The following is a 115,343-nucleotide window of genomic DNA, read 5'->3' as shown; positions in this document are numbered from 1 at the left end:
TTCCACTCATCGCGAACGTCGTTGTGTTCGTTATATTGCTATTGCTTCTCGCGCAGGCGCGCCACAAACAGTGGAGCCTGGCGAAAAAGGTGCTGGTTGGTCTGGCCATGGGTGTCGTATTTGGTCTGGCATTACAGGCAATTTATGGCTCCGATAATCCAGTTCTGAAAGATTCCATTCAGTGGTTCAATATTGTCGGTAACGGCTATGTCCAACTGCTGCAGATGATCGTTATGCCGCTGGTGTTCGCCTCTATTCTGAGCGCCGTGGCCCGCCTGCATAACGCCACTCAGCTAGGAAAAATCAGTTTCCTGACCATTGGTACGCTGCTTTTCACCACGCTGATTGCCGCGCTGGTGGGTGTGCTGGTCACCAACCTGTTTGGCCTGACCGCAGAAGGTCTGGTTCAGGGTACCGCTGAAACAGCACGTCTTACCGCGATTCAGACCAACTATGTGGGTAAAGTGGCTGACCTGACCGTGCCGCAGATGGTGCTCTCCTTCATTCCGAAGAACCCGTTTGCTGACCTGACCGGTGCGAGCCCAACCTCGATCATCAGCGTGGTTATTTTCGCCGCGTTCCTGGGCGTCGCGGCGCTGAAGCTGCTGAAAGACGACGCGCCAAAAGGCGAACGTGTTCTGACCGCGATTGACACCCTGCAAAGCTGGGTGATGAAGCTGGTTCGTCTGGTTATGCAGCTCACCCCTTACGGTGTGCTGGCGCTGATGACCAAAGTGGTTGCCGGCTCTAACCTGCAGGACATCATTAAGCTGGGCAGCTTCGTTGTCGCCTCGTATCTCGGCCTGGGCATTATGTTTGTGGTGCACGGCATCCTGCTGGGCGTGAACGGCGTCAGCCCGCTGAAATACTTCCGTAAGGTCTGGCCGGTGCTGACCTTTGCCTTCACCAGCCGTTCCAGCGCCGCGTCTATTCCGCTGAACGTTGAAGCGCAAACCCGTCGTCTGGGCGTGCCTGAATCCATCGCCAGCTTCTCTGCCTCCTTTGGTGCCACCATTGGTCAGAACGGCTGTGCGGGTCTGTACCCGGCGATGCTGGCCGTGATGGTCGCGCCGACGGTGGGTATCAACCCGCTGGATCCGGTATGGATCGCCACGCTGGTCGGGATTGTTACCGTAAGCTCCGCAGGCGTTGCGGGTGTTGGCGGTGGCGCAACCTTCGCCGCGCTGATTGTGCTGCCTGCGCTGGGTCTGCCCGTAACGCTGGTCGCCCTGCTGATCTCCGTTGAGCCGCTGATCGACATGGGTCGTACCGCGCTGAACGTGAGCGGCTCCATGACCGCCGGTACGCTGACCAGCCAGTGGCTGAAGCAGACCGACAAAGCGATTCTGGAAAGTGAAGACGACGCCGAGCTGGCGCACCGTTAATCACGGTAGAAATAAAAAAACCGCCATCAGGCGGTTTTTTTATGGCTGTTATTCTTCAACCTCTTCATCCTGGCGGATCTGCATCGCCCACCGCTGTGCGGACTCCGGCACCGTAAACGTGGGAGAGCGACGGAAATGTTCGCCGATCAGCACAAAGGCCACGTATTTCCCCCGCAGCAGCCAGACATCACGAAAGCCCTCCACTTTCAGGGCATGGTCAGGCGGCGCGGGCTCAACGCGGGGCACATAGCTAATAACCTGGCGGTTTTGTTGACGAAGAGGTTTCATAAGCGACGGATTCACTAAAGCAAAATTCTTGAAGCAGGAAAATTCTATGATAGCCGATCCTGCTGCCTTCCGTCGCGCTCCGAGTGGGTGAGATGGCTCCTTTCGCTAATCACGGCATGTGAAAACTCTTAGTTCGCGAACCATGTCGCGACATTGTTCTATCCTTAATAGGGTTTTTAGCAATGGATAAAGGAGAAGCGTGCAATGTCGAACAAAGATAAAACACATCAATCACCGATTCATGGCACTGAAGAATCTCAACCGGGTATGGACTCTCTCGCCCCTGCAGACGGCTCTCACCGCCCCTCCCCTGGCCCCTCAGCACCGGGCGAACAGCCTACCGCACCGGGAAGCATGAAATCGCCGGACACGGGAAACGAGAAGCTGAAATCTCTTGAACCACACCGTAAAGGCGGCGACGGTTTTGCGCTCACCACCAATCAGGGCGTGCGTATTGCTGACGATCAGAACTCCCTTCGCGCAGGCGCACGCGGGCCAACCCTGCTGGAAGACTTTATCCTGCGGGAAAAAATCACCCATTTTGACCACGAGCGGATACCGGAACGCATCGTCCACGCGCGCGGTTCCGCTGCGCACGGCTACTTCCAGCCCTATAAGAGTCTGAAAGCGATCACCAAAGCGGATTTCCTCTCCGACCCGGATAAAATTACCCCGGTGTTTGTGCGTTTCTCCACCGTGCAGGGCGGCGCAGGTTCGGCAGATACCGTCCGGGATATCCGCGGCTTTGCCACCAAGTTTTATACCGAAGAGGGTATTTTCGATCTGGTCGGCAACAACACCCCGGTGTTCTTCATTCAGGACGCGCATAAATTTCCTGACTTTGTCCATGCGGTAAAACCGGAGCCCCACTGGGCCATACCGCAGGGACAAAGTGCGCACGACACCTTCTGGGACTATGTCTCCCTGCAGCCTGAAACCTTACACAACGTGATGTGGGCGATGTCAGACCGCGGCATTCCGCGCAGCTATCGCACCATGGAGGGGTTTGGCATCCATACCTTCCGTCTGATCAACGCCGAGGGGAAAGCCACGTTTGTCCGCTTCCACTGGAAGCCTGTCGCGGGTAAAGCCTCGCTGGTATGGGACGAGGCGCAAAAGCTGACGGGGCGCGATCCGGACTTCCATCGTCGCGAGCTGTGGGAATCCATTGAAGCGGGCGACTTCCCGGAATACGAACTGGGCCTGCAGCTCATACCGGAAGAGGACGAATTTAAGTTCGATTTCGACCTTCTGGACCCGACGAAGCTGATCCCGGAAGAGCTGGTGCCGGTGCAGCTGGTGGGTAAAATGGTGCTCAACCGTAACCCGGATAACTTCTTTGCCGAAAACGAGCAGGCCGCGTTCCACCCGGGGCATATCGTGCCGGGGCTGGACTTCACCAACGATCCGCTCCTGCAGGGACGTCTGTTCTCCTATACCGATACGCAGATCAGCCGTCTGGGCGGGCCGAACTTCCACGAAATTCCGATTAACCGCCCAACCTGCCCGTACCACAATTTCCAGCGCGACGGGATGCACCGTCAGGATATTGATACCAACCCGGCGAACTATGAGCCGAACTCCATTAACGATAACTGGCCGCGTGAAACGCCTCCCGGACCGAAACGCGGTGGATTCGAATCGTATCAGGAGCGTATCGATGGCAATAAAATTCGCGAGCGCAGCCCCACGTTCGGTGAGTATTACGCCCACCCTCGCCTGTTCTGGAACAGCCAGACGCCGATTGAGCAACAGCACATCATCGGCGGCTTCAGCTTTGAGCTGAGTAAAGTGGTGCGCACCTACATTCGCGAGCGGGTGGTCGATCAGCTGGCGCATATTGATATTCAGCTTGCCCAGAGCGTCGCGGATAACCTGGGCATTACGCTGACCGACGAGCAGCGTAACCTTGCTCCGCCGAAAGAGGTTAACGGCGTGAAGAAAGATCCGTCGCTGAGCCTGTATGCCGTGCCGGGCGGCTCGATTAAAGGCCGCGTGGTCGCCATCCTGCTGAACGACAAAACCCGCGCCAGCGACGTGCTGGGCATTATGCAGGCGCTGAAAACCCAAGGCGTGCATGCCAAACTGCTCTATTCCCGCATGGGTGAAGTGACGGCTGACGATGGCTCAGTGCTGCCGGTGGCCGCAACCTTTGCCGGGGCGCCATCGCTGACCGTCGATGCGGTGATTGTGCCGTGCGGGGATATTGCCAGCCTGCTGACCAACGGCGACGCTGTGTATTATCTGCTGGAAGCCTATAAGCACCTGAAACCGATCGCGCTGTCCGGCGACGCGCGACAGTTCAAAGCGCAGCTGAAGGTGGCCGAGCAGGGTGAGGACGGGATTGTCGAGGGAGATAACGTTGACGATGCGTTTATGACGAAGCTGTTTGATTTGCTCGCCGCACACCGCGTCTGGTCGCGCAGCAGCAAGATCGATCAGATTCCGGCGTAAAAAAGCCGGGTGGCGCTTGCGCTTACCCGGCCTACATTCGATTGGTTTTGTAGGCCCGGTAAGGCGAAGCCGCCACCGGGCTTTATTTCACAGATCCCCAAACGTCCCCAACCGATACCCGCGCTCGGCAATCGCATACTTCAGCGACGCCGACGTCAGCACGTCCAGCTCCGCCAGGCGCGGCCAGCAGTAGGCGCTTTTCCGCACGGTGTTATCGACAAAAGCCGGATGCGCCATCACTTCTACCGACTTTTCCCCCCGCGCGGCGGAATCGTCCAGCACCTTCAGGAACAGCGCTTCGTCGATCTCGTCGCCGTAAAATGCGCTGCTGAACCCCTCAGTGGTTGTCACGTCGCAGTCGGGCACGCCGCGCGCCTCCCTATCCACGCGCATCGCCACGCCTTTGCGCTGGGCAAACCCGGCGACAATCGGGAAAATCGCCGGGATCATATGCACGTGGTGATGGCTGTCGATATGCGTCGGCGCCTGACCAAACACATCAACGAAGCGGTTGAACTGACAGTCCAGCTCGCGGGCAATCTCTTCGAGCGGCAGAGCATCCTGCTCCGCCAGTTCCCAAATCCACTTTCCAAGCTGGCCATCGCGCGTCAGGCCCGGCATTGGCGAAAGCGGCATCCCGAGCGTCAGCACAAAATGCATGCCGACGCCCAGCGCCGGCACCTCGCGGCTCAGCTGCGCCGCGTGTTCAACCGCCTCACCATTCACCAGTGCCGTGGTAGAGGTCACAACCCCCCGGCGACAGGCTTCAATAATGCCGTAGTTCTGGCCTTTCGAGAGACCAAAATCATCAGCATTAACGATCAGCAGGTTTTCCATTGTGCGTCCTCTTAGTGGTGTTTGAACTTCAGCTTCTCGATCGTGGCGGCAAAATTCGGCAACCATTTTTCATGTGCCAGGATCATCTCGCTGGCCAGTTGCTCCGCATCGCGGTCTGAATGCACCAGCGGGCTGAGGTTCAGCGCCAGCAGCACGTCATTGAGCTCGCCGCTCAGCGCAGCGTTGCTTGCCGCCACCTCAAAGCCTTTGATGGTGTGGATCAGGCCCATGACCTTGTCATCGAAGTGGGTGATGCGTGGATGCGGTTTAGCGCCCTCGCGTCCCAGGATGCAGGTCATCTCGACGGCCCAGTCCGCCGGGATATTGTCGATATGACCGTGATGCGGCACGTTGACATAGTGTTCCGCCTGCTTGTCGTTGTAGATGGCGTTGATCACTTCACACGCCGCATCGGAGTAGTAGGCCCCGCCGCGCTGCTCCAGTTCTTTCGGTTTGACGTTCAGGTTCGGGTCTTTATACAAATCGAACAGCTGCTTCTCGACCTTCTGAACGATCTGCGCGCGCGCGCCGCCCTTATAGTACTCGCCCATTTCGATGGCCAGCATCTCTTTCTGCTTGAAGTAGTAAAGCAGGTACGAGCACGGCAGCAGGTTCAGCGAGCGGATCAGCCCTTCGCTGAACGGCAGGTCAAAGATGTTTTTCACGGATGCCGCCGTCAGGCGACCGGAAGCCACGCCGTCGAGGAGCTCGGCAAAGCGCGATTTTCCGTTCACGATGACATCTTTAATAAACACCATGTGGTTCAGGCCGAACAGATCGATGGAGAGATCGTCGCTGTCGGTCAGCGCCAGCACGTCGCGGATAAACATCTTCATGCCGATCGGAATGTTACAGACGCCGATAAAACGTTTGAAGCCGGTATGACGATAGACCGCTTCAGTGACCATCCCGGCCGGGTTGGTGAAGTTAATCACCCACGCGTTCGGGCAGATCTCCTGCACGTCTTTGACGATGTCGAAAATGACCGGGATGGTACGCAGACCTTTAAACAGGCCGCCTGCGCCGTTGGTCTCCTGCCCCAGATAGCCATGGCTCAGCGGAATACGCTCGTCCAGCTCGCGAGCCTTCAGCTGGCCAACGCGCAGTTGGGTGGTGACGAAATCCGCATCTTTCAGCGCCAGACGACGGTCCAGGGTTTTATGCACGGTCAAAGGCACGCCCGCTTTTTCCACCATGCGCTTGCACAGGTCGAAAATAATATTCAGCTTCTCCTGACCTTCCTCAACGTCCACCAGCCATAATTCGCTGACCGGTAATTCATGATAACGTTTCAGGAAACCTTCAAGTAGTTCCGGGGTATAGCTGCTGCCGCCACCAATGGTTACGACTTTTAATTTCTTCTGCATAATATCTCCCTTAGCGTATCAGGTTAATCGCCTGCAAGGTATAGCGTACTCTTCCCGCTATTTGGGCAAGCCATTAAAGCAATATTTGTGGCGGGTAATCCGCCGAAAGTTAATTCATTACCGTTAAATTCTTCCGGTAACTGTTCGGTGTGAATGACGTCAATTTTTTAAAGGTCTTAATAAACAGGCTGGGACTGCTGTATCCTGACTCGTACGCAATATCGGTGACAGAATAGTTGGTAATTTCCAGCTGTTTTTTGGCAAAGTTAATGCGGATTTCATTAATAATTTGCACGGGCGTTTTACGATAATAGCGCTGCGTTGCACGGGTCAGATATTCCTGGGATTTGCCCGACAGCGACACCATATTTTCCAGCGCATTTTCGCTGAACTGGCCTTTATCGTGCATCAGCTCAACGGTGCCGCGCAGCCATTGCGGAATATCATCCGTCACCTGCTGCTCTTCACGATGATGGCGCAGCCGGTTCATCACGTAGAAGGTCACCGTTTCAATAAACTCATCAAATTCATTGTCGCGGAAGTTAAGCGAAGCGATAACCGTCTCAATCCAGGTCATGAACTCGTTTTTGACCCGATAGACCTGGGAGGCAACGAAGCAGAACGGCACCAGCGGCAGATAGTGCTTCTCGAAGAAACGTCTGCTGACGCCCACATTCAGAATGCGGGTGGCACCAAATTCGTAAAAGCTCTGGTGATAAGACCCCATCGGCAGGAAGACAAAATCCCCTCGCTCAAGCAGGACGCGCTTACCGTTGATCTCCTGGTAGTAGCGACCGGTCAGAACAATCGTGAACTCGTAGTAGTCATGCTGGTGCAGACCACTGGCGCTCTCCGTTTTGTTGTAGATAACCACATGAAAATTTTTGCCATTAAACAGCTGCTGTTCAAGTGCGGTTTTAATTTCCATCGTGCTGACCTCCTGCTGCTCAGTCTGACTTACTGCATCTTCTCGTGAAGCTCAATGAGCTCCGCCACCAGCTCACGCGCCAGCATCGAGGTCATCAGGTGATCCTGCGCGTGGACCAGCACCAGGCTGACCTTCATCTTCCCTTCGCCCTGATCGCTTTCAATCAGCTTTGTCTGCACCAGGTGCGCTTCATTCAGCGCCGTGCGGGACTGTTCCATCATGGTTTTCGCGGCGGCGAAATCCCCCTGCTTGGCCTGCTTCAGTGCGGCATAGGCCAGGCTGCGGGCCTGTCCGGAGTTGATGATAAGCCCCATCACCACTTCTTCAAGATCGTTCTCGGCGGCTTCGTCTGCGACAATACTATCCAAATCTAACATGTTTAAGCTCCTTGTGGCTGGCGCGGGCTTCCCCGCGCCGGTCAATCTTAGAATTTCAGTGAGAGGGCAATATCCTCTTCGCTCTCTTCTTCATCAATGATGGTGGCGGCTTTGTTGGCAATCGCCACGAACGGCATGTACAGCAGGGTGGCAATCCCGAGGTTGAATATCGCCAGCAGGAAGGCTGCGACGCTGCCGTTGGTGTTGAAGAAGGCGCCCAGACCTGCTGGCATGGTCCACGGTGCAATGTTGGTAATCGGTGGAATGATGCCCATGTAATACGCCGTCAGGGTGATAGCGGCCAGCAGCGGCTGAATCAGGATGAACGGAATGAACATTACCGGGTTCATGATGATTGGCAGACCGAACAGAATCGGTTCGTTAATCTGGAAGATGCCTGATGGCAGCGCCAGCTTCGCGACCTGACGGTAATCAGCACGACGAGAGACAATAAAGACCGCGATGATCAGACCCAAGGTCGCCCCGGTACCGCCCAGGAAGATATAGGAGTCAAGCATCGGCTTCGCCCACACATGGAAGGTTTTACCGGCTGCCAGCGCCGCGTCAACGGAGCCGTACTGCTGGTAAAGCGCAACGTTTTCCAGTGCCCAGGGGGTCATAATCCCGCTGTCCAGCGCGGCCAGTGCCAGTGAACCATGCACGCCGAAGAACCACAGCAGAGAGGTGAAAATCACATACGCCCAACCGACCACGCCACCCATCGACGCCAGCGGCGTAGAGATAGAGTCCATGATGATCTGGTGGAAGTTTGTGCCCCAGTGGGAGAGCGCCCAGGCGATAATCCCCATGATAGAGAGAATAATGAAGCCCGGAATCAACGCGGAAAATGAACGGGAAACGGAAGCCGGTACGCTATCCGGCAGGCGGATAACCCAGTTGCGACGGATAATAAAGGTGAACATTTCTGCCACCACCAGGCCGATAACAATACCGGAGATAATATTGGCCCCACCCAGCCAGTTGGCACCGACGGCATAGGCTTCACCCACGCTGTAAGGCGTGACGGTCATAAAGGCAGCAACGGATAATAACCCGGCGGCCAGCGGATCGACTTTACGCTCTTCTGCCAGTGCCATCCCAATAAAGAAAGGCGCCATCAGCGACATAATCCCCAACGTACCGTTATAGACGTTGCCGCCGATGGCTTTAAAACCATTAAGGGTTTCAATAGTGGAAGCGTCTAACCTAATTCCTAATGAATAAAAGAAGGAACCTTCACCAAAGCTCAGAAAAACGTTGTTAATTAAAACGAACATGGCCCCGGCCAGCGTCAACGGCATTAATTTAATAAAACCGTTTTTGATGGCATTAACGTGAGGCTGCTTTCCTATTTTAACAGCAAAAGGAAGGAGTACCTTTTCAAGTGAAGCGATGACTTTACTCATAGGAAAATACCCTTAAATGCCGTAACGCATGTTACGGCGTATTGTGTGTGAAATAACTCTTTGACGGGAAAAATAAAAATTAATTAGCAGCTTTTTTAATGGCTGCCACAGCAGCTTTAAGAACACCTAAACCATCAATCTTGCCGTACAGCCCCGAGTCGATCACTTCGACAGGTTTATTCGGTAACAGTCGTTGAATTTCGGGCAACATATAGGCAATTTGCGGCCCCAGTAAAACGACATCGGCTGTCTGGCCTTTTTCGCCCGCCAGCGTCTCTGGAAACGCTTCAATCACCACAGGGACTTCATACTTTTCAGCCTGCGCACGCATCTTTGACACCAGAAGCGAGGTTGACATGCCCGCTGAGCAGAACAGGTAGATATGTTTCTTTTCCATCGTGTTTTCCCTCTTGTATGACTACCTGCCATCGCGCTATCACTCGACTCGCTGTCCCGGCAGACAGGTAGCTTGCGTACTGTTGTTTATCGTTGGAGTGAGTATACGCAATGGTACAGACAGGGGATAATTCTGGATAGACTCAAATTGTCTCTCATTGACCTGGCTTGTTGACTCCCTTCACATTTCGGGCAAATAATTCGCGCAAAGAAATAAGATTTACGTATGCATAAAAAAACCGGCCCCTGGGCCGGTTTGTTAACATCCTCAGGCAAGGAGGGTTACTGCGCCTTAGGTGCCTGCGGATCGGTGTCGTATTCAGCACAGGTCTGATAGCCGGAGTTGATCACATGACCGGTATCATCCAGCGCGACAAAGTAGGTTTCTGCCTTACCATCACGTTGACCCAGGATATAGGTCTGGCAGGTCCCTTTCGCATGAATCATGGTCACTTCAGAAGAAGGTTTACCGGCAATCGCGGCCACCTGCGAACGGGTCATCCCTTTTTTAACGTCTTTTACTACGGGCTGCGTAAACTGATCCTTGGTGCGATCGTAAGCCGTACACCCTGCCAGCATAGTCAGTACCGCCGCTGCGCTAAGAATTCCTGCTACGTTCTTGTTCATATTCCGTCCTCTTGTTTATCAGCGTGTTATCTAAGCATGGGATAAAAAGTACTATTGTTCAACTTTGTGAGTTACGCCAGACGAATTTCGGAAAATTCTAATAAAACAACGATAACCTGCTAAATCGGCGCAAATTAGCGCACTCGAAACTGTGATCCTTGTCGTTTCTCGCCCAAAGGGTTAGTTTTAACAGCTAACACATTCTGTTTATGTACTGCATATGGAGGGCGTGATGGCTCTGCAACAAGAGATTATTCAGGCACTGGGCGCGAAGCCCACGGTAGATGCACATGAAGAGATCCGCCGCAGCGTGGATTTTTTAAAATCGTACTTAAAAAAGAACGCTTTCCTGAAATCCCTGGTGCTGGGCATCAGTGGCGGCCAGGACTCTACCCTGACCGGTAAACTCTGCCAGATGGCAATTTCAGAGCTTCGCGAAGAGACGGGCGATGAGACGCTGCAGTTTATCGCGGTGCGTCTTCCTTATGGCGTGCAGGCGGACGAGCAGGATTGCCAGGATGCCATTACCTTCATTCAGCCTGACCGCGTGCTGACCGTGAATATTAAGGGCTCGGTGCTGGCAAGCGAGCAGGCGTTACGCGAAGCGGGCATTGAGCTGAGCGATTTTGTTCGCGGCAACGAAAAAGCCCGCGAGCGCATGAAAGCGCAGTACAGCATCGCCGGGATGACCAAAGGCGTCGTCGTCGGCACCGACCATGCGGCAGAAGCGATCACCGGCTTCTTTACCAAATACGGCGACGGCGGCACCGACATTAACCCTATCTTCCGTCTGAACAAGCGTCAGGGTAAGCAGCTGCTGGCCGCGCTGGGCTGTCCTGAGCATCTGTATAAGAAAGCGCCGACAGCGGACCTTGAAGACGATCGCCCTTCCCTGCCGGATGAAGCGGCCCTTGGCGTCACCTATGACAACATTGATGATTATCTGGAAGGCAAAAAGCTGGATGAAGGTACCGCGAAAATCATCGAAGGCTGGTACCTGAAAACCGAGCACAAGCGCCACACGCCAATTACGGTGTTTGACGATTTCTGGAAATAAACGTTTCTCCGCAAATTTATGCAAGCAGAGGACAATCCCCTCTCCCCTATGGGGAGAGGGTTAGGGTGAGGGGCAGCCGCCACCCGGCTCTTTTTTAACCACCACACTCCTGCTACACTGTATACCTGAACAGTATATGGAGCAGTATGTGAGCAGGCGTCAATCCGCCCCGCGTCTTGAGTTTGAAGCGGCGGCTATCTACGAATATCCCGAGCACCTTCGCCCCTGGCTTGAAGCATTGCCTAAACAGCCGGGCGTGTACATCTTTCACGGCGAAAGCGACACCCTGCCGCTCTACATCGGCAAGAGCGTTAACATCCGCAGTCGGGTGTTATCCCATCTTCGCACCCCGGACGAGGCCGCCATGCTGCGCCAGTCGCGACGCATTACCTGGTTCCAGACGGCCGGAGAAATGGGCGCGCTGTTGCTGGAGGCGCGGTTGATAAAAGAACAGCAGCCGCTGTTCAACAAGCGTCTGCGCCGCAACCGTCAGCTCTGCTCCCTGCAGATCAGCGAGGGCAAGCCGCAGGTCGTCTACGCGCGCGACGTCGATTTTTCTCATGCCCCGAATCTCTATGGGCTGTTCGCCAATAAACGTGCCGCACTTCAGGCGCTGCAGACGCTGGCGGACGAGCTCCAGCTTTGCTACAGCCTTTTGGGCCTGGAGGCAACCACCCGCGGACGCGCCTGTTTTCGATCCGCGCTGAAGCGCTGCGCCGGCGCCTGCTGCGGGAAAGAGAGCGTTGAGGCGCATCACGCCCGGCTCCTCAGCGGTCTGGCGGCCATCAGCGTGAACTGCTGGCCGTGGGAAAGCGCCGTTGCGCTAAAAGAGGTGGGCGAGACAATGACCCAGTATCACATCGTCAACAACTGGCTCTGGCTGGGCGCCGTCGACGACATCAACGACGCGGCAACCCTGCTGCGCACGCCCGCCGGATTTGACCACGATGGCTACAAAATTCTCTGTAAACCGGTCCTGGCCGGTAAGTTTGAGATCATTGAACTCAATGGCCTGGCAGCCATGTGATTTCGCTGAACAATAAGGTACCCTGAGCCTCCAGCAGACGCAGCGTATGGGTACCCTCCTCCCAGCTGGCGCCCTGATCGGCCGTCAGCAACTTATCACCCAGCTGCCACGCCCCGCTTAACACAAACACCACGCCCCCGCGTGAGCCAAAGGTGGTAAAGGTACGGTCAGCGACGCGCACCTTCGCCTGGCAGCAGTCGCGCCGGGTCATGATGTTAAAGTCCATCGCCATCCGCCCATCACTCAGCAGCGCTTTCACCGGCAAATCGCCGGCAAAACTGTAGGGCTGATGGTGCTTCAGGGTATGGAAGAACGCCTGACCGGCATCCAGCGTCACCTCTCCCCCTTCCAGCAAGGTGATCACCCGATCGACGCCGGGAAACGAGGAGAATTCGCCGTTGCTGGCAATAGTCGCGATACTGGCACGCCAGTGAAAATCCCGCGTCGCGGGAGGGAAGCAGCAAATCTCACGCGTCTCGCCAGCGCCATTGCGCCACAGGCTGACCGGCATCTTACGGATATCAAAGAACTCCATCACCACTCCTGAATGGCACAACCCGTGCCAGGGCAAGGATATCGCTATCGTTGCTGTCTTGTTTGTTATCGTTGGGTATTCACAGAAACAGTATCGGCAGCAGAGCGGGCAGGCCTTAGCGCGACGTTAATAAAAATGCTAACGCCATGACTCTACAAACATTCTCTGAAGCGACTACAGGAGGATACCGCGCTGGCGGCGGCAGGCAAGAGGGCAGGAAAGAAAAACCGCCGGTCCTGTCCACAGCGATTGCGCTTTTGTGGACAGGATCCCGGCGGTCTTAAGAGTGTGAACCGATTATTCGGTTGGTGCTGGCATTTTACCTTCCATCGCCGGACGTTCTGTCAGACGCTTCTCAAAATTCGCATTAAATTGTTTTTTCTGTTCCGGGGTCAGAATGTTGTAGATCTTGTTCTGGGTTTCCATGTGAGCCAGCATGCGGGCTTTGTGCTGCTCGGCCATTTTGTCGATCTGCGCTTCGGCTTTCGCCTTGTCGAAGCTGTCGCTGGCGATGATGTCATGCATCGCACGACGCTCTTCCAGCGGAGGACGTTTCATCTGGTCGCGTTCGCCTTTACGGATATCGCGGATCTGCTGTTTCTGCGCATCCGTCAGGTTGAGATCCTTAAACATCATCATCTCGTTGTGCATACCCGGACCTTTATGATGCATCATCATTTTGCCTTCAGCAGGCGCGGCAGTGGTGGTGGTCGCAGTATCTGCGGCGAACGCCATGCTGGTAGCGCCCAGAGCCAGGGTAGAAGCAACAAACAGTGCAGTAAACTTACGCATAATTTATTTCCTTTCTTTCAGTTATTCTTCGGCGCTATGCCGTGTTGACGAGATTAACTTTACGGGGTTTATCGTCAATTAGTCAGAGCAACAGTAAAACAATGAAAGTGTAAAAAACAAATTTTCGCCAAATGTGGAGGAAATAAGGATAAAGCGTGGAGAGTTGCAACAAAAAATATTCAATGCGATGATTTTAAAGCGATTTATCAGAATTATAACGGAGTGAAGGTGAATAATAAAGCAATTCACCAGGAATATTCTGCAAAACAAGCGCAAGCGCTTTAATCGTTAAGAAAAGTTTTTTACTTCCCCCTCCCGAATGATGAGAGGGGAAAGGTTCAGGATATTTTTTCCAGCATCAGCCCGGCCCGCAGGCCAAACGCGACGGTGGGGTTAGGGAATAAAACATACTCGGTGGTTTTCTGCACCTCGTAACGCTCCTCGCCATCCTCGGCCAGCAGCGCCCCTTTGCGAAACGGGGTGAAGTTCAGAGTATGCGCGGCCATATGCAGCAGGAAGGCATCGCTGCGGCGTGTGATCTGCTGTACGACCCGGTACCGCTCAACGGGTTGATGCGCGTGCTCGGGAGCCTTTCCTCCCAGCAGCGCCCGAAGGGCGAGATGCGTAGGCGCAAATCGGGTGAGATCGTTCTGGCCAAACGGCAGCGCTTTCCCCAGCTCCAGCGTACAGGACAACGCACCAAAGTTCTCACAGGTGAAGTGCGTAAAGGTTCCGCCCGGCGACTGGTGAAAGACCAGCGCCTCCAGCCCGGCGTCTCCCAGCCAGCTAAGGAAATCTTCCTCCCACGGCTGATTGCGCTGCGGCAGCACGCCGAAGCGAACATGGTAAGACGCGCGGATTGCCGTATGCAGATCCAGATGCCAGCGCACGGGCCCCGCAGCGGCAAAAAACGCGGTCACGACGCTCTCCAGCCACGCTGCCCGCGCCGTTTCATCGCTCTGCGGAAACTGCGCCCAGCGCCCGCCGAACATGCGGTTAATGTCGCTGACCAGATACCGTTTGTTTTGCGCCAGCGCAGGCGGATTGCCGAGCACCACCAGCACGCGGCACGTCAGGGCGATCTCACCGCGATACAGCGCGCGCAGCAGCAGATCGACAATCTCAACGGGTGCCGTTTCATTCCCGTGAATGCCCGTTGAAAGCAGCAGCGAGAGATCGCTTTTTGCGGTCGGCGTCAGCTCAAGCACCCCGCGCCCCAGCCACCGCCAGCGAAATGAGGGGCCGTCCCCCTCTTTCTGTTCCGGCGTCTCATTGGCCAGGGTCAGCGCCAGTAAATTTTCCATATCCACTCCTTTAGCGCTGGAACGGGTAAACCGATCCCAGCTGCAGGATTGTCGATAACGCGTCCAGCGCCTCGCGTCCTTCACGCAGAAGCTGCGGGTCAACCAGATCCGCCTGCGTTAGCCGATCGCGATAGTAGCGATCGACCCAGTCATTCAGCCGCGTAAAGAGCGTATCGTTCATCATGACCGCCGGGTTAACCGCCTGCATTTCGTCCTGGGTCAAGACCACGCGCAGACGTAAACAGGCTGGGCCACCGCCGTTGGCCATGCTTTCGCGCAGATCAAACACGCGCAGTTCGTCAATCGGGTTATCGGCCTTCACCAGCTCGGTCAGGTAGCGCCACACGCCCTGATGATCCCGGGATTCCTGCGGCAGGACCAGCATCATGCTGCCGTCATCGCGGCTCAGCAGCTGGCTATTGAACAGATACGTTTCGACCGCATCCTGCACACTCACCGCCTCCGTTGGCACCTGAATTGGCGTGAAGCCGCGCACGCGCTCATGCAGCGTGGCGAGCAGCTTCTCCTGATGGGCAAACGCCTGCTCGTGGCAGAACAGCACCTGGCGGTTGGAAACGGCAATCACGTCGTTGTGGAACACGCCCTGGTCGATCACATGCGGGTTTTGCTGGGCAAAAATCACCTGGGAAGGATTGACCTGGTTCAGGCGGGCAACCGCCTGGCTGGCCGCCAGCGTCTGACGCGCAGGATAACGGGTTGGCGCGGCGTGGCCCCCCTCTTCTCGCCCGTAGATAAACAGCTGCAGGCCCGGGTCGCCATAATCGCCCCCCAGGCGGTTATGGTTGGCCGCGCCTTCGTCGCCAAACATCGCCACCTGCGGCAGAGCCTGATGTACCTCAAAATGGGCGTCATGGTTGAAAATGGCGCGCAGCACGCGCTCGGTGGTTTCCGCTTCGGTGGCGCGGTGGAATTTATTGTTCAGGTTCGCCACCGTCAGATGAACTTTGCCATCCAGCGTATCGGCTGACGGCGCGACGGTCGCGGCGTTGGCCACCCACATCGAAGAGGCCGAACTTGCCGCCGAGAGCAGGTGCGGCGTCTGCGTACCCGCTTTTTCAACCACCTGCTCATCGGTGCCGCTAAAGCCGAGCTGACGCAGCACCGCCACGTTCGGACGCTCCTGCGGCGGGATCACCGCCTGCGGGAAACCGGCATCCGCCAGCGCCTTCATTTTTAGCAGCCCCTGCTTCGCCGCCAGTTTCGGGTTCGAGACCTGAAAGCGGTGCTTCGTCGAGGCTTCATTACCAAAAGAGAGACCGGCATAGTGGTGCGTCAGCCCCACCAGCCCGTCAAAATTAACTTCACGCGCTTTCATGACGATCCCCTCCGGTAAAATCCAGCCCCGGATTAAGCGTCTCCGGCAGCGTCAGCGCCGGGGTTTCCAGGCTCGCCATCGGCCACGCGCAGTAATCGGCGGCATACCACGCGCTGGCGCGATGGTTGCCCGATGCGCCCACGCCGCCGAACGGCGCGGTGCTCGCGGCCCCGGTCAGCGGTTTATTCCAGTTCACAATCCCGGCGCGTGCTTCCAGCAGCAGTTGCTCAAACTTCTCGCGATACGGCGAAATCAGCCCGCTCGACAGGCCGTAGCGGGTGTTATTGGCCATCGCAATGGCCGCATCAAAATCGTCGTAGCGCCAGACGCACAGCAGCGGGCCAAAGACCTCTTCATCCGGCACGTTGCTCGCGCCGCTCATCTCAACGATGCCCGGCGTCAGCAGCGAGGTACCCGGCTGAACCTGCTTCGGCTCGAGCAGGGTTTTCGCGCCGCGCGCAACGTGGTCCTGCCAGGCCTTCAGCACGTTCAGCGCGGCCTGTTCGGAAATCAGCCCGCCGATAAACGGCTGCGGATCGGCATTCCACGCGGCAGGCACCAGACGCGCGCTCACTTCTACCAGACGCTTCAGGAAGGCATCCCCCTGCGCGCCCCGCTTCACCAGCAGGCGGCGGGCGCAGGTACAGCGCTGTCCGGCGGTAATAAAGGCGGACTGAATCGTCAGGTGCACCGCGGCGTCGATATCATCCGGGTCTTCCACAATCAGCGGGTTGTTGCCGCCCATCTCCAGCGCCAGAATTTTTTCCGGCTGCCCCGCCAGCTGGCGGTGCAGCTGATAGCCCGTCCCGGCACTGCCGGTAAACAGCAGGCCGTCGATATCGCTCAGCGCGCTCAGCGCCTGGCCGGTTTCACGTCCGCCCTGCACCAGGTTCAGCACGCCCGGCGGCAGGCCGGCCTGTTCCCACAGCTTAACCACCGCCTCGCCGGTTAATGGCGTGAGCTCGCTCGGTTTGAAAATAACGGTATTGCCCGCCAGCAGCGCGGGAACAATGTGGCCATTCGGCAGATGCCCCGGGAAGTTGTACGGACCAAACACCGCCAGCACGCCGTGCGGACGGTGGCGCAGCGTGGCCGCGCCGTCCGGCATCTCGGTGTGCTGTTCGCCGGTACGGGTATGGTACGCCTTGACCGAAATGGCGATTTTATTGATCATCGCCGTCACTTCGGTTGCCGCTTCCCAGCGCGGTTTACTGGTTTCAGACGCGATGATGCGCGTCAGCTCGGCCTTGTTTGCCTCCAGCAGCCCGGCAAACTTTTCAACAATTGCCTGGCGCACGGCGAAAGGCTGTTTTGCCCACGCCGGAAACGCACGGCGAGCGGCATGGCAGGCCTGTTCTACCTGCGCGGCGCTGGCGTCATGCCCCTTCCAGAGCACCTCTTTTCCAACCGGATTGGTCTTTACGCGCTGTTCGCCTTCGCCCGTGACCCAGTCACCGTTAATCCATAATGTCATGCTGTTTTCTCCTCAGGGCAGAGACGCACCAGGCGAACCTTATCGCCGGCGTTACATTTCAGGGCATCGAGCTCAGCAGCCGTCAGCACCAGACGTTCACATTTCGGGTTGGTTCGCACCAGCATGGCGCGGAAGTTGGCGTAATTTTCGTTCGCCACCAGGCATGCGGGCCAGTCGCCCGGCGCGGGCTGGCCTTCAGAGACCTCAACCAGCCGGCTTTTACGGATTGCGCGCACGCGGTCGATATCGCACTCAAGCGTAGGCCCGCCGTCAAAGATGTCGACATAGTTGCGGTAGCGGAAGCCTTCTTTCTCCAGCACCGCGCGGGCGGGGGCGGTTTGCGGATGCACTTCGCCGATCACCGCCTGCGCTTCCGGGCTGAGGAAATGGGTATAGATAGGATGCTTCGGCATCAGTTCGGCAATAAAAGCTTTCTGGCCGGTACCGCACAGGTAGTCCGCCCGGCTGAACTCCATCGAGAAGAAGCGCTCGCCCAGGCTCTCCCAGAACGGCGAGTAGCCGGTGTCGTCGATCACGCCGCGCATCTCTGCGACCACTTTTTCGTTAAAGCGATCGCGGAAGGCGGCCATAAACATAAAGCGCGATTTGGAGAGCAGATAGCCGTTGCCCTCTTTGCGCCACGCCGGGTCGAGGAACAGCGTGCACAGCTCGCTGGCCCCCGTGTGGTCATTGCAGAGAAACAGCGTGGGCAGCGCGTTATAGACGTTCAGCTCTTTCGAGGCGTGAACCATGGTGCCGACGCGGTAGTTGTACCACGGGTCGTTAAGCCCGACGGCCACTTCAATGGCGCAGATCCCTGCCACGGTTCCCGTGTCGGTGTCTTCCAGCACGAACACGTACCCCTGCTCGCTTTTTGGCAACGTCCCCTGCCAGGTTTGCAGGGCGCGCTCGATGCGCGCCGACAGCGTTTTTTCATCGGCAGGAAGCGAGGTCAGCCCGCCTCCCGTCTTACCGGCAAGCTGCATGAGTCCGGCGAGATCGCCACGCTCAACGGGACGGATGACCATCATGATGACACCCCGGATTTCACTTTTTCACACGCCTGCGCAAAACGGTCCAGACCGGTTTGCACCTCTTCCTCGCTGACGATCAGCGCAGGCGCAAAACGCACCACGTTGGCACCGGCAATCAGCACCATCACGCCCACTTTTGCCGCTTCCTGTGAAATAAGTTTAGCTTTCCCGGCAAACTCAGCGGTGAGTTCGCAGCCGATTAACAGCCCCAGACCGCGAATTTCTTTAAACAGCCCCGTTTTGCTGTTGATGGCATTCAGACGCTCGACAAACCAGTCGTGACGCTGCTTAACGCCTTTCAGCACCTCAGGGGTGTTAATGATATCGAGAACCTGTCCGGCAACGGCGGTAGCCAGCGGGTTGCCGCCGTAGGTGGTGCCGTGGGTGCCCACGGTCATTACGCTGGCGAATTTATCGGTGGTCAGCATCGCCCCAATCGGGAAGCCGCCGCCCAGCGCTTTGGCGGTCGAAAGCACGTCCGGCGTCACGCCGTAGTGCATATAGGCATACAGCTCGCCGGTGCGGCCCACGCCGGTCTGCACTTCGTCGAAAATCAGGACCGCATCGTGACGATCGCATAGCTCGCGCAGCCCCTGCAGGAAGGCTTTTTGCGCCGGAAGCACGCCGCCTTCGCCCTGCATCGGCTCGACGATCACCGCGCAGGTGGTATCGTTAATCAGCTCGCTGGCGGACTGCAGATCGTTATAGATGCCGTGGCGAATATCCGGCGGCAGTGGTGCGAAATCCTGCGAGTAGGAAGGCTGACCGCCCGCGCTGACGGTAAAGAGCGTGCGCCCGTGGAAGGCATTTTTAAACGCCACGATGCCGCTCTTGTGGGTACCAAATTTATCGTGCGCATATTTGCGCGCCAGCTTCAGCGCCGCCTCGTTGGCTTCCGCCCCCGAGTTACAGAAAAAGACTTTTTCGGCGAACGTCGCGTCGATCAGTTTTTTGGCCAGGCGCAGCGCAGGCTCGTTGGTAAAGCCGTTGCCGGTATGCCAGAACTTCGCCGCCTGGTCGTTCAGCGCCTGACGCAGCGCCGGGTGCGCATGACCCAGCGCGTTGACCGCAATCCCACCTGCAAAGTCGATGTACTCTTTACCCTGCTGATCCCACAGGCGCGAGCCTTCCCCACGAACTGGAATAAAAGCCGCCGGAGCGTAAACCGGCATCATCCATTCATCGAAATTTTCACGCGTAATTGACAGAGACATAGCGACCTCATCCGGTAAATAAAAGGTTATTTGAATGTTAAATAATTGAGTGTTTGCACTGTGAATGTAGATTGCAGCCTTCGTGCCAGCCAGCGATAAAAATGCATAAACGGGTTGAGGGGACAGAATATCAATAAGTTACAATATGGAGTTATTCACTGTTCGTGCATAAAAAGTGAATATTTTTACGACAAGCGGCGCTTTGCCGCATGAAAATCAGAAAGAGTATGCACAGGCCAAATATAATTCTGGAATTGTGATCGCTCGCGAAATTTATCGGTCATTTACGCCCTGTTTGGGGGCGAAGCGCGTCAGAATGGTGCAAATATTGCACCACCGGCATTATCTGTCGCAGTTATTGGTCGAACCCGGTAACAGTTGACGCAAATTCTGCTACCATCCATGCACTATTCACCTTGCACTGGCAGCGACTATGAAATTTGTCTCTTTTAATATCAACGGCCTGCGTGCCCGTCCTCATCAGCTTGAAGCTATCGTTGAGCAACATCAGCCAGATGTGATCGGCCTGCAGGAGACAAAGGTTCACGACGACATGTTCCCCCTCGAAGAGGTGGCGAAACTCGGCTACAACGTCTTCTATCACGGTCAGAAAGGACACTATGGGGTCGCGCTGCTCACCAAAGCACCGCCGGTTTCCGTGCGTCGCGGCTTCCCTGGCGACGGTGAAGAAGCGCAGCGTCGCATCATCATGGCGGAAGTGCCTTCTGCGCTGGGGAATATCACGGTCATTAACGGGTATTTCCCGCAGGGTGAAAGCCGTGACCATGAAACCAAATTCCCGGCCAAAGCGAAGTTTTATCAGGATCTGCAGGACTTCCTGACAACCGAACTCAAAAAAGAGAATCCGGTGCTGATCATGGGCGACATGAACATTAGCCCGACGGATCTCGATATCGGTATTGGCGAAGAGAACCGCAAACGCTGGCTGCGTACCGGCAAATGCTCCTTCCTGCCGGAAGAGCGTGAGTGGATGGAGCGCCTGCTGGGCTGGGGCCTGGTGGATACCTTCCGCAATGCCAACCCGGAAACGCAGGATCGCTTCTCCTGGTTTGACTACCGCTCAAAAGGCTTTGACGACAATCGTGGCCTGCGTATAGACCTGCTGCTGGCCAGTTCGCCGCTGGCCGAGCGCTGCATCGAAACCGGGATCGACTATGATATCCGCAGCATGGAAAAACCGTCCGACCACGCGCCGGTGTGGGCTAAATTCAAGCTGTAATGACGCGTGAACATTCGAAAAATCGCTTTCCTGTGCGCCCTTCTGGGCGCATTTATTCTGACGTTTGTCATGCTTCCCCCGGGAACCCTCTCCCTGGAAGGGATTAAAACTCACCAGCAGGCGTTACTTTCCCATGTCGACCACGCGCTGCTGCGCAGCGCGCTGATCTTTTTTGCGCTCTATGTGGCGGTCTCCGCCCTGTCGATACCCGGCGCGGCGATCCTCACCCTGCTGGGCGGGGCGTTATTTCCCCTATGGGAAGGCACCGCGCTGGTCTCGTTTGCCTCCACGCTCGGGGCCACGCTGGCCATGCTCGCCAGTCGTTATCTGCTGCGCGACGGGGTCCAGCGGCGGTTTGCTCAGCAGATGAAAACGGTGAACGCCGGTATGGCGCGTGACGGAGCGGGCTATCTTTTTGCCCTGCGACTGATGCCGCTGTTCCCGTTTTTCCTGGTGAATTTGCTGATGGGGCTGACCCGGATTGACGTATTTCGCTACTGGTGGGTCAGCCAGGTCGCCATGCTGCCCGCGACGGTTGTCTTTCTGAACGCCGGGCGCGAGCTGGGAAAAGTGGCGTCGCTGCGCGATATTTTGTCGCCGGGCATGGTATTCGCCTTTACACTACTGGGGTTATTACCGCTGGTCACCCGCCGGCTGTTTTCCCGTTATCTCCCGTCTGCTAAAAAGTGAGGCATTATGCGCCGTGTGCGTTTTTGCGCGTTCCTGATCGGTCTGCTGCTGGCAGCCCCTCTCTCTGCCGCCGAAAGCTGGCACGCTATCCAACAACAGGCCAAAGGCCAGACCGTCTGGTTTAACGCCTGGGGCGGCGATCCGGCGGTCAACCGCTACCTTGAGTGGGTCAGCGGTGAGATGCAAACGCACTATGCCATTACCCTCAAAATCGTCCCGCTGGCGGATGCCGCCGACGCGGTAAAACGTATTCAGACCGAAGCCGCCGCGGGGCGTATGGCCAACGGCTCGGTTGACCTGCTGTGGGTTAACGGCGAAAACTTCCGCATGTTAAAAGAAGCGAACCTGCTGCAAACCGGATGGGCGCAGACGCTGCCAAACTGGCGCTATGTCGATACCCGCAAGCCCGTTACGGAGGATTTTGCAATTCCCACAGACGGCGCGGAATCCCCGTGGGGCGGTGCGCAGCTGACCTTTATCGCCCGCAAAGCCAGCATGCCGACGCCGCCGGAGGATCCTCAGGCGCTGCTGGCTTACGCGCAGCAGCACCCGGGCAAGGTCAGCTATCCTCGCCCGCCCGATTTTACCGGCACGGCATTTCTTGAGCAGCTGCTGCTGACGCTCACCGATCGCCCTGAGGCTTTACAAAAAGCACCCGATGAAACGTTTGACCACGTTACCGCGCCGCTCTGGGCCTACCTCGATAAGCTGCACCCGCTGCTGTGGCGCGAAGGCAAAGACTTCCCCCCTTCACCTGCACGGATGGATGCCCTGCTTGCCCGCGGCAGTCTGAACCTGTCGCTGACATTTAACCCGGCCCATGTGCTGCAGAAAGTGGCGAGCAGCGAACTACCCGCCGACAGCTACAGCTTTGGTTTCCAGAGCGGGATGCTCGGCAACGTCCATTTTGTGGCGATTCCGGCCAATGCCAGCGCGAGCGCGGGGGCGAAAGTGGTCGCTAATTTCCTGCTGTCACCGCGGGCGCAAATCCGCAAGGCCGACCCGGTCATATGGGGAGACCCAAGCGTACTGGATGTGAAAACGCTGCCCGAGGGTGAAGCCAAACAGCTGCTCGCCCACACGCCGCAGGAGCTGCCGAAGGTGCTTGCAGAGCCGCAGTCAGCCTGGGTGAACGCGCTGGAGCAGGAATGGCTGCGTCGTTACGGCACCCGCTGAGCGGACTTGTCTGGCTGGCGATGGCGGTGATTTATCTGCCGGTCCTGCCCGCCGGCGCCATGCTGCTTACCCCGGCGTTTTCGGTGACAAACTGGCAGCGGCTGCTGAACGATCCGCAGCTACCTCAGGCGACCGTCGCCACGCTGGTCTCAACGCTCATCGCCACGCTGGGGACGTTGCTGATTGCCCTTTTCCTCGTCAGCCTTCTGTGGCCTGGTAAGCGCTGGCGACGTCTTACGACCCGCCTGCCGTGGCTACTGGCAATCCCCCATGTGGCGTTCGCCACCGGCGCGTTACTGCTGTTTGCCGAGGGCGGTCTGTATTATCAGATCTGCACCGTCTGTTCTCCGCCGTTTGACCGCTACGGCGTCGGTCTGGGCCTGACGCTCGCGGTCAAAGAGAGCGCGTTTGTCCTGTGGGCCATTTACGCCGTCCTGCCGGAAAAACGGCTCGCACTGCAGAAGATCGTCCTGCAAACCTTTGGCTATGGGCGTTTTCAGACGCTCAGCTGGCTGATCCTTCCGGCGATTGCGCCCGTTCTCGGCGCGGTGATGCTGGCGGTGCTGGCGTGGTCGCTGTCGGTCGTGGACGTGGCGATCGTGCTCGGGCCCGGCAACCCGCCTACCCTGGCCGTGCTGGCCTGGCAGTGGCTGAGCCAGGGCGACGCCCAGCAGCAGGCAAAAGGGACGCTGCTGTGCCTGCTTCTCCTCGTGCTGCTGGCCGCGCTTGCCGCACTTGGGTACGGTTTATGGAAGGCATGGCGCCGCAGGGTTCCGGACCTCAGCGGGACACGCCGCAGGTCTGAGCGCGTTCTGCCTGAACGTACACTCAGCGGCTTTCTGCCCGCGTGTGGCATTCTGTGCGCCGCGGTGCTGCTGATACTGGCACAGCGGGACGACGTGGGTCCCGTGGGGACCAGCCTTTCCTTCGGGCTGCTTTCGAGCCTGATCACCCTGCTCATCAGCGTTCTCTGGCTGGAATGGGGCCCGCAGCGCGGGGCGGTGTGGGTGTGGTCACCGCTCGCCCTTCCGGCCCTCCCGCTCGTCACCGGGCAATACTTTATTGCTTTGCATCTGGGACTCGACGGGAACTATGCCGCCGTGCTCTGGAGTCACCTCCTGTGGGTATTACCGTGGACGCTGCTGGTGCTGCAACCCGCCTGGCGGCGGATCGATCCCCGACTTGTTCTTACCGCCAGAACGCTCGGCTGGCGACGGGAAAAAATATTCTTGCTGCTGAAATGCCCCCTGCTGGTGCGCCCTGCGCTGCTGGCCTTTGCCACCGGCTTTTCCGTCAGCATGGCACAATACATGCCGACGCTGTGGCTGGGCGCGGGGCGTTTCGCCACGCTGACCACCGAAACCGTCGCGCTCAGCAGCGGAGGCAGCATCCCGATTCTCGCTAACCGGGCGCTGGGATTACTGCTGGTCACGGGCACGGTGTTTGGTCTTGCCGCCCTGTTATCCCGGCTCGCGGGCCGCTACCGTCAAGGATTACGATAATGCTGAAGGTAAAAGATCTCACCATCGAACCGCTTTTCCGCGAGGTCAGTTTTTGCGTGCCCCGCGGGGAGATCGTCACCCTGATGGGGCCGTCCGGCAGCGGAAAATCGACCCTATTTGCGTGGATGGTCGGCGCGCTGTCAGACGATTTCCAGGCACGGGGCGAACTGTGGCTCGACGCGCGTCGCTGCGACGGACTTCCCGTGGAGTCCCGCGGGCTGGGTATTCTCTTTCAGGACGCGCTGCTGTTCGACCCGTTCAGCGTCGGGCAAAATTTGCTGCTGGCGCTGCCTGAACGGCTCGCCGGGCGCGCGCGTCGGGAAGCGGTCGAACAGGCGCTGGATTCCGCCGGGCTGAGCGGTCATTACGCCAGCGATCCGGCCACCCTTTCCGGCGGGGAGCGCGCCCGGGTCAGCCTGCTGCGGGCCCTGCTCGCGGAGCCGCAGGCGCTGCTGCTGGACGAACCGTTCAGCCGCCTCGATAAAGCGTTGCGGGCCTCATTTCGGGCATGGGTGTTTGACGCCGTCCGCGCGCGCAATATTCCGGTGGTGCTGGTCACGCACGATGAAGACGATATTCCGCCCGGCGGCGAGCTGATTGAGATTTCTCGCTGGCAATAATGTGCTAACGCAATGTTTTCCGATTCGGGAGAGACGACAATGCCCCCCTCTTTTACTGACGTCAGGTTATTCGATGAAACGTGTTTCTCAACTGACCGCGCTGGCCCTGCTCTGCGGCCTCGCTTCTTTTTCCTCGCTGGCGGCTGATATGCCCAACGCCATCACGCTATCTCAGCTTCAGGCGCAGCACGGCACGCCTGTCGACACCCGCGCCAGCGCGTTTTACAACGGCTGGCCGCAGACGCTCAGCGGCCCCTCCGGGCATGAACCCGCCGCACTCAACCTTGCTGCCGCCTGGCTTAGCGCCATGAGCGACGAGCAGATTGCGCTTTGGGCAAAACAACATCAGCTTACACCTGCAACGGCCATCGCCCTGTACGGCGACGAGAACGATAACCTGGCGGTGAAAGCCCGCCTGGAGAAAGCCGGTTACCGCCACGTTTCGCTGCTCAGCGACGCACTGCAGACACCCGACCGCCTTCAGCGCCTGCCTCATTTTGAACAGCTGGTTTACCCGCAGTGGATCCACCGCCTCCAGCAGGGTAAACCCGTGACCGCCGCGCCGTCGGGTGACTGGAAAGTGATCGAAGCCGCCTGGGGCGCACCGAAGTTTTACCTGCTGAACCACATTCCCGGCGCGGGCTACATCGATACTAACGAAGTGGAAAGCGAGCCGCTGTGGAATAAAGTCTCCGACGACAAGCTGAAAGCGATGCTGGCGAAGCACGGGATCCGCCACGACACCACCGTCATCTTGTATGGTCGTGACGTTTACGCCGCCGCGCGCGTGGCGCAGATTATGCTGTATGCGGGCGTGAAGGATGTGCGTATTCTCGACGGCGGCTGGAAGGCGTGGTCAGATGCAGGCCTCCCGGTTGAGCGCGGCACGCCCGGCAAAGTGACGCCAGCCCCCGATTTCGGTGCGCCAATCCCCGGCCAGCCGCAGCTGATGGTCGATATGGAACAGGCGCGCGGGATGCTGCACCGTCAGGATGCCTCCCTGGTCAGCATTCGTTCGTGGCCGGAGTTCATCGGCGAAACCAGCGGCTACAGCTACATCAAGCCAAAAGGTGAAATAGCCGGTGCCCGCTGGGGTCATGCGGGCAGCGATGCTACCCACATGGAGGATTTCCATAACCCGGATGGCACCATGCGCAGTGCGGACGACATCGCCGCCCAGTGGAAGCGCTGGAATATTCTGCCGGAACAGCACGTCGCGTTTTACTGCGGCACCGGCTGGCGGGCGTCCGAAACCTTTATGTACGCCCGGGCGATGGGCTGGAAGAATATCGCCGTCTATGACGGCGGCTGGTACGAATGGAGCAGTCACCCGCAGAACCCGGTGACAACCGGTGAGCGCGGGCCTGAAAGCGCGCTCTAAGGGTTGAGTGACTTCAGCGTCACGTAGCCGCTCCAGACGCGCGTTGTGGTGGTCAGCCAGCACAGCGCGCCAAATACCCACGCGAAAAGCGTGAAGTGCACCGGGAAGAGGCAGCACAGCACAAACAGCGCGATGGTCTCCGTCCCTTCCGTTAACCCGCCGATGTAATAAAACGACTTGTGCGCATAGCCGGGGTTGTCGATGTCGTGTTTCGCGGCCAGCGCCGCAAACGCCAGAAAACTGCTGCCGGTACCAATAAACGCAAACAGCAGCCAGGCGGCCGCCAGCGCATTCTCTGCGGGAGCAGCGAGCGCAAAGCCAAACGGCACCAGGGCGTAGAACAGAAAGTCGAGCGCGATATCGAGAAATCCTCCCGCATCGGTCAGCCCTCTGCGGCGCGCCAGCGCCCCGTCCAGACCGTCCAGCAGGCGGTTAAGCACGATGGCGACCAGCGCAGCAGGATACCAGCCGAGGGCCAGAAACGGCAGCGCCAGCACGCCAATGGCAAACCCGGTAAGGGTTAATCCGTCGGGCGTAATGCCCGGTTTGTCCAGCACGGAAACCAGACGATTCAGAACGGGCTTTACCCGCGGGTGCAGGTGACGGTCAAGCATGAGGCGTCTCATTAAACGTGGCGCACAGCCCCTGAGCCGGAATATCCAGCGCGGCATTAAAGCGGGCGGAGAGATTCTGAAAGGCAATGAGCGCCGTCATCTCGGTGATGGCGTCATCCGTAAAGTGGCGCTTCAGCGCCGTTCTGATGGCCTCATCCGCCCGGGGCGGCGTGGCGGTCACCGCCTCGGCGTAGGCCAGCGCCGCGCGCTCCTGCTCGGTGAACAAGGCGGAACCCTGCCAGTCGCTCACGGCCTGCACCTTATCCAGCGCGTCGCAGCGCTCGGCCAGCCGCAGGCTGTTGGCATCAATACAGAAAGCGCAGTGACAGAGCTGGGACACCCGCGTCATGAGCAGCGAACGAAGCACGGGCGTCAGGCGCGCGCGACGACGCTCCAGAAAACCGACAAACAACGCCACCAGCCAGAACAGACGCGGCATGCGTCCCCACCAGCGAGTGGGATTCAGCACCGCGCCAAAATGCTTTTTCTGCATGGCGGCAATCGGTTTAAGGCTGGCGGGAAGGGATTCGATAGGGGCAACCCAGGCGGTGGTCTCTTTCACCTGATTCTCCTGATTACTGGACTCTGAGAAAGGGCACGATAATATGTCTTTTTTCGCTATCAATTATTGACGACCATGCTGAAAACACTCGATGTCGTTGCCGCTATCATCGAAAAAGACGACAAAATTTTACTTGCGCAGCGCCCTGCCCACGCCGACCAGCCGGGCATGTGGGAATTTGCAGGCGGCAAAGTCGAGGCGGGTGAAACCCAGCCCGAGGCGCTTATCCGCGAGCTGCGCGAAGAGTTGGGTATTGAAGCGCTGCCTGCGCAATATGTTGCAAGCCACCAGCGCGAAGTCTCGCAGCGGTTAATCAACCTGCACGCCTGGCACGTTCCTGCGTTTAGCGGCGAGCTCACGGCTCACTACCACAGCGCGCTGGCGTGGTGTACGCCGGAAGAGGCGTTTGGCTACGCCCTTGCCCCCGCGGATATTCCGCTGCTGGAAGCGTTTATTGTTTTACGCGACGCCAGACCAGCGGGTTCGTGCCGATAACGCGCTCGTCGCGCTGGCACTGCAACAGCACGCCGTCTGCTTTCACCACGGCCCCTTCCGAGTAGTTCTGATTCTGATAGATACAGCACTGATTGCAGGGCTGCACTGTTTGATTCTGGCCGCTGGAGCTAAACACTTCCGGCGGCACATTCACTTCCACATCCGGACGAATGCGGTCAGCCTGCGCGCCAGCAGTGAAGATCAGACATAACGCGGTGAGTAGATAACGGTTCATAGACACATCTTCCTGTTGTTCCTTGATAATGACTATAACGGTAAACCAGAGCGGAACCTTTAATTTATCTCTTCATCGCTTTTGGTTATGACGCAGCACATGTCATTAATTTCCCTTTCGCCCTACATTTCTGCTTGCCACACAAAGCAGTACGGGTGGTATAGTCAAAAAAACAACACAAATCGCATAAGTAATACACATAAAATACGATAAGAGGTTCTTATATCTATGGATCAGACACGCTCTCTGGAAAGTTTCCTTGCCCATGTTCAGCAGCGCGACCCGCACCAGAGCGAGTTCGCGCAGGCCGTGCGTGAAGTGATGACCACACTGTGGCCCTTCCTTGAACAAAACCCGCGCTATCGCCAAATGTCTCTGCTTGAACGCCTTGTCGAGCCAGAGCGCGTGATCCAGTTCCGCGTGACGTGGGTGGACGATCGCAATCAGGTGCAGGTCAACCGCGCGTGGCGCGTGCAGTTTAACTCGGCCATTGGCCCGTTTAAGGGTGGCATGCGCTTCCACCCGTCCGTAAACCTGTCAATTCTGAAGTTCCTCGGCTTCGAGCAGACCTTTAAAAACGCCCTCACCACGCTCCCGATGGGCGGCGGGAAAGGCGGAAGCGATTTCGACCCGAAAGGCAAAAGCGAAGGCGAAGTGATGCGCTTCTGCCAGGCGCTGATGACCGAACTCTACCGTCACCTCGGCCCGGATACCGACGTGCCTGCCGGTGATATCGGCGTCGGCGGACGTGAAGTGGGCTTTATGGCCGGGATGATGAAAAAGCTCTCCAACAACAGCGCCTGCGTCTTTACTGGTAAAGGGCTGTCGTTTGGCGGGAGCCTGATCCGCCCGGAAGCGACCGGGTACGGCCTGGTTTACTTCACCGAGGCCATGCTCAAGCGCCACGGTTTAGGCTTTGAAGGCATGCGCGTCGCGGTGTCCGGCTCCGGTAACGTGGCGCAGTACGCGATTGAGAAAGCGATGCAGTTTGGTGCTCGCGTGGTAACCGCCTCTGACTCCAGCGGCACGGTGGTGGATGAAGCGGGCTTTACGGCAGAGAAGCTGGCGCGCCTGTGTGAAATCAAAGCCAGCCGCGATGGCCGCGTGGCGGATTATGCCCGGGAGTTTGGCCTGACCTACCTGGAAGGAAAACAGCCGTGGGGCGTGCCGGTGGATATCGCCCTACCGTGCGCCACGCAGAACGAGCTGGACGTTGAAGCCGCGCGCACGTTGATTAGCAACGGCGTAAAAGCGGTGGCCGAAGGGGCGAACATGCCGACCACCATCGACGCCACGGACCTGTTCCTTGAGGCGGGCGTGCTGTTTGCACCGGGCAAGGCCGCTAACGCAGGCGGCGTGGCAACCTCCGGCCTCGAGATGGCGCAAAACGCCGCGCGTCTCGGCTGGAAGGCAGAAAAAGTGGATGCGCGCCTGCACCATATCATGCTGGATATTCACCACGCCTGCGTGGAGTACGGCGGTGAAGCGTCGCAAACCAACTACGTGCGCGGGGCGAATATCGCCGGATTCGTGAAGGTGGCGGATGCGATGATTGGGCAGGGTGTGATTTAAGGTTTATATCGTGCGGCCGGGTGCCCTCACCCCGGCCCTCTCCCACAGGGAGAGGGAGAAAACCGGGCGTATCAGGCCGCGCTTTTCTTCTTTTTAAACGGTTTCTTCGCCCCCGCGCCTGGTGCAACCATCCCTCTGAAGCGCTTCACCGGCGTGCTGCGCGCCTGATCGATCAGCTGGTAAAGCGTCCCCACCAACGGCTGCATAAAGTCCTGATAGCGGCACTGCTTCTCGCTGATCTGCGTCAGCACCGATTCCCAGTGCGCGGTCATGTCCGGCCTGGCGGCCAGCTCCGGCAGGGAATGAATCAGCGCGCGTCCCGGCTCGGTCGAATGGATATAGCGCCCCTTTTTCTCAAGAAAACCGCGCTTAAAGAGCAGCTCGATGATCCCCGCGCGGGTTGCTTCCGTACCCAGACCGTCGGTGGCGCGCAGGATCTTCTTCAGATCTTTATCCTGCACAAAGCGGGCGATCCCGGTCATCGCCGACAGCAGCGTCGCATCGGTGAAATGGCGCGGGGGCTGGGTCTGACGCTCAACCACTTCGCCCTTCTCGCACAGCAGTTCGTCATCTTTAGCAACCACCGGCAGCGGCGTGCCGTCGTTCTCCTCGTCACGCTCTTTATTCCCCAGCAGCGTGCGCCAGCCTGCTTCTGCAAGGAAACGGGCTTTAGCAATAAATTTCCCTTTCGCGATTTCCAGTTCAATTACGCATTTGCGGAACACCGCGTCCGGGCAGAACTGCATCAGATACTGACGGGCGATCAGGTTATAGACCTTCGCTTCGTTGTCGGCCAGGTTGACGCTGCTGGCACGCGCCGTCGGGATAATCGCGTGGTGGGCGTCCACCTTTTTATCGTCCCAGCAGCGGTTATGGGTGTCCGGGTTCACCACCGGCTGCGGCAGGAGATCCGGCGCGTGCACGCTAATGGCGTTCATCACCGAATGACGTCCGGCAAAGTGCTCTTCCGGCAGATAACGGCTATCCGAACGCGGATAGGTGATCAGCTTGTGGGTTTCATAGAGCTTCTGGCAGATGTCCAGCACGTTCTGCGCGCTGAGGCCAAAGCGCTTCGCGGCCTCAATCTGCAGGGCCGACAGCGAGAACGGCAGCGGCGCGGGTTCTGATTCCCGTTTATCGTTATAGCTGGTGACGATAGCCGGCTGTCCGGTAATACGGTTAACCACATGATCCGCCAGCGGGCGGTGCAGCAAACGCCCCTCTTCATCCTGATATGACTCGCAGGCATCGCTCGGCTGCCAGACGGCGGTAAAGCGCTCGTCTTTAGGCGTGACGATATGCGCTTTCACCTCAAAGAAATCTTTAGCGACGAAATTCTCAATCTCTTCGTCACGACGCACGACCAGCCCCAGCACCGGCGTCTGCACGCGCCCCACTGAAAGTACGCCCTGATAGCCCGCATTACGCCCAAGAATGGTGTAGGCGCGGGTCATGTTGATGCCGTACAGCCAGTCGGCGCGTGCGCGGGCTAAAGCCGAGACGCACAGCGGAATAAACTCGCTGTTGGCGCGCAGGCGCGAAATGGCTCGCTCCACCGCCTGCGGGTTAAGGTCGTTGATCAGGCAGCGCTGCACCTGCTGGCGCTTTTCCGGCGCCAGCTCCAGATAGTCCAGCACCTCATCCACCAGCAGTTGCCCTTCCCTGTCCGGGTCACCCGCGTGCACGATTTCAGCGGCTTCATGCAGGAAGCGCTTGATAACGTTCAGCTGTTTGGTGACCGAAGGCCGGGGCTGCAGGCGCCATTTTTCCGGCACGATGGGCAGATCGTTTAAATTCCAGCGGGCGTAGCGGCTGTCATAGACATCCGGCTGCGCCTGCTCAAGCAGGTGACCGATACACCAGGTGACCACCTGCCCGTTACCGCATTCGATAAAACCGTCGCCTTTGCGATGCGGCTTAGGCAGCACGTCGGCGATGGCACGGGCCAGGCTCGGCTTTTCGGCAATAAACAACCGCATCGAATTAACGGATCTCAATCATCGGTCGGCCACCGCGCGCGGTCACCAGCTCGCCGATCGCCGTCAGGGTGATGCCGAACTCGGCGGCGGTCGCCTGAACGTCAGCTTCTGACTCCGGCGTCACCGCCAGCAGCAGGCCGCCGGAGGTTTGCGGATCGCACAGCAGGTTGCGCCACTCCTCAGGCATTTCGCCCATCAGGTGACCGTAGCTGGCGAAGTTGCGCTGGGTACCGCCCGGGACCGCGCCCTGAGCAATATACTCCTCCACACCCGGCAGCTTCGGCACGTCCTGATACCAGATCTGCGCCTGCACGCCCGCGCCCTGACAGACCTCAGAGAGGTGTCCCAGCAGACCAAAACCGGTGACGTCGGTCATCGCCTTCACGCCGTCGATATTGGCGAATGCCGCACCGGCGAGGTTCATCTGGCACATCACTTCCGTTGCCAGACCTTTGTGCTCCGGTTTCAGCAGGGACTTTTTCTCGGCGGTGGTCAGCACGCCAATGCCCAGCGGCTTGGTGAGGAACAGCTTGCAGCCCGCCTGCGCGGTGCTATTGCGCTTCACGCGTTCGGTCGGCACCACGCCGGTGACGGCCAGGCCGAAGATCGGTTCAGGTGCATCAATAGAGTGACCACCGGCCAGCGCAATCCCCGCCTGCTGGCAGGCAAAACGGCCGCCATCAATCACTTCACGTGCCACTTCCGGCGGGATGGTGTTGATCGGCCAGCCCAGAATGGCAATCGCCATGATCGGCTTCCCCCCCATGGCGAAGATATCGCTGATGGCGTTGGTGGCCGCAATGCGACCGAAGTCGAACGGGTTGTCGACAATCGGCATAAAGAAGTCGGTGGTGCTGATAATGCTGGTGCCGTTACCTAAGTCATAAACTGCAGCATCGTCACGCGTTTCGTTGCCGACAAGCAGGTTCGGGTCGACAAACTTCGCCTGTTCACTGTGCAGGATGGTCTCCAGCACTTTCGGGGAAATTTTACAACCGCAACCGGCTCCGTGGCTGTACTGCGTTAAACGAATGGTTTGCTCGCTCATGGACGTCTCCTGTCATCTCAATCGCGCTATGGTAGCGCTCATTCCATAAAGAGGTAAGTATGACTGTCTGAATTCTGCGGCAGATGCTCAGAATCCAGACAGTTTAGCGTGCGTTATCAGAAGAGGCTGACGAAAGGCGTGGCGTCCGGCACGCTGATGGTGCTGGAGGCTTTAAGCTGCGGGGTGCCGAGGTAGAGGAAACCGACAATTTTGTCATGCTCACCGCAGCCAAAACCGTTACGGACCGCCGGGCTTTCGGTCAGCGCACCGGTGCGCCAGATACCGTTGAAGCCTTGCGCGACGGCGGCCATTTGCATTGCCATCACCGCACAGCCCGCGGACATTTCCTGCTCCCAGACCGGCACCTTATGGCCCGCCTGACATTTTGCCACGACGGCAATGATCATCGGGGCGCGGAACGGGGCATTGCGCGCTTTGTCGATCCCCTTCTCATCCTGCCCTGCGGCCACCGCCCCCTGCTCCAGCAGCTGGCTGAAACGATCGCGTCCTTCGCCTTCAATTACAAAGAAGTGCCACGGCTGCAGTGTGCCATGATCGGGGGCACGCATGCCGGCACGCAGAATGTTCTCCAGCTGCTCGCCTGCCGGGGCAGGTTCGGCCAGACGGGAAGCGCTACGGCGGTTAACAAGCAGTTCGAGTGCGTCCATTGGTTAACTCCTTTCTTGAAATTTACTCACAAAATTAACACGGCGGCAGATTTTGTTACAGCCTGGCAGGCGATTCCTGCTGACAAGTGGCGGTTGGGTCATTACGATAACCCAACATTACCGTCCAGTGGCGACGGAAACAGTCATTTTCTGGTTAGGGAGAATACATGCGAACCCTTTGGCGAATCTTTGCCGGTTTCTTTAAATGGACGTGGAGACTGCTCAACTTCGTCCGCAACCTGGTGATGAACATCTTCTTCATCTTCCTGGTTCTGGTTTGCGCGGGCATCTGGATGCATATCAGTAACGCGAATCAGGCGCAGCATTCAACGCGCGGCGCGCTATTACTCGATATCACCGGCGTTATCGTTGATAAGCCGTCCACCAGCAGTCGCCTGAGCGTGATTGGTCGCCAGCTGTTTGGCGCAACCTCAGATCGTCTGCAGGAAAACTCCCTGTTTGATATCGTCGATACCATCCGCCAGGCCAAAAACGACCGTAACATCACCGGGATCGTGCTGGATCTGAAAGATTTTGCCGGAGGCGATCAGCCTTCAATGCAGTACATCGGTAAAGCGCTGCGCGAATTCCGCGACAGCGGCAAGCCAGTGATTGCCGTGGGCGACAGCTACAGCCAGGGGCAATATTATCTGGCGAGCTTCGCCAATAAGATCTGGCTCTCCCCGCAGGGTACGGTGGATCTTCACGGCTTTGCCACCAACGGCCTGTACTACAAATCGCTGCTCGACAAGCTGAAGATCACCACCCACGTCTTCCGCGTCGGTACCTATAAATCCGCCGTTGAGCCGTTTATCCGCGACGATATGTCCCCTGCCGCCCGCGAAGCGGACAGCCGCTGGATTGGCGAGCTGTGGCAGAACTATCTGGGCACCGTTGCCGCCAACCGTCAGATTACGCCTGAGCAGGCGTTCCCGGGCGCGAAGGGCGTGCTGGAAGGCCTGCGTAAGGTTGACGGTGATACCGCGAAATATGCGCTGGATAACAAACTGGTTGATGCCCTGGGCACCAGCGCCGAGATTGAAAAATCCCTGAGCAAGCAGTTTGGCTGGAGCAAAGAGGATAAAAACTACAGCGCCATCAGCATGTATGATTACTCGACGAAAAAGCCGGATGACAGCGGTGACAGCGTCGCGGTGGTCTTTGCCAACGGTGCGATCATGGACGGTCAGGAGACCCCGGGGAACGTGGGCGGCGATACTACCGCGTCACAAATCCGCGATGCGCGCCTGGATCCGAAAGTGAAAGCGATTGTCCTGCGGGTCAACAGCCCTGGCGGCAGCGTGAGCGCCTCCGAGGTGATCCGCGCTGAACTGGCCGCGGCGCGCGCCGCCGGCAAGCCGGTCGTCGTCTCAATGGGCGGAATGGCCGCCTCCGGGGGTTACTGGATCTCAACGCCAGCCAACTACATCGTGGCTAACCCAAGCACGCTGACCGGTTCGATTGGTATCTTCGGGGTGATCAACACCGTAGAGAACAGCCTGGATTCCCTGGGCGTGCATACCGATGGCGTAGCGACCTCTCCGCTGGCGGATGTGTCGGTGACCAAATCTCTGCCGCCGGAAGTCTCTGAGATGATGCAGCTCAGCATTGAGAACGGCTATAAACGCTTTATCACCCTGGTCGCAGACTCGCGTAAAAAAACGCCTGAGCAGATCGACCAGATTGCGCAGGGCCACGTCTGGACCGGTCAGGATGCGAAGAGCAACGGACTGGTGGACAGCCTGGGTGACTTCGATGACGCGGTGAAGAAAGCCGCCGAACTGGCGAAGCTGAAGCAGTGGCATATCGAGTATTACCAGGACGAACCGTCGTTCTTCGATATGGTCATGGACAGCATGTCCGGCTCGGTACGCGCCATGCTGCCGGAGGCGCTGCAGGCTTACCTGCCTGCGCCAGTCGCCACGGCGGCAAAAGCGATGAAGGCAGAAAGCGATAAGCTTGCGGCCTTTAACGATCCACAGAGTCGTTATGCGTTTTGCCTGACCTGCGCGAACGTCCGTTAAAAACCGTCCCCTCTTCCCGCGAAGAGGGGATTTTTTTCTTTTGAAGAACAAGAACTCACTACCATGCAGAAGAAATCGATTTATGTAGCCTACACTGGCGGTACCATCGGTATGCAGCGCTCCGAAAACGGCTATATCCCCGTCTCCGGCCACCTTCAGCGTCAGCTTGCGCTGATGCCAGAATTCCACCGTCCGGAAATGCCTGACTTTACTATCCACGAATACGAGCCGCTGATGGACTCCTCCGACATGACGCCGGAAGACTGGCAGCACATCGCGGATGACATTAAAGCCCATTACGACCAGTACGACGGCTTCGTGATCCTGCACGGTACCGACACCATGGCGTTTACCGCCTCGGCGCTCTCCTTCATGCTGGAGAACCTGAGCAAGCCGGTTATCGTCACCGGGTCGCAAATCCCGCTGGCGGAGCTGCGCTCCGACGGGCAGATCAACCTGCTGAACTCCCTGTACGTGGCGGCGAATTACCCGATCAACGAAGTGTCGCTGTTCTTTAATAACCGTCTGTATCGCGGCAACCGCACCACCAAAGCCCATGCCGACGGTTTTGACGCCTTCGCCTCCCCTAACCTGCAGCCGCTGCTGGAGGCCGGGATTCATATCCGTCGTCTGGGAACCCCTCCTGCGCCGAACACCGCCGGCGAGCTGATTGTGCATCCGATTACTCCGCAACCGATTGGCGTGGTCACCATCTATCCTGGTATCTCTGCGGACGTGGTGCGTAACTTCCTGCGCCAGCCGGTGAAGGCGCTGATCCTGCGCTCCTACGGCGTGGGCAATGCGCCGCAGAACAGTGAATTCCTGAAAGAGCTTCAGGAAGCCAGCGAGCGCGGAATTGTGGTGGTGAACCTGACCCAGTGCATGTCCGGTAAAGTGAATATGGGCGGCTATGCCACCGGCAACGCGCTGGCGCATGCGGGGGTCATCAGCGGCTTCGATATGACCGTTGAGGCAACGCTGACTAAACTTCACTATTTACTGAGTCAGGATCTGGACATTCAGTCCATTCGCAGCGCGATGATGCAAAACCTGCGCGGCGAGCTGACCCCGGACGAATAAGGAGTGCTCATGAAGCAACGCGCCCTGCTACTGGTCGATTTGCAAAATGATTTCTGCGCGGGCGGTGCGCTGGCCGTCGCTGAAGGTGACAGCACCGTTGACGTGGCCAACACGCTGATAGACTGGTGCAAAGCCCGCAGCGAAGCGGTTGTCGCAAGCCAGGACTGGCACCCGGCGTACCACGGCAGCTTTGCCAGCCAGCATAACGTCGAGCCTTTCACTCAGGGAGAGCTCGACGGGCTGGCGCAAACCTTCTGGCCGGATCACTGCGTACAGCAGACGGAAGGCGCGGCGCTGCATCCGCTCCTGAATCAGAAAGCCATCGACGCGGTGTTCCATAAAGGTGAAAACCCGGCTATCGACAGCTATAGCGCGTTTTTTGATAACGGGCATCGCCAGAAAACGGCGCTGGACGCGTGGTTACGTCATCACGAAATCACGGAGCTGATTGTGCTGGGGCTGGCGACGGACTACTGCGTGAAGTTCACCGTGCTGGATGCGCTCCAGTTAGGTTATACCGTCAGCGTCATCACCGACGGCTGCCGCGGGGTGAACATTCACCCGCAGGACAGCGCTCAGGCGTTTATGGATATGGCTGCGGAAGGCGCGACGCTGTATACGCTCGAAGACTGGCTGGAGACGCAGGCGTAAGCCTTTTAAGCCGGGTGGCGCTGACGCTTACCCGGCCTACCTTTCCCCGTAGGCCGGGTAAGCGTCAGCGCCACCCGGCAAAACTCCCCCTCCGATCCCTCATAAAGTGAACTCCCTCGCATCCTCAGCGAAGCGGCAATGCTATTCTCTTTAGGCTGTTTTTTCGCCACGCCTTTTCCGTGGCGTGGTTAATTTTATTAAGTCAAAGAGGAACTTGTATGAAACGTTTGCCCTTGCTGGCAGCATTACCCCTGCTTTGCGCGTCAGTTGCCTCCGCCAGTTCCCTGATGTCCGTGGGCTACTTTAACGGAGGTGGCGATGTCACCGCCGGACCGGGTGGCGATATCAACAAACTGGACGTTCGCCAGATCACCCACCTGAACTACTCGTTTGGTCTGGTCTATAACGACGAAAAAGACGAAACCAACGCCGCGCTGAAAGATCCGGCTAAGCTGCATCAAATCTGGCTATCGCCAAAAGTGGCGTCCGATCTGGCCTTAATCCCCACTCTGCGTAAGCAAAACCCGAACCTCAAAGTGCTGCTTTCCGTCGGCGGCTGGGGCGCGCGCGGCTTCTCTGGCGCAGCGGCAACCCAAGAGAGCCGCGCGGTGTTCATCCGCTCCGCACAGGAAATTGTCGAAAAATACGGCCTGGACGGGATCGATCTCGACTGGGAATATCCGGTCAACGGCGCCTGGGGGCTGGTGGCCAGCACACCTGCCGACCGGGGTAACTTTACCGCCCTGCTGAAAGAGTTGCGCGACGCGTTCGGGCATAAAAAACTGGTCACCATTGCGGTAGGCGCGAATGCGGAAAGTCCGAAAAGCTGGGTGGATGTTAAAGCCATTGCGCCCCTGCTCGACTACATCAACCTGATGACCTATGACATGGCGTACGGTACGCAGTATTTTAACGCCAACCTGTATGACTCCACCACCTGGCCGACGGTGGCCGCCGCGGACAAATACAGCGTCGATTTTGTCGTGAACAACTATCTGACCGCCGGACTGAAGCCGCAGCAGATGAATCTCGGGATTGGTTTCTATGGCCGCGTGCCGAAACGCGCCGTAGAGCCGGGGATCGACTGGACTAAACAGGATGCGCAAAAAAATCCTGTCACCCAGCCCTACTTCGGGCCGCAGGAGATCGGGTTGTTCAAGTCACTCGGCTATGACCTGACCAAAGATACCTACGTGAAGTACAACGATATCGTGAAGAAGCTGTTGAACGATCCACAGAAACGCTTTACCGAGCACTGGGACGACCAGGCAAAAGTGCCGTGGCTGTCGGTGAAGGGTGCCGATGGCAACGCGCTGTTTGCGATTTCGTATGAGAACCCACGATCCGTGGCGATCAAAGCGGACTACATCAAAGAGAAAGGGCTCGCCGGAGCGATGTTCTGGGAGTACGGGGCTGATGACAACAATCAGTTAGCGAAACAGCTGGCGGCGTCGCTCGGGATCCCGCATACGCATAAGTAGTAAGACAATCAAGCCCTCTCCCCGTGGGAGAGGGTTGGGTGAGGGCATCAACCCGCACCGTTATTGCATTTTCATCGTCGCAATCGGCTTCGGCGTGATGCCAAAGTCTTCTTTCAGCTCACGCTTGCTCTTCATCACCATCTGGCCCTGGGTGTCGATCGTCATGTGCTGCGCGTCGGTGTTATTGCGCGCCTGCCACAGCATCACCAACTGCAGGCTGTTCTCTTTTTGCTCCGGGGTCAGCGCGACGCCATCGGGCCATTTTCCCAGCTCTACGGCGGTCACCAGACGATGATAAATCTCCGGCGTCATCCCGCTAATCATGTCTTCAATATTCACAATCCTGCCCTTTCAAAGGAATAATTTGCTGAATCGTTTTTTCAACCCTTCACCTGGTCGCCGTTTTCGTCGTCAGTGAAGCTCATTGAGGCTGAATTCACGCAGAAACGCTCGCCCGTGGGCTGAGGGCCATCCGGGAAGACGTGCCCAAGGTGCGCATCGCAGTTGCCGCAGCGAATTTCCGTGCGCACCATGCCGTGTGACGAGTCGGTCAGGTAGCGGATGGCCTCATCGCTCACCGGCTCGTAAAAGCTCGGCCAGCCGCAGCCAGAATCAAATTTCGTTTGTGAATTAAACAGGGGCGCATCACAGACCAGGCAGTGGTAGACGCCGTCCCGCTTGTTGTGCAGTAAACGCCCGGTGAACGGCGGTTCCGTCCCGTGATTCTGCGTCACGTAAAACTGCATTTCTGTGAGGTTTTTTTTCAAATCTTCAGGGTTACGTTGGTTCGACATATGCTTACATCTCGCTGTAGAAACAGACATCTTTTAACCCGGATTCTAACAAAACATTAACACCCTTGCGTGCACTTTTGATCTAAACTTATGTGTCGCGAAAAGGCGGTCAGGCAATTGTGATCATGCTCACATTTTTATCCTGCGAGGCCTTTAAAATCCCGGCGCAGCCCCCATATGGGTGCAAGCTCAAAGGGAAAGTGAGGCGAGTCAGTCGCACAAACGTTAGTCACAGGATTGATTTGTCGCAATGATTGACACGATTCCGCTTGACGCTGCGTAAGGTTTTTGTAATTTTACAGGCAACCTTTTATTCACTAACAAATAGCTGGTGGAATATATGACTATCAAAGTAGGTATCAACGGTTTTGGCCGTATCGGCCGTATTGTTTTCCGTGCTGCTCAGAAACGTTCTGACATCGAAATCGTTGGTATCAACGATCTCCTGGACGCTGAATACATGGCGTACATGCTGAAGTACGACTCAACTCACGGTCGTTTCGACGGCACCGTTGAAGTGAAAGACGGCCACCTGGTTGTTAATGGCAAAACCATCCGCGTTACTGCTGAAAAAGACCCAGCTAACCTGAAATGGAACGAAATCGGTGTTGACGTTGTTGCTGAAGCAACCGGTATCTTCCTGACCGATGAAACTGCACGTAAACACATCACTGCGGGTGCGAAGAAAGTTGTTCTGACTGGTCCTTCCAAAGACAACACCCCAATGTTCGTTCGTGGTGCAAACTTCGAAACTTACGCTGGCCAGGATATCGTGTCTAACGCATCCTGCACCACCAACTGCCTGGCACCGCTGGCTAAAGTTATCAACGACAACTTCGGCATCATCGAAGGTCTGATGACTACCGTTCACGCAACCACCGCTACTCAGAAAACCGTTGATGGCCCGTCTCACAAAGACTGGCGCGGCGGCCGTGGCGCGGCACAGAACATCATCCCATCCTCTACCGGTGCTGCTAAAGCTGTAGGTAAAGTACTGCCAGAACTGAATGGCAAACTGACTGGTATGGCGTTCCGCGTTCCAACTCCTAACGTATCCGTTGTTGACCTGACCGTTCGTCTGGAAAAAGCTGCTTCTTATGAAGAAATTAAGAAAGCAATCAAAGCTGCTTCCGAAGGCGCAATGAAAGGCGTTCTGGGCTACACCGAAGACGACGTTGTATCTACCGATTTCAACGGCGAAGTGTGCACTTCCGTGTTCGATGCTAAAGCGGGTATCGCACTGAACGACAACTTCGTTAAACTGGTATCCTGGTACGACAACGAAACTGGCTACTCTAACAAAGTACTGGACCTGATCGCTCACATCTCCAAATAAGTTGAGATGAGTGCTTGATCCAAAAAGGCGACTTCGGTCGCCTTTTTTTATTTATAAGACAGAGGATTGCTTAATGATTAATAAAATTTTTGCACTTCCGGTAGTCGAACAGCTTACCCCTGTGCTCTCCCGCCGTCAGATTGACGGTGCCGACGTTATCGTCGTTGACCATCCACGCGTTAAAGCCTCCGTGGCGCTGAACGGCGCCCACCTGCTCTCCTGGAAACCGGAAGGTGAAGCCGAAGGCTTATGGCTGAGCGATGCGACCTCCTTCAAAAAAGGGGCAGCGATCCGCGGTGGCGTGCCGATCTGCTGGCCATGGTTCGGCCCGTCCGCACAGCCGGGTTTACCGTCTCACGGTTTTGCCCGTAACCAGCAGTGGACCCTGAAAGCGCACAACGAAGACGACAACGGCGCCGTGCTGACCTTTGAGCTGCAGGCTAATGATGAAACCCGCGCCCTCTGGCCGCACGATTTCACCCTGTACGCCCGCTTTAAGCTGGGTAAAACCTGTGAAATCGAACTGGAAGCCCACGGTGAGTTTGAAACCACCGCAGCCCTGCACACCTACTTCAACGTGGGTGATATCGGCGCAGTGAAGGTGAGCGGCCTTGGCGATACCTTTATCGACAAAGTGGATAACGCCAAAGAAGGTAAACTGAGCGACGGCATACAGACGTTCCCTGACCGTACCGACCGCGTCTACCTGCACCCGGAAGCGTGCAGCGTGATCCACGACGGCGCGCTGAACCGCGGCATTGAAGTGGTCCATCATCATCACAGCGACGTGGTGGGCTGGAACCCGGGCCCGGCGCTGTCCGTCAGCATGGCCGACATGACGGATGAAGGGTATAAAACGTTTGTCTGCGTGGAAACCGCCTGCGTGAGCACCCCGCAAAAAGCGAGCGACGAAAAACCGTCTCGTTTAGGGCAGACGATCCGCATTGTTAAGCGATAATTTTTCTGCACCACATCAAAGCAAACGGGGCGCACGCGCCCCGTTTTAATGCATCAATTGCACGATATTAGTGCGCAATCAGAACTTGTAGCTCACACCGACAGAGAAAATACCTGCCCAGGACTTGTCGACCATCGGGCTATCCTTCACTTCGTCGCTCAGACGCTCATAGCGGCCGGTACCGTACACGCTCCAGTCGCCGAGGAAGTTGTAGCTCGCGGTCAGCTCCAGGTACGGATCCCAGCCGTCATCTGCGCTGTAGCTCTTCAGACCACTGCGGCGGGACTCGTTTTTAGACACGCCATAGTAGTAGTCGTTGTAGTTCTCGCTGTTGTACTGCACACCAATACCCGGCGTCAGGGTCAGACCACCGTTGGTATAGCGGTACAGCCACGCCAGATCCCAGATAAAGCCGTTGCTGTTATCGAGCGTATCGCCTGCCAGGGCCGTACGCAGGAAGCCATACTGGGTGTTATGCACGTATGAGAGGCCGGCCATCATCGAGCTTTTGCGCTTGTCGAGCTGGCGAAGCGCGTGGCTGTCGCTGTCACCCGGCTTGAAGTGCGTCGGATCATAGTAGGCCATGATGGAGAGCTTATCGGCCGTATCGTTCCAGAGATAGTAGCCGCCGCCGAGCCCGCGGAACCAGACGTTATCGCCTTCATAGGTGATAACGGGAACAGGATAAACGTCACGGTCATACTGTTTGTACGGGCTGTTAATGACGCCAACACCCGCGCCAACCGTCCACTGACTTTCCGCCTGTGCGGTGTTCACTGCGGTCGCGGCAAGGATGCCTAATGCCAGAAGTTTGAGTTTGGTCACAATCCATTCTTTCCTGTAGTCAAATAATCAGCGGATGAAGTGTAACCGCCATTCCCGTACATCCCAAAATTTTTTGCCTGCTAATCAGTCTGATTAACCCATTATTTTTAACTTATCAGATGACAGCCTGCTTTCATTTATATGACCGCTGAATGAAAAACGTGCATTTGTCTTATAACGACAGTGGAAATTTTTGGATGAGTTATTGATATGTCATTGAAAGTAGATTTTCTGGGCATGCAAGTTTTGCAAATGCCATCTACGCTTTAATTTAAGAAGAGTTTTCCTGAACACCTGCGGTTCTTAGCGTCTGACCTGGCACACAGGTTGCTGCTTTGGCAGTGAGGTGCGAGAGATTCTCTTCCGGGAGCCTCCACTACTCATACGAACGGCTCTTATCCTGTGCTAAAAAACGAAAGGACGGCATGCCATGAATATATTCGATCACTATCGCCAGCGCTATGAAGCTGCCAAGGACGAAGAGTTCACACTGCAGGAGTTTCTTACCATCTGTCGGCAAGATCGCAGTGCCTATGCCAATGCGGCAGAACGGCTATTGATGGCTATTGGTGAGCCAAACATGGTTGACACTGCCCTGGAGCCTCGGCTTTCCCGTCTCTTTTCGAATCGGGTGGTCGCCCGATATCCGGCGTTTGAAGAGTTCTATGGTATGGAAGATGCCATCGAACAGATTGTCTCCTATCTGAAGCATGCCGCTCAGGGTCTGGAAGAGAAGAAACAGATCCTCTATTTACTCGGCCCCGTGGGCGGCGGTAAATCCTCGCTGGCGGAACGCCTGAAGTCGCTGATGCAGCGCGTGCCTATCTATGTGCTGAGCGCCAACGGTGAACGCAGCCCGGTGAACGACCATCCGCTGTGCCTGTTCAATCCGCAGGAAGATGCGCAGATTCTGGACAAAGAGTATGGCATCCCGCGTCGCTATCTCGGCACCATCATGTCGCCGTGGGCGGCAAAACGCCTGCACGAGTTTGGTGGCGATATCACCAAATTCCGCGTGGTGAAAGTCTGGCCGTCTATCCTTGAACAGATCGCCATCGCCAAAACGGAACCCGGCGATGAGAACAACCAGGACATCTCGGCGCTGGTGGGTAAAGTCGACATCCGTAAGCTGGAAAACTTCGCGCAAAACGATCCGGATGCCTACGGTTACTCGGGCGCGCTGTGCCGCGCGAACCAGGGGATTATGGAGTTCGTCGAGATGTTTAAAGCGCCAATCAAGGTGCTGCATCCGCTGCTGACGGCGACTCAGGAAGGCAACTACAACGGGACGGAAGGTATCTCCGCCCTGCCGTTTAACGGGATTATTCTCGCCCACTCGAACGAATCTGAATGGGTGACCTTCCGTAATAACAAAAACAATGAGGCCTTCCTTGACCGCGTGTACATCGTCAAGGTGCCTTATTGCCTGCGGATCTCCGAAGAGATCAAAATTTACGAGAAACTGCTTAACCACAGTGAGCTGGTGCATGCCCCCTGCGCGCCCGGCACGCTGGAAACGCTGTCACGCTTCTCCATCCTTTCGCGTCTGAAAGAGCCGGAAAACTCCAGCATCTATTCGAAAATGCGCGTCTATGACGGTGAAAGCCTGAAAGATACCGACCCGAAAGCGAAGTCGTATCAGGAATACCGCGACTATGCCGGGGTTGATGAGGGGATGAACGGTCTTTCCACGCGCTTCGCGTTTAAGATCCTCTCCCGCGTCTTTAACTTCGACCATGCGGAAGTGGCGGCCAACCCGGTTCATCTGTTCTACGTGCTGGAACAGCAAATCGAGCGCGAGCAGTTCCCGCAGGAGCAGGCTGAACGCTACCTTGAGTTCCTCAAAGGTTACCTGATCCCGAAATACGCCGAGTTCATTGGCAAAGAGATCCAGACGGCCTACCTGGAATCCTATTCAGAGTACGGGCAGAACATTTTCGACCGTTATGTCACCTACGCTGACTTCTGGATCCAGGATCAGGAGTACCGCGATCCGGATACCGGCCAGCTGTTTGACCGTGAATCCCTGAACGCGGAGCTGGAAAAAATCGAGAAGCCTGCCGGGATCAGCAACCCGAAAGACTTCCGTAACGAGATTGTGAACTTCGTCCTGCGCGCCAGAGCGCATAACAACGGGCGCAATCCGAACTGGACCAGCTACGAGAAACTGCGCACGGTCATTGAGAAGAAAATGTTCTCCAATACCGAAGAGCTGCTGCCGGTGATCTCGTTTAACGCCAAAACCTCAACCGATGAACAGAAAAAACACGACGATTTTGTCGACCGTATGATGGAAAAAGGCTACACCCGCAAACAGGTCCGCCTGCTCTGCGAATGGTACCTGCGCGTGCGTAAATCGTCTTAAAACAAGTGCCCGGCGGCGGTTAGCGCCTGCCGGGCCTACAAAATGCAAGTTGGCAAATGCAGTACGGGGGGTATATGACCTGGTTTATTGACCGGCGTCTTAACGGCAAAAACAAGAGCACGGTGAACCGCCAGCGCTTCTTGCGTCGTTATAAAGCGCAAATTAAACAGTCTATCTCCGAGGCCATCAACAAACGCTCGGTGACCGACGTCGACAGCGGCGAATCTGTCTCCATCCCCACCGATGACATCAGCGAACCGATGTTTCATCAGGGGCGAGGCGGCCTGCGCCATCGCGTACACCCAGGTAATGACCACTTCGTTCAGAACGACAGAATTGAGCGCCCTCAGGGCGGCGGCGGTGGTTCAGGAAGCGGTCAGGGACAGGCCAGCCAGGACGGTGAAGGCCAGGACGAATTTGTCTTCCAGATTTCGAAAGATGAATATCTCGACCTGCTGTTTGAAGACCTGGCGCTGCCGAATCTGAAAAAGAATCAGCATCGTCAGCTTAATGAATATAAAACCCATCGCGCGGGCTATACCGCCAACGGCGTACCCGCCAATATCAGCGTCGTGCGTTCGTTGCAGAATTCGCTGGCGCGACGCACGGCCATGACGGCAGGCAAACGTCGCGAACTGCGCGAGCTGGAGAGCAGCCTGAAGGTGGTGGAAAACACGGAACCGGCGCAACTGCTGGAAGAGGAGCGCCTGCGTAAAGAGATTGCAGAGCTGAGGGCGAAGATCGAACGGGTACCGTTTATCGACACCTTCGACCTGCGCTACAAGAACTACGAAAAACGCCCTGAGCCCTCCAGCCAGGCGGTGATGTTCTGTCTGATGGACGTGTCCGGCTCGATGGATCAGGCAACCAAGGATATGGCGAAGCGTTTTTATATTCTGCTCTATCTGTTCCTGAGCAGAACCTATAAGAACGTGGAGGTGGTCTATATCCGCCACCACACTCAGGCGAAAGAGGTGGATGAGCATGAGTTCTTCTACTCGCAGGAGACCGGCGGGACCATCGTCTCAAGCGCCCTGAAGCTGATGGATGAAGTGGTGAAAGAGCGTTACGACCCGTCGCAGTGGAATATTTATGCCGCGCAGGCGTCGGACGGCGATAACTGGGCCGACGACTCACCGCTGTGTCATGAGATCCTGGCGAAGAAAATTCTGCCGGTGGTGCGTTACTACAGCTATATCGAAATCACCCGCCGCGCGCACCAGACCCTGTGGCGGGAGTATGAACATCTGCAATCGATGTTCGATAATTTTGCCATGCAGCATATCCGTGACCAGGATGATATTTATCCGGTGTTCAGGGAGCTGTTCCACAAGCAATCTTCTACCAGCAACGCATAATCAAACAGCCAGCGAAAGCGCTGGCTGTTTTCTTTCGACCCCGCTCATCCCGTGCTAATGTAGAACGCTGCATACTGGCTTATCACCGGGAAATCGTTATGACTGACGACGTTATTGGAACAGGAACCCACCAGCAGCTCATTACCTTACTCACGGAGCAGGGCGCGCGGTTTCGCGTCATGGAGCACGAGGCGGTCGGGAAATGTGAAGCGGTAAGTGAAATTCGCGGAACCGATCTGCGGCAAGGCGCCAAAGCCCTGGTCTGCAAGGTGAAGGGAAACGGCGTAAAAAAACACGTTCTGGCGATCCTCGCCGCCGATCTGCAGGCTGACCTGAGCCAGCTTGCCAGCCATTTTGGCGGGCTAAAGGCCTCCCTCGCCAGCCCGGCCGAGGTCGATACCCTGACCGCCTGCGTTTTCGGCGCTATCCCGCCCTTTAGCTTCCATCCTGATTTGGCGCTGGTTGCCGACCCGCTGCTGTTCGAGCGTTTTGACGAAATCGCGTTTAACGCTGGCCTGCTGGAGAAATCCGTGATTATGGATACCCAGGATTACCTGCGCATCGCCCGTCCTGAGCTGGTAACTTTCCATAAAGCGTAACTACAATGGCTGACGCCCTGTCAGCCTTTTCGTTCCAGAAACAGCACGGAGGCAATGAGAATAACGGCAATAGCGAAAAACGATGAGGAGATAATCAGCGTTTCCACAAACATGTGATCGTTCATGATGGCGACCCCTTTTGCGATATCTGCCTCCGTTTTAATCCGCGTAAATGACAAGGTTATGACAACAATAAAATCTTTTAAAACTGTCCTGCGTCGCGTTTGCGCGTACAGTAAGCAGGTTAATTATTCTGGCAAGGATTCCCTATGTTTGACCCTACTCTGCTCATTCTTCTGGCACTCGCCGCGCTCGGCTTTGTCAGCCATAACACCACGGTCGCCATCTCGATTCTGGTGCTTATTATTGTTCGCGTGACCCCGTTAAATACCTTTTTCCCGTGGATAGAAAAACAAGGCCTCACCATCGGGATAATCATTTTAACCATCGGGGTAATGGCGCCCATCGCCAGCGGTACGCTTCCTGCATCAACCCTGCTGCACTCATTCGTAAACTGGAAATCGCTGGTGGCGATCGCGGTGGGGATTTTTGTGTCGTGGCTGGGCGGTCGCGGCGTCACGCTGATGAGCAGCCAGCCCTCGCTGGTGGCGGGTCTGCTGGTGGGCACCGTGCTGGGCGTGGCGCTCTTCCGCGGCGTGCCGGTCGGCCCGCTGATTGCGGCAGGCCTTGTCTCGCTGTTTATCGGGAAGTGGTAGTCAGGCTGGCCATATAACGCGCTGGCGTCTGGCCCAGTCCCTTTCTGAACATGGTGATAAACGCGGTGGTCGAGTCATAGCCCAGTGACTGGGCCACCTGCTGTACCGATTTCCCGCCGATCAGGTGCTGTAACGCCACGATCAGCTGCAGCTGGTGACGCCAGCGACGAAAGCTTAAACCGGTCTCTTTCACCACCAGCCGCGCCAGGCTGCGTTCGCTCATGGCAAAATGGCTCGCCCACTGCGCCAGCGTCTGCCAGGCGGCGGGCTCTTCCGCCATCTTCTCGCTCATCAGTCGAATTTTAGGATGGGGCGAGACGGGCAGCTGCAGGTGCTCCTGTCGCTGGAGCGGCAGCTCGTCGAACAGCACGTCCACCAGGCGCGACGTGGTCGCAAGAGGGAGCTGCTCACGCGATTTTTCCGCCAGGGATAAAATCAGCTCCCGCACCAGAGGAGAGATTTTCAGGGTACAGCAGCGTTCGGGCAAGCTTGCCGCCCCCGGCTCAATAAATAAAAAGCAGAGCTGCGCGCCCGGCGTGGCTCTGTTGCTGTGCGGCATCTGGCCGGGGATCCAGACGGCATACTGGGGCGGAACCATCAGCATCGCATTTTCCACTTCGCAGGTGATTGCGCCGCCAAGGGCCAGAATCAGCTGCCCCTTACGGTGATGGTGCCGGGGAATATATTGTTCCTCCGCCACCACCTGAATACGAAATGCGACGGCCGCATCGTACTGGCTATCAGGATCGTAGCCCTCCAGTCCCAGACCAATCATCAGTTTGTCCGATATTAGCGATAAACTGTCATTTTAGCCTGATTTCAACCGCTGAGAAAATCGGTATTGTGTGCCCTCGCTTGAACGTATGAGAACATAATGACTACTGCTATTCGCACCTCAGGAAAACACGGCGCGCTGTTGATTGCAGGCATCCTGATGATTGCCACTACGCTTCGCGTCACCTTTACCGGCGCAGCGCCGCTGCTCGACACTATTCGTCTTGATTATGGCTTAAGCACGGCGCAAACCGGTCTGCTGACCACCTTGCCCCTGCTGGCTTTCGCCCTCGTCTCGCCGCTCGCCGCAGGCGTTGCCCGACGTATCGGCATGGAGCGCAGCCTGTTTATCGCCCTGCTGCTGATTTGCGCCGGAATTGCGGTTCGCTCTCTGCCTTCCGCCGCGCTGCTGTTCATCGGTACGGCAGTCATTGGCTGCGGTATTGCGCTCGGGAACGTGCTGTTACCCGGATTAATTAAGCGTGACTTTCCGGGCCAGGTGGCGAAGCTCACCGGTGCTTATTCCCTGACGATGGGCGTCTCGGCGGCGTTTGGTTCAGCGATGATTGTTCCCCTGGCGCAGGGGAACGCGGGCTGGCATGGCGCCCTGCTGATGCTGATGGCGTTTCCGCTGGTCGCGCTGCTGCTCTGGTTACCCCAGTGGCGTCAGAAACACGTTGCAGCGGTAACGGGCGCTGGCGCGCTGCATAATCGCGCCATCTGGCGCTCGGCGCTCGCCTGGCAGGTGACGCTCTTTTTAGGGATTAACTCGCTGATTTACTACGTCATCATCGGCTGGCTGCCGGCGATACTGCTGAGCCACGGCTACAGCGAAGCGCAGGCCGGCTCGGTGCACGGGCTGCTACAGCTGGCCACGGCCGTGCCGGGGCTTGCCGTGCCGCTGATCCTCCACCGTCTGAAAGATCAGCGGGCCCTTGCAGGCGCAGTGGCGCTGCTGTGCGCGATAAGCGCGGCGGGATTATGGTTTATGCCAGGCATGGCGGTGATGTGGACGCTGGTGTTTGGCTTTGGCACAGGAGCAACGATGATCCTCGGCCTGACGTTCATCGGTCTGCGCGCCAGCTCCGCGCACCAGGCTGCGGCGCTGTCCGGCATGGCGCAGTCGATTGGCTATCTGCTCGCCGCCTGCGGCCCTCCGCTGATGGGGAAAATTCACGATAGCGCAGGAGACTGGCGGATCCCGCTTCTGGGCTGCGCCCTGGCCGCGGTGATAATGGCCCTCTGCGGCATCTTAGCCGGGCGAGACCGGGAGATCGCGCCCCGTTAAACAGTGTGGCAGACCCTCGGGTCTGCCTTTTTTAACCCCGGGCCGCGCGCAGCATCGCCTCCACCAGCACGACCGGACGTCCTTCCAGCGCACCACGCTCGTGCTGGAATAAGGTGATCACGAAGAACGGGTGCGTGACCAGTTCTGCGGCACGAATTTCTCCCTGGTCGTCCCAGCCCGTAACATGCATATCACCGCTTTCCAGCGCCTGCGCAAACGCCGGCGACACGCCATAGTTACAGTGATACCCCTCTTCAATTTCCGGTTTGCCGTACGCTTTGGCGATCAGCGTATTTTTGCGCAGTTCAATCGCATCGGTTTTTTCCACCAGCGAGCAAGTCAGCGGCGCAATCACCATGGTGCCTTCGGTATCCGTCTCAGCGTGTGCCGCATCAGCCCAGCCCAGCACGTTTCGGGCATACTCAATCAGCGCATGCTGGAACCCGCCGCAGGTGCCCAGGAACGGGATGCTGTTTTCACGGGCATAGCGCGCGGCGATAAAAGCGGCCTCGGTGTTTTTATAGGGGCTGGCGGGTACCAGCCAGATGGCATCGTAGCCCACCAGATCTTCAGGGCTTGTCAGCTCCGTGGTGGCAAGCCAGTCGTAATCGGCGGTGAGGTCAAGCACTGCGGCGGCGTCGTCAATGGCCAGCGGGATCGCCTGATGCGCAATTACACTGGGATTGTAATCGCCAACCAGCGCAATGCGCAGCGTCGTTTTAACCGGGAGGTGTTCCATGAAAGGTTCCTTATGCCAGAGTATTATCAGATAACATAAGGAACCTCAGACTACCGATCTTTTGCAATTATCACAATACCTTAAATTGGGAGGGTGGAATCATGATTCAATGCAAACGCGTGTACGAACAGGCAGGCCCTGACGATGGCTATCGGGTACTGGTGGACAGGCTGTGGCCGCGCGGTGTTAAGAAAACGGACCTCGCGTATGACGAATGGTGTAAAGCGCTCACGCCCTCAACTGAATTACGCAAGGCCTTTCATAGCGAAACCATTGATTTCGCCGCCTTCAGTCAGGCCTATCGGGAAGAGCTGGCGCAGCATGCTGACGAGGGCGTGCGTCTGGCAACGCTGGCGCACAGGCAGACCGTCACCCTGCTCTTTGCTGCCAAAAACACGGAGCAAAATCACGCCCTGGTATTAGCCGACTGGCTGCGCCACCTGTGATCAGCCGATCGCCAGCTCATCGAGGATTTGCGGCGCTTCATCGGGGGTGAGCGGCATCAGATGTTCGGCGCGGACAAACGCAAAGCCGTGCTGGTTATCGAAGGCGTAGACATCCCCCGTCACCAGCCAGAGCGCGCGATCGGCGGTGGTCGGTAATTGCGTCATCACGCCGTTGACCGGGTTAACGAAGCGCAGGCCAGGCTGGCACAGGCCAAACAGCTCAACAGATTTACCAATATTTCGACGGCCTGACGCCGTGCGGGCACCCACGATCATCGCCATGCTGCCCGGTTTTAGCTGAAACATACTTCTCTCGCGGAAACGAACGCCAGAAACTGGCTAAGATTAATCCTAAAGAGAAGTGTATCGCAGGCGGTATCCGTCTGTCACCTGGTGGGTTGCGGATGATCGCGACGATAGAGCGTCCATTCATCGATCACTTCGCCGCCCGGTAATTTGCACTCGGTGCGAACGCCCTGCGGACTTTGAACCGGGATCTGTTCCCCGCCTTTCTTCAGGCAGTAGACGGAGGCCGGGTTCGCCATACCGATAACGTGCGGCGGTTTCGGTGCATCGGGTGGCGTGGTTTTTGCGGTGCAGGCGGCCAGGGGAAGCGCTAGCGCCAGAAGCAGAAATCTCATCTCATTGATCCTTGTGACATCATGACAGTCTAAGGGTAACGGGTCATCGCCGCGTTCTCCATGATTTCTCCATTTTAACTGCACTTTTCAGCACTATAGTGTGGCATGTTCTCGATATGACCAGAGAACATCATTCCGTAATCAAGATGTCTTTGCCCCGGTCTCAACAACGGGGCTTTTTTTCTATCCTGCTGCCCGCTCCCTGCATATATTAAATTTTCTGTATTCATGTTTTACTATGCCAGAAGCCTAAAAACTCAGCATAACATGCAGATGCAGACGTCTTCTGCCTGGGAGTCATTCTACGTCATGTCGGATCTTATCCTCGCTCGCGTTTCAGAAACCCTTGCCACCGAGCAATCCCTTGAAAGCCTCGTTCGCCAGCTGCTGGAGATGCTGGAGATTGTCACCGACATGGAGTCGACCTACCTGACGAAGGTGGATATCGAGGCGCGGCTGCAGCACATTCTCTATGCCCGCAACAGCAAACAGATGACGATCCCGGAGGGGCTGAGCGTCCCATGGGATGAGACGCTGTGCAAGCGCGCGCTGGACAGTGACACGATGTTCAGCAACGACGTGCCCGAACGCTGGCCCGAGTGTGAAGCTGCAAAAGCGCTTGGCATTACCACCTACATGAGTATTCCAGTCCATCTTGCGGATGGTTCACTTTACGGAACGCTCTGCGCCACCAGCACGGCCAGAAAGCCGCTGAGCGAGCGCGGTGAACAGGTTCTGAAGCTCTTCGCCGGGCTGATTGCCCAGTCCATTCAGAAAGAGTCGCTGGTGACCCAGCTTCGCGAAGCCAATGCGGCCCTCATCGCGCACTCCTATACGGATGCCCTTACCGGTTTACCCAACCGTCGCGCCATTTTTGAAGATCTGACCACCCTCTTTTCTCTGGCCCGGCACCTGAAGCGTAACGCCATCATCGCATTTATCGATCTGGATGATTTCAAGCTGATTAACGATCGTTACGGCCACGAGGCTGGCGACCAGTTTCTGATAGAAGTGGGCAAGCGTTTGACCGAAGAGAAACAGCAGGACGATATTATCGGTCGTCTGGGGGGTGATGAATTTCTGGTCGCGTCGCTGAGCCAGCCCCACCAGGACGGGGATAACGCGCAGCTTACGTTGCTCAAAACGCGCCTCAGCGCCTGCATCGCCGGCGAATACTGGCTGGGCAGCGTTCATATTATTTATCCGGGCGCCAGCTTCGGCGTTATCGAAGTGGACCCTGCCGCAACCGATCCTGACAGCGCGTTACGCGCCGCGGATGTGGCGATGTATCAGGAGAAGAAAGGAAAAAGCAAAACACGCTTTCTCACCATGGATTAACCCCGTACACTCTACGGCGTTATTGAAACCGAAACAGGTGATGGTATGAGAATAGGGATCCTTTTCCCGGTCGTTATATTTATAACGGCGGTGGTTTTTTTAGCGTGGTTTTTTGTCGGCGGCTACGCGGCTCCGGGGGCATAAATGCGGAAGACAACCGTCATTATGCTGATCGTTGCCATTGCGGCGTTTGCCGGCACGCAGCTTGGCTGGTGGTAAACCCGATACGTAAAAAGGCCGCCATCCGGCAGCCTTTTTCATCGCTTTCAGAACTTAGCTTTTGATCTTTCTGTAGATAAACAGAACAACCAGCGCACCGATCACCGCGACGGCGAAACTGCCGAAGTTAAAGCCATCGACCTTGCCAAAACCGAACAGCGTACTGATCCAGCCGCCGACTACCGCGCCGACAATACCCAGTATTACGGTGACGATAAATCCACCGCCATCTTTGCCCGGCATGATCCACTTCGCCAGAATACCCGCAATAAGCCCAAAGATAATCCAGGATAAAATTCCCATAACTTTCCTCTCTGTATGGTTTTTGTCATTAAATCAACGACACAAAAAAGAATAGCACAGGATCTGAGAAAGGAAATTTGTGATAAGCATCACTCTATGTGGTTTTTCTCCTGTCATACCCCAACAAACGCGTACCGGTTACGTCCCGCGCGTTTTGCCTGATAGAGCGCCTGGTCAGCGGCGATAATGATATTCTGCTGGCTGCCCGCGATGTCGACGGCACGTGCGGTAGAAATTCCGACGCTGACCGTTACCCGCCCAAAGGGGCTAAAGGCATGGACGATTTGCAGCGAGAACACGTTGCGAATAATCGTCTGGGCCAGACGAAGCGCTTCCTGGATGTCCGTATCAGGTAATATCAGCGCAAACTCCTCTCCGCCGTAGCGCGCCACGATCTGATTACCACGAGTAAGACTCTCCCTGAGACTGTTTCCCAGCAGCGCCAGACAGCGGTCCCCTTCCGGATGGCCGTAGTTATCGTTGTATTTTTTGAAGAAGTCCACGTCCACAATCAGTATCGAAATCGGTGCATCATGCGCGGCACAAAGCGCGATTTCCGAGAGGATTTTTTCATCAAAAATGCGACGGTTGTAAAGCCCGGTCAGCGCATCCTCAGAGGCGATAATCTTCAGCGCCTTGTTATCTCTGGTTTTTCTGGATAAGTCGGAATACAGGAAGTATGACGCGACGATGAGTATCGCCGTGAACACGAAAATGAGTACCGCCAACTGAATCGCCTGCTTGCGCCAGGGTGCAAGGGCCTCATCAATGCTGACGGCCACGGTGGTGACCAGCCCGTAGCGTCTGTTTTTCTCATAGGCATAAATGCGTTCGATCTTATCAAACCGCGAAATGGAACTGGCTATCCCGGTATTTTGTACCTTGAGGTATTTCCTGAAGAGCGGTGAATCGGAAACAATCGTGCCAATATAGGTATTTTTAAAAGGATAACGGACCAGCAGCACGCCTGACTCTGTTGTTAAGCCAATGACGCCCGCGTGACCAATATTAATCTGCCCGTAGAGCGCGAGAAAATTTTCGATACCCAAGGTCACCACCACAACACCGTTAAATGCCCCGGTGTGGGTTTCAAGGCGCCGACTAATGGTGATGACCCATTTACCATTGGTTCTGCTGACTACGGGCTCGCCAATAAAAATCTGCTGATTTTTATTTTCCTTGTGATAGATAAAAAATGACCTGTCCGATCCTTTGCGTGGGCCCGTAAAAGTTTCGTGCAACGCGGTAAAGATATCGCCCTGAGCATCGTAAACAACTACATTATTAATCTGGGTAAGGAGATTATCCTGATTATTTATCATCCGCTGAATATGGATCGCCTGCTGCGGGGTCATACCATAAATTTCGATTATGTCGGAAACGGTAGTAATTAACATTTCACTCTGGCGCATGATCCCCTCGGTGTACACATCAAGGGTATGGCTCAGGTTAGCGACGCTGGTATTAATTTGCTGGATTGACTGCTGTCTGGACGTGGCAATTTGGACGGCAAGCGACAGCGAGATGATCAATGAGACAATGATGACGGTAATGGTTGTTGTGTAAAAAGTATTTTTCACATGCACGAGCTTTTCCACCTTATCACGCCTGACATCCCTGGCTGACAACTCTTGTCACTGTAACAAAGCTCAGGATAAGAGGAAAATGAATTGCACTTAAGCATGCAAGAGAAGCTCGTCGTAATTTCGTTTTACAAACTTACCGTCTCCCGGGGCTTAGATAAAATGACTTTAATAAAATCGATATAGGAGACGGGCTTACCAAAATAATAACCCTGTAACAGCGTAATCTCATTACGGTTGAGATACTCCAGCTGCGCTTTCGTTTCTACGCCTTCAGCCACAATGCGTAATGAGAGTTTTTTCGCCAGGTCAATGACGCAGTCCAGCAGGATCGTTGAGTCTTTTTCATCTGAAACCCGGTTCACAAAGCTTTTATCAATTTTAATATAATCAATGGCAAGCGCATTAAGGCATGAAAGACCTGAATAGCCGGTACCAAAATCATCCAGTGCAATGACAAAACCGGCGTTATGCAGCATGTTAAGGTTTTCCACCAGGTGAGGATTATCGATCAGCGGCTCACGCTCGGTCACCTCGAGAACCAGTTTGACTTCTTTACCCTGAAACCCCTTCCCGAATACACGACAGTCACCGATGAAGGATGGCGCATTGATGTGTCTGGCGCTGATGTTCACCCCAATATGAAACCCGTCCGGGAGCTTAGGCAAAAGCGGCTTAAGCTGCATCACCACTTTCGCCATCAACCCTTTGGTTAGCGGAATAATCAAACCGCTACGTTCAGCAATCGGAATAAAGACATCCGGTGGAATAAAGCCTGACTTTGGATGCTTCCATCTTGCCAGGACTTCAACGCCATACAGCCCGCCGGTATCACCGTTCACGATCGGCTGGTAATACGGCACGATCTCCCCCTGCAAAATGGCCTTACGTAAGTCGTCTTCAAATGAGGTGCTTTTCCCCTTGTAACGGCGGATCAAAATGCCCACCGCCACTGATAGCACGAGAATCAGTAGTATCAGGCTCCATCCCTGTTGCAGTAGCCGCGTCAGGCTAAAAAAGGCAGGCGGTTGCCAGGCCAGACTAAAGGGGAATTGTGTAGATGCCGTAAGTAACCCCGTCCACGAGGCCGCTTTCCAGCCGGTGACATCACCGTTGCGCCCAAGCATGCTATTGCCGACAACCAACCCCAGATCAACGCCGTTTGATGCGTTCGCGATGACGTCCTGCAAATGTGCATCACTGACGCTGACGATGACACGCCCTCCCGCGATGGGCATCTGGAAGACAAGCACCGGGACGCCGTTCACCAGTCGATTGCCGGGCAGCAGCATTAATTTATGTTCAGGTAACGTCTCCGGATGCACAATCAATACGCCATTCCCGGGAAGGGAAGTACAGATGATTTTACCCTGCTGCTGGATCATGATGGCGCGCAGATGCGGTTTTAGCGCGGCTTCTGTCCCCAGCGCCAGCTGTCCGCTGCTGGTACACCCCTGCTCCGCAACGCGCTTCGCCGTGCTGGCCGCACTGACGGCTTCCGCCAGAATATTTTCTATTTTTTGGGTGCTTGCCATGGCGGTATGACTATTATTAGCCTTCGCCATCTGCCATAGCTGCCAGTTAATAATCAGAATGCCGCTCAGAAAAAGAAACAAGGCACTCAGAATAGGGATCATCACGTTGCGCACGATGTTTTCCTTAATAGAAAAAACAAGCATCGATGTTCTGGAAGAAGAGCCTGTACTTACCCGGTATTGCTTATAACAATGAAAATAGCTTAGCTGAGAATTGTCTTAAAAAACTGATACTTTCGTATGAGTTCACCTGCCCGAATTTGATCACCTGACGTGATTATCAGGCTTGTGCCTTGCCCTGGCTGTGTTAAGATTTGTCAAATCAGGGAGCGGACAGGATAACTGGAAAATGAAAAAACTCGTTGCCGTTGCGATCGTTTCAACGCTCCTGGTCATCCTGTCTCTTTATGCGGTCAATGCTGTTATCGTGGGGCAGCAGAAGAGCAAACAGCGTGAGATATCCCTTACCCTATTACATTATTCGGAAGACCTGTCCCAAAGCATAGCGCTGGCCCTTAAAAGCATTACTACGCAGGGATGTGATAAAACCAGTCTTGATAGTTACAGACAAATAACGCTGAATAACTATTATTTCGACGATATTGGTTTTATCGAGAAGGGAAAAATAGTCTGTACTGCTTTTTGGGGTAAACTTGCAACGCCCATAGCGCTTCCTGCGGAACTGCATAAAACGCCGAGAGGCTTTCTTCTGGCGCAGTTTTCCAGAAAAGATTTTTTCACGGGCAATGCGGCAATTTATAATAATATTATTATCTTCACCACTCGCTATGCTTACGATAAATTCACCCCGGTTACGGCAAGCTATTCCCTGAGTACCACCACCAAAGACTTCGGCAGAACCTTTTTTACGACCTCCCCTGAGCTAACACAGCAGAGCTGGCTGCATTCGTCGTTGTTTACCCTGACCCTGACGCAGTGCAGCGCCTTCTGGGACCTGTGCGTCATCGTGAAGCATCACGATGCAGGGCTGGCCTCGTTACCCCTGTTTATCTTTTCGTTTCTCACGGTCATACTCTTTTTTATCTGGGTCGCGATAACGTTATTTATCTTCCGTATCTATGAAGACCGTTTTTCTCTGGAACGTACGCTGATCAAGGCCGTCCTGACCAATACCATCAGCGTTAACTACCAGCCTATTATCCGCATTCACGATCAAAAAATCGTGGGTGTAGAAGTTCTGTCGCGATGGCGCGACCAAAAGCATGGGGACGTCTCTCCGGAGCTGTTTATCCCATTAATAAAAAAAATCGGTCTGTATAAAAAATATTATAATAATATTATCGAAAAATCCCTCTCAGAAATTGCCCCGCTGGCGATTAAGCATCAGCTGATCGTCTCCATTAACGTTGGGCGGAAGGAAATTGAAGATGGGCAGTTCATTAACATTTTGCGTCGAGCGTGTTTAGCCAATCACTTTCCCCTTTCTCTGATGAAGGTCGAACTTTCTGAGAAAGCCGTTTCCACGGCAGATATCCTCGAGGGGTTCTGTCAGGAGCTCAAGTCGCTCGGCGTTAAAATATCAATAGATGATTTTGGCGTGCAAAATTCAAACCTCGCCCGCCTGTCGTTGCTTGAATATGATGAGATTAAAATCGATAAGTCACTGGTGGATGGCATCAGCGAACATTATAAGCAAAACATCTTTGCTATCTTCAGCGATGCCCTCGCGAAGTTGAATAAAACGCTTGTTTTCGAGGGCGTGGAAAATGAAGTTCAGTATCGCTTTATTGCGAGCCGATATCCCGATGCGCTGATTCAGGGATGGTATTTTTCAAAAGCACTCACCCGGAGCGAGCTGGCGAAACGACTCACCGGTGTTGCACCGTAACCAGAAGCCTGGCATGACCTTTTTTTAGATTTGGCGTTTCCATTTTTTACGCAAAAACATATAGTCGTCACAATCAGATGGTAGATTCCCCGGAAACACACTCTTATTTTGGTTAAAAACGTGAAATTATCCTTACTTTTTCCAGTGGTACTCTTTTTTCTGACCGTGATTTTCGTGCTGTTTATCGACAAACCTGCTTCGCATATTCTGCGGAAAAAATGCATGTGGTCCGATAGCGTGATGCTGAGCTGTATCGCAAAGCATCAGCATAACGGTTTTTAAAGAAGACTATTCATTTCCCCACTGATTGAGGAAATTCGCAATATCATCAATACGACCCGCACGGATCCCGGCCTCAGCGGCCATCTCCTGCTGAGCCTCCTCGCTGATCTCCTCATTATTCGATAAACGGGTGAGCAGCAGCTGGAAATAATGTGCCAGCACGTCGAGTTCTGACTCCGCAACTTTCTCTGCGGCTTCCGTCGCATACTCCTCGGCAATGTCATAATATTTCAGTGGGATATCGTTATTCATAACAGTCTCGTCTCTGGCCTTTAAGGGTAACGTCAAGATTATATCGGACGCGTTATCTCAACCATAGCATTGCTTCAGATAAGTAACGCAAGCAGCGCAGCGAGTGCGGGCACGGCCTGTACATACAAAATTTTTCGGCTGGCGGTAGCCGCGCCAAAAAGTCCGGCAATCAACACGCAGGCCAGGAAGAAGATGGCCACCTGAATCCCCTTTTCGCCGAGCCAGAGGCTCCAGAGCAGGCCGGCCGCCAGAAAACCGTTATACAGCCCCTGATTTGCAGCCAGCACGCGGGTGTCGCGCGCAAAGTCGGGACGCAGATTAAAGGCCTTGTGCCCTGTTTTGGTATTCCACAGGAACATTTCCAGCACAAGAATGTAGAGATGGATGAGTGCAACGACAGCGATAAGGACAGTGGCTAGCATCGTGTTGTCTCCCGCAGGCAGAGGCAAAAAAAACGGGAACCCTCAGGCCCCCGCTCTTGTTTAACCCAGAATCTGGATTACATGTTCGCGATAATCGCGTCGCCAAACTCTGAACATTTCAGCAGCTTAGCGCCTTCCATCAGACGTTCGAAATCGTAAGTTACGGTTTTCGCGTTGATCGCGCCTTCCATACCTTTAACGATCAGGTCTGCGGCTTCGAACCATTCCATGTGGCGCAGCATCATCTCTGCGGACAGGATGATAGAGCCTGGGTTCACTTTGTCCTGACCTGCGTATTTTGGCGCAGTACCGTGGGTCGCTTCGAACAGGGCGCACTCGTCACCGATGTTCGCGCCAGGGGCGATACCGATACCGCCAACCTGTGCTGCCAGAGCGTCAGAGATGTAGTCACCGTTCAGGTTCATACAGGCAATCACGTCGTATTCTGCAGGACGCAGCAGGATCTGCTGCAGGAACGCATCGGCGATCACATCTTTAATGATGATCTCTTTGCCGGTGTTCGGGTTCTTGATCTTCTGCCATGGGCCACCGTCGATCAGCTCACCGCCGAACTCTTCTTTCGCCAACTGGTAACCCCAGTCTTTGAACGCGCCTTCGGTGAACTTCATGATGTTGCCTTTGTGAACCAGGGTCACAGAGTCACGGTCGTTGGTGATTGCATATTCGATAGCTGCACGCACCAGACGCTTGGTCCCTTCTTCGGAGCACGGCTTAATGCCGATACCGCAATGCTCAGGGAAGCGAATTTTCTTCACGCCCATCTCTTCGCGCAGGAATTTAATCACTTTTTCTGCGTCAGCAGAGTCCGCTTTCCATTCGATACCCGCGTAGATGTCTTCTGAGTTTTCGCGGAAGATAACCATATCGGTCAGTTCAGGGTGCTTAACCGGGCTAGGGGTGCCCTGATAGTAACGAACCGGACGCAGACACACGTACAGGTCCAGCTCCTGACGCAGTGCCACGTTCAGGGAACGGATACCGCCGCCAACTGGCGTCGTCAATGGGCCTTTAATAGCAACGCGGTAGTCGCGGATCAGGTCCAGCGTTTCTGCTGGCAGCCAGACGTCCTGGCCATAAACTTGAGTAGATTTCTCACCGGTGTAAATTTCCATCCAGGAAATTTTACGCTCGCCTTTGTAGGCTTTCTCAACAGCGGCATCAACCACTTTCAGCATTGCCGGGGTAACGTCTACACCGATACCGTCACCTTCGATGAACGGGATAATCGGATTGTGAGGAACGTTAATCTTGCCGTTTTGCAGGGTGATCTTTTTACCTTCCGCCGGAACAACTACTTTGCTTTCCATTAACCTCTCCTTCGAGCGCTTCTGGTTGTTACTGATCTTATGTTAATAAATTGTAATGAGCCCTTCGATAGTACCTGATTGTCCTGCGCCATGAAAGGTCTTCGTTATTAGGCTATAATGCGGCAATTGATAACGCCTGAAAATACCATGAAGAAAACTTCTTTTACAAAACACCGGGTTGAGCGATTCAGCTCGCGACAAGCCGCCAGAAGACCGCAGGAAACCCAGCCGAAGCGGGTTATTTTGTTCAATAAACCCTACGATGTTTTGCCGCAGTTTACCGATGAAGCCGGGCGCAGCACGCTGAAGGACTATATACCTGTTCAGGGCGTCTACGCCGCGGGCCGTCTGGACCGCGACAGCGAAGGCCTTCTGGTCTTAACCAACGACGGCGCCTTGCAGGCGAAGCTCACGCAGCCCGGGAAACGCACCGGTAAAATTTATTTCGTCCAGGTCGAAGGCGAGCCGGACGAAGAAACGCTGGAAAAATTACGCAGCGGCGTGACGCTGAACGACGGCCCCACCCTGCCCGCAGGTATTGAACGCGTGAATGAACCGGAGTGGCTGTGGCCGCGCAACCCGCCGATTCGCGAACGCAAATCCATTCCGACAAGCTGGCTCAAAATTACCCTTTATGAAGGCCGCAACCGCCAGGTTCGCCGCATGACCGCGCACGTCGGCTTCCCTACCCTGCGTCTGATTCGCTACGCTATGGGCAGCTACACGCTGGAAACGCTGGCAAACGGCGAATGGCGAGACGTCACCCCTTAAGGAGTCACTATGTTTAAACCTCATGTCACGGTTGCCTGCGTGGTCCACGCTAAGGGTAAATTCCTTGTTGTCGAAGAGAGCATTAACGGCAAAGCGCTGTGGAACCAGCCTGCCGGGCATCTTGAAGCCAATGAGACCCTGCTGCAGGCCGCGAAACGCGAGCTGTGGGAAGAGACCGGCATTCACGCTGAACCCCAGCACTTCATCCGTATGCACCAGTGGATCGCGCCCGATCACACTCCGTTCCTGCGCTTTTTATTTGCCGTTGAGCTTAGCGAAACGTGCGCCACAGAGCCGCAGGATGACGATATCGACCGCTGTCTGTGGGTCACTGCCGACGAGATCCTGAACGCGCCAAACCTGCGCTCGCCGCTGGTTGCGGAAAGCATTCGCTGCTGGCAGTCTGCTGGCCGCTTACCGCTGGATGTCATCGGCGCATTTAACTGGCCGTTTACAGAGGGTGCCAATGGTGGGGGGGCGTGATAGAATACGCCGCCTTGAAGTTCAATGTCGTGAGTATTCCATGTCAGATAATAGCCAGAAAAAAGTGATCGTCGGCATGTCCGGCGGTGTCGATTCCTCCGTTTCCGCCTACCTGTTACAGCAACAGGGCTATAAGGTGGAGGGCCTGTTCATGAAGAACTGGGAGGAAGATGATGGCGAGGAATACTGCACTGCCGCTGCGGATCTCGCCGACGCGCAGGCCGTATGCGACAAGCTCGGCATTGAACTGCACACCGTTAACTTTGCCGCAGAATACTGGGACAACGTTTTTGAACTGTTCCTCGAAGAGTACAAAGCGGGCCGCACGCCGAACCCGGATATTCTGTGCAACAAAGAGATCAAATTTAAGGCCTTCCTCGAATTCGCTGCAGAAGATCTGGGCGCAGACTACATCGCGACCGGTCACTACGTGCGTCGTGCAGACGTGAATGGCAAAAGCCAGCTGCTGCGCGGTCTGGACGGCAATAAAGATCAAAGCTATTTCCTCTATACGCTGAGCCACGAGCAAATCGCCCAGAGCCTGTTCCCGGTCGGCGAGCTGGAAAAGCCGCAGGTGCGTAAAATCGCCGAAGAACTGGACCTGATCACCGCGAAGAAAAAAGACTCTACCGGCATCTGCTTCATTGGCGAGCGCAAATTCCGCGATTTCCTGGGACGTTACCTGCCCGCACAGCCGGGTAAAATTGTCACCGTCGACGGTGAAGAGATTGGCCAGCATCAAGGGCTGATGTACCACACGCTCGGCCAGCGTAAAGGCCTGGGTATCGGCGGAACCAAAGAAGGTAGCGAAGATCCGTGGTATGTTGTCGACAAAGACGTCGAAAACAATATTCTGGTTGTTGCCCAGGGTCACGATCATCCGCGTCTGATGTCCGTTGGCCTTATCGCCCAGCAGCTGCACTGGGTCGATCGTGAGTCGCTGAAAGGCACGCTGCGCTGCACGGTGAAAACCCGCTACCGTCAGACTGATATTCCTTGCACCATTACCGCGCTTGATGACGATCGCATTGACGTGCGCTTCGACGAGCCGGTCGCCGCCGTCACCCCGGGTCAGTCTGCTGTCTTCTACAGCGGTGAGATCTGCCTGGGCGGCGGGATCATTGAACAGCGCCTGCCGCTGCCTGCTGTTTAATACGATTGCACACATAAAGGAGACCGTGTGGCGAAGAACTACTATGACATCACCCTGGCACTGGCGGGAATTGGCCAGTCAGCCCGTCTGGTGCAACAGCTGGCGCATCAGGGTCATTGCGATGCTGACGCCCTGCACGTTTCACTCAACAGCGTTATCGATCTCAACCCCGGCTCGACCCTGGGTGTGTTCGGCGGCAGTGAAACCAATCTTCGTCTCGGTCTTGAAACCCTGCTTGGCATGCTTAACGCCAGCAGCCGTCAGGGATTAAACGCGGAGCTGACCCGCTACACGTTGAGTCTGATGGTGCTGGAGCGTAAGCTGAGCGCAGCAAAAGGCGCGCTCAATACCCTGGGCGATCGTATTGCCGGGTTACAGCGTCAGCTCGACCATTTTGATCTGCAGTCCGACACGCTGCTCAGCGCCATGGCCGGCATTTATGTTGACGTCATCAGCCCGCTGGGCCCGCGTATTCAGGTCACCGGATCCCCTGCCGTGCTGCAAAGTCCGCAGGTACAGGCAAAAGTGCGTGCGTCCCTGCTGGCTGGGATCCGCGCCGCTGTGCTGTGGCACCAGGTTGGCGGTGGCCGCCTGCAGTTAATGTTTTCTCGTAATCGCCTGACCACTCAGGCAAAACAAATTCTTGCTCATTGTTAACCTCCCGGAGTTGCGAATTATGGAATTATCCTCACTGACCGCCGTATCCCCTGTCGATGGACGCTACGGCGATAAAGTCAGCGCGCTGCGCGGGATCTTCAGCGAATATGGTTTGCTGAAGTTCCGTGTTCAGGTTGAAGTACGCTGGCTGCAAAAGCTGGCCGCCCAGGCAGCAATCAAGGAAGTTCCTGCTTTTGACGAAAAGGCAAACGATTACCTTGATAAAATCGTTGCTGAGTTTAGCGAACAAGACGCCGCGCGCATTAAAACCATTGAACGCACCACCAACCACGACGTGAAAGCGGTTGAATACTTCCTGAAAGAAAAAGTGGAAAGCGTCCCTGCACTGCACGCCGTGTCTGAGTTCATTCACTTCGCCTGTACCTCTGAAGACATCAACAACCTGTCTCATGCGCTGATGCTCTCCACCGCGCGCAAAGAGGTGGTGCTGCCTTACTGGCGTAAAATCATCGACGCGGTAAAAGCGCTGTCCGTGGAATACCGCGACATTCCGCTGCTCTCCCGTACCCACGGCCAGCCAGCCACCCCATCCACGATGGGTAAAGAGATGGCGAACGTCGCGTACCGTATGGAGCGCCAGTACCGTCAACTGGAACAGGTTGAGATCCTCGGCAAAATCAACGGCGCGGTCGGTAACTATAACGCCCACATCGCCGCTTACCCGGAAGTGGACTGGCACCAGTTCAGCGAAGAGTTCGTGACCTCTCTGGGCATTCAGTGGAACCCGTACACTACCCAGATTGAGCCGCACGACTATATCGCCGAGCTGTTTGACTGCATCGCGCGCTTCAACACCATTCTGATCGATTTCGATCGTGACGTGTGGGGCTACATCGCCCTGAACCACTTCAAACAGAAAACCATCGCCGGTGAAATCGGCTCTTCCACCATGCCGCACAAAGTGAACCCAATCGACTTCGAAAACTCCGAAGGCAACCTGGGTCTGGCGAACGCCGTGCTGCAGCATATGGCGAGCAAACTGCCGGTATCCCGCTGGCAGCGCGACCTGACCGACTCCACCGTACTGCGTAACCTGGGCGTGGGCATTGGCTACGCGCTGATCGCGTATCAGTCCACCCTGAAAGGCGTAAGCAAACTGGAAGTTAACCGTGACCGTCTGCTGGACGAGCTGGATCACAACTGGGAAGTGCTGGCGGAGCCGATTCAGACCGTGATGCGTCGTTATGGCATCGAAAAACCGTACGAAAAACTGAAAGAGCTGACCCGCGGCAAACGCGTTGACGCCGAAGGCATGAAGCAGTTTATCGACGGTCTGGCGCTGCCGGAAGAAGAGAAAACTCGCCTGAAGGCAATGACTCCGGCGAACTACATTGGCCGCGCCATCACCATGGTCGACGAGCTGAAGTAACGCCCCTCTCCCCCTTTTCGCCCGAAAAGGGGGATGCTTTTCCCCGGTTTACTCAATGTTTATCCCCACAACAACATAATCAGCGTTAAACTATTCATACCAATTATTTAGGGAGAAGAGATGATGCGCGTACTGGTTGTTGAGGATAACGCATTGCTACGTCATCACCTGAAGGTTCAGCTTCAGGAGATGGGACATCAGGTGGACGATGCTGAAGATGCAAAAGAAGCCGATTATTATCTCAATGAACACCTGCCGGATATCGCCATTGTCGATTTAGGGTTGCCTGACGAAGACGGTCTGTCGTTAATTCGCCGCTGGCGCAGCCATGATGTTTCTTTGCCGGTCCTGGTGCTGACCGCCCGTGAAGGCTGGCAGGATAAGGTCGAAGTGCTCAGCGCGGGTGCGGATGACTACGTCACCAAGCCGTTCCATATTGAAGAGGTGGCGGCCCGCATGCAGGCACTGCTTCGTCGCAACAGCGGGCTGGCGTCTCAGGTTATCTCCATCCCGCCTTTCCAGGTCGACCTCTCCCGCCGGGAATTATCCATCAATGATGAAGTGATCAAGCTCACCGCCTTCGAATACACCATCATGGAGACGCTGATCCGTAACAACGGCAAGGTAGTGAGCAAAGACTCCTTAATGCTCCAGCTCTATCCTGATGCTGAACTGCGTGAGAGCCATACCATTGACGTACTGATGGGACGTTTACGTAAGAAAATTCAGGCGCAATATCCACAGGATGTGATTACTACCGTCCGTGGCCAGGGCTACCTGTTCGAATTACGCTAAATGAGACGGATCTTGCGCCATATTTTGCCCCTCTCGCTGCGGGTGCGCTTTTTACTGGCAACGGCAGCCGTCGTGCTGGTGCTGTCGCTCTCCTACGGCATGGTGGCCCTGGTGGGCTACAGCGTCAGCTTTGATAAAACCACCTTTCGCCTGCTGCGTGGCGAAAGCAACCTGTTTTATACCCTGGCGAAGTGGGAAAACAATAAAATCACCGTCGAAATGCCGGAAAACCTCAATCAGCAGAGTCCCACGCTGGCCCTGATTTATAACGAAAAGGGGAAGCTACTGTGGGCGCAGCGTGATATCCCGTGGCTGGTCAAAAGCATTCGTCCGGACTGGCTCAAAACCAACGGTTTTCATGAAATTGAAGCCGATCTCAACACCACCAGCTCGCTGATCCGTGAAGATCGCTCCCTGCAGCAAAAGCTGAACGAGATCCGCGCCGACAACGCCGAAACGGAGATGACGCACTCCGTCGCGATTAACCTCTACCCGGCGACGCTGAACATGCCGCAGCTGACCATCGTGGTGATCGACACCATTCCGGTCGAGCTGAAGCGTTCTTATATGGTCTGGAGCTGGTTCATCTACGTTCTGGCGGCGAATCTCCTGCTGGTGATTCCGCTGCTGTGGGTGGCGGCGTGGTGGAGCTTGCGCCCCATCGAATCACTGGCGAAAGAAGTTCGTGAACTGGAAGAACATCATCGCGAAAAGCTTAACCCGGAAACCACGCGTGAGCTCACCAGCCTGGTGCGTAACCTCAATCGCCTGCTGAAAAGTGAACGCGAACGCTACGATAAATACCGTACCACCCTTACCGACCTGACCCACAGCCTGAAAACCCCGCTGGCTGTGATGCAAAGTACCCTGCGTTCAATGCGCAGTTCGAAGCTGAGCGTTGACGATGCCGAGCCAGTGATGCTGGAACAGATCAGCCGTATTTCACAGCAAATTGGCTATTACCTGCATCGCGCCAGCATGCGTTCAGGAAGCGCACTTCTGAGCCGCGAGCTGCATCCGGTAGCGCCGCTTCTGGATAACCTCACGTCCGCCCTCAACAAGGTGTATCAGCGTAAAGGGGTGAACATCAGCCTCGATATCTCGCCAGAGATAAGCTTTGTGGGTGAAAAAAATGACTTCATGGAAGTCATGGGTAACCTGCTGGATAACGCCTGCAAATACTGTCTGGAGTTCGTGGAAGTGTCTGCGCGTCAGACGGAAACTGAACTGCATATCATCGTTGAGGATGATGGCCCGGGGATCCCGCGCAATAAACGTGACGTGGTGTTCGATCGCGGTCAGCGCGCCGATACGCTACGTCCAGGCCAGGGCGTAGGATTAGCCGTCGCGCGCGAGATTGTCGATCAATACGACGGGAAAATCGAAACCAGCGAAAGCCTGCTGGGCGGCGCCAGAATGGAGGTCATTTTTGGTCGCCAGCAGCCCACATCGAACGATAGTTAACCCGTTATGTGAAAAATGCGAGGATCTCGCAGCCGGGGGGCTGAGCTTCCGTTATAATCCGAGTCAGTAAGAGCCTGCGGAATAAAAAAATATGGATTATCACTTAACACTTAACTGGCCCGAGTTTATTGAACGTTACTGGCAGAAACGCCCGGTGGTTCTGAAGCGCGGGTTCAGCAACTTTGTCGACCCCATCACGCCTGACGAACTGGCCGGCCTGGCCATGGAAAACGAAGTCGACAGCCGTCTGGTCAGCCACCAGGACGGGAAATGGCAGGTTAGCCACGGTCCTTTCGAAAGTTACGATCACCTCGGTGAAAACAACTGGTCGCTGCTGGTGCAGGCGGTCAACCACTGGCACGAGCCAACGGCCGCCTTAATGCGTCCGTTCCGCGCCCTGCCCGACTGGCGCATGGACGATCTGATGATCTCCTTCTCCGTTCCTGGCGGTGGCGTCGGTCCGCATCTGGACCAGTACGACGTGTTTATTATTCAGGGTACGGGCCGCCGCCGCTGGCGAGTGGGCGAAAAAGTGCCAATGAAGCAGCACTGCCCGCATCCGGACCTGCTTCAGGTTGACCCGTTTGAAGGGATTATCGACGAAGAGCTGGAGCCGGGTGACATTCTCTACATTCCGCCGGGATTCCCTCACGAGGGCTACTCGCTGGAAAACTCACTCAACTACTCCGTAGGGTTCCGCGCGCCAAGCGGCCGCGAGATGATCAGCGGATTTGCCGACTACGTGCTGCAACGCGAGCTGGGCAGCTATCGTTACAGCGACCCTGATGTGCCTGCGCGCGAGCATCCGGCCGATATCCTGCCCGCAGAGCTGGATAAGCTGCGCGGCATGATGCTGGATCTGATTAACGAGCCGGAGCACTTCAAACAGTGGTTTGGCGAGTTTATCAGCCAGTCGCGTCACGAGCTGGACGTTGCGCCGCCGGAGCCGCCGTATCAGGCTGACGAGATTTATGATGCGCTCCAGCAGGGCGATAAGCTGGTACGTCTGGGCGGATTACGCGTGCTGCGCATTGGTGAGGACGTGTTCGTCAACGGCGAGAAGCTGGACTCACCGCACCGTCCGGCGCTGGAAGCCATTGCCAGCCATCTGGTGCTGACTGCCGACACCTTTGGTGATGCGCTGGAAGACCCATCCTTCCTCGCGATGCTGGCCGCGCTGGTCAACAGCGGGTACTGGTTCTTTGAGGACTGAGTCGCTGTAATGCCCGGTGGCGCTTCGCCACCGGGCTTTTTCTTACCGCTTCGCGGTCAACTCCGCTATCCGCACAATCACCTTCACCGCCTTTTCCATCCCTTCGAGCGTCACAAACTCATGCTTGCCGTGGTAGTTATAGCCACCGGTAAACAGGTTCGGGCACGGCAGCCCCATAAACGACAGCTGAGAACCGTCGGTGCCGCCGCGAATCGGCTTCAGCTGCGGTTCAATATCGCAGTCGCGCATCGCCTGCTGGGCGATATCGAGAATATGCGGATGCGCCATCACCTTCTCGCGCATGTTGTAATAGCTGTCTTCGATGATGAGTTCAATGTAGCAATCAGGGTGTAATCCTTTACCCACCTTCTTGGCGATCTCCATCATCTTACGCTTGCGCGCCTCAAAGGCTTTGCGGTCGAAATCGCGGATGATGTAGTGCATCTGCGCGCTGTCCACGGTGCCTTTGATGCTGGTCAGGTGATAGAAACCTTCATACCCATCGGTCTGTTCGGGGCTCTCTTCCACCGGGACTTCCGCATGAATTCGCGATGCCAGCGACAGCGCGTTCACCATGACGCCTTTCGCCGAACCGGGGTGAACGTTATTGCCGACAATTTTGATCGTAACGGACGCGGCATTGAAGTTTTCATACTCCAGTTCACCGACGCCGCCGCCGTCAACGGTATAGGCCCACTGCGCGTTAAAGGCCTCCACGTCGAAGTGCTTCGCCCCCTTGCCGACCTCTTCGTCCGGCGTAAAGGCCACGCGGATATCCCCGTGTGGGATGTTTTTATCCTTTAGCACCGCCAGCGCGGTCATGATCTCCGCGATCCCCGCTTTATCATCCGCCCCCAGCAGCGTTTTGCCGTCGGTGGTGATCAGCGTCTGACCCAGCAGCTGGTGCAGCACCGGGAACATGACGGGCGAGAGCACTTCGTCGCCAATGCCCAGCGCAATGTCGCCGCCGCGGTAGTTTTCCACAATCTGCGGGTTCACATGTTTACCGCTAAAATCCGGAGAGGTGTCGACATGGGAGATAAAGCCAATCGCCGGAATGTCACCCGGGACATTCGCCGGCAGCGTTCCCATCACAGTGCCTTTCTCGCTTAACGTGACGTTGACCAGCCCCATGGCGTCAAGCTGCTCTTTGAGCAGATTTAATAACTTCCACTGGCCTTCGGTGCTCGGCACCTGGCGAACACCCGGCTTAGATTGGGTATCCAGCGAAACGTACTGTAAAAAACGCTCAAGTAATTTATCCATGCAGTCACCCTCACTTTTTGTGACAACATTATCAATAAGCATCAAAACGCAAATATTGCGTCAGGTCACTTTTATCCCGCAAACGAGAATATTTTCCGTTTATATCGTTATGCGTTAGTAAATGTAGCTTATGAATCAGTGACAAGGATTGGCGATTGCAGGGGATTGCCGTAGAATGTCCGCCCTCATTACGAGTCACCAAGGTGGTTACACACAAACCCCGCTTCAGTCTGCTGCCTGAGGCGTCTATATGGGACAGCGCAAAAATTGAATACACAAACCCGTTCACCGCTGGTGAAACTGGAACGAATTCGTAAAAGTTTTGATGGCAAAGACGTCATTTCCGACCTCACTCTCACCATCAATGACGGTGAGTTTCTGACGCTGCTTGGCCCTTCCGGCTGCGGCAAAACAACCGTACTGCGCCTTATCGCCGGGCTGGAAAGCGTCGATAACGGCCATATCCATCTTGAAAACCAGGACATCACCCGGGTTCCTGCCGAAGATCGCCACGTCAATACTGTCTTTCAGAGCTATGCCCTCTTCCCGCACATGACCGTGTTTGAAAACGTGGCGTTCGGCCTGCGGATGCAAAAAACCCCGGCGAGCGAGATCGAACCGCGCGTCACCGACGCCCTGCGCATGGTACAGCTTGAGACGTTTGCCCAGCGTAAACCCCATCAGCTTTCCGGCGGCCAGCAGCAGCGCGTGGCCATCGCCCGCGCCGTGGTCAACAAGCCACGCCTGCTCCTGCTGGATGAATCCCTCTCGGCGCTGGATTACAAGCTGCGCAAGCAGATGCAGAATGAGCTCAAAGCCCTGCAGCGCAAGCTCGGCATTACCTTTGTCTTCGTCACCCACGATCAGGAAGAGGCCCTGACCATGTCCGACCGCATCGTGGTGATGCGTGACGGTAAAATCGAGCAGGACGGCACGCCGCGTGAAATCTACGAAGAGCCGAAGAATCTGTTTGTCGCCAGCTTCATTGGCGAGATCAATATCTTTGACGCCACGGTGATTGAGCGTCTGGACGACCAGCGTGTGCGCGCCAGCGTCGAAGGACGCGAGTGCAATATCACGGTGAATTTCCCCGTAGAAAAGGGACAAAAGCTCAACGTTCTGCTGCGCCCGGAAGATCTGCGCGTCGATGAAATTCACGGCAATACCGAGGCCGAAGGGTTAATCGGCTATATCCGCGAACGCAACTACAAAGGGATGACGCTGGAGTCTGTCGTCGAGCTGGAGAACGGCAAAATGGTGATGGTCAGCGAATTCTTCAACGAAGACGACCCTGACTTCGACCACTCTCTCGACCAGAAAATGGTTATCAACTGGGTAGAAAGCTGGGAGGTTGTGCTGGCTGATGAAGAACACAAGTAAGTTCCAGAATGTGGTGATTGCCACGATCGTCGGTTGGCTTGTGTTGTTTGTCTTTTTACCCAACCTGATGATCATTGCCACCAGCTTCCTGACCCGCGACGACGCAAGCTTCGTTTCGCTGGTCTTTACGCTGGACAACTACGCGCGCCTGCTCGATCCGCTCTATTTTGACGTACTGCTGCACTCGCTCAATATGGCGCTGATTGCCACGATTGCCTGCCTGGTGCTGGGATATCCCTTCGCGTGGTTTCTCGCGGGCCTGCCGCAAAAGGTGCGCCCCCTGCTGCTATTTTTACTGATTGTTCCCTTCTGGACGAACTCGCTCATCCGTATTTATGGTCTGAAGATTTTCCTCAGCACAAAGGGTTACCTGAATGAGTTTCTGCTGTGGCTGGGGGTGATTGATACGCCGATACGCATCATGTTTACCCCGAGCGCGGTGATTGTCGGCCTGGTCTATATCCTGCTGCCGTTTATGGTGATGCCGCTCTACTCCAGCATTGAGAAGCTGGATAAACCGCTACTGGAAGCGGCAAAAGATCTGGGTGCCAACAGGCTGCAGACCTTTATCCGTATCATTATTCCGCTGACGATGCCCGGTATTATTGCGGGCTGTTTGCTGGTGATGCTCCCGGCGATGGGCTTGTTCTACGTTTCTGACCTGATGGGCGGGGCGAAAAATCTGCTGATCGGTAACGTGATCAAGAGCCAGTTCCTGAACATTCGCGACTGGCCGTTCGGGTCCGCCACCAGCATCACGCTGACGGTGGTGATGGGTCTGATGCTGCTGGTCTACTGGCGCGCCTCACGGCTGCTGAATAAAAAGGTGGAACTCGAATGATCGGTCGACTGCTTCGCGGCGGTTTTATGACCGCCATTTACGCTTACCTGTATATCCCGATCATTATTTTGATCGTGAACTCGTTTAACAGCTCGCGCTTTGGGATTAACTGGCAGGGCTTTACCACCGACTGGTACAGCCTGCTGATGAACAATGACAGCCTGCTTCAGGCCGCTCAGCACTCGTTGACGATGGCGATCTTCTCCGCCACCTTCGCGACGCTGATTGGCTCGCTCACCGCCGTCGCGCTGTACCGCTATCGCTTTCGCGGCAAACCGTTCGTCAGCGGCATGCTGTTTGTGGTGATGATGTCACCGGACATCGTGATGGCCATTTCGCTGCTGGTGCTGTTTATGCTGCTGGGCGTACAGCTTGGCTTCTGGTCGCTGCTGTTTTCCCATATCACCTTCTGCCTGCCGTTTGTGGTGGTGACCGTCTTTGCGCGCCTGAAAGGGTTCGACGTACGCATGCTGGAGGCTGCGAAGGATCTGGGTGCCAGCGAGATGACCATCCTGCGCAAAATCATCCTGCCGCTGGCGATGCCTGCCGTGGCGGCCGGATGGCTGCTGAGCTTCACCCTGTCGATGGATGACGTTGTCGTGTCCTCCTTCGTGACCGGGCCGAGCTATGAAATTCTGCCGTTGAAGATCTATTCGATGGTGAAAGTCGGCGTCTCACCGGAGGTGAACGCGCTGGCGACCATTCTGCTGGTGTTTTCGCTGGTTCTGGTGATCGCCAGCCAGGTTATTGCTCGTGATAAAACAAAATCTCAGGGGACAATGAAATGAAAAAAATGCTCGCCGCTGCGGCGCTGGTGCTTGGCATGGGTGTCGCGCACGCTGATGACAGCAAAACGCTCTACTTCTACAACTGGACCGAGTATGTGCCGCCGGGCCTACTGGAACAGTTCACCAAAGAGACGGGCATCAAGGTGATCTACTCGACCTACGAGTCGAATGAAACCATGTATGCCAAGCTCAAAACCTACAAAGACGGCGCGTACGATCTGGTGGTTCCTTCCACCTACTTTGTCGACAAAATGCGCAAAGAGGGCATGATCCAGAAGATCGATAAAACAAAGCTAACTCATTTTTCAAACCTCGATCCGGAGATGCTCAACAAGCCGTTCGACCCGAATAACGACTACTCCATTCCGTATATCTGGGGGGCAACCGCGATTGGCGTTAACAGCGAGGCCGTCGATCCGAAAACGGTGACGAGCTGGGCCGACCTGTGGAAACCGGAGTACAAAGGCAGCCTGTTGTTAACCGACGACGCGCGTGAAGTGTTCCAGGTGGCGCTGCGCAAGCTGGGCTACTCGGGCAACACGACTGATCCAAAAGAGATTGAAGCGGCGTATACCGAGCTGAAAAAGCTGATGCCTAACGTGGCGGCGTTCAACTCTGATAACCCGGCTAACCCGTATATGGAAGGCGAAGTGAATCTGGGGATGGTGTGGAACGGCTCCGCGTATGTGGCCCGCCAGGCCGGTACGCCGCTTGAGGTGGTCTGGCCGAAAGAAGGCGGGATCTTCTGGATGGATAGTCTGTCGATTCCGGCCAACGCGAAAAACGTTGAAGGGGCGCTTAAGCTGATTAACTTCCTGCTGCGCCCGGACGTGGCGAAACAGGTTGCCGAGACGATTGGCTACCCGACGCCAAACCTCGCGGCGCGCAAGCTGCTGAAGCCTGAGGTGGCTAACGATAAATCGCTCTACCCGGATGCCGAAACCATCAGCAAAGGTGAATGGCAGAACGATGTCGGTGACGCCAGCCGCCTCTACGAAGAGTATTACCAGAAATTTAAAGCGGGCCGCTAACCGGTATCGCGTTCTTCCTCACGCCGCCTGCGCGGCGTGAGGGGGAATTAACTGACCGCATTCTCTCCTGCCCAGATCGTCGCCTTTCTCATCGCCTCCACCACCTCCTCATCCGACAGACCCAGCGCCTGACGAACCCGGGTCGCCTCGTCCCACTGCTGCTGTTCATAGTAACGGCAAAGGCTCACCATATCGGCTAGCCGTCCCTCCTGGTCGCACAGCGCGTTGCTCACGCTCTGCGGCACCGCAATTTGCTTCATCAACTCGGCCATCGGCAGCTCAAGGAGGGTATCGAGCAGAGAAAACAGGCCGCACATGAACGCATTTTCAGCCAGCGCCGGTTCTTTCATCGTCTCTGCGATCAGTTCACAGAACTTACCGCGCATCATACTCAACGGGTAAAGCTCGCTGACGGTATCATTGCCCGCACTGGCGAGGACCACGACGGCAACAAACCGCCTCAGCTGGTTTTCCCCGAGGTATCTGAGCACCTCACTCAGGGTTAACTTGCTGAAATTACAGGCGCCCACATGCTTAAACGCCGTATGCTTCATGTAGCGCATGATTTTATAAGAGAGCGTGAGATCGGTTTTTATCAACGACTCGACGATCCGAAAATCAGGTTTATTGCGTCCGACCTCCATTTGCAGCCGAAAAATCGCCAGCTGATTTTGCGACAGCCGTTTATATTTAATGACCTCCGGACGGCAGAAAAAATAGCCCTGAAACAGCGAGAATCCCTCCTCCTTGTATTGGTTGAATTCCTCTTTAGTCTCAATTTTTTCAGCGAGATATTTAATATGTCCGGTCAGGTGTTTACGCGCTTTCAGATACGCTTTAATTTGCGCTAAGGTGTAATTTCTGACGTCGAATTTCAGGATTGAAATATAGGGTAAAAATGCATCCCATTCTGGTGCAAGGGTAAAATCATCAAGCGCAAACTGATAGCCATGCGCATTCATCTCCCTGACGGCCTGCAGCAGCTCGGCCCCTGGCACAGCATCTTCAAGAATCTCAATGACCACGCTCTCTTTATCCAGCGCTTCACCACTGCGGTCAATGACCATTCGCGACGGGAAATTAATAAACGACGTATGCGCCCCGGCGATGCGCTGGGACGGCACGCATAAAAACTGATCGGATATCATTCTGGACGTGGCATATTCCGCCGACACATCCGGAAAACGATTTGTCATCCCGTCTCTGAAGAGCAGCTCATAGGCCACCGTATTCATTTCAGGGTTAAAAATGGGTTGTCGCGCAATAAACCCGTACATATCCCATCCTCCTCTACCACTTAATATTTATTAGCATCCTCTTTCTACACGATGATAACGAGCATTATCGAGCGCTATTTTGATTGAATGCACAAAATAAAAGCATCCACACTAATTAACTGGATTTACTATTCTGGAATTTAAATTAAATATACCCGGCGCTCTACAGAAAGAAGGAAATATATCCGATAAGGAATATGTGCCTGCCCGACACGCACAACATTACGGGAGATGAGAATGAAAGACGCCATGGTCCGAAGATCTAAAATAAGAGTCAAGACGTTGATGCTATTGTCCATTTTCCTCACCGTGACGGTGGGCTTTACGGCAACGATCGGGTTTATGATGTGGCAGTGGATGGCGCAGCAGGAGGTGCTGGCCAAAAAACATATCCGCCAGATTGCCGAGGTGCAAGCTTTACAGGTCAGCAAACAGCTGGATTCTGCCCTGACTGCCGCCCGGGACATGGGCAACAGCGCGCTGGCGCTGCGCGAGGCGGGGGTATTCGATCGCCAGAGCCTGAACCAGCTGCTCATCCACTATCTGTCGGCTCATCCCCAGTTTCTCTCTATGTCGATGGCCTTTGAGCCCAACGCGTTTGACGATAAAGATGCCGCCTTTGCCGGTCAGAGCGGTGAAGATCCTGCCGGACGCTACGCCCGCTACGTCGACCACGACGCTACCGGCAAACCGGCCTTACACCTGCTGACGGACATCGAAACGCCCGGCAGCGGTGATTATTATCTGCTGCCGAAACAGCGGCATAAAGATGTGATCATCGAACCCTATATTTACCCCTACAACGGCGTGGACGTGATGCTCACCTCGATTGCCGCCCCCATCATGCGTGACGGTCAGTTTCTGGGCTCGGTCACCTCTGACTTCTCGCTCGCCACGCTGCAATCGACGATCGGCGCGATTAAACCGTGGAACGGCACAGGCTACGCCCTGCTCCTCTCCGCGGGTAATAACGTGGTGTCCAGCCCGGACAAGCGCGCAGCAGGCAAGCCTTACGCCGGTCAGATTGCCGGTCATGACGTCACCCGGATAAACGATCCGCTGCTGAAGGAAGATGTGTTTATCACCTGGCAGGACATCGCCGTCGGTAATAGCCAGACGCCGTGGAAGCTCGCCATTATCACCCCGGTCAGCGAAGTGATGGCCGAAGCGCGCGCATTTTTGCTGAAAGCCATCATCCTGATGGTGTTAAGCATCGTGGCGGTTAGCCTGGTGATGGCGCAGATCTTTACCCGCAAGGTTGACCGTCCGGTGGGGGGAGAACCTTCCGAGGCCGCCGGGATCGCCCTGGCCGTCGCCCGGGGGGAGCTGAACAACACCATCCCGGTTCGCTCCGGAGATACCCACAGCATTTTTTATGCCCTGCACACCATGCAGATGCAGCTCAAGCGCATCGTCGACAATATCAGCGAAGCAAGCCATTCCGTGCACGGCGGGACCAGCGAAATTTCGGCGGGCAACCTTGATCTCGCCTCGCGAACCGAAGAACAGGCGGCGGCGATTGTTGAAACGGCAGCCAGCATGGAAGAGATTTCGGTCACGGTGAAGAATAACGCCGACAACGCCCACAAGGCGACGACGCTGACCGATCGCGCCGCGAGCCTCGCCGGGCATGGCGAAACGCTGGTGAACGACGTAGTCGTGGTGATTGGGGAGATTGACGAGAGCGCGCGTAAGATCGGTGAGATTAACAGCATCGTCGATGGCATCGCCTTCCAGACCAATATCCTGGCGCTGAATGCGGCCGTTGAAGCAGCGCGTGCCGGCGAACAGGGGCGCGGTTTCGCGGTAGTCGCAGGTGAAGTGCGCAATCTTGCCCAGCGAAGCGCTAACGCGGCCAAAGAGATCTCTCAGCTGATTGCCGAGTCCTCAGGCCGCGTCAGTAAAGGCGTTGAGCTGGTCAATGAGACCGGCGTAATGATGAAACAGGTGATTGAGGCGGTGTCGCACGTGCATCTGGTCATCAACGATATTGTTCAGGCACTGGACGAGCAGAACCGCGGGATTAGCCAGGTCAGCACTGCCGTTAACCAGATGGACAGCACCACCCAGCAGAACGCCTCTCTGGTTCAGCAGATCTCAGCGGCGGCGCTCTCGCTGGACGAGCAGGCTAAATCGTTGGAGAAGACGCTGGCGTTCTTTCATTCTTAAATAAAAAGGCACCCGTCCAGCGGGTGCCTTTTCACGCGATTCGCGTTACAGGCCTTTCAGCAGCTTGTCGACAAACTCCGGGACAACCGTGCTTGCCAGACCGTAGTGTTTCTCTTCAAACTCGCTGCCCACCTGGCTTGGCTCAAGGTTGAGTTCAACCGTATGCGCACCGTGCAGTCGCGCTTCGTGGACAAACCCCGCCGCCGGATAAACGTGGCCGGATGTGCCGATGGCGATAAACACGTCGGCCATCGCCAGCGCGCTGTAGATCTCATCCATTCCCAGCGGCATTTCGCCGAACCAGACCACGTGCGGTCGCAGGCGCGACGGGAACTGGCAGCAGTGGCACTTATCCTCCGGCAGCACGTCTTCTTTCCAGTCAAGCACCTGACCGCTCCAGGCGCAGCGAACCTTGAGCAGCTCACCGTGCATATGGATGATGTTCTTGTTGCCGGCCCGCTCGTGCAGGTTGTCGATATTCTGCGTTACCAGCAGAAAACGATCGCCCAGCGCCTCTTCCAGCTTCGCCAGCGCCAGATGCGCCGCATTAGGCGCAACGTCAGGCTGCTGAAGCTGACGACGGCGGGCGTTGTAAAACGCCTGCACGAGATCCGGGTCGCGGGCAAAACCTTCCGGCGTGGCGACATCCTCCACGCGGTGCTCTTCCCACAGCCCGTCCGCCGCGCGGAAGGTTCGAATTCCTGACTCGGCGGAGATCCCCGCCCCGGTCAGCACCACCACTCTGGGTTTATCCATCGCTTCTGGCATTATTCTGTCTCTGAAAAAGATCCGCTGGCGCAAGCGCTCACGTAAGCGGCGTTTGTTTTTGCGAAAACGGCTGAGTCGACCCTGGCGACGCGACAGCATAGAAACCTCGTAAACTAATCGGTGAGATGAAGGAATGCGGCTCCGCGCATGCCTCCTGCGTCCCCGTGTCGCGCGCGTTCAATACGCGGCACGCGGGCAACCGGCAATAAATGTCGGGGCAAACGCCCGGACAACCGTTCCGTAATCGCGGTAAAGTTTGAGAGCCCTCCCCCGATCACCAGCAGATCCGGGTCGACGATGGTGAGAATATTTCCCAGACACACCGCCAGCAGATCCAGATAGCGCTCGACGTGCTCGCGCGCCTGCGCATCCCCTTGCTCCCACAGGGTAATGATTTGAGGGGCCTCAAGTTTCTGATGATAGAAGTGTTCGTAAAGCCATGCAAACCCGCGGCCGGAAAGGTAGTTCTCAATACAGCCGTGCTGGCCACAGCCGCAGCGGGTCAGCGGGAAATCACGCCCCACCACCTCGAGAGCATCCACCGGCAGGCGGATATGGCCAAACTCGCCAGTAATGTAGCTGCGGCCGGTGATGGGCTTACCGTTGACGACGATTCCCCCGCCGACGCCGGTACCGAGGATCAGCCCCATCACCAGCGGATAGCGACGGAATTCATCATCCCAGGCTTCAGAGAGCGCAAAGCAGTTGGCATCATTGTCTAAACGCACGTCGCGTTCAAGGAGGGCAGAGAGATCGGCGCGCAGCGGTTTACCGCTGGCGGCAGGCACGTTGGCCGCGTAAAGCGTACCGTCGTCGGTTTCGGGCATGCCCGGAATACCGATGCCGACGCTGCCTTTCACGCCGAAACGTTCATCCGCCTGCGCCACCAGCGAGGCAATGGCGGTTAAAAAATCGTCGTAGCTTTCGCGCGGCGTGGGAACGCGGGTTTCCCACTGCAGTTTGAGGTCTTTATCAAACGCGCCGAGCGCAATCTTGGTGCCGCCAATATCAAATCCATAATACATAACGCATTCCTCTTTCGATCTGGCGACCCGAAAGCCGCTAGATCATGACGTAATTACTGGCCACTTAATACCCTCGCCGGATCAATTCGGCTTGCGCGACGCGCCGGATACCAGCTTGCCAGCAGACTCAGTAAAAGTGCTGTAAGCAGCACATAAAAAACATCCAGCCAGTGCAGTTCAGACGGCAGGAAGTCAATAAAATAGATATCACCCGACAGGAACTGGTGACCAATAAGTTTTTCAATCCCGTTGATAATCGGCGTCAGCTGCAGGGAAACCACCACGCCAATCACCACGCCGCACAGGCTGCCGAACAGCCCCGCCAGCAAACCGTACCAGACGAAGATGGCGCGAATAAGACCGTCTTTCGCCCCCAGCGTACGCAGCACGGCGATGTCGCCGCTCTTGTCCTTGACCGCCATCACCAGCGTCGAGACGATATTAAAGCACGCCACACCAATCACCAGCACCATCGCCAGATACATAATGGCGCGGATCATCTGGATATCACGGTACATATACCCGTAAGTGCCAATCCAGCTTTTGATGTAGACATAGTTATTGGTCACGCTGCCCGCGTCGCGTACCAGCTTGTTGGCGTTAAAGACGTCGTTTACCTTAATGGCAATACCCGTCACGCTGTCGCCCATGTCGAGATACTGGCGCGCATCTTCCATCGGCACCATCGCAAAGCTGTGGTCAAGCTGACCGCTCAGTTGAAGAATACCGGTGACGTGCAGGCGCACGCGCTTAGGCTGCTGCAGTTTGTGGTCAGCGCTGGCGTTCGGGATCATGATTGACACCCAGTCGCCCTGCTTCACCTTCAGGGCATCGGCCACGCCTTTACCCATGATGATCTGCTGCTCGCCCGCCTTGAAGTTGGCCCACGCGCCGTTCTGCACATAGTTTGGCAGCGCGCTGAGGCGCGCTTCCTGGACGGGGTTGACTCCTTTCACCTGAATGGCGCGCAGGTTTACCCCGCTCTCCACCAGCCCGGTAAAGTTAATATAGGGCGCGGCCGCGGCGATGCCCGGCACTTTTTCAACTTTGGCGAGCGCATCGCTCCAGTTCGTCCATGGCTGGTTAACCGGTTCGATCTCCCCGTGCGGCACGACCGCCAGAATGCGGTTATTCAGCTCGCGCTCAAAACCGTTCATCGCGCTTAAGCCGACAATCAGCACCGCCACGCCCAGCGCAATGCCGATGGTCGAGATGACGGAGATCAGCGACACCATGCCGCCGCGACGGCGGCCGCGGCTAAAACGTAAACCGATGAGTAACGATAACGGTGACGCCATTACTCTGCTCCCATCAGGGTCAGTTCCGCGTTCAGATGGCCGTCGCGCATCTCAAGCTGACGCCCCATGCGTTTTGCCAGCTGCAGATCGTGGGTCACCACCAGAAACGCGGTGCCCTGTGAGGCGTTTAGCTCGCCCAGAAGCTGGAAAATACTGTCCGCATTGCGGGCATCCAGGTTACCGGTAGGCTCATCCGCCAGCACCAGACGCGGGTTGTTGACCAGCGCACGGGCAATCGCCACGCGCTGACGCTCGCCGCCGGAAAGCTCAGAGGGACGATGGTTGCCGCGATGGCCCAGCCCTACCGCTTTCAGCATGTCGCTGGCGCGAGCGTTAATTTCTGCCGGTTTCTTTTTGCCAATCAGCAGCGGCATCGCCACGTTTTCCAGCGCCGTGAAATCCGGCAGCAGGTGGTGAAACTGGTAGATAAAGCCCAGCTCGCGGTTGCGTAGCTCAGCCTTCGCCGCTGAGGACATTTTGCTCATCGGCTGGCCGGAGAAAATCACGTCGCCTTCGGTTGGCGTATCCAGCCCGCCCAGCAGATGCAGCAGCGTACTTTTGCCCGAGCCGGAGCTGCCGACAATCGCCATCATCTCGCCTTCACCCACGCTAAAGCTCACATTGTGCAGCACGTCGGTTTGCACAGTGCCTTCCTGATAGCGTTTGGACAGGTTGTCGCATTGCAACAGGATCTTATTCATAACGTAAAGCCTCAGCGGGTTGAGTGGCGGCGGCGCGCCAGGAAGGATAAAGCGTAGAAAGCAGCGCAATGGCCATCGCGGCCAGCGCAATACCGACCACCTGCAGCGGCTCGATAGCCACCGGCAGCGCCGCGCCGTCAAGCAGCGCGCCGATGATCGGCATTAAGTTATTGAGCTGGCTGGCAAGCAATGCCCCCAGCACGGCGCCGAGCAGCGCGCCGATGATACCGGCACTGGCCCCCTGCACCATAAACACCGCCATGATCTGGCGCGGCGTGAGCCCCTGGGTTTGCAGAATGGCAACTTCGCCCTGCTTCTCCATCACCATCAGGCCCAGCGAGGTAATGATGTTAAATGCGGCCACGGCCACGATCAGGCTCAGCAGCAGCCCCATCATGTTTTTCTCCATCCGCACGGCCTGGAACAATTCGCCTTTGCGCTCGCGCCAGTCCTGCCATTTGGTGCCGTCCGGCAGTTTTTGCTGGCTGAGGGTATCGACCTTCAGCGGTGCGTCGAGCCACAGGCGCCAGCCGGTGATATTCCCCGCCGGGTAGCGCATCAGGCGTGAAGCATCCTGAATGTTCACCAGCATCTGGTAGCCATCGACTTCGCTGTTAGCGGCAAAGGTACCAATCACGTTGAACAGGCGCTGGCTTGGCAGGCGTCCCATCGGCGTAAACTGGCTGGCAGAAGGCACCATCACGCGCAGCTGGTCGCCACGGTTGACGCCAAGCTGGCCGGCAAGCTGTTCACCCAGAATCACATTGTATTTTCCGGCCTCCAGATCGGTCTGCTTCACGTTAACCAGATATGGTGTCAGCGGATCGTTTTGCGCCGGGTCGATACCCAGCATCACGCCGACCGCCACGCTGCGGGCGCTTTGCAGCACCACGTCACCGGTGGTCAACGGCGCAACGCGCGTGACGCCCTGTAACTTCGCCGCGCTTTCCGGCAACTGCTGTGGGTTAACCGAACCGTTAGTCGATGAGAGAACGGCCTGGGGCATCAGCCCCAGGATGTTGTTTTGCAGCTCGCGCTCAAAGCCATTCATGACGGAAAGCACCGTCACCAGTGCCATCACGCCAAGCGTAATGCCAATAGTCGAAAGCCAGGAGACAAAGCGACCGAAGCGGTCCGCGGCGCGCCCACGCATGTAGCGTAAGCCTATGAAGAGTGCGACAGGTTGATACATGAAATCCGTCTGTTTGCTGATAGCAGACCCACGAGTATATAAGCGAATCCGTTAAGCGTAAATGACTGAAACAGTAAGCTTTGGTAATCATTTTTCCGAAAAATTCAGATAAATCAGGGTGCTATTATCTGAATACTCACCTCGCAACCTCCACCTTTTCCGAAAAACCTCCTGATACAGACTGTTACCCATTACATCCTGGTGTCGTTTTACAACAATTGCTCGTTCGTTTATGGCAATAAGGTAGTGGCGAACAATGAAGCAAAAAGCATTATGGATTAACCAGATAAAAGGGCTGTGTATCTGCCTGGTGGTTATCTATCATTCGGTTATCACGTTTTATCCGCATCTGATCGGGCTGCAACACCCGCTCTCCGGCCTTCTCGCCAAATGCTGGGTCTATTTTAACCTCTATCTCGCACCGTTTCGTATGCCGGTCTTCTTCTTTATCTCCGGCTACCTGATCCGTCGTTATATCGACGAGGTGGACTGGCGAACCAGTCTCGACAAGCGGATCTGGAGCATTGTCTGGGTGCTGGCGCTGTGGGGTGTCCTGCAATGGCAGGCGCTGACCCACCTGAACGCCTGGCTAGCGCCCGAGCGTGAGCTTGCCACCTCGTCGAACGCGGCCTACGCCGACTCGCTCTCAGGATTTGTGCAAGGCATGCTCACCGCCAGCACCAGCCTGTGGTATCTGTATGCCCTGGTGGTCTACTTCACGCTGTGTAAACTGCTGAGCCGCTGGAAGCTGCCGGTACTGGGGCTGCTGGCGCTGGCAAGCATCGCGATCAACTTCCTGCCGCTGCCGTGGTGGGGAATGAACAGCGTGGTACGCAACATGATCTACTACAGCCTCGGGGCGTGGTATGGCGCAGCGCTGATGGCGTGGATGAAAAGCGTCAACCTGCGCCGCATCTGGCTGGCAACCGGCGCTTTCGCCGCCGTCTCCGTGGTGCTGTGGTTTGCTAACGTTCCGCTGCTGCTCTCATTGCTGTCGATTGTGTTGATCATGAAGCTGTTCTATAGCCTTGAGCAGCGCTATGCCGTTCACCCGAACAATCTGCTGAACGTGATTGGCTCAAACACCATTGCGATTTATACCACCCACCGCATCCTGATTGAGGCCTTTAGCCTGTTCCTGATCGGCGAGATGAATGCCGCTTACTGGCCGGTCTGGGCCGAGCTATCCCTAATTCTTGTCTATCCGTTTGCCAGCCTGCTGATCTGTACCCTGGCCGGACTCGGGGTGCGTAAGCTCTCCACCGCGCTGTTTGGCGACGTTTTCTTCTCTCCTCCCGCTACGCTGACCCTGTCACCTTCAACGCGTTAATGCCCTCTCCGCCCCCGTTTCGGGGGCGTTTAGCCCTGCCGTGCGGTTACGATTTGCTTATGTAAAACGATCGAGGATAATAAAGACATTGCGTATCAGTGATATGCCCCAATACTGTTGGTATATCCATAAGAGACTCTGACATAGCCATGCCTGAACACTATCGTTATTCCTTGCCTGTCAAAGCGGGCGACCAGCGCCAGCTGGGTGAACTCACTGGCGCAGCGTGCGCCACGCTGGTGGCGGAAATCGCCGAGCGTCATCCAGGCCCGGTGATTCTGGTTGCCCCGGATATGCAAAACGCCCTGCGCCTGCACGACGAAATTCGCCAGTTCACCGATAATCTGGTGTTCAGCCTGGCCGACTGGGAAACGCTGCCGTATGACAGCTTCTCTCCGCATCAGGAGATTATCTCCTCGCGCCTGTCGACGCTCTATCAACTCCCGACCATGCAGCGCGGCGTGCTGATTGTGCCGGTGAACACCCTGATGCAGCGCGTCTGTCCGCACAGCTATCTGCACGGTCACGCGCTGGTGATGAAAAAAGGCCAGCGACTGTCCCGTGATGCCCTGCGCGCGCAGCTTGACGGGGCCGGTTATCGCCACGTCGACCAGGTGATGGAGCATGGGGAATACGCGACCCGCGGCGCGCTGCTCGACCTTTACCCGATGGGCAGCGACCAGCCGTATCGTCTGGACTTTTTCGATGATGAAATCGACAGCCTGCGCGTCTTCGACGCCGACACGCAGCGCACGCTGGAAGAAGTGGAGTCCATCAATTTACTGCCCGCGCATGAGTTCCCCACGGACAAAACCGCTATCGAACTGTTTCGCAGCCAGTGGCGCGATAAGTTCGAGGTGAAGCGCGACGCGGAACATATTTATCAGCAGGTCAGTAAAGGCACGCTGCCTGCCGGGATCGAATACTGGCAGCCGCTGTTCTTCAACGAGCCGCTCCCTGCCCTGTTCAGCTACTTCCCGGCGAATACGCTGATTGTTAATACCGGCGATATCGACGCCAGCGCCAGCCGCTTTGAAAGTGAAACCCGCGCGCGCTTCGAAAACCGGGGCGTTGACCCGATGCGCCCGCTGCTGCCGCCGGAAGCGCTGTGGCTGCGCACCGACGAGCTCAACGCCGAGCTGAAGCGCTGGCCGCGCATGCAGCTGAAAACCGATTCGCTTGCCGACAAGGCCGCCAACACCAACCTCGCATTCCGGACGCTGCCGGACCTGGCCGTTCAGGCGCAGCAGAAATCCCCGCTGGATAGTCTGCGCAAGTTTCTGGAGTCCTTTACCGGCCCGGTGGTGTTCTCCGTTGAGAGTGAAGGCCGCCGCGAAGCGTTAGGTGAACTGCTGGGACGCATTAAGGTGGCGCCGAAGCGCATCCTGCGCCTGAGCGAAGCGACCGGAAACGGTCGTTACCTGATGATTGGCGCCGCCGAGCACGGTTTTATCGACACGCTCAATAACCTGGCGCTGATTTGCGAAAGCGACCTGCTGGGCGAGCGCGTCGCACGCCGCCGTCAGGACAGCCGTCGGACCATCAACCCGGACACGCTGATCCGTAACCTGGCCGAGCTGCACCCGGGCCAGCCGATTGTTCACCTGGAGCATGGCGTTGGACGCTATCAGGGGATGACCACGCTGGAAGCGGGCGGCATTAAAGGTGAATACCTGATGCTGACCTACGCTAACGACGCCAAACTGTATGTTCCGGTGTCGTCCCTGCATCTGATCAGCCGCTACGCGGGCGGTGCCGAAGAGAACGCGCCGCTGCACAAGTTGGGCGGCGATGCCTGGGCGCGCGCGCGCCAGAAGGCCGCGGAAAAAGTGCGCGACGTGGCCGCCGAGCTGCTGGATATTTACGCCCAGCGCGCGGCCAAAGAGGGCTTCGCCTTTAAGCATGATAAAGAACAGTACCAGCTGTTCTGTGACAGCTTTCCGTTTGAAACCACGCCTGATCAGGCTCAGGCTATTAACGCCGTGCTGAGCGACATGTGCCAGCCGCTGGCAATGGACCGCTTAGTCTGCGGCGACGTTGGCTTCGGCAAAACCGAAGTGGCGATGCGGGCCGCTTTCCTTGCGGTCGAAAACAACAAGCAGGTGGCGGTGCTGGTGCCGACTACCCTGCTCGCTCAGCAGCACTTCGACAACTTCCGCGACCGCTTCGCCAACTGGCCGGTTCGCATAGAGATGCTGTCGCGTTTTCGCAGCACCAAAGAACAGACCCAAATTCTGGAACAGGCCAGCGAGGGTAAAATCGACATTCTGATCGGCACCCACAAGCTGCTGCAAAGCGACGTGAAGTGGAAAGATCTGGGGCTGCTGATTGTCGACGAAGAGCACCGCTTCGGGGTGCGTCATAAAGAGCGCATCAAAGCGATGCGCGCCGACGTCGACATCCTGACCCTGACCGCAACGCCGATCCCGCGAACCCTGAACATGGCGATGAGCGGCATGCGCGATCTGTCGATTATTGCCACGCCACCGGCGCGCCGTCTGGCGGTGAAAACCTTTGTCCGCGAGTACGATAATCTGGTGGTGCGTGAGGCCATTCTGCGTGAAGTGCTTCGTGGGGGGCAGGTCTACTACCTCTATAACGACGTGGAAAATATCCAGAAAGCGGCGGACAGGCTGGCGGAACTGGTACCGGAAGCGCGTATCGCTATCGGTCACGGGCAGATGCGCGAGCGCGAGCTGGAACGGGTGATGAACGACTTCCACCACCAGCGCTTTAACGTGCTGGTGTGCACCACCATCATCGAAACCGGGATCGACATTCCGACGGCAAACACCATCATCATTGAACGCGCGGATCACTTTGGTCTGGCGCAGCTTCACCAGCTGCGCGGTCGCGTCGGGCGTTCACACCATCAGGCCTACGCCTGGCTGCTGACGCCGCATCCGAAAGCGATGACCACCGACGCGCAAAAGCGTCTGGAAGCCATCGCCTCGCTGGAAGACCTCGGCGCAGGCTTTGCGCTGGCCACGCACGATCTCGAGATCCGCGGTGCCGGCGAACTGCTGGGTGAAGACCAGAGCGGCTCGATGGAAACCATCGGCTTCTCGCTCTATATGGAGCTGCTGGAGAACGCGGTTGATGCCCTGAAGGCCGGACGCGAGCCGTCGCTGGAAGACCTCACCAGCCAGCAGACCGAGGTCGAGCTGCGTATGCCTTCCCTGCTGCCGGATGATTTCATTCCAGACGTGAATACCCGACTCTCATTCTACAAACGAATCGCCAGCGCGAAGAAGGAGAACGAGCTGGAAGAGATCAAGGTTGAGCTGATCGACCGCTTTGGTCTGCTGCCCGATGCGGCGAGAAATTTGCTGGATATCGCGAGACTGCGCCAGCAGGCGCAGAAGCTGGGGATTCGCAAGCTCGAAGGCAATGAAAAAGGCGGCGTGATTGAATTCGCCGAGAAGAACCACGTCAACCCGATGTGGCTCATCGGCCTGCTGCAAAAACAGCCGCAGCATTTCCGTCTGGATGGCCCAACCCGTCTGAAATTTACCCAGGAGCTGACGGAGCGCAAAACCCGTATGGACTGGGTGCGTAACTTTATGCGTCAGCTGGAAGAGAACGCGATCGCATAACCTCCCTTCCCCTCTTAACTAAGGAATTTCATGTAGTTTATTAACCGGAAGCGATGAAAGTTGCTTCCGGAAAATGAATAGCTTACAGCGACACCCTGGCACGTTCACAGGTCATGTCGTTACAGAGTACTAAGGAACATAAAGTGAACGGAATGACCACCAGAGTCGTATGTTCCCCCTCATCCCAGCCCTCTCCCTCAAGGGAGAGGGGGTCGTCCGTGCAGGCATTATTTTATGGGGATCCCTTCCCCTGTTAGCCCAGTGCTACGGGGGGACAATTTACAAACTCTTTGCACTTCACCCGATCTTCCCGACATACCCATTCGCCATAATTATGTTTAACGCCTTATAAAACAATAACCTTATCATTTACATGGATTATGGTGATGATGACCTCTTCGCGTTTTACTCGCTGGTTAACCCTGTTTGCGCTGGCAGCCACCGTCGCGGTTGCGCTTCCTGCTCGCGCAAACACCTGGCCCCTTCCCCCTCCCGGCAGCAAGGTGGTGGGTGAAAACCGCTTTCATGTGGTTGAAAATAATGGCGGTTCTCTGGAAGCGATTGCCAAAAAATATAACGTCGGTTTTCTGGCCCTGCTGCAGGCGAACCCCGGCGTCGATCCTTACGTCCCGCGCGCGGGCAGCGTACTGACCATCCCGTTACAGACTATCCTGCCGGACGCCCCGCGCGAGGGGATGGTGATAAACCTGGCCGAGCTGCGTCTGTACTATTACCCGCCGGGTAAAAACGAAGTGACGGTCTACCCTATTGGTATTGGTCAGCTGGGCGGCGACACGCTGACGCCGACGATGGTCACCACCGTCTCGGATAAACGCGCGAATCCAACCTGGACCCCGACGGCCAATATTCGAGCCCGTTATAAAGCTCAGGGCATCGATCTTCCAGCCGTGGTGCCGGCAGGCCCGGATAACCCAATGGGACACCACGCGATCCGCCTGGCAGCCTACGGTGGTGTTTACCTGCTGCACGGCACGAATGCGGACTTTGGCATCGGCATGCGCGTCAGTTCCGGATGTATTCGTCTGCGCGATGACGATATCAAAACGCTGTTTAACGTCGTTACACCGGGAACCAAAGTGAATATTATCAATACGCCGATTAAGGTTTCTGAGGAGCCGGGCGGCGTGCGGCTGGTCGAAATTCACCAGCCGCTATCGAAAAACATTGGCGATGATCCGCAGACGCTGCCCATTAACCTGAATGCCGCGATGGTAAGCTTCAAAACGAATGCGAATACCAACAGCGTGGTGATGGAGCGCGCGATGGAGGCCCGGTCAGGCATGCCGACCGATGTCACCCGGCATCACGATGTAATCCAGCAATCGATGTAATCCAGCAATCGATGTAATCCAGCAATCGATGTAAATCATAAATAAAAAAAACGCCCTGCTCAGCAGGGCGTTTTTTTATTGCAGTGGCATAAATGAGGGTTTATGCCCGGCTTATTTGTAGATGACAGCCGTGCCGTGCAGGGTGTTAGGACCGGTCACAGAGGTGATGCGGTAAGATTTTGCACCCATCTCTTGCGCTTTTTGCGCCAGCTGATCTTCCAGTGAACCCAGGTTAGTCCCGGCAGACGCAGAGATCGTCCCGACTTTATGCTGATCGACCGGAGTGGACTGTACCTGTACAGCAGCAAAGCTTGCGAAAGAGAGTGAACTCAGGACAGCAGCAGCGATGAGGGTTTTTACGTTTTTCATGATGTTTACCTTTAGCAGATGAATTTGGAGGTCGTTATCTATTTAGTTAACGATCGATAGGTAAATCATAAATGTGATCCAGGTCACGCGTCAACATAATTTTATAACGACCACTAACTTAATTTTAAAGTTGTTATTTTTCATATAGATATGATTAATATATTTTTAAGCATTCAGCACTGGTGGTGGGTTGCGTTTATTTTTATAATGGCTATTCACCAAACCAACAGAGGACCAACGGCACATGACAACCGATGTCACGAGTTGTGCGAAGAAAAGCCGTGGCCGACCAAAAGTGTTTGACAGGGATGCAGCGCTTGATAAGGCCATGACTCTCTTCTGGCAACATGGGTATGAAGCAACCTCGCTTTCCGATCTGGTAGAAGCTACCGGAGCCAAAGCGCCGACGCTGTATGCCGAATTTACCAATAAAGAGGGGCTGTTCAGGGCGGTGCTGGACAGATACATTTCGCGCTTTGCGGCGAAACATGAAGCCCAGCTATTTTGTGAAGAGAAAAGCGTCGAACAGGCGCTTCGGGATTACTTCACCGCCGTCGCGACCTGCTTCACCAGTAAAGAGACGCCTGCGGGCTGCTTTATGATTAACACCTCTGCCACCCTGGCGGCGTCCTCGAAAGAGATTGCCAATACGGTGAAATCGCGTCATGCCATGCAGGAGGAGACGCTCAGCGCCTTTCTGGCTCAACGCCAGCAGCGCGGTGAAATCCCTGCGCAATGCAACCCTCAGCTGCTGGCGCAATACCTGAGCTGTATTTTGCAGGGGATGTCGATCAGCGCCCGTGAAGGGGCTACGCTGGAAAAACTGCAGAATATTAGCGAAACCACGCTGCGACTGTGGCCTGAGCTACTGAAAATCTGAAGCAAAAAAAAGCTCCTCAGCCTGAGCGCATGAGGAGCTAAATTCAGAGAACATCTTTTTTACACTTTGTTATTCAGAACCAGCTGGCCATTTCCATCCAGTGGAATTTGCGTGCCCGGGTCTTTATCCATGCGGATTTTGCCCTGCTGATCGCCAATTTTGTACGTCACGTCATAGCCCAGCATTTTTTCCGACTTGTCATAGACGGTTTTGCAGCGTTGCTGAGTCGTGGTGTAGGTATCATTATCCTGCATCGCGCCCTGTACCTGGTTACCGGCATAGCCGCCACCCAGCGCACCGACCACGGTCGCCACATCTTTACCCCGGCCGCCGCCGAACTGGTGACCAATCACGCCACCCGCTACCGCGCCCAGAACAGAACCGGCAATGCGGTTTTCATCCTGCACCGGACGACGGTGCGTCACGGAGACGTTACGGCACTCCTGACGAGGCGTTTTTACCGTTTCTTTAATCGGTGTAGCAGAAACCACCTGCGCATACTGCGGGCCGCGATCTAATACGTTGAGACTGGCAACGGCAGCCACACCTAACGCAGCCGCGACGCCAATCCCTATACCCGCCAACATTGATTTATTCACGGGACTTCCTCCTTTGTTGCTATTGGTAACAATTTTGCAATGGAGGCACGGCTTCGCCAATAAGATAAAGGATCAAAAAAGGGGCGTTGAGAGGAGATATATTGTATTTAGGAGAACTCTTAAGCACTCAAACTGTGATCTACAGCATGAAATGCTAAAAACTCCCTCCGGAGGACCCGGAGGGAGTGAAAGATTAGTGCAGCTTCAGACGCGGACGGATCACGCGGTTGATTCTGCCCACCAGCATCATCAGCCCGGTTTTGAAGTAGCCGTGCAGCGCAATCTGGTGCATGCGGTACAGGGAGATATACACGAAGCGGGCAATGCGCCCTTCTACCATCATTGAGCCGCGCATCAGGTTGCCCATCAGGCTGCCGACGGTAGAGAAGTTTGACAGAGACACCAGAGAACCATGGTCTTTGTAGACATAGGCCTTCATTGGCTTGCCTTTGTACTGCGCCAGAATGTTGTGCAGCACCAGGCTTGCCATCTGGTGAGCGGCCTGCGCGCGCGGCGGCACGAATCCACCTTCAGGACGCGCGCAGGAGGCACAGTCACCGATAGCAAAGATTTCAGGGTCACGCGTGGTTTGCAGCGTTGGCTCGGTGACCAGCTGGTTAATGCGGTTCGTTTCCAGACCGCCGATCTCTTTCATAAAGTCAGGCGCTTTGATACCTGCCGCCCAGACCATCAGATCCGCTTTGATATACTCGCCGTCTTTGGTGTGCAGGCCGCCTTCGTCGGCGCTGGTCACCATGGTCTGCGTCAGCACCCGCACGCCCAGTTTGGTGAGCTCATTGTGCGCCGCACCGGAAATACGCGGAGGCAGCGCAGGCAGAATGCGTTCACCCGCTTCGACCAGCGTGACGTTCAGCGCTTCGTTAGTTAACCCTTTGTAACCGTAGCTGTGCAGCTGTTTCACTGCATTGTGCAGCTCCGCAGACAGCTCAACGCCCGTCGCACCGCCGCCAACAATGGCGATATTCACCTTACCGTTCGCACCCATATTGCTGGTGTACTTCAGGAACAGGTTCAGCATTTCCTGATGGAAACGACGCGCCTGGTGCGGGTTGTCGAGGAAGATACAGTGCTCTTTCACGCCCGGCGTGTTGAAGTCGTTGGAGGTACTGCCCAGCGCCATGACCAGTGTGTCGTACGGCAGCTTGCGCTCAGGAACCAGCAGCTCCCCTTTTTCATCGCGCAACTCTGCCAGGGTGATGGTTTTGCTTTCACGGTTGATGTCCACCACCGAGCCCAGCTGGAACTGGAAATGGTGGTTGCGCGCGTGCGCCAGATAGCTGAGCGCGTCCACGCCCTCGTCCAGAGAACCGGTCGCCACTTCGTGCAGCAGCGGTTTCCACAGGTGGCTGTGGTTACGATCCACCAGCGTAATTTTGGCTTTTTTACCGCGACCCAGCTTCTTGCCCAGCTGTGTAGCCAGCTCCAGCCCGCCAGCACCACCGCCTACAATCACTATCTTTTTCAATGGCGTAGTCAACGTGACCCCCTCAAATTATTAACCAATTGTTAATTAAAAGTTATAAAAATAACCCTTAATTAACAACAGGTTACAGCACTGAAACCATTCAGGTGCATTGAGAATACCACGTCAGGCGCATTGGTCATACCAAAATTGATATGCATCAAGTTTTGATGGCTTAAAAGTAGACAATTCTGGTCAAAAAGAAAGCCCGGTACGCTTTCGCGGCCGGGCTTTGATGCCTGCGGATAAGGGATTAACCCAGCGTTTTAAACGCTTTGATACGCTGCAGATGCGGGGAGATGTTCTTGAACTTGTGGGTCTGTTCTTCGTCCCAGACGATCTCATAGTAATGATGCAGCAGTTCTGCTGCCCGATGGCTGTTGAGCGCTTCATCATTACGTGAAAGGATCACCAGGCAGCGGTCGCGGTTTTTCTCACGAAAATTGCTGACGCACTTGGTCGCAATATCGACATACTCTTCCGGGCGGTCAATTTTGCCTTCCATGTTCTCGTTCGGGAACAGGTTAGGATTGAACACCACCTGGCGAATGTCGCACAGGAAGCCAATCCGCTCCGCCCAGTAGCCACCCAGCCCCACGCCGCAAATCAGCGGGCGATCGTCGACGTTGAGCTGCAACATCTTGTCCACCTCTTTGAGCAGATGCTGCATATCATGCTTCGGATGGCGCGTGCTGTAGCTGATCAACCGTACATCCGGATCGATAAACTGCAGCTGCAGCACCTTCTCATGATTACCAGGACTGTTTGAGTCAAAACCGTGTAAATAGATGATCATCGTCTTCTCACCACGCTACGCCTTCCGGGAGGGTTTACAGGCTGGCTTTATGTGCCTGCCAGCGCTCATTCAGGTCTTCAAGCCGGGCGTTGACCGTCTTCCAGCGCGCCGAATCCATCAGCTCCTGACGGCTAAATGAACCTTTATGATACAATTGTGTAACACGCTCTGCATTGATCGGCGACAGGTTATCCAGCACGCTCACGGCACCTTTACGATTATTGCAGACCAGGATCATATCGCAACCTGCATCCAGCGACGCCTGACCGCGTTCAGCGTAGCTGCCCATGATCGCCGCCCCTTCCATGGATAAATCGTCAGAGAAGATCACGCCATTGAAGCCCAGCTCCTGACGCAGAACGGTTTTCAGCCAGTGCGGAGAGCCGCTGGCAGGACGCGGGTCAACGTCGCTGTAAATCACGTGCGCAGGCATAATGGCATCAAGCTTGTTGTCGGTGATAAGCGACCTGAACACCGACATATCTTTGGCGCGAATTTCCGCTTCCGGGCGCGGATCGCGCGGGGTCTCTTTGTGTGAGTCCGCCGTCACCGCGCCGTGACCCGGGAAGTGTTTCCCGGTGGTTTTCATTCCGGCATCGTGCATACCGTCGATAAACCGGGTCGCCATGGCCAGCGCAATACGCGGATCTTCATGGTATGAACGCTCGCCAATGGCGGCGCTGATATGCCCCACGTCCAGAACCGGGGCAAAACTGATGTCGATATCCATGGCGATCATTTCGCTGGCCATCAGCCAGCCGGCCTCCTGCGCCAGTTTCCCCCCCTCTTCCGTCCCTAACAGCGCGGCAAAAGACTGGGCAGCCGGCAGGCGGGTAAACCCTTCGCGAAAACGCTGCACGCGGCCGCCTTCCTGATCGACGGCGACCACCAGATGATTGCGCGACGCGGCGCGGATCTGACGCACCAGCTCACGCAGCTGCGCCGGATCGTGATAGTTGCGGGTAAACAGGATCAGGCCACCCACCAGCGGATGCGCCAGAATTTCACGCTCCTCCGCATCCAGCTCAAACCCTTCTACATCCAACATGACTGGACCCACATCCACCTCTCTTATCCTTTCGTTTGTAACTGACGCCAGGCATCGTCTGCCAGCGCAATAAAGTGTTTGTCTCTTGACTGCCGATAGCGCATTTCAAACCAGCCAGCCATTAACATGACGACCCAGGGTCGCCAGCATCTGACCTGACGCCTCAGCGCCTCGGGGTCAATATGTGCCACCTGGGCGTAGTCCCTGATGAGCATTTGCCGCGCGGCGTCACTCTCCGTCCAGACTGCCGCCAGCTCCAGTGCCACATCGCCATCTCCGGCATACTCCCAGTCGATAAGCCTGATGCCCGCTGGCGTATGAACAATATTCCCGGCATGAACATCCATGTGCAGCGGCGCGAGCCGAATCGGCTGCGGCTCGCCCGTTTTACGCAGCCGCTTGAGATGTGCCAGCCACATTGGGGTGCGTCTGCCAGGCTCGGCCTGCTGCCAGTAGCGTTCCAGCAGCGGGTATAACGTGATTCGCCATCCCAGACGTGGCTGCCGGTGCAGATGATACAGCATCGCCGCGAGCGCCGGCGTGTCCGGTAACGCGCTTTTAACGTCACCGTCCAGATAGTCGACGGCCATCCAGCCCTGTCTGAAAAAACGGGGGGCTGGCACGAGATCTGACGGAAGACGTCTCAGGGCACGAAACTGACGACGAAAATGGGAGGCAGGCGCGTAGGGATCGTGATTCTGCCGCAAGACCAGACGGTGTTCGCCCTGCGCTATAATGCAACTCGCGCCGCCAAGCCCGGAGTGGGCCTGCGGCGCGATAAGGCGGTACTGAGGAAAATAGCGCGTCAGAATCTCTTCACGCGTGCTGTCATTGTTGCGTAACCGCACCTTTACCTGACCAGATAATTTCGCCTGTCTGAACCAGCATCAGCTGCATCTGCAGGGCTGGGGTATTCACGTTACCGGTGGCGTTAGAGTAAAGCACATACTGTGCGCCAACGTTACGGGCAATGCCGATCGCCTTGCTGCGTGTGCCGAGACTATCCTGCGGCGACAGGCCCAGCTGCTGTTTGGCTACCGCGAGCTGCTGAGCCGAGACCAGCGTAAACTTGCCGTTGTTAGCCAGAGCATTGCGCAGGGTTTCTGTCGCTTCGCCCGCGTTCAGCGAACCGTTGGTACGGTTGTTGACGCTGTCGACCAGCAATACGCTGCCCGCCGTCACGCCCTGCGCCTGCAGCATTTTACCGACCATCGGCTGCATTGCCCCATTCCAGTCGTAGTGGCGCACGCGCGGTGCAGGCTGCGACGTCTGGTCCGGATGCTCAATCGGGCCAGGCTGCGCCGGTATAGACGGTACGGACGGCACGGTTGGCTGCGGCTGCGTTGGCTGCGTCGACTGTTCTGTGCCCGGTTTCGCCTCTTCCACAGGCGCAGGCTGTTCAGTTCGGGTCACACACCCCGCCAGGAACAGCGCGAAAGCTGTCACGAGCGCATAGCGGCTCAAGTTTTTAATCAAGGTTCACCCCTCAGAGATAAAGATAAAGTCTCACCTTATGCGCACCCAGATAGTTGGCGCTGCCATAGAGCGTTACCGACGACCTGGCCGGAATGGTGACGCTGCGCGGCGCCTCCAGCGGATGCATTTCGAGACCTCTTACGTCATACCAGAAAAAACGGTAGTGGACCGTCACGGGTTCGTGTCTTTCATTAAAGAGCGTTGAGGAGGCAGATGAGTTGATTTCACTGATGGTCAGCGCGGGCTGTTGCGCCGTGATGCCCGCGGCAAGCACGGAGGATTCCATGACCAGCGTCTGTTCATCGTTCACGGGGATCGCCGGGCGCGTGCTGCACCCCACAATCATCATCGTCACTACCAGCGCTGCAATACGCCCTTTACGCATGTCAAAGACCTTTATGTGCCAGCATCGGCCCCAGAGGACGTCCACCCAGCAGATGCATGTGAATATGATACACTTCCTGGCCACCATGACGATTGCAGTTCATGATCAGACGGTAACCGTCTTCTGCAATCCCTTCCTGTTCAGCGATTTTCGCGGCCACCGTCAGCATACGACCTAACGCCACTTCATGCTCGGTTTTTACGTCGTTTACAGTCGGAATCAGAATATTGGGAATGATAAGGATGTGCGTCGGGGCCTGAGGGGAAATGTCCCGGAAAGCCGTCACCAGTTCATCCTGATAGACGATATCCGACGGAATTTCGCGACGGATAATTTTACTGAAAATCGTTTCTTCAGCCATGACCTTTTCCTTTTTTGTTTAATCTGGCGCAATGCGTCCGCTGTAAACACACTCCCGGGATCGGTGTGTGACACAATTCAAGAGTATGAGCGAGTTTCTCCTGTCCTTTCAACCTCCTCCCTCGATTTCTTTCCTGAATGTTCATCAGCTGAGTGAAGAGTGACCGCTTGCGCGTCTCAGTGGCGTTTTTTACGACACAAATAAAAAAGGCAGCCATTCGGCTGCCTTAGTCTCCCCAGGTCACAACTTAGTTGCTGCGGATGTACTCATCCATTTCGGTTTTCAGGTTATCGGATTTGGTACCGAAGATTGCCTGTACACCAGAACCTGCAACAACTACGCCCGCTGCGCCCAGTTTTTTCAGACCCGGCTGGTCTACTTTCGCGACGTCGGCAACGCTCACACGCAGACGAGTGATGCACGCGTCCAGGTTAGTGATGTTCTCTTTACCACCGAACGCAGCAACCAGTGCAGGAGCCATTTCGCTGGTCGCGCCAGCTTTGCTGTCTTCTGTCGCATCTTCACGGCCTGGGGTTTTCAGGTCCAGTGCTTTAATCAGCACGCGGAAGATGGTGTAGTACACAACTGCGTAGCACGCACCGACGATTGGGAACAGCCACAGTTTGCTGCTGTTACCGGACAGAACGATGAAGTCGATCAGGCCGTGAGAGAAGGACGTACCGTCACGCATACCCAGCAGAATACAGATTGGGAACGCCAGGCCTGCCAGAATCGCGTGGATAACGTACAGGATCGGCGCAACGAACATGAAGGAGAACTCGATCGGCTCGGTGATACCGGTCAGGAACGAGGTCAACGCTGCGGAGATCATGATACCGCCCACTTTTGCACGGTTCTCTGGCTTCGCAGAGTGCCAGATAGCAATCGCCGCGGCAGGCAGACCGTACATTTTGAACAGGAAGCCACCAGACAGTTTACCTGCAGTTGGGTCGCCCGCCATGTAACGTGGGATATCGCCGTGGAATACCTGGCCTGCTGCGTTGGTGAATTCACCAATCTGCATCTGGAATGGAACGTTCCAGATGTGGTGCAGACCGAATGGCACAAGGCAACGCTCGATGAAGCCGTAGATACCAAACGCCACAACCGGGTTCTGGTAAGCAGCCCACTGAGAGAAGGTCTGGATAGCGGAGCCGATTGGTGGCCAGATGAAGGACAGGATCACGCCAGTGAAAATCGCTGCCAGACCAGAGATGATCGGAACGAAACGCTTGCCCGCGAAGAAGCCCAGATACTCAGGCAGCTTGATGCGATAGAAGCGGTTGAACATATACGCTGCAATCGCACCGGAGATGATACCGCCCAGAACACCGGTGTCCGCCAGGTGTTTCGCGGCAATCTCTTCTGCCGGTAAATGCAGAACCAGCGGCGCAACCACAGCCATGGTTTTCACCATGATGCCGTAGGCAACCACTGCAGCCAGCGCAGAAACGCCGTCGTTATTGGTGAAGCCCAGAGCCACACCGATCGCGAAGATCAGCGGCATGTTAGCAAAGACAGAACCGCCTGCTTCGGCCATCACGTGGGACACTACGGCTGGCAGCCAGCTGAAGTTTGCAGAACCGACACCCAGCAGGATACCTGCAATAGGCAGTACGGATACTGGCAGCATCAGCGATTTACCGACCTTTTGCAGGTTAGCAAATGCATTCTTAAACATAATTGAGAGTGCTCCTGAGTATTTGTGCTTTTTTTACGCTTTCACGCATTGGCCCGGGGGGAGTACCGTGCCGTGGACAGGACATCTAAGCGCCCTTTATTTATTACACAGAGTAAAATAATTCCCTCTGAGTTTGTTTGACGGCTATCACGTTTCAGCTTAAGGCGGTCGAAAAACTTTCAGTTATTTACAAAAAGCATGTCCGGATGTGTCTAAAAACACCCTCACCGCCCCAAATGAGGCGGTGAACTTTACTCGCTTTACTTATTAATTACGAGCCTAAAAAAAACAGGTGTATCAGACAGATTGCAGGCGGGCGGGGTCGATATGGAACAGCGTGGAGAAGTTTTCCGTCGTCACGCGGGCCAGCTCATCAATGCTGACGCCCTTCAGTACGGCCATGTACTCAGCCACATCTCTCGTCATAGCGGGCTGGTTCTCTTTACCGCGATGCGGTACCGGTGCGAGATACGGAGAATCGGTCTCCACCAGAATACGATCGAGCGGAACATAACGTGCAGCATCACGCAACTGCTCAGCGTTACGGAACGTCACGATCCCCGAAAACGAGATATAAAACCCCAAATCAAGCAGCTTACCCGCCGTTTCTCTGTCTTCTGTGAAACAGTGTAGTACGCCACCGCAATCCGTCACGTTTTCTTCCCGGAGGATCGCCAGGGTATCCGCACGCGCGTCGCGGGTGTGGACGATAACCGGCTTGTTCAGCTCCCGGCCAATGCGAATATGGTTGCGGAAGGACTCCTGCTGACGCGGTTTGGTTTCCGGCGTGTAAAAATAGTCCAGCCCAGTTTCCCCCATCGCCACCACGCCCTCTTCTGCTGCCAGTTGGCGCAGATCCTCAACGTCGTACGCCTCGTCCTGATTCAGCGGATGCACGCCGCAGGAGAACACCACGTTATCGCGAACGCCCACCAGCTCACGCATGGAGCGGTAGCCCGGCAGCGTGGTTGCCACCGCAAGACAGAATTTCACATCGCGGGCAGCGGCTTTTGCCAGCACGTCATCCACGTTTTTATGCAGGGATTGATAATCCAGGCCATCAAGATGGCAGTGTGAGTCGACTAAAAACATAATGTCTCTCTCAGAGATGGGAAACAGGCGGTGTGACGCCGGGTTGCAGGTAATGTTCGATACGCAGTAACTGGTCGGTCAGTAAAAGCTCGCGATTAAGGCCCGTCACGCTTAAAAGCTGTTCTCGGCTCTGGCAAATTTCATGAAGCATCGCATGAAGAATCGTCCCTGAGAGGCGGTTCGCCAGCGTATTCACCAGCGACCACGCATCCGGGTTGGTCAGAAGCGTTGCCCCTTGCTGAGTTTTGAGTGCATCCAGCAGCAACGAGGCCAGCCAGTGCAGACGCTCAACGACCCGATCGCTGTTAAGCGCAGGCAATACGCTTAGCCAGTCGTGATTATTCAGTGCCGTTTCAACAGCCCGGCAGAGCGTTTCTCGCTCTGACCAGACGTCAGGCTGCAGTAATGCCAGCGCCGCCGCGGGCGCGCCGCTGCTCAGGCGCAAGGCGGTCAGCGCACTCTCAGGTGACGTTGTCACCTCACGCTCAAGCCAGCTCAGCGCCCACGATTCCTGGGGCACCGCCAGGTGATGAAGACGACAGCGGCTACGCAGCGTCGCCAGTAATCGTCCCGGGTCACGACACGAGAGGAAAAACCACGTTTTAACCGGCGGCTCTTCCAGGGTTTTCAGCAGGGCATTAGCCGCCGCCTCGGTAAGCTGTGTGGCGTCTTTAAGCCAGACCACTTTAGCGCCGCCCAGTCGCGCGTGCTCGTACAATTTTTCACTGACTTCCCGCACGGCATCGATGCCGAGCGCGCTTTTGCCCTTCTCAGGCTCAAGGGTGTAGTAGTCAGGATGCGTGCCCGCCTGCATCAGCTGACAGCCACGGCATTTACCACAGCTCTTGTGCCCTTCCGGCTGCTGACACATCAGAAAACGGGTGATGGCATAAATCAACGCATCATCACCCATCCCTGGCAATGCCTGAATCAGTAACGCATGATGCCCCCGACCCGCCTGATAGCTGCCGATCAGCTGTTCAAAGTGTGGGCGCAACCATGGATACCATTTCATGCCTGCTGCTCCTGCACCCACTGCGTAATGGTATGCTGAATGTCACGCGTGACGTCGTCCAGGGACTGCGTCGCATCGATGGTACAAATTGAGCTGTCCTGTGCGGCAAGTTCAAGATAGCGCGCACGGGTGCGGTTAAAGAAATCAAACGACTCTTGTTCAATGCGGTCCAGCTCACCGCGCGCGCGGGCACGCTTGAGGCCCACTTCCGGAGTCACATCCAGATAGAGCGTCAGGTCGGGGCGAAAATCCCCCAGTACGGCATTACGCAGCGTGGCCAGCATGGTCTGGTCGATACCACGTCCTCCGCCCTGATACGCCTGAGTCGACAGATCGTGACGGTCACCGATCACCCACTTGCCGCCGGCCAGGGCAGGTTTAATAACCGTCTCAACCAGCTGAACGCGCGCCGCGTAGAACATCAGCACTTCGGCTTTGTCAGTGATAACTTCGTCGCCGACGGATTTAATATCCAGCACCAGGCTGCGCAGCTTTTCAGCCAGCTGCGTGCCGCCCGGCTCGCGGGTAAATACCATGTCCGCCACGCCAAGCGCTTTTAGCGTATCCACCACCACGTTGCGGGCGGTAGTTTTACCCGCCCCTTCGAGTCCCTCAATGACAATGTATTTACTGCGCATTTTTTTCCTTAAGTGCCTTCAGATAGTCCTGAACAGAGCGATTGTGGCTGGCAAGGTTGGTGTTAAAGGTGTGTCCCCCTTTTCCATCAGCCACAAAATAGAGATACGGTGTTTTTGCCGGATGCGCAGCGGCTTTAAGCGACGCTTCGCTCGGCGTGGCAATCGGACCTGGCGGTAATCCGCTAATCACGTAGGTATTATACGCCGTTGGCGTCTCCAGATCTTTTCTTGAGATCTTGCCGGCATAGCTCTCTCCCATGCCGTAGATAACGGTAGGGTCGGTTTGCAGACGCATGCCGATGCGCAGACGGTTGATAAATACTGACGCCACTCGATCGCGCTCGGCGGCAACGGCAGTCTCTTTCTCGATAATTGAGGCCATGGTGACAAACTGGTTTTGATCTTTATACGGCAGCCCGTCCATTCGCCCTTCCCAGGCGGCATCCACGGCGGCGACCATTTTTTTGTGCGCCCGTTTAAGAATCGCCACATCGGTCGTGCCTGCCGTGTACATCCAGGTGTCCGGCCAGAACCAGCCTTCCACCCACTCAGGATGCTCAAACTTGAGCACGTCGGCCACCGTCTGGTAGCTGTCATCCTTTAGAGTATGTTTGATATACGGTGCATCGCGCAGCTGTTTGAGGTAATCGCTCAGGCGCATCCCTTCCACAAATCGCAGGGGGAACTGGGCTTCCTTGCCGCTTTCCAGCAGCTGCAGCATCTCTCTGACGGTCATTCCCGGCGTAAAGCGATAGGTACCGGCTTTGAAATGTGACAGCTCAGGCTCCACGCGCAATAACCACTGGAATACCCGTGGACGATTGATAATCTTGTCGCCATAGAGCTGTTCCCCAAGCGCCTGGCGGCCGGTTCCCGCTTTCAGGGTAAAGATCGTTTCGTCTTTAACCAGGATCTTGCTGTCAGCCAGCTGGCGAACTTTCCATACGCCAGCTCCGCCAGCGACGCCCAGCGCAACGATGAGGATAAGGACAAAGCGCAACATTTTTTTCATGACTATCTGGTTTGCTCACATATCGGGGCTAAAAACTGAAACAGCTCGCGCGAAGACCAGCGTTGTTGGCCATACGCACGGACGGGTACAACAGGCATCAGCGCATTGCAGATGATGACTTCATCGGCAGTCTGTAGCGCGGCTTCTCCTGCGCTAACTTCGACAACGCGATAGCCAGAGCGTGCCAGCTGTTGCAGACAAAACTGACGCATTAACCCGTTTACGCCAGCGTGTTCCAGCGACGGAGTGAACACCTCTCCCCCCTGCCGCCAGAGTAAATTAGCCGCACAGCATTCCGTAATGAACCCTTCGCTGTCAAGAACCAGCGCCTCATCGGCGTCCGTCTGTTCAAGATGAGTACGAATGAGCACCTGCTCGAGGCGATTGAGATGCTTAAGCCCGGCCAGCATCGGGTTCCGTCCCAGTCGAACCGGGCTCAGCGTCAGCGTGACGCCGTCTTCTCGCCAGCGAGAGTAATGCGCAGGATAAGCAGAAACGGAGAGAATACGCGTTGGGTTGATACACGATGCGGCGCTGTAACCCCGGCCACCACTGCCGCGGCTGATGATGACTTTGAGTACGCCGGTGTCCTTCCCGGTTGCCAGCAGGCACATTTCCTGGCGCAGTGTGTCCCAGTGCGTAAAGGGGATCATTAACTTTTCACAGCCATGCTGCAGACGTCGAATGTGCGCCTCCAGCAGGCAGACATCGCCATCCAGAATACGCGCCGTCGTAAAGCAACCATCACCGAACTGTATCGCCCTGTCGCTGGCAGGCAGCGTGTCCTGCTCAAGGCCATTGATTAAAAACATGGTGGCTCCTTATGCGTGGGCATTTAGTCTGGCAGGATGTCATGCAGCCGACAAGAAGATTAGGCTTAATAAAAAAGGCCCGGCAAGCGGACCTTTTTAAAAGCTATCGGGACGTCAGGATCAGATCTTTTTGAAGATCAGAGAACCGTTGGTACCGCCGAAGCCGAAGGAGTTACACAGGGTGTACTCCATACCGCTAACCTGACGCGCTTCGTGAGGAACGAAGTCCAGATCGCAACCTTCATCCGGGTTATCCAGGTTGATGGTTGGCGGAACAGCCTGATCGCGCAGCGCAAGGATGGAGTAGATTGATTCTACTGCACCCGCCGCACCCAGCAGGTGACCGGTCATGGACTTCGTGGAGCTCACCATTACGCGGCTGGCAGATTCGCCGAAGATAGACTTAACCGCCTGAGCTTCAGCTTTATCGCCTGCTGGCGTAGAGGTGCCGTGCGCGTTCACGTAGCCAATTTGTGCTGGGGTAATACCCGCATCACGGATCGCGTTTTCCATCGCCAGCGCAGCACCCGCGCCGTTCTCAGGAGGAGACGTCATGTGGTAAGCATCGCTGCTCATGCCGAAACCAACGATTTCAGCATAAATTTTCGCACCGCGTTTTTTCGCGTGTTCGTACTCTTCCAGTACGATCATGCCCGCCCCGTCGCCCAGCACGAAGCCGTCACGGTCTTTATCCCACGGACGGCTCGCCGCCTGCGGGTTATCATTACGGGTAGACAGCGCACGCGCCGCACCGAAACCGCCAACACCCAGCGGGGTACTGGCTTTTTCAGCACCGCCCGCAACCATAGCATCTGCATCGCCGTACGCAATAATGCGCGCGGCCTGGCCGATGTTATGTACGCCAGACGTACAGGCGGTGGCGATAGAAATGCTTGGCCCACGCAGGCCAAACATGATGGTCAGGTGACCTGCCACCATGTTAACAATCGTGGACGGAACGAAGAACGGGCTGATCTTACGCGGGCCGCCATTCATCAGAGATGTATGGTTTTCCTCGATCAGGCCAAGACCGCCAATCCCGGAGCCGATAGCGGCGCCGATACGGGTTGCGTTCTCTTCCGTAATCACAAGGCCAGAATCCTGCATGGCCTGAACGCCAGCGACAATTCCATATTGAATGAAGGCATCCATCTTGCGCTGTTCTTTGCGCGAGATGATCTCTTCACAGTTAAAATCCTTTACTAAGCCAGCAAATTTCGTTGCATAGGCGCTAGTATCGAAATGGTCGATTAGGCTGATGCCGCTCTGACCGGCAAGGAGAGCTTTCCAGGTGGACTCTACGGTATTGCCGACAGGAGACAACATGCCAAGTCCGGTCACAACTACACGACGCTTAGACACGTTTGTCCTCCAGGGAGGGATAAAAAAAGAGATTCGTGGGACTAAAAAAGATAAAACTCAGGCGGTCGAATGACCGCCTGGAGATGTTCACTTACGCCTGGTGACCGTTGATGTAATCAATGGCAGCCTGAACGGTGGTGATCTTCTCAGCTTCTTCGTCCGGAATCTCAGTATCAAACTCTTCTTCCAGAGCCATTACCAGCTCAACGGTGTCAAGAGAATCTGCGCCCAGGTCTTCAACGAAGGAAGCGGAGTTCACAACTTCTTCCTGCTTAACGCCCAGCTGTTCGCCGATAATTTTCTTAACGCGTTCTTCGATAGTGCTCATACTCTTAAATTTCCTATCAAAACTCGCTTTCGCGATGGTTTTCGTAGTGTATAAAATGTTGAAAAATTTGCAACTAAATCCCGGCAGTTCGTACCACGATTTTACGTTATTTTGAGGCCATTCGCCCTAATAACGCAAATATTTTTCATCGTGGTTAAACCATATACATCCCGCCGTTGACGTGGAGGGTCTCACCAGTGATGTAACCCGCTTCGTCAGAGGCTAAAAATGCAACCGCACTGGCGATTTCTTTAGGGTCGCCAAGACGACCCGCCGGAACTGCCGCCAGCGTACCCGCACGCTGCTCATCAGTCAGCGCACGCGTCATGTCCGTTTCAATAAAGCCCGGAGCAACAACGTTTACCGTAATACCGCGGGACGCAACTTCACGCGCCAGCGACTTACTGAAACCAATCAGACCTGCTTTCGCCGCAGCGTAGTTAGCCTGACCAGCATTTCCCATGGTACCAACCACAGAACCGACAGTGATAATACGACCATGACGCTTTTTCATCATAGCGCGCATTACCGCTTTTGACAGACGGAATACAGATGACAGGTTGGTTTCGATGATATCGTTCCACTCGTCGTCTTTCATTCGCATTAACAGGTTATCGCGAGTGATCCCGGCATTGTTTACCAGAATATCCACTTCGCCAAACTCTGCGCGAATATTTTCCAGAACAGATTCGATAGATGCAGGTTCAGTCACATTCAGTACCAGACCTTTACCGTTTGCACCCAGATACTCGCTGATGGCCTGAGCGCCATTCTCGCTGGTTGCTGTTCCAATCACCTTCGCGCCGCGCGCAACCAGTGTTTCAGCAATTGCACGCCCGATACCGCGGCTTGCGCCAGTGACCAGGGCGATTTTTCCTTCAAAACTCATGGTATTCCTCTTTTATTGCGAGAGTGCCGCTGACATCGCTTCCGGCTCGTTAATCGCCGAGGCTGTCAGGGTGTCAACAATACGTTTTGTCAGACCGGTGAGGACTTTCCCTGGGCCGACTTCATACAGATGCTCAACGCCCTGAGAGGCCATAAACTCAACGGTTTTGGTCCACTGTACCGGGCTGTAGAGCTGGCGAACCAGTGCATCACGGATAGCTTCCGGCGTGGTTTCGCATTTCACATCGACGTTGTTCACAACGGAAATCGTCGGTGCGTTAAACGTAATTTTTTCCAGCTCAACCGCCAGTTTCTCGGCGGCAGGCTTCATCAGCGCACAGTGAGAGGGCACGCTGACCGGCAGCGGCAGCGCACGCTTAGCACCCGCTGCTTTACAGGCCGCACCCGCACGTTCAACCGCTTCTTTATGACCGGCAATAACCACCTGGCCCGGCGAGTTGAAGTTAACCGGAGAGACCACCTGGCCTTCAGCAGATTCTTCACATGCTTTTGCAATTGCAGCGTCATCCAGACCGATGATGGCAGACATACCGCCCGTGCCTTCCGGCACCGCTTCCTGCATGAATTTGCCGCGCAGTTCCACCAGACGTACCGCGTCAGCAAACGCGATCACACCGGCACACACCAGCGCAGAGTATTCGCCCAGGCTGTGACCCGCGAGCAGCGCGGGGGCTTTACCGCCCTGCTGCTGCCAGACACGCCACAGCGCAACGGACGCGGTCAGCAGCGCGGGCTGGGTCTGCCAGGTTTTGTTCAGCTCGTCGGCCGGACCCTGCTGGGTCAGCGCCCATAAATCATAACCCAGTGCATCAGAAGCTTCACGGAAAGTCTCTTCAATGACCGGATAGGTTGCTGCCATTTCAGACAACATCCCAACGGTTTGAGAGCCCTGGCCCGGGAACACAAAAGCAAATTGCGTCATTTTTTATTCCTTATCCTAGAAACGAACCAGCGCGGAACCCCAGGTGAACCCGCCACCGAAGGCTTCAAGCAAGACCAGCTGGCCCCGTTTGATTCGTCCATCGCGTACCGCTTCATCAAATGCGCACGGTACCGACGCCGCAGAGGTGTTGCCATGACGATCCAGCGTCACCACAACGTTATCCATCGACATGCCCAGCTTTTTCGCGGTCGCGCTGATGATACGCAGGTTCGCCTGATGCGGCACCAGCCAGTCGAGCGCGGAGCGTTCAAGGTTATTCGCTTCCAGCGTTTCATCAACGATGTGCGCAAGCTCAGTCACCGCCACCTTGAACACCTCGTTCCCTGCCATAGTCAGGTAAATCGAGTTGTCCGGATTAACGCGATCGGCGTTAGGCAGGGTCAACAGTTCGCCGTAGCTGCCATCAGCATGCAGATGCGTCGAGATGATACCCGGCGCTTCGGACTGCCCCAGCAGCACCGCGCCCGCACCATCACCAAAAATAATGATCGTTCCACGATCGGTAGGATCGCAGGTGCGCGCCAGCACGTCAGCACCGATCACCAGCGCATATTTAACGGCACCGGATTTCACGTACTGATCGGCAACGCTCAGCGCATAGGTGAAACCTGCGCACGCGGCAGCGACGTCAAACGCCGGACAGCCTTTAATGCCGAGCATGTTTTGCACCTGGCACGCCGCGCTTGGGAAAGCGTGCGTGGCAGACGTCGTGGCGACCACGATCAAACCAATCTGTTCTTTATCAATGCCCGCCATTTCGATAGCACGCTGTGCGGCTTCGTAACCCATGGTCGACACGGTTTCGTCTGGCGCGGCAATACGACGTTCACGGATACCTGTGCGCGTGACAATCCACTCGTCAGATGTATCTACCATTTTTTCCAGATCGGCGTTGGTACGCACCTGTTTTGGCAGGTAGCTGCCGGTACCTAAAATCTTCGTATACATGTACGCTCAGTCACTTTTAGCTAATACAGATTCCAGGCGAGCGGCAATCCGCTGAGGGACTTGTCGCTGCACCGCCTGCACTGCCTGTTCAATCGCGACAGCAAATGCTCGCTGATTGGCGGCGCCATGACTCTTAATCACGATGCCGCGCAATCCTAACAGACAGGCGCCATTATACTGGTCGGGGTTGAGGTGACTGAATCGCCGCGTCAGGCTCTTTTGTAACCAACGCTTCAATAAAATCAGCCACCAGGCGCTTTTTTTGCCTTCTCCCTGAGATTTCAGCAGAGAAAGAAACATGCGCACGACCCCTTCCATGGTCTTCAACGTTACGTTTCCGGTGAAGCCATCGCACACCAGAACATCCGTTTTCCCCGTCAACAACTCATTGGCTTCGAGATAACCAATATAGTTGATGGAGGGAACCTGTTTGAGCAATTCAGCCGCTTCGCGAATGCTGTCCAGGCCTTTGGTCTCTTCTTCACCAATGTTCAGTAACGCAACACGGGGAGTGTTGATCCCGACGACTTCTTCTGCCAGCACCGATCCCATCACGGCAAACTGAGCCAGCATAGTACTATCACAGTCGACGTTAGCGCCCAAATCGAGCACCACCGTCTTGCCCTTCTGCTGATGCGGTAACACCGTCACCAGCGCCGGACGCTCAATACCTTCAATAGGTTTGAGCAGTAATTTCGACAGCCCCATCAGCGCGCCGGTATTCCCCGCGCTGACGCAAGCCTGAGCTCGCCCTTCTTTCACCAGCTCCAGCGCTACCCGCATAGAGCTGCCACGACTATTGCGAATAGCCTGCGAAGGTCGGGCATCACTGGCAATAACTGACTGCGCAGGAATAATCTGCAGACGCGAACGTTGTTCAAAGTCAGCTTTTGCGAGTAATGGCGTGATTGCGTCGGGATTGCCGACTAAAAGAAGTGTGAGTTGCGAATTAGAATTCAGTGCCTGCAATGCTGCAGGCACTGTCACGGAAGGGCCAAAATCTCCCCCCATGACATCTAACGCCAGGGTTAGACGTGTCAAGGTATCGTCGCAGCCTGGTTCGGTAAATTCCCCGTTTGCACGGGGAAATCCTCACTAAGCCTAATCACGCTTGCGCGTGATTACTTAGTGATAACCTTGCGGCCGCGGTAGAAACCGTCAGCGGTGATGTGGTGACGCAGGTGTTTCTCACCAGAAGTCTTGTCTACAGACAGGCTGGTAACTGCAGTCAGCGCGTCATGGGAACGACGCATGCCACGTTTGGAACGGGTTGGTTTATTCTGTTGTACGGCCATGGACCTTACTCCTCAATTACTTACGCTTTAAGCTGGCTAATACGGCAAATGGGTTTGGTTTTTGCGCTTCATCAGGCAGTTCCCCAAAGACCATGTCCGCCTCGGACACTTCACAGTGTTCAGAATCATGCACCGGAACCACTGGCAAGGTGAGGATGATTTCATCTTCAACCAGAGCCAGAAGATCGATTTCACCGAATTCGTTAACCTCAATCGGCTCATACGCTTCCGGGAGTGCTTCAGCCTGTTCGTCAGAACGAACCGGACTGAAACAATACGTTGTGTGAACATGCTGTACAAACGGTTTCCCGCAACGCTGACACTCGAGCGTTACCGTCACCTTTGCATCACCGGTTAAAACGGCGAGACGCTGGTTGTCGATAGCGAACGACATGGAGCATTCTACATCACTGTCCACACTGACTACGGATTCGGCAATACGCTCAGCCTGATCGGAAGTATAGATACCTTCATAATCGAGGCGTTTTTGAGCCGTACGAACCGGATCAAGAGTCAGGGGTAATTTTACCTTTTGCATAGGGCGCGCATATTAACTTTGTAACGTCATAGAGTCAAAGAAAAAGGCAACCAGAGCTGCCTTTTCCCAATTATTCGCACACATTGCGGCCTGTAGTTTAAAATGGCTGGCATCGATACGCTATATCTGGTGATAAAAATATGCCAAATCTCGTCCTTGCTTCCACGTCTCCCTACCGCCGAATGCTGCTGGAAAAGCTCGGGATCCCGTTTGAATGCGCCGCGCCAGAGGTTGATGAGACGCCACAGCCGGGCGAGTCACCGCGTCATCTGGTAACGCGTCTTGCTAAAGAGAAAGCGCAGTCGCTGGCCGCACGCTATCCTTCGCATTTGATTATAGGCTCCGATCAGGTTTGCGTGCTGGACGGCGAAATCACCGGCAAGCCCCATACGGAGGAGAACGCCTGCCAGCAGCTTCTGCGCGCGCGAGGCACTATCGTGACCTTTTATACGGGCCTGGCGCTCTATAACTCCGCCACCGGTCATCTGCAAACGGAGTGTGAACCGTTCGACGTACACTTCCGCCATCTCAGCGAGCAAGAGATTGTGGATTATGTGCGTCGGGAACGTCCGCTGAACTGTGCGGGGAGCTTTAAAAGTGAAGGATTGGGGATTGCGCTGTTCGACAAGCTGGACGGTCGCGATCCCAACACGCTGGTGGGGTTACCGCTGATTGCCTTGTGTCAGATGTTAAGACGAGAAGAGTGTAATCCGCTGATCATGTGACTTTTGCCCAGCGGCGCTTCGCTTGCATGGGCCTACGGGTTTTGTAGGCCGGGTAAGCGCAGCGCCACCCGGCACAAAATCAGCCGCGCAAAACCTTAAGACAGCGTTTCAACTGCTCATCCAGCGGCGCTTCAATACGGATGACTTCACCGGTATTCGGATGGGTAAACTTCAGCGCTGCCGCATGCAGGAAAAGACGCGACAGTCCCGTCCCCGCCAGCTGCTTATCAAACTCGCGGTCGCCATAGCGGTCATCAAAGGCGATGGGGTGCCCTGCAAACTGCGTATGCACGCGGATCTGGTGGGTACGACCGGTCACCGGACTGCAGCGCACCAGCGTGGCAAACTCATAGCGCTCTTCAACCTTAAAGCGCGTCTCAGACGGTTTCCCTTCCTGGCTCACGCGGACAATGCGTTCACCGCTTTGCAGAATGTTCTTCAGCAGCGGCGCCTGCACCACTTTTACATGGGACTGCCACTGGCCGCGCACCAGCGCCAGATAGTCTTTCTGCATCCCTTTTTCACGCAGCTGTTCATGCAGCGAACGCAGCGCGGAACGCTTTTTCGCCACCAGCAGTACGCCTGAAGTGTCGCGGTCAAGACGGTGCACCAGCTCAAGGAAGCGCGCTTCCGGACGCAGGGCACGCAGCCCTTCAATCACGCCGAAGCTCAGACCGCTACCGCCATGGACTGCCGTTCCTGACGGTTTATTGAGCACCAGAATGTGGTCATCTTCGTAAAGGATGACGTCGCTCAGGGCAGCCACTTTCTGCAGCTTTGGTGAAACGGTCTCTTCTTCACGCTCTGCCACGCGCACTGGCGGAATACGCACTTCGTCACCGGCTTCGAGTTTGTACTCGGGCTTCACGCGTTTTTTGTTAACCCGCACCTCGCCCTTACGCAGGATGCGATAAATCATACTCTTTGGCACACCTTTCAGCTGGGTGCGCAAAAAGTTATCGATACGTTGCCCCGCGTCATCTTCGGCGATGGCAACCATTTTTACGGCTGGAGTCTCTGTTTTCATGGGTGGCGATTCTAAATATCGTCAGCCATTAGCGCCACTCATTTTTCTATGCTTATATTTACTTTTATCCGGCCTGCTCCCCGTTTCGCGCAACCGATTTGGTGGTTATTAAACCAATCGCCATTCTGAAGTGAAGAAACTGTGAGTAACCGGGTGATAATTGGTAAAAGTCATCTTGCTATAACCCGGCGAGCAGTGGAATAATGAGGCTGTTTTCCGTGTTAAATCCTGGTTAAGTAAGGATGTTGACGGAATGACCAATTTTGTCTGACCGATCATCCACGCAGCAATGGCGTAAGACGTATTGATCTTTCAGGCAGTTAGCGGGCTGCGGGTTGCAGTACTTCCCGGTATAAGGATTGTTCTCTGGAGAGTTCTACCCAGGCAATTCCCCTGATAATTGCGCTGTGTTTCCGTATGAAATACAGGCAACCGACACTCTGCGCCTCTTAAGCGAGCGACAACCGTGAGGTTGGCGACGTGAACAGACACGAGGCCATCGGTTCATACCCCGGAAAGCGTCACCTTGCCCGCAGCTTTGTCGTCAATGTAAGAATAACGAGTAAGTTACGATGAAAAGAATGTTAATCAACGCAACTCAGCAAGAAGAGTTGCGTGTCGCCCTTGTGGATGGGCAGCGCCTGTACGATCTGGATATCGAAAGTCCTGGACACGAACAGAAAAAAGCGAACATTTACAAAGGTAAAATCACCCGCATTGAACCAAGCCTTGAAGCTGCATTTGTCGATTACGGTGCTGAGCGTCATGGTTTCCTCCCTCTGAAAGAAATCGCCCGCGAATATTTCCCTGCAAACTACAACGCCCATGGCCGACCAAACATCAAAGATGTTCTGCGTGAAGGTCAGGAAGTTATCGTTCAGATTGATAAAGAAGAGCGTGGCAACAAAGGTGCCGCACTGACCACCTTTATCAGCCTGGCAGGGAGCTATCTGGTTCTGATGCCTAACAACCCGCGTGCGGGTGGCATCTCTCGCCGTATCGAAGGTGATGACCGTACCGAGCTGAAAGAAGCGCTGGCAAGCCTCGAACTGCCTGATGGCATGGGTCTTATCGTGCGTACCGCGGGCGTGGGCAAATCAGCCGAAGCGCTGCAATGGGACCTGAGCTTCCGTCTGAAGCACTGGGAAGCCATCCAGAAAGCAGCGGAAAGCCGCCCTGCTCCGTTCCTGATCCACCAGGAAAGCAACGTGATCGTGCGTGCCTTCCGTGACTATCTGCGTCAGGACATCGGTGAGATTCTGATCGATAACCCGAAAGTGCTTGAACTGGCGCGCCAGCACATCGCCGCGCTGGGTCGTCCGGATTTCACCAGCAAAATTAAACTGTACACCGGTGAAATCCCGCTGTTCAGCCACTATCAGATCGAATCCCAGATTGAATCCGCCTTCCAGCGTGAAGTGCGTCTGCCGTCCGGCGGTTCTATCGTTATCGATACCACTGAAGCGCTGACCGCTATCGACATCAACTCCGCGCGTGCAACTCGCGGCGGCGATATCGAAGAGACCGCCTTCAACACCAACCTAGAAGCCGCTGATGAAATCGCCCGCCAGCTCCGCCTGCGCGACCTGGGTGGTCTGATTGTTATCGACTTCATCGACATGACCCCTGTTCGCCACCAGCGTGCGGTAGAAAACCGTCTGCGCGAAGCGGTGCGTCAGGACAGGGCGCGTATCCAGATTAGCCATATCTCACGCTTTGGCCTGCTGGAGATGTCCCGTCAGCGTCTGAGCCCGTCGCTGGGTGAGTCCAGCCATCACGTTTGCCCGCGCTGCTCCGGCACCGGTACCGTGCGTGATAACGAATCGCTGTCCCTCTCTATTCTGCGTCTGATTGAAGAAGAAGCGCTGAAAGAGAATACCAAAGAGGTGCACGCGATTGTTCCTGTGCCAATTGCCTCCTACCTGCTGAACGAAAAACGTGCTGCGGTAAGTGCTATTGAAGCGCGTCAGGGCGGCGTTCGCTGCATCATCGTGCCAAACGACCAGATGGAAACTCCGCACTATCACGTGCTGCGTGTCCGTAAAGGTGAAGAGACGTCCACGCTCAGCTACCTGCTGCCGAAGCTGCACGAAGAAGAGATGGCCCTGCCTTCCGATGAAGAGCCAGCCGAGCGCAAACTGCCTGAGCAGCCTGCGTTAGCGACCTTTATCATGCCAGAAGCCCCACCGGAAGCGGCCCTGGAAAAACCTGTGGCTAAACCTGAAGCGCAGAAACCAGCAGCAGCGAAAGCCCAGCCGGCGCAGCCGGGTCTGCTGAGCCGCTTCTTTGGCGCGCTGAAGAAGATGTTTGCTGAAGAAGAAGCTCAGCCAGAACAGCCGAAGGAAGAGCCAAAAGCGGCCAAGCCTGAACGCCAGCAGGACCGCCGTAAGCGTCAGAACAACCGCCGCGATCGTAACGACCGTAGCGATCGTAATGACCGCAGCGAGCGTCGTGACAACCGCGACAACCGCTCTGAGAACAATGAAGGTCGTGAGCAACGCGAAGACAACCGTCGCAACCGTCGCGAGAAACAGCAGCAGAATGTTGAAGATCGTGAAATTCGCCAGCAGGCGGGCGATGAGTCTGAGAAGAGCAAACAGCGTGACGACCAGCAGCCGCGCCGTGAACGCAACCGTCGCCGTAACGACGAGAAGCGTCAGGCACAGCAGGAAGTCAAAAACCTGAACCGCGAAGAGCCTGTTGAACAGCAGGACGGCGAGCAGGAAGAACGTACTCAGGTTATGCCGCGCCGTAAGCAGCGCCAACTTGCTCAGAAAGTCCGCTTCGCCTCCGAGGCAACCGAAGAGTCAACCGTTGTCGCAGTTGAAACCCGCGAGAACGCAACCGGCACTCAGCTGGCGAAAGTTGATCTGCCAGCGGTCGTTGAAAACAACGTTGAGCAGGATGAAAACGGTGAAAACCGTGATAACGCCGGTATGCCGCGCCGTTCACGCCGTTCCCCACGTCATCTGCGCGTCAGCGGCCAGCGCCGTCGTCGCTATCGTGACGAGCGTTACCCAACTCAGTCGCCAATGCCGCTGACCATTGCCTGTGCTTCGCCAGAAATGGCTTCCGGCAAAGTCTGGATCCGCTACCCGGTTGCTCGCCCGGAGCAGGTTGTTGAAGAGCAGCCTGTAACCGAAGAGGTGATTGCACCTGCGGCAGCGGTAGAAGACGTTGTGACTGAAGCGGCAACCGTGGTTGAACCTCAGGTTGTTGAAACGGAAGCACCTCAGGCAGTTGAAGTCGAAACCACTCATCCGGAAGTAATTGCCGCGCCGGTTGATGCCGCACCGCAGCTTATTGCTGAAGAAGATGTCGTGGTGGCTGAGGAAGTTGCTGAAGAAGCTGAACCTGTAGCCGCAGTGGAAGACACCGCTGAAGCTATCGTTGAAACCACCACTGAAGAAGTCGTTCAGGACGTTGAGATTGAGGTTGAACCGGTTGTTGAAGAACCGAAAGCGCCTGAAGTGAAACCTGAACCGGTTGTCTCTGCGCCAGCTGCTGCCCACGTGGCGACAGCACCGATGACCCGCGCTCCGGCGCCGGATTACGTGCCAGAAGCTCCGCGTCACAGTGACTGGGTACGCCCGGCATTCAGCTTTGATGGTAAAGGCGCTGCTGGCGGCCACAGTGCAACGCATCAGGCGACTGCACCGGCAACGCGCCCGCAGTCTGTCGAATAACGACGCTGAAAGTAAAAAGCCGACCTTAGGGTCGGCTTTTTTTATGGCTGCTGCACGGGCCTTCTCATCCCGGAGACCTCCGGCATGACCTGCCGCATCAGCTCCAGAAAACGCCGCAAGCGTGCCGGATAATAACGGGACCAGGGGTAAACCAGATGCACCGGCAGCGCCGCTGGCTGCCACTCCGGCAGCAAATGCACCAGCCGCCCTTCCCGAATATCATCCTGTACCGTCCAGCTGGATACCACCGCCACACCGAGACCGGTGAGCACCGTATTGCGTGCGACATACAGGCTGTCGGTGCTGAGGCGTGGCGTAATAGCAATCCGCGCGGTGGCGGGCGAGGCATCGTGAAAAAGCTCCACGTGGCGCTGGTAGAAAGAGCTGATCGCTATCCAGGGAAACTGCTGCAAATCCTCCGGCGTGGTAACCGCTGGAAAACGGGCCAGCAGTGCCGGAGAAGCGACTACCGAGCGCGGCACTTCCGCCAGCAGCACGGATACGGTCGCCGGATCGACCTCCACGCCCACCCGAATAGCACAGTCAAGGTTGTCGCCGAGGAAGTCAGCTGACCGATCGTTGAGCATCCACTCAATCGAAAGCTGCGGGTAGCGTTGCAAAAATTCGGTTACGGGTTTCAGAAGCTGATCCTGACCAAACGCGTGGGGTGCACGCACCCGCAGCACGCCTACGGGCTCATCTTCCGTCTGCCCCACCTCATCTTCCAGCGCCAGCCAGCTGTCAATCACCCGACGAGCGTGCTGGTAGCAGCGTTCGCCATCATCCGTCAGCCGCGTCGTGTGGGTAGTGCGCAGTATCAGGCGCACGCCCAGCATGGTCTCCAGCGACTGTAGCCGTCTGCTCACCGTGGCCTGGGTGGTGGCCAGCTGCCGTGCCGCCGCAGAGAGGGAACCCGCCTCCACTATCCGGACAAACGTCCGCATTAGCTCCACCCTGTCTATACGCTCAGCTCTTTTCATTACATTTTCACTTATACGTTAAACGTATAAGCGTTTTACCACCGGGCCCGCTACCGTCGCAAGGCATACTGATAAAAAATAGCCGCACACGACGAATGAGGAACAACTTATGAACACAACAACGACTCCCCATGCTGTAAGCCGCTGGGTGATTTTTATGCTAGCTCTGGGGGCCGGTTTCAGCGTGGCATCAATCTATTACGCGCAGC

General features: G+C 56.0%; 113 protein-coding genes and 1 pseudogene (2 of these 114 cut by a window edge). 47 read left to right on the top strand and 67 right to left on the bottom strand.

Annotated elements, in window-relative coordinates; genetic code table 11:
* A protein-coding gene (locus P349_RS20450; protein WP_024909437.1) for an L-cystine transporter crosses the window boundary here: on the top strand, positions 1–1,385 show its 3' portion. 7 nt of this gene lie to the left of the window's left edge; 1,385 of the gene's 1,392 nt are visible here — the last part of the coding sequence; its start codon lies off the left edge, out of view; it ends in the stop codon at positions 1,383–1,385.
* A 48-nt stretch (positions 1,386–1,433) separates the two neighbouring features.
* Here P349_RS20450 and cedA read toward each other — a convergent pair whose 3' ends face one another.
* On the bottom strand, positions 1,434–1,721 hold the full coding sequence (gene cedA, locus P349_RS20455) for a cell division activator CedA (protein WP_370884122.1): 288 nt from the start codon (positions 1,719–1,721) through the stop codon (positions 1,434–1,436).
* A gap of 156 nt (positions 1,722–1,877) precedes the next feature.
* Between cedA and katE the strand changes: the two genes are divergently transcribed.
* The gene (katE, locus tag P349_RS20460; RefSeq protein WP_032650938.1) at positions 1,878–4,127 is read left to right on the top strand and encodes a catalase HPII; all 2,250 of its coding nucleotides are present in this window, start codon (positions 1,878–1,880) and stop codon (positions 4,125–4,127) included.
* Between the two features lie 87 nt (positions 4,128–4,214).
* Here katE and chbG read toward each other — a convergent pair whose 3' ends face one another.
* The 7 genes and pseudogenes from chbG to osmE form a co-directional block, all read right to left on the bottom strand.
* The gene (gene chbG, locus P349_RS20465; RefSeq protein ID WP_032650937.1) at positions 4,215–4,964 is read right to left on the bottom strand and encodes a chitin disaccharide deacetylase; all 750 of its coding nucleotides are present in this window, start codon (positions 4,962–4,964) and stop codon (positions 4,215–4,217) included.
* Positions 4,965–4,975: 11 nt separating this feature from the next.
* Positions 4,976–6,331, bottom strand: coding sequence for a 6-phospho-beta-glucosidase (locus tag P349_RS20470; RefSeq protein WP_024909441.1), 1,356 nt, complete (start codon positions 6,329–6,331; stop codon positions 4,976–4,978).
* A gap of 109 nt (positions 6,332–6,440) precedes the next feature.
* Positions 6,441–7,277, bottom strand: a pseudogene (chbR, locus tag P349_RS20475) (transcriptional regulator ChbR); the annotation flags it as partial.
* Positions 7,278–7,288: 11 nt separating this feature from the next.
* The gene (gene chbA, locus P349_RS20480; protein ID WP_024909443.1) at positions 7,289–7,636 is read right to left on the bottom strand and encodes a PTS N,N'-diacetylchitobiose transporter subunit IIA; all 348 of its coding nucleotides are present in this window, start codon (positions 7,634–7,636) and stop codon (positions 7,289–7,291) included.
* A 47-nt stretch (positions 7,637–7,683) separates the two neighbouring features.
* The gene (chbC, locus tag P349_RS20485; protein ID WP_028017210.1) at positions 7,684–9,042 is read right to left on the bottom strand and encodes a PTS N,N'-diacetylchitobiose transporter subunit IIC; all 1,359 of its coding nucleotides are present in this window, start codon (positions 9,040–9,042) and stop codon (positions 7,684–7,686) included.
* A gap of 79 nt (positions 9,043–9,121) precedes the next feature.
* Positions 9,122–9,439, bottom strand: coding sequence for a PTS N,N'-diacetylchitobiose transporter subunit IIB (chbB, locus tag P349_RS20490; protein ID WP_008500676.1), 318 nt, complete (start codon positions 9,437–9,439; stop codon positions 9,122–9,124).
* Positions 9,440–9,720: 281 nt separating this feature from the next.
* Positions 9,721–10,065 (bottom strand): osmotically-inducible lipoprotein OsmE, encoded by a 345-nt coding sequence (gene osmE / locus P349_RS20495; RefSeq protein ID WP_010430142.1) that lies wholly within the window; start codon positions 10,063–10,065, stop codon positions 9,721–9,723.
* Positions 10,066–10,297: 232 nt separating this feature from the next.
* On the opposite strand from osmE, the gene nadE reads away from it, so the two are divergent.
* Together nadE and cho are read left to right on the top strand one after the other, a co-directional pair.
* On the top strand, positions 10,298–11,122 hold the full coding sequence (gene nadE / locus P349_RS20500) for an ammonia-dependent NAD(+) synthetase (RefSeq protein ID WP_029740447.1): 825 nt from the start codon (positions 10,298–10,300) through the stop codon (positions 11,120–11,122).
* 148 nt (positions 11,123–11,270) lie between these two features.
* Positions 11,271–12,149, top strand: a complete 879-nt coding sequence (gene cho, locus P349_RS20505) for an excinuclease Cho (protein WP_032651203.1) — start codon at positions 11,271–11,273, stop codon at positions 12,147–12,149.
* On the opposite strand, the gene ves is transcribed toward cho, so the two are convergent.
* The 7 genes from ves to astC all read right to left on the bottom strand — a co-directional run bounded on the left by ves (position 12,127) and on the right by astC (position 19,838).
* Positions 12,127–12,684, bottom strand: coding sequence for an environmental stress-induced protein Ves (gene ves, locus P349_RS20510; protein WP_032650935.1), 558 nt, complete (start codon positions 12,682–12,684; stop codon positions 12,127–12,129). The two genes, cho and ves, sit on opposite strands and share 23 nt — an antisense overlap.
* A 297-nt stretch (positions 12,685–12,981) precedes the next feature.
* Positions 12,982–13,476: an ATP-independent periplasmic protein-refolding chaperone Spy gene (gene spy / locus P349_RS20515; RefSeq protein ID WP_023311279.1), complete on the bottom strand. Its 495-nt coding sequence runs from the start codon at positions 13,474–13,476 to the stop codon at positions 12,982–12,984.
* A gap of 338 nt (positions 13,477–13,814) precedes the next feature.
* Complete coding sequence (gene astE / locus P349_RS20520; RefSeq protein ID WP_032650934.1) at positions 13,815–14,780, bottom strand: succinylglutamate desuccinylase; 966 nt, start codon at positions 14,778–14,780, stop codon at positions 13,815–13,817.
* A 10-nt stretch (positions 14,781–14,790) separates the two neighbouring features.
* Positions 14,791–16,116 (bottom strand): N-succinylarginine dihydrolase, encoded by a 1,326-nt coding sequence (gene astB / locus P349_RS20525; protein ID WP_032650932.1) that lies wholly within the window; start codon positions 16,114–16,116, stop codon positions 14,791–14,793.
* The gene (gene astD, locus P349_RS20530; RefSeq protein WP_032650930.1) at positions 16,103–17,590 is read right to left on the bottom strand and encodes a succinylglutamate-semialdehyde dehydrogenase; all 1,488 of its coding nucleotides are present in this window, start codon (positions 17,588–17,590) and stop codon (positions 16,103–16,105) included. The genes astB and astD overlap by 14 nt, the downstream gene beginning before the upstream one ends.
* The gene (gene astA / locus P349_RS20535) at positions 17,587–18,621 is read right to left on the bottom strand and encodes an arginine N-succinyltransferase (RefSeq protein WP_008500686.1); all 1,035 of its coding nucleotides are present in this window, start codon (positions 18,619–18,621) and stop codon (positions 17,587–17,589) included. Before astA ends, astD begins: the two co-directional genes overlap by 4 nt.
* Positions 18,618–19,838: a succinylornithine/acetylornithine transaminase gene (gene astC / locus P349_RS20540; RefSeq protein WP_024908554.1), complete on the bottom strand. Its 1,221-nt coding sequence runs from the start codon at positions 19,836–19,838 to the stop codon at positions 18,618–18,620. Before astC ends, astA begins: the two co-directional genes overlap by 4 nt.
* Positions 19,839–20,271: 433 nt before the next feature.
* Between astC and xthA the strand changes: the two genes are divergently transcribed.
* From xthA to P349_RS20570, 6 genes are all read left to right on the top strand, one after another.
* The gene (gene xthA, locus P349_RS20545) at positions 20,272–21,078 is read left to right on the top strand and encodes an exodeoxyribonuclease III (protein ID WP_032645347.1); all 807 of its coding nucleotides are present in this window, start codon (positions 20,272–20,274) and stop codon (positions 21,076–21,078) included.
* 6 nt (positions 21,079–21,084) lie between these two features.
* A complete protein-coding gene (locus P349_RS20550) occupies positions 21,085–21,768 on the top strand; it encodes a TVP38/TMEM64 family protein (protein WP_032650929.1) in 684 nt (227 codons plus the stop codon).
* A 15-nt stretch (positions 21,769–21,783) separates the two neighbouring features.
* Positions 21,784–22,944: an ABC transporter substrate-binding protein gene (locus P349_RS20555; RefSeq protein ID WP_238550760.1), complete on the top strand. Its 1,161-nt coding sequence runs from the start codon at positions 21,784–21,786 to the stop codon at positions 22,942–22,944.
* Positions 22,917–24,446 (top strand): thiamine ABC transporter permease, encoded by a 1,530-nt coding sequence (locus P349_RS20560; RefSeq protein WP_032650926.1) that lies wholly within the window; start codon positions 22,917–22,919, stop codon positions 24,444–24,446. Before P349_RS20555 ends, P349_RS20560 begins: the two co-directional genes overlap by 28 nt.
* Positions 24,446–25,066, top strand: a complete 621-nt coding sequence (locus tag P349_RS20565; protein WP_032650925.1) for an ATP-binding cassette domain-containing protein — start codon at positions 24,446–24,448, stop codon at positions 25,064–25,066. The genes P349_RS20560 and P349_RS20565 overlap by 1 nt, the downstream gene beginning before the upstream one ends.
* 73 nt (positions 25,067–25,139) lie before the next feature.
* Positions 25,140–26,447: a sulfurtransferase gene (locus P349_RS20570; RefSeq protein ID WP_024908560.1), complete on the top strand. Its 1,308-nt coding sequence runs from the start codon at positions 25,140–25,142 to the stop codon at positions 26,445–26,447.
* Here P349_RS20570 and P349_RS20575 read toward each other — a convergent pair.
* Positions 26,444–27,061, bottom strand: coding sequence for a CDP-alcohol phosphatidyltransferase family protein (locus P349_RS20575; RefSeq protein WP_032650924.1), 618 nt, complete (start codon positions 27,059–27,061; stop codon positions 26,444–26,446). The two genes, P349_RS20570 and P349_RS20575, sit on opposite strands and share 4 nt — an antisense overlap.
* The gene (locus P349_RS20580) at positions 27,054–27,623 is read right to left on the bottom strand and encodes a carboxymuconolactone decarboxylase family protein (protein WP_032650923.1); all 570 of its coding nucleotides are present in this window, start codon (positions 27,621–27,623) and stop codon (positions 27,054–27,056) included. Before P349_RS20580 ends, P349_RS20575 begins: the two co-directional genes overlap by 8 nt.
* Positions 27,624–27,698: 75 nt before the next feature.
* Between P349_RS20580 and P349_RS20585 the strand changes: the two genes are divergently transcribed.
* On the top strand, positions 27,699–28,118 hold the full coding sequence (locus P349_RS20585; RefSeq protein ID WP_024908563.1) for a pyrimidine (deoxy)nucleoside triphosphate diphosphatase: 420 nt from the start codon (positions 27,699–27,701) through the stop codon (positions 28,116–28,118).
* Here P349_RS20585 and P349_RS20590 read toward each other — a convergent pair.
* A complete protein-coding gene (locus tag P349_RS20590; protein WP_024908564.1) occupies positions 28,075–28,353 on the bottom strand; it encodes a YnjH family protein in 279 nt (92 codons plus the stop codon). The two genes, P349_RS20585 and P349_RS20590, sit on opposite strands and share 44 nt — an antisense overlap.
* Positions 28,354–28,581: 228 nt before the next feature.
* Between P349_RS20590 and gdhA the strand changes: the two genes are divergently transcribed.
* Positions 28,582–29,925: an NADP-specific glutamate dehydrogenase gene (gdhA, locus tag P349_RS20595; RefSeq protein WP_023335339.1), complete on the top strand. Its 1,344-nt coding sequence runs from the start codon at positions 28,582–28,584 to the stop codon at positions 29,923–29,925.
* A 71-nt stretch (positions 29,926–29,996) separates the two neighbouring features.
* On the opposite strand, the gene P349_RS20600 is transcribed toward gdhA, so the two are convergent.
* The 3 genes from P349_RS20600 to P349_RS20610 all read right to left on the bottom strand — a co-directional run bounded on the left by P349_RS20600 (position 29,997) and on the right by P349_RS20610 (position 33,620).
* Positions 29,997–31,904 (bottom strand): DNA topoisomerase III, encoded by a 1,908-nt coding sequence (locus P349_RS20600; protein ID WP_032650922.1) that lies wholly within the window; start codon positions 31,902–31,904, stop codon positions 29,997–29,999.
* A 4-nt stretch (positions 31,905–31,908) separates the two neighbouring features.
* Positions 31,909–32,952, bottom strand: a complete 1,044-nt coding sequence (gene selD, locus P349_RS20605) for a selenide, water dikinase SelD (RefSeq protein WP_024908567.1) — start codon at positions 32,950–32,952, stop codon at positions 31,909–31,911.
* A gap of 116 nt (positions 32,953–33,068) precedes the next feature.
* Positions 33,069–33,620 carry an NAD(P)H nitroreductase gene (locus tag P349_RS20610; RefSeq protein WP_032650921.1) on the bottom strand — a complete coding sequence of 184 codons (552 nt, stop codon included), beginning with the start codon at positions 33,618–33,620 and terminating at the stop codon, positions 33,069–33,071.
* Between the two features lie 167 nt (positions 33,621–33,787).
* On the opposite strand from P349_RS20610, the gene sppA reads away from it, so the two are divergent.
* From sppA to P349_RS20630, 4 genes are all read left to right on the top strand, one after another.
* The gene (gene sppA / locus P349_RS20615; RefSeq protein WP_032650918.1) at positions 33,788–35,644 is read left to right on the top strand and encodes a signal peptide peptidase SppA; all 1,857 of its coding nucleotides are present in this window, start codon (positions 33,788–33,790) and stop codon (positions 35,642–35,644) included.
* A 63-nt stretch (positions 35,645–35,707) separates the two neighbouring features.
* Positions 35,708–36,724 carry an asparaginase gene (ansA, locus tag P349_RS20620; RefSeq protein WP_032650915.1) on the top strand — a complete coding sequence of 339 codons (1,017 nt, stop codon included), beginning with the start codon at positions 35,708–35,710 and terminating at the stop codon, positions 36,722–36,724.
* Between the two features lie 9 nt (positions 36,725–36,733).
* The gene (gene pncA, locus P349_RS20625) at positions 36,734–37,375 is read left to right on the top strand and encodes a bifunctional nicotinamidase/pyrazinamidase (RefSeq protein ID WP_032650913.1); all 642 of its coding nucleotides are present in this window, start codon (positions 36,734–36,736) and stop codon (positions 37,373–37,375) included.
* Between the two features lie 218 nt (positions 37,376–37,593).
* Entirely contained in the window at positions 37,594–38,856 is a 1,263-nt protein-coding gene (locus tag P349_RS20630) for a glycoside hydrolase family 18 protein (protein ID WP_032650912.1), read from the top strand.
* A 60-nt stretch (positions 38,857–38,916) separates the two neighbouring features.
* Here P349_RS20630 and P349_RS20635 read toward each other — a convergent pair whose 3' ends face one another.
* Positions 38,917–39,195 carry a YeaC family protein gene (locus P349_RS20635; protein WP_032650910.1) on the bottom strand — a complete coding sequence of 93 codons (279 nt, stop codon included), beginning with the start codon at positions 39,193–39,195 and terminating at the stop codon, positions 38,917–38,919.
* Positions 39,196–39,236: 41 nt separating this feature from the next.
* The gene (msrB, locus tag P349_RS20640; RefSeq protein ID WP_024908573.1) at positions 39,237–39,650 is read right to left on the bottom strand and encodes a peptide-methionine (R)-S-oxide reductase MsrB; all 414 of its coding nucleotides are present in this window, start codon (positions 39,648–39,650) and stop codon (positions 39,237–39,239) included.
* Between the two features lie 340 nt (positions 39,651–39,990).
* Between msrB and gapA the strand changes: the two genes are divergently transcribed.
* Entirely contained in the window at positions 39,991–40,986 is a 996-nt protein-coding gene (gene gapA / locus P349_RS20645; RefSeq protein ID WP_014831506.1) for a glyceraldehyde-3-phosphate dehydrogenase, read from the top strand.
* A 73-nt stretch (positions 40,987–41,059) separates the two neighbouring features.
* Entirely contained in the window at positions 41,060–41,944 is an 885-nt protein-coding gene (locus P349_RS20650; protein WP_032650908.1) for a D-hexose-6-phosphate mutarotase, read from the top strand.
* Between the two features lie 78 nt (positions 41,945–42,022).
* Here P349_RS20650 and P349_RS20655 read toward each other — a convergent pair whose 3' ends face one another.
* Complete coding sequence (locus tag P349_RS20655; RefSeq protein ID WP_024908575.1) at positions 42,023–42,769, bottom strand: MipA/OmpV family protein; 747 nt, start codon at positions 42,767–42,769, stop codon at positions 42,023–42,025.
* A gap of 430 nt (positions 42,770–43,199) precedes the next feature.
* Here P349_RS20655 and yeaG point away from each other — a divergent pair, with 430 nt between their 5' ends.
* The 3 genes from yeaG to P349_RS20670 all read left to right on the top strand — a co-directional run bounded on the left by yeaG (position 43,200) and on the right by P349_RS20670 (position 47,091).
* Positions 43,200–45,134, top strand: coding sequence for a protein kinase YeaG (gene yeaG / locus P349_RS20660; RefSeq protein WP_008500713.1), 1,935 nt, complete (start codon positions 43,200–43,202; stop codon positions 45,132–45,134).
* 74 nt (positions 45,135–45,208) lie between these two features.
* Entirely contained in the window at positions 45,209–46,492 is a 1,284-nt protein-coding gene (locus P349_RS20665) for a YeaH/YhbH family protein (RefSeq protein ID WP_024908577.1), read from the top strand.
* A gap of 98 nt (positions 46,493–46,590) precedes the next feature.
* Positions 46,591–47,091: a YbaK/prolyl-tRNA synthetase associated domain-containing protein gene (locus P349_RS20670; protein ID WP_023335328.1), complete on the top strand. Its 501-nt coding sequence runs from the start codon at positions 46,591–46,593 to the stop codon at positions 47,089–47,091.
* Positions 47,092–47,111: 20 nt separating this feature from the next.
* Here the strand turns inward: P349_RS20670 and yoaI are convergent, their stop codons facing one another.
* A complete protein-coding gene (gene yoaI, locus P349_RS26165) occupies positions 47,112–47,216 on the bottom strand; it encodes a small membrane protein YoaI (RefSeq protein ID WP_088544756.1) in 105 nt (34 codons plus the stop codon).
* A gap of 144 nt (positions 47,217–47,360) precedes the next feature.
* Here yoaI and P349_RS20675 point away from each other — a divergent pair, with 144 nt between their 5' ends.
* On the top strand, positions 47,361–47,807 hold the full coding sequence (locus P349_RS20675; RefSeq protein WP_032650906.1) for a DUF441 domain-containing protein: 447 nt from the start codon (positions 47,361–47,363) through the stop codon (positions 47,805–47,807).
* Here P349_RS20675 and P349_RS20680 read toward each other — a convergent pair.
* Positions 47,791–48,582 (bottom strand): AraC family transcriptional regulator, encoded by a 792-nt coding sequence (locus tag P349_RS20680; protein ID WP_032650905.1) that lies wholly within the window; start codon positions 48,580–48,582, stop codon positions 47,791–47,793. The genes P349_RS20675 and P349_RS20680 overlap by 17 nt on opposite strands.
* A gap of 99 nt (positions 48,583–48,681) precedes the next feature.
* Between P349_RS20680 and P349_RS20685 the strand changes: the two genes are divergently transcribed.
* Positions 48,682–49,869, top strand: coding sequence for a CynX/NimT family MFS transporter (locus P349_RS20685; RefSeq protein ID WP_032650903.1), 1,188 nt, complete (start codon positions 48,682–48,684; stop codon positions 49,867–49,869).
* A gap of 31 nt (positions 49,870–49,900) precedes the next feature.
* On the opposite strand, the gene P349_RS20690 is transcribed toward P349_RS20685, so the two are convergent.
* Positions 49,901–50,608: a CTP synthase C-terminal region-related (seleno)protein gene (locus P349_RS20690; protein ID WP_032650901.1), complete on the bottom strand. Its 708-nt coding sequence runs from the start codon at positions 50,606–50,608 to the stop codon at positions 49,901–49,903.
* 101 nt (positions 50,609–50,709) lie between these two features.
* On the opposite strand from P349_RS20690, the gene P349_RS20695 reads away from it, so the two are divergent.
* On the top strand, positions 50,710–51,054 hold the full coding sequence (locus P349_RS20695; RefSeq protein WP_032650899.1) for a DUF488 domain-containing protein: 345 nt from the start codon (positions 50,710–50,712) through the stop codon (positions 51,052–51,054).
* On the opposite strand, the gene P349_RS20700 is transcribed toward P349_RS20695, so the two are convergent.
* Both P349_RS20700 and P349_RS20705 read right to left on the bottom strand, forming a co-directional pair.
* A complete protein-coding gene (locus P349_RS20700; RefSeq protein WP_032650897.1) occupies positions 51,055–51,360 on the bottom strand; it encodes a periplasmic protein in 306 nt (101 codons plus the stop codon).
* Between the two features lie 80 nt (positions 51,361–51,440).
* Positions 51,441–51,695: a putative hemolysin gene (locus P349_RS20705; protein WP_032650896.1), complete on the bottom strand. Its 255-nt coding sequence runs from the start codon at positions 51,693–51,695 to the stop codon at positions 51,441–51,443.
* A gap of 309 nt (positions 51,696–52,004) precedes the next feature.
* Between P349_RS20705 and P349_RS20710 the strand changes: the two genes are divergently transcribed.
* Together P349_RS20710 and P349_RS26160 are read left to right on the top strand one after the other, a co-directional pair.
* Positions 52,005–53,033: a sensor domain-containing diguanylate cyclase gene (locus P349_RS20710; protein WP_032651201.1), complete on the top strand. Its 1,029-nt coding sequence runs from the start codon at positions 52,005–52,007 to the stop codon at positions 53,031–53,033.
* Positions 53,034–53,078: 45 nt separating this feature from the next.
* Complete coding sequence (locus P349_RS26160; protein WP_014883431.1) at positions 53,079–53,177, top strand: YoaK family small membrane protein; 99 nt, start codon at positions 53,079–53,081, stop codon at positions 53,175–53,177.
* 129 nt (positions 53,178–53,306) lie between these two features.
* On the opposite strand, the gene P349_RS20715 is transcribed toward P349_RS26160, so the two are convergent.
* From P349_RS20715 to P349_RS20725, 3 genes are all read right to left on the bottom strand, one after another.
* Positions 53,307–53,555 carry a GlsB/YeaQ/YmgE family stress response membrane protein gene (locus P349_RS20715; RefSeq protein WP_008500746.1) on the bottom strand — a complete coding sequence of 83 codons (249 nt, stop codon included), beginning with the start codon at positions 53,553–53,555 and terminating at the stop codon, positions 53,307–53,309.
* 113 nt (positions 53,556–53,668) lie between these two features.
* Entirely contained in the window at positions 53,669–55,153 is a 1,485-nt protein-coding gene (locus tag P349_RS20720; protein ID WP_443112200.1) for a sensor domain-containing diguanylate cyclase, read from the bottom strand.
* Between the two features lie 113 nt (positions 55,154–55,266).
* Entirely contained in the window at positions 55,267–56,787 is a 1,521-nt protein-coding gene (locus P349_RS20725) for an EAL domain-containing protein (RefSeq protein ID WP_081758187.1), read from the bottom strand.
* Between the two features lie 235 nt (positions 56,788–57,022).
* Here P349_RS20725 and P349_RS20730 point away from each other — a divergent pair, with 235 nt between their 5' ends.
* Positions 57,023–58,522 (top strand): EAL domain-containing protein, encoded by a 1,500-nt coding sequence (locus P349_RS20730; RefSeq protein ID WP_032650894.1) that lies wholly within the window; start codon positions 57,023–57,025, stop codon positions 58,520–58,522.
* A gap of 288 nt (positions 58,523–58,810) precedes the next feature.
* On the opposite strand, the gene P349_RS20735 is transcribed toward P349_RS20730, so the two are convergent.
* The 3 genes from P349_RS20735 to icd form a co-directional block, all read right to left on the bottom strand.
* Positions 58,811–59,056, bottom strand: a complete 246-nt coding sequence (locus tag P349_RS20735) for a DUF2543 family protein (protein WP_032650892.1) — start codon at positions 59,054–59,056, stop codon at positions 58,811–58,813.
* A gap of 74 nt (positions 59,057–59,130) precedes the next feature.
* Positions 59,131–59,478, bottom strand: a complete 348-nt coding sequence (locus P349_RS20740; protein WP_032650890.1) for a DUF1304 domain-containing protein — start codon at positions 59,476–59,478, stop codon at positions 59,131–59,133.
* Between the two features lie 77 nt (positions 59,479–59,555).
* Complete coding sequence (icd, locus tag P349_RS20745) at positions 59,556–60,806, bottom strand: NADP-dependent isocitrate dehydrogenase (protein ID WP_008500752.1); 1,251 nt, start codon at positions 60,804–60,806, stop codon at positions 59,556–59,558.
* A gap of 117 nt (positions 60,807–60,923) precedes the next feature.
* Here icd and rluE point away from each other — a divergent pair, with 117 nt between their 5' ends.
* The 8 genes from rluE (at position 60,924) to P349_RS20785 (ending at position 68,732) form a co-directional block, all read left to right on the top strand.
* On the top strand, positions 60,924–61,577 hold the full coding sequence (gene rluE, locus P349_RS20750; protein ID WP_032650888.1) for a 23S rRNA pseudouridine(2457) synthase RluE: 654 nt from the start codon (positions 60,924–60,926) through the stop codon (positions 61,575–61,577).
* 9 nt (positions 61,578–61,586) lie between these two features.
* A complete protein-coding gene (locus P349_RS20755; RefSeq protein WP_023292763.1) occupies positions 61,587–62,060 on the top strand; it encodes an NUDIX hydrolase in 474 nt (157 codons plus the stop codon).
* Positions 62,061–62,100: 40 nt separating this feature from the next.
* Positions 62,101–63,213: a tRNA 2-thiouridine(34) synthase MnmA gene (gene mnmA / locus P349_RS20760; RefSeq protein ID WP_032650887.1), complete on the top strand. Its 1,113-nt coding sequence runs from the start codon at positions 62,101–62,103 to the stop codon at positions 63,211–63,213.
* Positions 63,214–63,240: 27 nt separating this feature from the next.
* Positions 63,241–63,870, top strand: coding sequence for a high frequency lysogenization protein HflD (hflD, locus tag P349_RS20765; protein WP_032650885.1), 630 nt, complete (start codon positions 63,241–63,243; stop codon positions 63,868–63,870).
* Between the two features lie 19 nt (positions 63,871–63,889).
* Complete coding sequence (gene purB / locus P349_RS20770) at positions 63,890–65,260, top strand: adenylosuccinate lyase (protein WP_008500757.1); 1,371 nt, start codon at positions 63,890–63,892, stop codon at positions 65,258–65,260.
* 123 nt (positions 65,261–65,383) lie between these two features.
* Entirely contained in the window at positions 65,384–66,055 is a 672-nt protein-coding gene (gene phoP / locus P349_RS20775; protein WP_024908594.1) for a two-component system response regulator PhoP, read from the top strand.
* The gene (phoQ, locus tag P349_RS20780) at positions 66,056–67,519 is read left to right on the top strand and encodes a two-component system sensor histidine kinase PhoQ (RefSeq protein ID WP_024908595.1); all 1,464 of its coding nucleotides are present in this window, start codon (positions 66,056–66,058) and stop codon (positions 67,517–67,519) included.
* Between the two features lie 91 nt (positions 67,520–67,610).
* On the top strand, positions 67,611–68,732 hold the full coding sequence (locus P349_RS20785; protein ID WP_032650882.1) for a ribosomal protein uL16 3-hydroxylase: 1,122 nt from the start codon (positions 67,611–67,613) through the stop codon (positions 68,730–68,732).
* 42 nt (positions 68,733–68,774) lie between these two features.
* Here P349_RS20785 and pepT read toward each other — a convergent pair whose 3' ends face one another.
* Complete coding sequence (pepT, locus tag P349_RS20790) at positions 68,775–69,998, bottom strand: peptidase T (protein ID WP_032650881.1); 1,224 nt, start codon at positions 69,996–69,998, stop codon at positions 68,775–68,777.
* A gap of 237 nt (positions 69,999–70,235) precedes the next feature.
* Here pepT and potA point away from each other — a divergent pair, with 237 nt between their 5' ends.
* The 4 genes from potA to potD are packed head-to-tail and all read left to right on the top strand — an operon-like array spanning position 70,236 to position 74,038.
* Positions 70,236–71,378 (top strand): spermidine/putrescine ABC transporter ATP-binding protein PotA, encoded by a 1,143-nt coding sequence (potA, locus tag P349_RS20795; protein ID WP_175557795.1) that lies wholly within the window; start codon positions 70,236–70,238, stop codon positions 71,376–71,378.
* A complete protein-coding gene (potB, locus tag P349_RS20800) occupies positions 71,362–72,219 on the top strand; it encodes a spermidine/putrescine ABC transporter permease PotB (protein WP_032650877.1) in 858 nt (285 codons plus the stop codon). Before potA ends, potB begins: the two co-directional genes overlap by 17 nt.
* Entirely contained in the window at positions 72,216–73,007 is a 792-nt protein-coding gene (gene potC, locus P349_RS20805) for a spermidine/putrescine ABC transporter permease PotC (protein WP_008500765.1), read from the top strand. Before potB ends, potC begins: the two co-directional genes overlap by 4 nt.
* A complete protein-coding gene (gene potD / locus P349_RS20810; RefSeq protein WP_032650876.1) occupies positions 73,004–74,038 on the top strand; it encodes a spermidine/putrescine ABC transporter substrate-binding protein PotD in 1,035 nt (344 codons plus the stop codon). Before potC ends, potD begins: the two co-directional genes overlap by 4 nt.
* Before the next feature lie 47 nt (positions 74,039–74,085).
* Here the strand turns inward: potD and P349_RS20815 are convergent, their stop codons facing one another.
* A complete protein-coding gene (locus P349_RS20815; protein ID WP_032650875.1) occupies positions 74,086–75,315 on the bottom strand; it encodes an EAL and HDOD domain-containing protein in 1,230 nt (409 codons plus the stop codon).
* A 237-nt stretch (positions 75,316–75,552) separates the two neighbouring features.
* Here P349_RS20815 and P349_RS20820 point away from each other — a divergent pair, with 237 nt between their 5' ends.
* Positions 75,553–77,484 carry a methyl-accepting chemotaxis protein gene (locus tag P349_RS20820; protein WP_032650874.1) on the top strand — a complete coding sequence of 644 codons (1,932 nt, stop codon included), beginning with the start codon at positions 75,553–75,555 and terminating at the stop codon, positions 77,482–77,484.
* 45 nt (positions 77,485–77,529) lie between these two features.
* Here the strand turns inward: P349_RS20820 and cobB are convergent, their stop codons facing one another.
* Genes cobB through lolC form a run of 5 tightly spaced genes read right to left on the bottom strand, consistent with a single transcriptional unit; the run spans position 77,530 to position 82,468 of the window.
* Complete coding sequence (gene cobB / locus P349_RS20825; RefSeq protein WP_032650873.1) at positions 77,530–78,351, bottom strand: Sir2 family NAD+-dependent deacetylase; 822 nt, start codon at positions 78,349–78,351, stop codon at positions 77,530–77,532.
* Positions 78,352–78,365: 14 nt separating this feature from the next.
* Positions 78,366–79,277, bottom strand: coding sequence for an N-acetylglucosamine kinase (nagK, locus tag P349_RS20830; protein ID WP_032650871.1), 912 nt, complete (start codon positions 79,275–79,277; stop codon positions 78,366–78,368).
* 53 nt (positions 79,278–79,330) lie between these two features.
* Positions 79,331–80,575, bottom strand: coding sequence for a lipoprotein-releasing ABC transporter permease subunit LolE (lolE, locus tag P349_RS20835; protein ID WP_032650869.1), 1,245 nt, complete (start codon positions 80,573–80,575; stop codon positions 79,331–79,333).
* Positions 80,575–81,276, bottom strand: coding sequence for a lipoprotein-releasing ABC transporter ATP-binding protein LolD (gene lolD / locus P349_RS20840; RefSeq protein ID WP_010429765.1), 702 nt, complete (start codon positions 81,274–81,276; stop codon positions 80,575–80,577). Before lolD ends, lolE begins: the two co-directional genes overlap by 1 nt.
* Positions 81,269–82,468, bottom strand: a complete 1,200-nt coding sequence (gene lolC, locus P349_RS20845) for a lipoprotein-releasing ABC transporter permease subunit LolC (RefSeq protein WP_024908607.1) — start codon at positions 82,466–82,468, stop codon at positions 81,269–81,271. Before lolC ends, lolD begins: the two co-directional genes overlap by 8 nt.
* Positions 82,469–82,724: 256 nt before the next feature.
* Between lolC and P349_RS20850 the strand changes: the two genes are divergently transcribed.
* The 3 genes from P349_RS20850 (at position 82,725) to ldtC (ending at position 88,746) form a co-directional block, all read left to right on the top strand.
* Positions 82,725–83,798: an acyltransferase family protein gene (locus P349_RS20850; RefSeq protein ID WP_032650867.1), complete on the top strand. Its 1,074-nt coding sequence runs from the start codon at positions 82,725–82,727 to the stop codon at positions 83,796–83,798.
* A 149-nt stretch (positions 83,799–83,947) separates the two neighbouring features.
* On the top strand, positions 83,948–87,394 hold the full coding sequence (mfd, locus tag P349_RS20855; protein WP_032650865.1) for a transcription-repair coupling factor: 3,447 nt from the start codon (positions 83,948–83,950) through the stop codon (positions 87,392–87,394).
* Between the two features lie 386 nt (positions 87,395–87,780).
* Entirely contained in the window at positions 87,781–88,746 is a 966-nt protein-coding gene (gene ldtC / locus P349_RS20860) for a L,D-transpeptidase LdtC (protein WP_032650862.1), read from the top strand.
* A 111-nt stretch (positions 88,747–88,857) separates the two neighbouring features.
* Here the strand turns inward: ldtC and bhsA are convergent, their stop codons facing one another.
* Positions 88,858–89,115, bottom strand: coding sequence for a multiple stress resistance protein BhsA (gene bhsA / locus P349_RS20865; protein ID WP_008500777.1), 258 nt, complete (start codon positions 89,113–89,115; stop codon positions 88,858–88,860).
* A 244-nt stretch (positions 89,116–89,359) separates the two neighbouring features.
* Here bhsA and P349_RS20870 point away from each other — a divergent pair, with 244 nt between their 5' ends.
* Positions 89,360–89,995, top strand: coding sequence for a TetR/AcrR family transcriptional regulator (locus P349_RS20870; RefSeq protein ID WP_024909039.1), 636 nt, complete (start codon positions 89,360–89,362; stop codon positions 89,993–89,995).
* Between the two features lie 59 nt (positions 89,996–90,054).
* On the opposite strand, the gene P349_RS20875 is transcribed toward P349_RS20870, so the two are convergent.
* From P349_RS20875 to yceD, 22 genes are all read right to left on the bottom strand, one after another.
* Complete coding sequence (locus P349_RS20875; protein WP_008500779.1) at positions 90,055–90,594, bottom strand: glycine zipper 2TM domain-containing protein; 540 nt, start codon at positions 90,592–90,594, stop codon at positions 90,055–90,057.
* Positions 90,595–90,787: 193 nt separating this feature from the next.
* Complete coding sequence (locus P349_RS20880; protein WP_024909038.1) at positions 90,788–92,092, bottom strand: NAD(P)/FAD-dependent oxidoreductase; 1,305 nt, start codon at positions 92,090–92,092, stop codon at positions 90,788–90,790.
* A gap of 238 nt (positions 92,093–92,330) precedes the next feature.
* Positions 92,331–92,873 (bottom strand): alpha/beta hydrolase YcfP, encoded by a 543-nt coding sequence (ycfP, locus tag P349_RS20885; protein ID WP_008500781.1) that lies wholly within the window; start codon positions 92,871–92,873, stop codon positions 92,331–92,333.
* Positions 92,874–92,907: 34 nt separating this feature from the next.
* Entirely contained in the window at positions 92,908–93,933 is a 1,026-nt protein-coding gene (gene nagZ / locus P349_RS20890; protein WP_024909037.1) for a beta-N-acetylhexosaminidase, read from the bottom strand.
* An 11-nt stretch (positions 93,934–93,944) separates the two neighbouring features.
* Positions 93,945–94,769, bottom strand: coding sequence for a thiamine kinase (gene thiK, locus P349_RS20895; RefSeq protein WP_032650861.1), 825 nt, complete (start codon positions 94,767–94,769; stop codon positions 93,945–93,947).
* The gene (gene lpoB / locus P349_RS20900) at positions 94,750–95,397 is read right to left on the bottom strand and encodes a penicillin-binding protein activator LpoB (RefSeq protein WP_032650860.1); all 648 of its coding nucleotides are present in this window, start codon (positions 95,395–95,397) and stop codon (positions 94,750–94,752) included. Before lpoB ends, thiK begins: the two co-directional genes overlap by 20 nt.
* A 10-nt stretch (positions 95,398–95,407) precedes the next feature.
* A complete protein-coding gene (locus P349_RS20905; RefSeq protein WP_024909034.1) occupies positions 95,408–95,782 on the bottom strand; it encodes a YcfL family protein in 375 nt (124 codons plus the stop codon).
* A 1-nt stretch (position 95,783) separates the two neighbouring features.
* Entirely contained in the window at positions 95,784–96,143 is a 360-nt protein-coding gene (hinT, locus tag P349_RS20910; RefSeq protein WP_006809243.1) for a purine nucleoside phosphoramidase, read from the bottom strand.
* 247 nt (positions 96,144–96,390) lie between these two features.
* Positions 96,391–97,824, bottom strand: coding sequence for a PTS glucose transporter subunit IIBC (gene ptsG, locus P349_RS20915; RefSeq protein ID WP_023311158.1), 1,434 nt, complete (start codon positions 97,822–97,824; stop codon positions 96,391–96,393).
* A gap of 297 nt (positions 97,825–98,121) precedes the next feature.
* On the bottom strand, positions 98,122–98,916 hold the full coding sequence (locus P349_RS20920; RefSeq protein ID WP_032650858.1) for a metal-dependent hydrolase: 795 nt from the start codon (positions 98,914–98,916) through the stop codon (positions 98,122–98,124).
* 10 nt (positions 98,917–98,926) lie between these two features.
* Entirely contained in the window at positions 98,927–99,931 is a 1,005-nt protein-coding gene (gene holB / locus P349_RS20925) for a DNA polymerase III subunit delta' (protein ID WP_032650856.1), read from the bottom strand.
* Positions 99,928–100,569, bottom strand: a complete 642-nt coding sequence (gene tmk, locus P349_RS20930) for a dTMP kinase (protein WP_024909031.1) — start codon at positions 100,567–100,569, stop codon at positions 99,928–99,930. Before tmk ends, holB begins: the two co-directional genes overlap by 4 nt.
* Entirely contained in the window at positions 100,559–101,581 is a 1,023-nt protein-coding gene (gene yceG, locus P349_RS20935; RefSeq protein ID WP_032650855.1) for a cell division protein YceG, read from the bottom strand. Before yceG ends, tmk begins: the two co-directional genes overlap by 11 nt.
* 2 nt (positions 101,582–101,583) lie before the next feature.
* Entirely contained in the window at positions 101,584–102,393 is an 810-nt protein-coding gene (gene pabC / locus P349_RS20940; RefSeq protein WP_032650853.1) for an aminodeoxychorismate lyase, read from the bottom strand.
* A gap of 120 nt (positions 102,394–102,513) precedes the next feature.
* Entirely contained in the window at positions 102,514–103,755 is a 1,242-nt protein-coding gene (fabF, locus tag P349_RS20945) for a beta-ketoacyl-ACP synthase II (protein ID WP_024909028.1), read from the bottom strand.
* A gap of 91 nt (positions 103,756–103,846) precedes the next feature.
* A complete protein-coding gene (gene acpP / locus P349_RS20950; RefSeq protein ID WP_003857954.1) occupies positions 103,847–104,083 on the bottom strand; it encodes an acyl carrier protein in 237 nt (78 codons plus the stop codon).
* A 154-nt stretch (positions 104,084–104,237) separates the two neighbouring features.
* Positions 104,238–104,972 (bottom strand): 3-oxoacyl-ACP reductase FabG, encoded by a 735-nt coding sequence (gene fabG / locus P349_RS20955; protein WP_008500795.1) that lies wholly within the window; start codon positions 104,970–104,972, stop codon positions 104,238–104,240.
* A gap of 12 nt (positions 104,973–104,984) precedes the next feature.
* Entirely contained in the window at positions 104,985–105,914 is a 930-nt protein-coding gene (gene fabD, locus P349_RS20960) for an ACP S-malonyltransferase (protein ID WP_032650852.1), read from the bottom strand.
* Between the two features lie 15 nt (positions 105,915–105,929).
* Positions 105,930–106,883: a beta-ketoacyl-ACP synthase III gene (locus P349_RS20965; protein WP_032650851.1), complete on the bottom strand. Its 954-nt coding sequence runs from the start codon at positions 106,881–106,883 to the stop codon at positions 105,930–105,932.
* Between the two features lie 6 nt (positions 106,884–106,889).
* Positions 106,890–107,924: a phosphate acyltransferase PlsX gene (gene plsX / locus P349_RS0124035; protein ID WP_024909025.1), complete on the bottom strand. Its 1,035-nt coding sequence runs from the start codon at positions 107,922–107,924 to the stop codon at positions 106,890–106,892.
* Between the two features lie 80 nt (positions 107,925–108,004).
* Positions 108,005–108,178: a 50S ribosomal protein L32 gene (gene rpmF, locus P349_RS20970; RefSeq protein ID WP_003857964.1), complete on the bottom strand. Its 174-nt coding sequence runs from the start codon at positions 108,176–108,178 to the stop codon at positions 108,005–108,007.
* A gap of 16 nt (positions 108,179–108,194) precedes the next feature.
* The gene (gene yceD / locus P349_RS20975; RefSeq protein ID WP_014883375.1) at positions 108,195–108,716 is read right to left on the bottom strand and encodes a 23S rRNA accumulation protein YceD; all 522 of its coding nucleotides are present in this window, start codon (positions 108,714–108,716) and stop codon (positions 108,195–108,197) included.
* A 140-nt stretch (positions 108,717–108,856) separates the two neighbouring features.
* Here yceD and P349_RS20980 point away from each other — a divergent pair, with 140 nt between their 5' ends.
* Positions 108,857–109,441 (top strand): Maf family protein, encoded by a 585-nt coding sequence (locus P349_RS20980; RefSeq protein ID WP_032650850.1) that lies wholly within the window; start codon positions 108,857–108,859, stop codon positions 109,439–109,441.
* 79 nt (positions 109,442–109,520) lie between these two features.
* On the opposite strand, the gene rluC is transcribed toward P349_RS20980, so the two are convergent.
* Positions 109,521–110,468: a 23S rRNA pseudouridine(955/2504/2580) synthase RluC gene (gene rluC, locus P349_RS20985; protein WP_024909023.1), complete on the bottom strand. Its 948-nt coding sequence runs from the start codon at positions 110,466–110,468 to the stop codon at positions 109,521–109,523.
* 572 nt (positions 110,469–111,040) lie between these two features.
* On the opposite strand from rluC, the gene rne reads away from it, so the two are divergent.
* Positions 111,041–114,154, top strand: coding sequence for a ribonuclease E (gene rne / locus P349_RS20990; protein WP_032650849.1), 3,114 nt, complete (start codon positions 111,041–111,043; stop codon positions 114,152–114,154).
* 41 nt (positions 114,155–114,195) lie between these two features.
* Here rne and P349_RS20995 read toward each other — a convergent pair whose 3' ends face one another.
* Positions 114,196–115,134 (bottom strand): LysR family transcriptional regulator, encoded by a 939-nt coding sequence (locus P349_RS20995; RefSeq protein ID WP_032650848.1) that lies wholly within the window; start codon positions 115,132–115,134, stop codon positions 114,196–114,198.
* A 109-nt stretch (positions 115,135–115,243) separates the two neighbouring features.
* Between P349_RS20995 and P349_RS21000 the strand changes: the two genes are divergently transcribed.
* Positions 115,244–115,343, top strand: the start of a protein-coding gene (locus P349_RS21000) for an MFS transporter (RefSeq protein ID WP_032650847.1). Its footprint extends 1,115 nt past the window's final position; 100 of the gene's 1,215 nt are visible here — the first part of the coding sequence; its start codon is at positions 115,244–115,246; its stop codon lies off the right edge, out of view.

The organism is Enterobacter sp. DC4 (genome assembly GCF_000568095.1).
Classification (GTDB): domain Bacteria; phylum Pseudomonadota; class Gammaproteobacteria; order Enterobacterales; family Enterobacteriaceae; genus Enterobacter; species Enterobacter pseudoroggenkampii.
The sequence above is the reverse complement of the archived record's forward strand: the minus strand, read 5'-3'. Positions and strand labels throughout refer to the sequence as shown.

Bases quoted from the DNA above. Each gene is read 5' to 3' on its own strand.
- fabD (WP_032650852.1), bottom strand. From the start codon at position 105,914: ATGACGCAATTTGCTTTTGTGTTCCCGGGCCAGGGCTCTCAAACCGTT.
- fabG (WP_008500795.1), bottom strand. From the start codon at position 104,972: ATGAGTTTTGAAGGAAAAATCGCCCTGGTCACTGGCGCAAGCCGCGGT.
- P349_RS20965 (WP_032650851.1), bottom strand. From the start codon at position 106,883: ATGTATACGAAGATTTTAGGTACCGGCAGCTACCTGCCAAAACAGGTG.
- P349_RS20820 (WP_032650874.1), top strand. From the start codon at position 75,553: ATGAAAGACGCCATGGTCCGAAGATCTAAAATAAGAGTCAAGACGTTG.
- hinT (WP_006809243.1), bottom strand. From the start codon at position 96,143: ATGGCTGAAGAAACGATTTTCAGTAAAATTATCCGTCGCGAAATTCCG.
- xthA (WP_032645347.1), top strand. From the start codon at position 20,272: ATGAAATTTGTCTCTTTTAATATCAACGGCCTGCGTGCCCGTCCTCAT.
- acpP (WP_003857954.1), bottom strand. From the start codon at position 104,083: ATGAGCACTATCGAAGAACGCGTTAAGAAAATTATCGGCGAACAGCTG.
- P349_RS20815 (WP_032650875.1), bottom strand. From the start codon at position 75,315: ATGTACGGGTTTATTGCGCGACAACCCATTTTTAACCCTGAAATGAAT.
- katE (WP_032650938.1), top strand. From the start codon at position 1,878: ATGTCGAACAAAGATAAAACACATCAATCACCGATTCATGGCACTGAA.
- P349_RS26160 (WP_014883431.1), top strand. From the start codon at position 53,079: ATGAGAATAGGGATCCTTTTCCCGGTCGTTATATTTATAACGGCGGTG.
- gdhA (WP_023335339.1), top strand. From the start codon at position 28,582: ATGGATCAGACACGCTCTCTGGAAAGTTTCCTTGCCCATGTTCAGCAG.
- nagK (WP_032650871.1), bottom strand. From the start codon at position 79,277: ATGTATTATGGATTTGATATTGGCGGCACCAAGATTGCGCTCGGCGCG.
- gapA (WP_014831506.1), top strand. From the start codon at position 39,991: ATGACTATCAAAGTAGGTATCAACGGTTTTGGCCGTATCGGCCGTATT.
- nadE (WP_029740447.1), top strand. From the start codon at position 10,298: ATGGCTCTGCAACAAGAGATTATTCAGGCACTGGGCGCGAAGCCCACG.
- bhsA (WP_008500777.1), bottom strand. From the start codon at position 89,115: ATGAAAAACGTAAAAACCCTCATCGCTGCTGCTGTCCTGAGTTCACTC.
- P349_RS20600 (WP_032650922.1), bottom strand. From the start codon at position 31,904: ATGCGGTTGTTTATTGCCGAAAAGCCGAGCCTGGCCCGTGCCATCGCC.
- sppA (WP_032650918.1), top strand. From the start codon at position 33,788: ATGCGAACCCTTTGGCGAATCTTTGCCGGTTTCTTTAAATGGACGTGG.
- rluC (WP_024909023.1), bottom strand. From the start codon at position 110,468: ATGAAAACAGAGACTCCAGCCGTAAAAATGGTTGCCATCGCCGAAGAT.
- P349_RS20680 (WP_032650905.1), bottom strand. From the start codon at position 48,582: ATGATTGGTCTGGGACTGGAGGGCTACGATCCTGATAGCCAGTACGAT.
- P349_RS20570 (WP_024908560.1), top strand. From the start codon at position 25,140: ATGAAACGTGTTTCTCAACTGACCGCGCTGGCCCTGCTCTGCGGCCTC.
- chbG (WP_032650937.1), bottom strand. From the start codon at position 4,964: ATGGAAAACCTGCTGATCGTTAATGCTGATGATTTTGGTCTCTCGAAA.
- P349_RS20740 (WP_032650890.1), bottom strand. From the start codon at position 59,478: ATGCTAGCCACTGTCCTTATCGCTGTCGTTGCACTCATCCATCTCTAC.
- osmE (WP_010430142.1), bottom strand. From the start codon at position 10,065: ATGAACAAGAACGTAGCAGGAATTCTTAGCGCAGCGGCGGTACTGACT.
- chbC (WP_028017210.1), bottom strand. From the start codon at position 9,042: ATGAGTAAAGTCATCGCTTCACTTGAAAAGGTACTCCTTCCTTTTGCT.
- P349_RS20610 (WP_032650921.1), bottom strand. From the start codon at position 33,620: ATGGACGCACTCGAACTGCTTGTTAACCGCCGTAGCGCTTCCCGTCTG.
- potB (WP_032650877.1), top strand. From the start codon at position 71,362: ATGAAGAACACAAGTAAGTTCCAGAATGTGGTGATTGCCACGATCGTC.
- spy (WP_023311279.1), bottom strand. From the start codon at position 13,476: ATGCGTAAGTTTACTGCACTGTTTGTTGCTTCTACCCTGGCTCTGGGC.
- P349_RS20590 (WP_024908564.1), bottom strand. From the start codon at position 28,353: ATGAACCGTTATCTACTCACCGCGTTATGTCTGATCTTCACTGCTGGC.
- P349_RS20585 (WP_024908563.1), top strand. From the start codon at position 27,699: ATGCTGAAAACACTCGATGTCGTTGCCGCTATCATCGAAAAAGACGAC.
- astB (WP_032650932.1), bottom strand. From the start codon at position 16,116: ATGAAAGCGCGTGAAGTTAATTTTGACGGGCTGGTGGGGCTGACGCAC.
- P349_RS20920 (WP_032650858.1), bottom strand. From the start codon at position 98,916: ATGTTTTTAGTCGACTCACACTGCCATCTTGATGGCCTGGATTATCAA.
- P349_RS20730 (WP_032650894.1), top strand. From the start codon at position 57,023: ATGAAAAAACTCGTTGCCGTTGCGATCGTTTCAACGCTCCTGGTCATC.
- chbB (WP_008500676.1), bottom strand. From the start codon at position 9,439: ATGGAAAAGAAACATATCTACCTGTTCTGCTCAGCGGGCATGTCAACC.
- P349_RS20735 (WP_032650892.1), bottom strand. From the start codon at position 59,056: ATGAATAACGATATCCCACTGAAATATTATGACATTGCCGAGGAGTAT.
- P349_RS20565 (WP_032650925.1), top strand. From the start codon at position 24,446: ATGCTGAAGGTAAAAGATCTCACCATCGAACCGCTTTTCCGCGAGGTC.
- ves (WP_032650935.1), bottom strand. From the start codon at position 12,684: ATGGAGTTCTTTGATATCCGTAAGATGCCGGTCAGCCTGTGGCGCAAT.
- lolE (WP_032650869.1), bottom strand. From the start codon at position 80,575: ATGGCGTCACCGTTATCGTTACTCATCGGTTTACGTTTTAGCCGCGGC.
- P349_RS20755 (WP_023292763.1), top strand. From the start codon at position 61,587: ATGTTTAAACCTCATGTCACGGTTGCCTGCGTGGTCCACGCTAAGGGT.
- P349_RS20870 (WP_024909039.1), top strand. From the start codon at position 89,360: ATGACAACCGATGTCACGAGTTGTGCGAAGAAAAGCCGTGGCCGACCA.
- P349_RS20995 (WP_032650848.1), bottom strand. From the start codon at position 115,134: ATGAAAAGAGCTGAGCGTATAGACAGGGTGGAGCTAATGCGGACGTTT.
- astD (WP_032650930.1), bottom strand. From the start codon at position 17,590: ATGACATTATGGATTAACGGTGACTGGGTCACGGGCGAAGGCGAACAG.
- yoaI (WP_088544756.1), bottom strand. From the start codon at position 47,216: ATGAACGATCACATGTTTGTGGAAACGCTGATTATCTCCTCATCGTTT.
- P349_RS20785 (WP_032650882.1), top strand. From the start codon at position 67,611: ATGGATTATCACTTAACACTTAACTGGCCCGAGTTTATTGAACGTTAC.
- potC (WP_008500765.1), top strand. From the start codon at position 72,216: ATGATCGGTCGACTGCTTCGCGGCGGTTTTATGACCGCCATTTACGCT.
- P349_RS20470 (WP_024909441.1), bottom strand. From the start codon at position 6,331: ATGCAGAAGAAATTAAAAGTCGTAACCATTGGTGGCGGCAGCAGCTAT.
- ptsG (WP_023311158.1), bottom strand. From the start codon at position 97,824: ATGTTTAAGAATGCATTTGCTAACCTGCAAAAGGTCGGTAAATCGCTG.
- yceD (WP_014883375.1), bottom strand. From the start codon at position 108,716: ATGCAAAAGGTAAAATTACCCCTGACTCTTGATCCGGTTCGTACGGCT.
- P349_RS20705 (WP_032650896.1), bottom strand. From the start codon at position 51,695: ATGAGATTTCTGCTTCTGGCGCTAGCGCTTCCCCTGGCCGCCTGCACC.
- lolC (WP_024908607.1), bottom strand. From the start codon at position 82,468: ATGTATCAACCTGTCGCACTCTTCATAGGCTTACGCTACATGCGTGGG.
- tmk (WP_024909031.1), bottom strand. From the start codon at position 100,569: ATGCGCAGTAAATACATTGTCATTGAGGGACTCGAAGGGGCGGGTAAA.
- P349_RS20560 (WP_032650926.1), top strand. From the start codon at position 22,917: ATGGCTGCGTCGTTACGGCACCCGCTGAGCGGACTTGTCTGGCTGGCG.
- yceG (WP_032650855.1), bottom strand. From the start codon at position 101,581: ATGAAAAAAATGTTGCGCTTTGTCCTTATCCTCATCGTTGCGCTGGGC.
- mnmA (WP_032650887.1), top strand. From the start codon at position 62,101: ATGTCAGATAATAGCCAGAAAAAAGTGATCGTCGGCATGTCCGGCGGT.
- rne (WP_032650849.1), top strand. From the start codon at position 111,041: ATGAAAAGAATGTTAATCAACGCAACTCAGCAAGAAGAGTTGCGTGTC.
- mfd (WP_032650865.1), top strand. From the start codon at position 83,948: ATGCCTGAACACTATCGTTATTCCTTGCCTGTCAAAGCGGGCGACCAG.
- lolD (WP_010429765.1), bottom strand. From the start codon at position 81,276: ATGAATAAGATCCTGTTGCAATGCGACAACCTGTCCAAACGCTATCAG.
- ycfP (WP_008500781.1), bottom strand. From the start codon at position 92,873: ATGATCATCTATTTACACGGTTTTGACTCAAACAGTCCTGGTAATCAT.
- astC (WP_024908554.1), bottom strand. From the start codon at position 19,838: ATGTCTCTGTCAATTACGCGTGAAAATTTCGATGAATGGATGATGCCG.
- P349_RS20715 (WP_008500746.1), bottom strand. From the start codon at position 53,555: ATGGGAATTTTATCCTGGATTATCTTTGGGCTTATTGCGGGTATTCTG.
- P349_RS20650 (WP_032650908.1), top strand. From the start codon at position 41,060: ATGATTAATAAAATTTTTGCACTTCCGGTAGTCGAACAGCTTACCCCT.
- phoP (WP_024908594.1), top strand. From the start codon at position 65,384: ATGCGCGTACTGGTTGTTGAGGATAACGCATTGCTACGTCATCACCTG.
- pabC (WP_032650853.1), bottom strand. From the start codon at position 102,393: ATGTTTTTAATCAATGGCCTTGAGCAGGACACGCTGCCTGCCAGCGAC.
- P349_RS20980 (WP_032650850.1), top strand. From the start codon at position 108,857: ATGCCAAATCTCGTCCTTGCTTCCACGTCTCCCTACCGCCGAATGCTG.
- purB (WP_008500757.1), top strand. From the start codon at position 63,890: ATGGAATTATCCTCACTGACCGCCGTATCCCCTGTCGATGGACGCTAC.
- P349_RS20700 (WP_032650897.1), bottom strand. From the start codon at position 51,360: ATGTTTCAGCTAAAACCGGGCAGCATGGCGATGATCGTGGGTGCCCGC.
- astE (WP_032650934.1), bottom strand. From the start codon at position 14,780: ATGGAAAATTTACTGGCGCTGACCCTGGCCAATGAGACGCCGGAACAG.
- P349_RS20670 (WP_023335328.1), top strand. From the start codon at position 46,591: ATGACTGACGACGTTATTGGAACAGGAACCCACCAGCAGCTCATTACC.
- ldtC (WP_032650862.1), top strand. From the start codon at position 87,781: ATGATGACCTCTTCGCGTTTTACTCGCTGGTTAACCCTGTTTGCGCTG.
- msrB (WP_024908573.1), bottom strand. From the start codon at position 39,650: ATGTCGAACCAACGTAACCCTGAAGATTTGAAAAAAAACCTCACAGAA.
- P349_RS20675 (WP_032650906.1), top strand. From the start codon at position 47,361: ATGTTTGACCCTACTCTGCTCATTCTTCTGGCACTCGCCGCGCTCGGC.
- P349_RS20630 (WP_032650912.1), top strand. From the start codon at position 37,594: ATGAAACGTTTGCCCTTGCTGGCAGCATTACCCCTGCTTTGCGCGTCA.
- P349_RS20690 (WP_032650901.1), bottom strand. From the start codon at position 50,608: ATGGAACACCTCCCGGTTAAAACGACGCTGCGCATTGCGCTGGTTGGC.
- icd (WP_008500752.1), bottom strand. From the start codon at position 60,806: ATGGAAAGCAAAGTAGTTGTTCCGGCGGAAGGTAAAAAGATCACCCTG.
- holB (WP_032650856.1), bottom strand. From the start codon at position 99,931: ATGAAATGGTATCCATGGTTGCGCCCACACTTTGAACAGCTGATCGGC.
- rluE (WP_032650888.1), top strand. From the start codon at position 60,924: ATGCGGCAATTGATAACGCCTGAAAATACCATGAAGAAAACTTCTTTT.
- rpmF (WP_003857964.1), bottom strand. From the start codon at position 108,178: ATGGCCGTACAACAGAATAAACCAACCCGTTCCAAACGTGGCATGCGT.
- chbA (WP_024909443.1), bottom strand. From the start codon at position 7,636: ATGTTAGATTTGGATAGTATTGTCGCAGACGAAGCCGCCGAGAACGAT.
- pncA (WP_032650913.1), top strand. From the start codon at position 36,734: ATGAAGCAACGCGCCCTGCTACTGGTCGATTTGCAAAATGATTTCTGC.
- yeaG (WP_008500713.1), top strand. From the start codon at position 43,200: ATGAATATATTCGATCACTATCGCCAGCGCTATGAAGCTGCCAAGGAC.
- ansA (WP_032650915.1), top strand. From the start codon at position 35,708: ATGCAGAAGAAATCGATTTATGTAGCCTACACTGGCGGTACCATCGGT.
- P349_RS20695 (WP_032650899.1), top strand. From the start codon at position 50,710: ATGATTCAATGCAAACGCGTGTACGAACAGGCAGGCCCTGACGATGGC.
- pepT (WP_032650881.1), bottom strand. From the start codon at position 69,998: ATGGATAAATTACTTGAGCGTTTTTTACAGTACGTTTCGCTGGATACC.
- phoQ (WP_024908595.1), top strand. From the start codon at position 66,056: ATGAGACGGATCTTGCGCCATATTTTGCCCCTCTCGCTGCGGGTGCGC.
- P349_RS20665 (WP_024908577.1), top strand. From the start codon at position 45,209: ATGACCTGGTTTATTGACCGGCGTCTTAACGGCAAAAACAAGAGCACG.
- astA (WP_008500686.1), bottom strand. From the start codon at position 18,621: ATGATGGTCATCCGTCCCGTTGAGCGTGGCGATCTCGCCGGACTCATG.
- potD (WP_032650876.1), top strand. From the start codon at position 73,004: ATGAAAAAAATGCTCGCCGCTGCGGCGCTGGTGCTTGGCATGGGTGTC.
- P349_RS20850 (WP_032650867.1), top strand. From the start codon at position 82,725: ATGAAGCAAAAAGCATTATGGATTAACCAGATAAAAGGGCTGTGTATC.
- P349_RS20685 (WP_032650903.1), top strand. From the start codon at position 48,682: ATGACTACTGCTATTCGCACCTCAGGAAAACACGGCGCGCTGTTGATT.
- cobB (WP_032650873.1), bottom strand. From the start codon at position 78,351: ATGCTGTCGCGTCGCCAGGGTCGACTCAGCCGTTTTCGCAAAAACAAA.
- P349_RS20710 (WP_032651201.1), top strand. From the start codon at position 52,005: ATGTCGGATCTTATCCTCGCTCGCGTTTCAGAAACCCTTGCCACCGAG.
- P349_RS20905 (WP_024909034.1), bottom strand. From the start codon at position 95,782: ATGCGTAAAGGGCGTATTGCAGCGCTGGTAGTGACGATGATGATTGTG.
- P349_RS20575 (WP_032650924.1), bottom strand. From the start codon at position 27,061: ATGCTTGACCGTCACCTGCACCCGCGGGTAAAGCCCGTTCTGAATCGT.
- selD (WP_024908567.1), bottom strand. From the start codon at position 32,952: ATGAGCGAGCAAACCATTCGTTTAACGCAGTACAGCCACGGAGCCGGT.